Source organism: Methylobacterium sp. Leaf118, from assembly GCF_920984675.1.
Taxonomy (GTDB): domain Bacteria; phylum Pseudomonadota; class Alphaproteobacteria; order Rhizobiales; family Beijerinckiaceae; genus Methylobacterium.
This window is the reverse complement of sequence record NZ_CAKLBV010000018.1, coordinates 1-85,078: the sequence shown is the minus strand read 5'-3', so window position 1 is coordinate 85,078 and position 85,078 is coordinate 1. Positions and strand designations below refer to the sequence as shown.

Annotated in this window: 77 protein-coding genes, 1 tRNA gene, 2 pseudogenes and 1 riboswitch; of the genes and pseudogenes, 43 read left to right on the top strand and 37 right to left on the bottom strand. The window is 70.5% G+C overall.

Features of this window, described 5'->3' with window-relative positions:
• The 4 genes from LW587_RS10355 to LW587_RS10340 all read right to left on the bottom strand — a co-directional run.
• A partial coding sequence (locus tag LW587_RS10355; RefSeq protein ID WP_232629511.1) for a cellulose biosynthesis cyclic di-GMP-binding regulatory protein BcsB occupies positions 1 to 848 on the bottom strand: 848 nt, incomplete at its 3' end.
• 45 nt (positions 849 to 893) lie between these two features.
• Positions 894 to 3,293 (bottom strand): UDP-forming cellulose synthase catalytic subunit, encoded by a 2,400-nt coding sequence (gene bcsA, locus LW587_RS10350; protein ID WP_232629510.1) that lies wholly within the window; start codon positions 3,291 to 3,293, stop codon positions 894 to 896.
• 69 nt (positions 3,294 to 3,362) lie between these two features.
• Complete coding sequence (bcsS, locus tag LW587_RS10345; RefSeq protein ID WP_232629509.1) at positions 3,363 to 4,115, bottom strand: cellulose biosynthesis protein BcsS; 753 nt, start codon at positions 4,113 to 4,115, stop codon at positions 3,363 to 3,365.
• A gap of 221 nt (positions 4,116 to 4,336) precedes the next feature.
• Positions 4,337 to 5,734, bottom strand: coding sequence for a hypothetical protein (locus tag LW587_RS10340; RefSeq protein WP_232629508.1), 1,398 nt, complete (start codon positions 5,732 to 5,734; stop codon positions 4,337 to 4,339).
• Between the two features lie 648 nt (positions 5,735 to 6,382).
• Between LW587_RS10340 and LW587_RS10335 the strand changes: the two genes are divergently transcribed.
• Positions 6,383 to 6,607, top strand: coding sequence for a hypothetical protein (locus tag LW587_RS10335; RefSeq protein WP_232629507.1), 225 nt, complete (start codon positions 6,383 to 6,385; stop codon positions 6,605 to 6,607).
• 128 nt (positions 6,608 to 6,735) lie between these two features.
• On the opposite strand, the gene LW587_RS10330 is transcribed toward LW587_RS10335, so the two are convergent.
• The 7 genes from LW587_RS10330 to LW587_RS10300 form a co-directional block, all read right to left on the bottom strand.
• Positions 6,736 to 7,440: a response regulator gene (locus tag LW587_RS10330; protein WP_232629506.1), complete on the bottom strand. Its 705-nt coding sequence runs from the start codon at positions 7,438 to 7,440 to the stop codon at positions 6,736 to 6,738.
• Positions 7,437 to 10,154 (bottom strand): sensor histidine kinase, encoded by a 2,718-nt coding sequence (locus tag LW587_RS10325; protein ID WP_232629505.1) that lies wholly within the window; start codon positions 10,152 to 10,154, stop codon positions 7,437 to 7,439. Before LW587_RS10325 ends, LW587_RS10330 begins: the two co-directional genes overlap by 4 nt.
• A gap of 14 nt (positions 10,155 to 10,168) precedes the next feature.
• The gene (locus LW587_RS10320) at positions 10,169 to 10,774 is read right to left on the bottom strand and encodes a K(+)-transporting ATPase subunit C (protein WP_232629504.1); all 606 of its coding nucleotides are present in this window, start codon (positions 10,772 to 10,774) and stop codon (positions 10,169 to 10,171) included.
• A gap of 11 nt (positions 10,775 to 10,785) precedes the next feature.
• A complete protein-coding gene (kdpB, locus tag LW587_RS10315; RefSeq protein WP_232629503.1) occupies positions 10,786 to 12,888 on the bottom strand; it encodes a potassium-transporting ATPase subunit KdpB in 2,103 nt (700 codons plus the stop codon).
• Positions 12,889 to 12,978: 90 nt separating this feature from the next.
• Complete coding sequence (locus tag LW587_RS10310) at positions 12,979 to 13,167, bottom strand: hypothetical protein (protein WP_232629502.1); 189 nt, start codon at positions 13,165 to 13,167, stop codon at positions 12,979 to 12,981.
• Position 13,168: 1 nt separating this feature from the next.
• The gene (gene kdpA / locus LW587_RS10305) at positions 13,169 to 14,884 is read right to left on the bottom strand and encodes a potassium-transporting ATPase subunit KdpA (RefSeq protein ID WP_232629501.1); all 1,716 of its coding nucleotides are present in this window, start codon (positions 14,882 to 14,884) and stop codon (positions 13,169 to 13,171) included.
• A gap of 23 nt (positions 14,885 to 14,907) precedes the next feature.
• A complete protein-coding gene (locus LW587_RS10300) occupies positions 14,908 to 14,997 on the bottom strand; it encodes a K(+)-transporting ATPase subunit F (RefSeq protein WP_232629500.1) in 90 nt (29 codons plus the stop codon).
• A 500-nt stretch (positions 14,998 to 15,497) separates the two neighbouring features.
• Here LW587_RS10300 and LW587_RS10295 point away from each other — a divergent pair, with 500 nt between their 5' ends.
• The 15 genes from LW587_RS10295 to LW587_RS10225 all read left to right on the top strand — a co-directional run bounded on the left by LW587_RS10295 (position 15,498) and on the right by LW587_RS10225 (position 28,627).
• On the top strand, positions 15,498 to 15,692 hold the full coding sequence (locus LW587_RS10295; RefSeq protein WP_232629499.1) for a hypothetical protein: 195 nt from the start codon (positions 15,498 to 15,500) through the stop codon (positions 15,690 to 15,692).
• A gap of 646 nt (positions 15,693 to 16,338) precedes the next feature.
• Positions 16,339 to 16,548 (top strand): cold-shock protein, encoded by a 210-nt coding sequence (locus LW587_RS10290; RefSeq protein ID WP_232629514.1) that lies wholly within the window; start codon positions 16,339 to 16,341, stop codon positions 16,546 to 16,548.
• 204 nt (positions 16,549 to 16,752) lie between these two features.
• Positions 16,753 to 16,938: a hypothetical protein gene (locus LW587_RS10285; RefSeq protein WP_232629498.1), complete on the top strand. Its 186-nt coding sequence runs from the start codon at positions 16,753 to 16,755 to the stop codon at positions 16,936 to 16,938.
• A gap of 342 nt (positions 16,939 to 17,280) precedes the next feature.
• Positions 17,281 to 17,625: a hypothetical protein gene (locus LW587_RS10280; protein ID WP_232629497.1), complete on the top strand. Its 345-nt coding sequence runs from the start codon at positions 17,281 to 17,283 to the stop codon at positions 17,623 to 17,625.
• A gap of 109 nt (positions 17,626 to 17,734) precedes the next feature.
• Positions 17,735 to 18,811, top strand: coding sequence for a fatty acid desaturase (locus tag LW587_RS10275; protein ID WP_232629496.1), 1,077 nt, complete (start codon positions 17,735 to 17,737; stop codon positions 18,809 to 18,811).
• Between the two features lie 277 nt (positions 18,812 to 19,088).
• Positions 19,089 to 19,460: a gamma-butyrobetaine hydroxylase-like domain-containing protein gene (locus LW587_RS10270; protein WP_232629495.1), complete on the top strand. Its 372-nt coding sequence runs from the start codon at positions 19,089 to 19,091 to the stop codon at positions 19,458 to 19,460.
• 67 nt (positions 19,461 to 19,527) lie between these two features.
• On the top strand, positions 19,528 to 21,270 hold the full coding sequence (locus LW587_RS10265) for a fumarate reductase/succinate dehydrogenase flavoprotein subunit (RefSeq protein WP_232629494.1): 1,743 nt from the start codon (positions 19,528 to 19,530) through the stop codon (positions 21,268 to 21,270).
• Between the two features lie 123 nt (positions 21,271 to 21,393).
• Complete coding sequence (locus tag LW587_RS10260) at positions 21,394 to 21,627, top strand: 4Fe-4S dicluster domain-containing protein (RefSeq protein WP_015952121.1); 234 nt, start codon at positions 21,394 to 21,396, stop codon at positions 21,625 to 21,627.
• A gap of 8 nt (positions 21,628 to 21,635) precedes the next feature.
• Entirely contained in the window at positions 21,636 to 22,601 is a 966-nt protein-coding gene (locus tag LW587_RS10255; RefSeq protein WP_232629493.1) for a HEAT repeat domain-containing protein, read from the top strand.
• Between the two features lie 430 nt (positions 22,602 to 23,031).
• Positions 23,032 to 23,730 (top strand): Crp/Fnr family transcriptional regulator, encoded by a 699-nt coding sequence (locus LW587_RS10250; protein ID WP_232629492.1) that lies wholly within the window; start codon positions 23,032 to 23,034, stop codon positions 23,728 to 23,730.
• 163 nt (positions 23,731 to 23,893) lie between these two features.
• The gene (locus tag LW587_RS10245; RefSeq protein WP_232629491.1) at positions 23,894 to 25,321 is read left to right on the top strand and encodes an ABC transporter substrate-binding protein; all 1,428 of its coding nucleotides are present in this window, start codon (positions 23,894 to 23,896) and stop codon (positions 25,319 to 25,321) included.
• Positions 25,322 to 25,325: 4 nt separating this feature from the next.
• Positions 25,326 to 26,234 carry an ABC transporter permease gene (locus tag LW587_RS10240; RefSeq protein WP_232629490.1) on the top strand — a complete coding sequence of 303 codons (909 nt, stop codon included), beginning with the start codon at positions 25,326 to 25,328 and terminating at the stop codon, positions 26,232 to 26,234.
• Between the two features lie 151 nt (positions 26,235 to 26,385).
• Entirely contained in the window at positions 26,386 to 27,246 is an 861-nt protein-coding gene (locus tag LW587_RS10235; protein WP_232629489.1) for an ABC transporter ATP-binding protein, read from the top strand.
• Between the two features lie 241 nt (positions 27,247 to 27,487).
• Complete coding sequence (gene fdxA, locus LW587_RS10230) at positions 27,488 to 27,826, top strand: ferredoxin FdxA (RefSeq protein WP_232629488.1); 339 nt, start codon at positions 27,488 to 27,490, stop codon at positions 27,824 to 27,826.
• Positions 27,827 to 27,853: 27 nt separating this feature from the next.
• Positions 27,854 to 28,627 carry a ferredoxin--NADP reductase gene (locus tag LW587_RS10225; protein ID WP_232629487.1) on the top strand — a complete coding sequence of 258 codons (774 nt, stop codon included), beginning with the start codon at positions 27,854 to 27,856 and terminating at the stop codon, positions 28,625 to 28,627.
• Positions 28,628 to 28,664: 37 nt separating this feature from the next.
• On the opposite strand, the gene LW587_RS10220 is transcribed toward LW587_RS10225, so the two are convergent.
• Entirely contained in the window at positions 28,665 to 28,952 is a 288-nt protein-coding gene (locus tag LW587_RS10220) for a hypothetical protein (protein ID WP_232629486.1), read from the bottom strand.
• Positions 28,953 to 29,218: 266 nt separating this feature from the next.
• On the opposite strand from LW587_RS10220, the gene LW587_RS10215 reads away from it, so the two are divergent.
• The 10 genes from LW587_RS10215 (at position 29,219) to uca (ending at position 40,794) form a co-directional block, all read left to right on the top strand.
• Positions 29,219 to 29,593: a hypothetical protein gene (locus tag LW587_RS10215; RefSeq protein WP_232629485.1), complete on the top strand. Its 375-nt coding sequence runs from the start codon at positions 29,219 to 29,221 to the stop codon at positions 29,591 to 29,593.
• Positions 29,579 to 29,689, top strand: a riboswitch (guanidine-I (ykkC/yxkD leader). It overlaps the preceding gene by 15 nt.
• 395 nt (positions 29,690 to 30,084) lie before the next feature.
• Positions 30,085 to 31,095 carry an ABC transporter substrate-binding protein gene (locus LW587_RS10210; RefSeq protein ID WP_232629484.1) on the top strand — a complete coding sequence of 337 codons (1,011 nt, stop codon included), beginning with the start codon at positions 30,085 to 30,087 and terminating at the stop codon, positions 31,093 to 31,095.
• 10 nt (positions 31,096 to 31,105) lie between these two features.
• On the top strand, positions 31,106 to 32,167 hold the full coding sequence (locus LW587_RS10205; RefSeq protein WP_232629483.1) for an ABC transporter permease: 1,062 nt from the start codon (positions 31,106 to 31,108) through the stop codon (positions 32,165 to 32,167).
• Positions 32,164 to 33,114 carry an ABC transporter ATP-binding protein gene (locus LW587_RS10200; RefSeq protein WP_232629482.1) on the top strand — a complete coding sequence of 317 codons (951 nt, stop codon included), beginning with the start codon at positions 32,164 to 32,166 and terminating at the stop codon, positions 33,112 to 33,114. Before LW587_RS10205 ends, LW587_RS10200 begins: the two co-directional genes overlap by 4 nt.
• Entirely contained in the window at positions 33,111 to 33,911 is an 801-nt protein-coding gene (locus tag LW587_RS10195; protein WP_232629481.1) for a creatininase family protein, read from the top strand. Before LW587_RS10200 ends, LW587_RS10195 begins: the two co-directional genes overlap by 4 nt.
• Positions 33,912 to 33,915: 4 nt before the next feature.
• Positions 33,916 to 35,289, top strand: a complete 1,374-nt coding sequence (gene glnT, locus LW587_RS10190) for a type III glutamate--ammonia ligase (protein WP_232629480.1) — start codon at positions 33,916 to 33,918, stop codon at positions 35,287 to 35,289.
• A 12-nt stretch (positions 35,290 to 35,301) separates the two neighbouring features.
• Positions 35,302 to 35,661 (top strand): cupin domain-containing protein, encoded by a 360-nt coding sequence (locus LW587_RS10185; protein WP_232629479.1) that lies wholly within the window; start codon positions 35,302 to 35,304, stop codon positions 35,659 to 35,661.
• 143 nt (positions 35,662 to 35,804) lie between these two features.
• Complete coding sequence (locus tag LW587_RS10180; RefSeq protein ID WP_232629478.1) at positions 35,805 to 36,617, top strand: urea amidolyase associated protein UAAP1; 813 nt, start codon at positions 35,805 to 35,807, stop codon at positions 36,615 to 36,617.
• Positions 36,618 to 36,631: 14 nt separating this feature from the next.
• A complete protein-coding gene (locus LW587_RS10175; RefSeq protein ID WP_232629477.1) occupies positions 36,632 to 37,249 on the top strand; it encodes an urea amidolyase associated protein UAAP2 in 618 nt (205 codons plus the stop codon).
• Positions 37,250 to 37,254: 5 nt separating this feature from the next.
• A complete protein-coding gene (gene uca / locus LW587_RS10170) occupies positions 37,255 to 40,794 on the top strand; it encodes an urea carboxylase (protein WP_232629476.1) in 3,540 nt (1,179 codons plus the stop codon).
• Between the two features lie 379 nt (positions 40,795 to 41,173).
• Here the strand turns inward: uca and LW587_RS10165 are convergent, their stop codons facing one another.
• The 3 genes from LW587_RS10165 to LW587_RS10155 form a co-directional block, all read right to left on the bottom strand.
• On the bottom strand, positions 41,174 to 42,535 hold the full coding sequence (locus tag LW587_RS10165) for an MFS transporter (RefSeq protein ID WP_232629475.1): 1,362 nt from the start codon (positions 42,533 to 42,535) through the stop codon (positions 41,174 to 41,176).
• The gene (locus tag LW587_RS10160; protein WP_232629474.1) at positions 42,532 to 43,434 is read right to left on the bottom strand and encodes an alpha/beta hydrolase; all 903 of its coding nucleotides are present in this window, start codon (positions 43,432 to 43,434) and stop codon (positions 42,532 to 42,534) included. Before LW587_RS10160 ends, LW587_RS10165 begins: the two co-directional genes overlap by 4 nt.
• 997 nt (positions 43,435 to 44,431) lie before the next feature.
• Complete coding sequence (locus tag LW587_RS10155; RefSeq protein ID WP_232629473.1) at positions 44,432 to 45,304, bottom strand: SDR family oxidoreductase; 873 nt, start codon at positions 45,302 to 45,304, stop codon at positions 44,432 to 44,434.
• A 340-nt stretch (positions 45,305 to 45,644) separates the two neighbouring features.
• On the opposite strand from LW587_RS10155, the gene rpsO reads away from it, so the two are divergent.
• The 4 genes from rpsO to LW587_RS10135 all read left to right on the top strand — a co-directional run bounded on the left by rpsO (position 45,645) and on the right by LW587_RS10135 (position 49,611).
• Entirely contained in the window at positions 45,645 to 45,914 is a 270-nt protein-coding gene (gene rpsO, locus LW587_RS10150) for a 30S ribosomal protein S15 (protein ID WP_232629472.1), read from the top strand.
• A gap of 266 nt (positions 45,915 to 46,180) precedes the next feature.
• Positions 46,181 to 48,415 carry a polyribonucleotide nucleotidyltransferase gene (pnp, locus tag LW587_RS10145; RefSeq protein ID WP_232629471.1) on the top strand — a complete coding sequence of 745 codons (2,235 nt, stop codon included), beginning with the start codon at positions 46,181 to 46,183 and terminating at the stop codon, positions 48,413 to 48,415.
• Positions 48,416 to 48,657: 242 nt separating this feature from the next.
• The gene (locus LW587_RS10140; protein WP_232629470.1) at positions 48,658 to 49,302 is read left to right on the top strand and encodes a glutathione S-transferase family protein; all 645 of its coding nucleotides are present in this window, start codon (positions 48,658 to 48,660) and stop codon (positions 49,300 to 49,302) included.
• A 75-nt stretch (positions 49,303 to 49,377) separates the two neighbouring features.
• The gene (locus tag LW587_RS10135; RefSeq protein WP_232629469.1) at positions 49,378 to 49,611 is read left to right on the top strand and encodes a YgaP-like transmembrane domain; all 234 of its coding nucleotides are present in this window, start codon (positions 49,378 to 49,380) and stop codon (positions 49,609 to 49,611) included.
• 69 nt (positions 49,612 to 49,680) lie between these two features.
• On the opposite strand, the gene LW587_RS10130 is transcribed toward LW587_RS10135, so the two are convergent.
• Together LW587_RS10130 and LW587_RS10125 are read right to left on the bottom strand one after the other, a co-directional pair.
• Positions 49,681 to 50,160 (bottom strand): hypothetical protein, encoded by a 480-nt coding sequence (locus tag LW587_RS10130; RefSeq protein ID WP_232629468.1) that lies wholly within the window; start codon positions 50,158 to 50,160, stop codon positions 49,681 to 49,683.
• Positions 50,161 to 50,268: 108 nt separating this feature from the next.
• The gene (locus LW587_RS10125) at positions 50,269 to 50,538 is read right to left on the bottom strand and encodes a GlsB/YeaQ/YmgE family stress response membrane protein (protein ID WP_232629467.1); all 270 of its coding nucleotides are present in this window, start codon (positions 50,536 to 50,538) and stop codon (positions 50,269 to 50,271) included.
• A gap of 241 nt (positions 50,539 to 50,779) precedes the next feature.
• Here LW587_RS10125 and LW587_RS10120 point away from each other — a divergent pair, with 241 nt between their 5' ends.
• The 7 genes from LW587_RS10120 to LW587_RS10090 all read left to right on the top strand — a co-directional run bounded on the left by LW587_RS10120 (position 50,780) and on the right by LW587_RS10090 (position 57,200).
• The gene (locus tag LW587_RS10120; protein ID WP_232629466.1) at positions 50,780 to 51,139 is read left to right on the top strand and encodes a RidA family protein; all 360 of its coding nucleotides are present in this window, start codon (positions 50,780 to 50,782) and stop codon (positions 51,137 to 51,139) included.
• On the top strand, positions 51,136 to 52,233 hold the full coding sequence (locus LW587_RS10115; protein WP_232629465.1) for a polyamine ABC transporter substrate-binding protein: 1,098 nt from the start codon (positions 51,136 to 51,138) through the stop codon (positions 52,231 to 52,233). The genes LW587_RS10120 and LW587_RS10115 overlap by 4 nt, the downstream gene beginning before the upstream one ends.
• A 118-nt stretch (positions 52,234 to 52,351) precedes the next feature.
• Positions 52,352 to 53,143 carry a hydroxypyruvate isomerase gene (hyi, locus tag LW587_RS10110; RefSeq protein WP_232629464.1) on the top strand — a complete coding sequence of 264 codons (792 nt, stop codon included), beginning with the start codon at positions 52,352 to 52,354 and terminating at the stop codon, positions 53,141 to 53,143.
• A gap of 293 nt (positions 53,144 to 53,436) precedes the next feature.
• Complete coding sequence (locus LW587_RS10105; protein WP_232629463.1) at positions 53,437 to 54,660, top strand: sensor domain-containing phosphodiesterase; 1,224 nt, start codon at positions 53,437 to 53,439, stop codon at positions 54,658 to 54,660.
• Positions 54,661 to 54,939: 279 nt separating this feature from the next.
• A complete protein-coding gene (leuC, locus tag LW587_RS10100; protein WP_232629462.1) occupies positions 54,940 to 56,361 on the top strand; it encodes a 3-isopropylmalate dehydratase large subunit in 1,422 nt (473 codons plus the stop codon).
• A gap of 160 nt (positions 56,362 to 56,521) precedes the next feature.
• Positions 56,522 to 56,606 (top strand) — tRNA-Leu (locus LW587_RS10095).
• Between the two features lie 420 nt (positions 56,607 to 57,026).
• Complete coding sequence (locus tag LW587_RS10090; RefSeq protein WP_232629461.1) at positions 57,027 to 57,200, top strand: hypothetical protein; 174 nt, start codon at positions 57,027 to 57,029, stop codon at positions 57,198 to 57,200.
• Between the two features lie 108 nt (positions 57,201 to 57,308).
• On the opposite strand, the gene LW587_RS10085 is transcribed toward LW587_RS10090, so the two are convergent.
• The 3 genes from LW587_RS10085 to LW587_RS10075 all read right to left on the bottom strand — a co-directional run bounded on the left by LW587_RS10085 (position 57,309) and on the right by LW587_RS10075 (position 61,407).
• Positions 57,309 to 60,314 carry an Ig-like domain-containing protein gene (locus LW587_RS10085; protein WP_232629460.1) on the bottom strand — a complete coding sequence of 1,002 codons (3,006 nt, stop codon included), beginning with the start codon at positions 60,312 to 60,314 and terminating at the stop codon, positions 57,309 to 57,311.
• A gap of 37 nt (positions 60,315 to 60,351) precedes the next feature.
• The gene (locus tag LW587_RS10080; protein ID WP_232629459.1) at positions 60,352 to 60,663 is read right to left on the bottom strand and encodes a hypothetical protein; all 312 of its coding nucleotides are present in this window, start codon (positions 60,661 to 60,663) and stop codon (positions 60,352 to 60,354) included.
• A gap of 417 nt (positions 60,664 to 61,080) precedes the next feature.
• On the bottom strand, positions 61,081 to 61,407 hold the full coding sequence (locus LW587_RS10075; protein WP_232629458.1) for a hypothetical protein: 327 nt from the start codon (positions 61,405 to 61,407) through the stop codon (positions 61,081 to 61,083).
• A 397-nt stretch (positions 61,408 to 61,804) separates the two neighbouring features.
• Between LW587_RS10075 and LW587_RS10070 the strand changes: the two genes are divergently transcribed.
• Both LW587_RS10070 and LW587_RS10065 read left to right on the top strand, forming a co-directional pair.
• Positions 61,805 to 62,005 carry a hypothetical protein gene (locus LW587_RS10070; protein ID WP_232629457.1) on the top strand — a complete coding sequence of 67 codons (201 nt, stop codon included), beginning with the start codon at positions 61,805 to 61,807 and terminating at the stop codon, positions 62,003 to 62,005.
• Positions 62,006 to 62,540: 535 nt separating this feature from the next.
• Complete coding sequence (locus tag LW587_RS10065; RefSeq protein WP_232629456.1) at positions 62,541 to 64,688, top strand: helicase-related protein; 2,148 nt, start codon at positions 62,541 to 62,543, stop codon at positions 64,686 to 64,688.
• Positions 64,689 to 64,955: 267 nt separating this feature from the next.
• On the opposite strand, the gene LW587_RS10060 is transcribed toward LW587_RS10065, so the two are convergent.
• Positions 64,956 to 65,405, bottom strand: a complete 450-nt coding sequence (locus LW587_RS10060) for a hypothetical protein (protein WP_232629455.1) — start codon at positions 65,403 to 65,405, stop codon at positions 64,956 to 64,958.
• A gap of 446 nt (positions 65,406 to 65,851) precedes the next feature.
• On the opposite strand from LW587_RS10060, the pseudogene LW587_RS24225 reads away from it, so the two are divergent.
• Positions 65,852 to 65,953 (top strand): annotated as a pseudogene (locus LW587_RS24225) (hypothetical protein); the annotation flags it as partial.
• Between the two features lie 131 nt (positions 65,954 to 66,084).
• Entirely contained in the window at positions 66,085 to 66,531 is a 447-nt protein-coding gene (locus LW587_RS10050; protein ID WP_232629453.1) for a glutathione S-transferase C-terminal domain-containing protein, read from the top strand.
• On the opposite strand, the pseudogene LW587_RS10045 reads toward LW587_RS10050, so the two are convergent.
• The 3 genes and pseudogenes from LW587_RS10045 to LW587_RS10035 all read right to left on the bottom strand — a co-directional run.
• Positions 66,444 to 66,704: pseudogene (locus LW587_RS10045) on the bottom strand ((R)-mandelonitrile lyase); the annotation flags it as partial. The gene LW587_RS10050 and the pseudogene LW587_RS10045 sit on opposite strands and share 88 nt — an antisense overlap.
• A 33-nt stretch (positions 66,705 to 66,737) precedes the next feature.
• Positions 66,738 to 67,484 carry an SDR family NAD(P)-dependent oxidoreductase gene (locus LW587_RS10040; protein WP_232629452.1) on the bottom strand — a complete coding sequence of 249 codons (747 nt, stop codon included), beginning with the start codon at positions 67,482 to 67,484 and terminating at the stop codon, positions 66,738 to 66,740.
• Positions 67,485 to 67,604: 120 nt separating this feature from the next.
• Complete coding sequence (locus LW587_RS10035; RefSeq protein WP_232629451.1) at positions 67,605 to 68,519, bottom strand: LysR family transcriptional regulator; 915 nt, start codon at positions 68,517 to 68,519, stop codon at positions 67,605 to 67,607.
• A 418-nt stretch (positions 68,520 to 68,937) separates the two neighbouring features.
• Between LW587_RS10035 and LW587_RS10030 the strand changes: the two genes are divergently transcribed.
• Together LW587_RS10030 and LW587_RS10025 are read left to right on the top strand one after the other, a co-directional pair.
• Entirely contained in the window at positions 68,938 to 70,059 is a 1,122-nt protein-coding gene (locus LW587_RS10030; RefSeq protein ID WP_232629450.1) for a hypothetical protein, read from the top strand.
• Between the two features lie 114 nt (positions 70,060 to 70,173).
• The gene (locus LW587_RS10025) at positions 70,174 to 70,980 is read left to right on the top strand and encodes a class I SAM-dependent methyltransferase (protein ID WP_232629449.1); all 807 of its coding nucleotides are present in this window, start codon (positions 70,174 to 70,176) and stop codon (positions 70,978 to 70,980) included.
• A gap of 51 nt (positions 70,981 to 71,031) precedes the next feature.
• Here LW587_RS10025 and LW587_RS10020 read toward each other — a convergent pair whose 3' ends face one another.
• The 13 genes from LW587_RS10020 to LW587_RS09960 form a co-directional block, all read right to left on the bottom strand.
• Positions 71,032 to 72,669 (bottom strand): hypothetical protein, encoded by a 1,638-nt coding sequence (locus LW587_RS10020; protein WP_232629448.1) that lies wholly within the window; start codon positions 72,667 to 72,669, stop codon positions 71,032 to 71,034.
• 331 nt (positions 72,670 to 73,000) lie between these two features.
• A complete protein-coding gene (gene soxA, locus LW587_RS10015) occupies positions 73,001 to 73,789 on the bottom strand; it encodes a sulfur oxidation c-type cytochrome SoxA (protein WP_232629447.1) in 789 nt (262 codons plus the stop codon).
• Between the two features lie 8 nt (positions 73,790 to 73,797).
• Complete coding sequence (locus LW587_RS10010; protein ID WP_232629446.1) at positions 73,798 to 74,118, bottom strand: thiosulfate oxidation carrier complex protein SoxZ; 321 nt, start codon at positions 74,116 to 74,118, stop codon at positions 73,798 to 73,800.
• A 5-nt stretch (positions 74,119 to 74,123) separates the two neighbouring features.
• Positions 74,124 to 74,606 (bottom strand): SoxY-related AACIE arm protein, encoded by a 483-nt coding sequence (locus tag LW587_RS10005; protein WP_232629445.1) that lies wholly within the window; start codon positions 74,604 to 74,606, stop codon positions 74,124 to 74,126.
• A 9-nt stretch (positions 74,607 to 74,615) separates the two neighbouring features.
• Positions 74,616 to 75,071 (bottom strand): sulfur oxidation c-type cytochrome SoxX, encoded by a 456-nt coding sequence (gene soxX / locus LW587_RS10000; RefSeq protein ID WP_442919113.1) that lies wholly within the window; start codon positions 75,069 to 75,071, stop codon positions 74,616 to 74,618.
• On the bottom strand, positions 75,068 to 76,297 hold the full coding sequence (locus LW587_RS09995; protein WP_232629512.1) for an NAD(P)/FAD-dependent oxidoreductase: 1,230 nt from the start codon (positions 76,295 to 76,297) through the stop codon (positions 75,068 to 75,070). The genes soxX and LW587_RS09995 overlap by 4 nt, the downstream gene beginning before the upstream one ends.
• Before the next feature lie 336 nt (positions 76,298 to 76,633).
• On the bottom strand, positions 76,634 to 78,850 hold the full coding sequence (locus LW587_RS09990) for a xanthine dehydrogenase family protein molybdopterin-binding subunit (protein ID WP_232629444.1): 2,217 nt from the start codon (positions 78,848 to 78,850) through the stop codon (positions 76,634 to 76,636).
• An 11-nt stretch (positions 78,851 to 78,861) separates the two neighbouring features.
• Positions 78,862 to 79,323 carry a (2Fe-2S)-binding protein gene (locus tag LW587_RS09985; protein WP_232629443.1) on the bottom strand — a complete coding sequence of 154 codons (462 nt, stop codon included), beginning with the start codon at positions 79,321 to 79,323 and terminating at the stop codon, positions 78,862 to 78,864.
• 223 nt (positions 79,324 to 79,546) lie between these two features.
• The gene (locus LW587_RS09980; RefSeq protein ID WP_232629442.1) at positions 79,547 to 80,911 is read right to left on the bottom strand and encodes an L-serine ammonia-lyase; all 1,365 of its coding nucleotides are present in this window, start codon (positions 80,909 to 80,911) and stop codon (positions 79,547 to 79,549) included.
• 289 nt (positions 80,912 to 81,200) lie between these two features.
• Complete coding sequence (gene phbB / locus LW587_RS09975; RefSeq protein ID WP_232629441.1) at positions 81,201 to 81,926, bottom strand: acetoacetyl-CoA reductase; 726 nt, start codon at positions 81,924 to 81,926, stop codon at positions 81,201 to 81,203.
• A gap of 59 nt (positions 81,927 to 81,985) precedes the next feature.
• Positions 81,986 to 82,600, bottom strand: coding sequence for a class I SAM-dependent methyltransferase (locus LW587_RS09970; RefSeq protein WP_232629440.1), 615 nt, complete (start codon positions 82,598 to 82,600; stop codon positions 81,986 to 81,988).
• A gap of 11 nt (positions 82,601 to 82,611) precedes the next feature.
• Positions 82,612 to 82,830: an MbtH family protein gene (locus LW587_RS09965; RefSeq protein WP_232629439.1), complete on the bottom strand. Its 219-nt coding sequence runs from the start codon at positions 82,828 to 82,830 to the stop codon at positions 82,612 to 82,614.
• A 9-nt stretch (positions 82,831 to 82,839) separates the two neighbouring features.
• Positions 82,840 to 85,078: alpha/beta fold hydrolase (locus LW587_RS09960; RefSeq protein ID WP_232629438.1), on the bottom strand; the 2,239-nt coding region annotated here is incomplete at its 5' end.

Sequence of the window (85,078 nt, the reverse complement as noted above, 5' to 3'; positions counted from 1 at the left end):
CCCTCGCCGGCGCCGCCGACGACGATGTCCAGGCCCGCCGGCCCCCCCGGCTCGGTGGCGAACTCCACCGAGGCCTGGGCGAAGCCGCCCGCGAGCGCGACCCGCTGGGCGAGCCCGATCAGGCGCTCGAAGCTGGCGAAGCCCGGCCGGTTGCGCAGGACGATGCGGATCGGGACCACGCCGCGCCCGTCGGGGGCGATGGCCGGCAGGTCGCGCAGGGAGGCCGCGCCCGCGGCGCCGGGGGGCGCGACGAGACCGGTCCAGGCCGGATCGATCTGCGTCCAGAGTTCGTAGGTGGCGTCGAGGGAGCAATCGACCCGGTGCCTCTGGATGCCGGCGATCGCCACGGCGTTGTAGCCCGACTTCAGCAGGTCGGCGGGGATGTCGAATTCGAGGATGCGGATCGCCCCCGGCGCCTTGATCTCGCTGCGGCCGATGGCGACGCCGTTGACGGTCGCGGTGAGGTAGGAGGCGTCGGGCACCACTGAGATCGCCGCCAGATAGCCGACCCGCAGGCGCAGGCGTTCCCGGGCCTGCGCCTCGGTCAGGTAGACGGGCCATTGCAGGCTGCTCTCCTCGCCCGCGAGCCGCAGCCCCGTCGCGAGGGCCGGGAACGGGCGATGCGGCAGGGTCGCCGCTTGCGGCGGCGGGGCGGGGGCGGGCTCCGCGACCGCCGGGCCGAGCCGCCGGACCGGGGCCGAGGCGTCCGGGACGGTCAGGACCTGGGGCGCGCCGCGGCCGAGGAAGCTCTGCGCCACCGCCGGCTCAGCGGAGGCGGCCAGAAGCCCCGCCAGCGTCAGCAGGGAAAGGCGGGGCGCGGCGAGCCGGCGCAAGCGGGGGACGGGCATTGTCGGGCTCGATCTCGACTTCGAGGACAGGCGCGTGGGTGGGGCTCAGCCGGCGCGGGTCGGCATCAGGCTCGGATCGGTCCGGTCCGCCGAGCGGCGACCGCGGTCCGGCCCCTCGGCGGCGCCCTCGGCCTCGACCATGAGCTGGAGCCAGCCCGGCCCGCCCTCCGCCGGCGGCGGCGTGCGGCTCTCGGCGGGCTGCGCCTCGGCCCGCCGGCGCGGATCGCCGGAGCGCGGGCGCTCGGCGGCGCGCGGGCGGGCGGCGGGCTCCTCGACCTCGGTCCTCGGAGCGGGGGTCATCAGGCAGGCGAAGGCCCGGATCGGACCGGTGACGCCCCAGCGGACGAATTGCAGCGTCCCGGACACGAGGTCCTTGTGGCCCCGCCGCCGCTGCTGGAAGCGGACCATCGCGTCCGCATCGCTGTACATCAGGTCGGCGAGCGCGAAGTAGCTCCCGGGGGTGAGGGTCTCGAAGACGAGATCGCAGACCGATTCCTCGCCGGCCGCCGCGACGCCGGCCAGCCGCACCGGGATCGTCCGGGCATGGCTGAGCAGCGGCAGGTTCGCCTGCGGGAGCGCCGACAGCGTTCCGATGGCGCCGTCGCCGGCCCGCCGCATGGGAAGGACGGCGTCCAGGCGGATCCGGCACCGCGCGCTCGAGATGCGCTCGACGGTGACGTCGAGGGCCATGCCGTTGAGGTTCAGCACCGCCGGCCGATCGACCGTCAGGGACGGGGCCTTCTCGGTCTGGCGCCGTTCCGCCGCCACGCCGAGGGCGGCGCCCGCGGTGATGAGGTTGAACAGGTTCCACAGGCCGACCACCAGCATCAGGTCGGTGACGCCGGGCTCGAAGGCGTAGCGGTAGGCCGAGACCACGGCCCCGAGGAACAGCAGCGCGAAGACGAGGACATAGGGCAGCGCCAGGGGCGACAGCTGATCGTGGTCCAGGCTGACGTTCTTGGCCGTCACCTTGAAGGTCGGCTTGCGCGGCGAGAGGATGACGGAGGCGCTCGCCTTGATCAGGAACAGGCCCTGGACGTACTCGTACAGCTCCGAGACGAAGGGCCACCGCACCCGGCCGTAGAGGTAGTTCTGCATCATCAGATTGACGATGATGTAGGTCGCCGTATAGGCGATCGCCTCATCGACGTTGGCGACGACGATCTTCATGTTGAAGAAAATGTACAGCAGAGGCGCTGCCATGAAGATCAGCCGCGGCAGCGGGAAGAACCAGAACGTCATGCTCGACAGGTAGCAGAGCCGCTGGATCGGCTTGAGGCCGCTTTTGAGGAGGGGGTTCTTCAGGAGCATGATCTGCATCATGCCCTGGCACCAGCGCGAGCGCTGGCCGATGAAGTCGGACAAGGTCTCCGGCTGCAGGCCCGCGATCAGGGGCTTGTCGACGTAGAGGCTGGTCCAGCCGCGGGAATGCAGCTCGAAGGCGGTCTCGCAATCCTCGGTGATGGTGATGCCGGAAAATCCCCCGGCCTCGTCGAGGGCGGTGCGGCGCAGGAGGGCGGCGGAGCCGCAGAAGAACGAGCCGTTCCACTTGTCGAGCCCGCACTGGCCCACCGCGTAGAACATCTCGTTCTCCGACGGCATCCGGTCGAAGGTGTTCAGGTTCCGCTCGATCGGATCGGGATTGAGGAAGGCGTGCGGCGTCTGGACCAGGAAGAGCTTCGGATCGACGCTGAAATGGCCGATCGTGTCCCGCAGGAACGAGCGGAAGGGCACGTGGTCGGCATCGAGGACCACGATGATCGCGCCGACGGAGTTCTGGAGGCCGTTGTTGAGGTTGCCCGCCTTGGCGTGCAGGTTGCGCCGGCGGGTCAGGTAACGCACGCCGAGATCGGCGCAGAGCGCCTGCAGGACCTTGCGCCGGGCCCACGCCTCCTCGGCCTTGCGGGGATCGGCGTCGGCGCATTTCTGGTCGGTGCCGCCATCGTCGAGCAGCCAGACGGTGACCTTGTCGGCGGGATAGTCGAGGGACTTGGCCGCCGCGAGGGTGGTCGCGAGGATGTGGCGGTCCTCGTTGTAGCTCGGCACGAAGATGTCGACGGTGGGACAATCCTCGTCCTCCTCCTGGGGCGGCGCCGCGCGCGACAGGGGCGCGGCGTTGATCACGAGGCTGACCGCCAGGATGTAGAAGCAGTAGAGTTCCGCGCCGATCAGGATCACGCCCGCGCCGAAGTTGAACGGGTCGCCGACCGGCGGCAGCGTGCTCGACAGGCGCCAGTAGACGTAGCGCAGCACGACGAGGCTGCCGACGGCGAGGAAGGTCAGCCGGCCGGCCCGCCCCTTCGCGAACAGCCACAGCAGGGCCATCAGGACGATGGCGCCGAGGCTCATCTCGAGCTGCACGGTCGTTCCCAGGGGCTGGGACAGCAGCATCAGGGTCAGCGCGGCGCTGGCCAGCCAGATGGCGCGGGCGAGGAAGGGAGGCATCCGGCCGGACCCAGTCAGTCGATGCGGAGGAGGGAGAGGGCGGCCCAAAGCGGTCCGCCCCGTTCGATCTCAGAAGGCGATCCGGCCATCGACGCTGGTGTAGTATCCGCCCTTGCGGATCCGGTCGAAGGCGTAGCCCGCCCCGAGCGAGAACTTCATCGGGCCGACGGCGAAGCCGGTCACGTGGCCGCCCGCCCGCCAGCCGTTGAAGAAGTTGTCGCCGAGAAGCGTGACCTCGGGACCGATGAACACGCCGGGCGCCACGGCGAAGCCGGCCCGGGCGCGGGCGTAATAGGCGTTGAACAGCGACGAATAGGACGCGTTCACCGCCAGCATCGTGTTGTCCGTGGGGCTGACGAAGAGGTCGGCCGCGACCTTCAGGCCGAGACCCGTGCCGACCACCGGATTGCCCGGGTCCACGATCGACAGCTCGTTGCTGCGCACGTTCATGCCGACATAGCCCGCGAGGGCGGCCTGCTGCCAGATCCACTCGTAGCCGAGCAGGACGGTCCCCTCCTGCTGCACGCCGGTGACGGTCTGCCCGACGGCCGCGCCGGGATAGGAATAGGTGCCGGCCACACCCTGCAGCCGCACGCGCAGGCCGCTGTCGAGCAGGGTGGCGACCGGGGCGATCGTGGCCGTGACCGTGCCGAAGGCGGAGCTGTTCGTCGTCACGGTCGTGCCGGCATCGACCGCCACGATCCATTCCTCGCCCGCGACCTCCCGCTCCGCGCCCGTGTACCAATCGGCCGCACCGGCCCCGCCCGGCGCGAGCGCGAGCCAGCCCAGGACGGCCGGCAGCTTCTTCAGGCGCTGGTCCACGCTCTTCATCCCTCAAAGCGGGCGCGGGACCGGTTCGTACCGCGCCGCAATATTTGGCATCAACATAGTTAACGTCACGTAAAATGCTGGGTCGTTCCAGTCTCGCCCGCGACAACACGCCGCTCAAACAAACGTGTGCTGTATTGCCACTCTCGGTCCATTAATTCATCGGTCGGCGCAGGCCATGACGACTGACGAGGCATCGAATGCTGTTTCGCGCATCAAGCTGACAGCTGCCGCGGCAGTCCGCGCGGCCCGCCGAGGAGGGGCTCTTGGTATTCCCGGCTGAGGGCATACAGCCGGGTCGAGCCGGCAGCCCCCGCCGCGACGCGGAACGCCAGCCGGCGGCCCGAGATGCGCTCGGTCCCCGCGCGGGTCCGCACGATCACGTCGCGCACGGCGCCCCGATCCGCCCGGACCGTGGCGAGGGCCTGGCCGATCGCCGCGCGATCCTCGGGCTCGAGATGGGCCAGGACGTCGCCGAGGGCGCAGACGCGCTCCGGGGCCGCCCCGCTCTCGGCCTCGTCCCCGTCGGTCCAGACCACCTGCCCGGTGGCGAGATCGATCTCCCAGCAGCTCGAGCCCGACAGGGTCCGAATGGCCCGGATCCGGTCGCGGCTGCGGGTCAGGGCGGCCCGCTTCTCCTGAAGGAGGCGCTTCCGGCTCAGGCTCAGCGCGACGGTGGCGCGCAGAAGCGTCGTGAGGTCGTGCAGGTCGCGCGTCAGCGACCAGACCGGCCGCGGCGGCGCGTCGTCCGGACGACAGAGCCCCGCGGCATAGGCGAGGCTGCGTCGGAGCTGGCCGCCGACGAGCCATCCGAGGCCCGCCACGAGCAGCACGGTGCCGAGCAGGGCCAGGGCCGGGATCCCCGCCATGGGCGGCGGCGGCACCCGGACGCTCACGAGCCATCCGACGCCGCCCTTCCGGACATCGCCCACCGTCGCGCTGATGTCCGGACCGTGGACCTCCGGACCCGACCGATGCAGCGCCCGTCCCGATCCGTTCAGCACCTGAACCGACAGGCCCCGCCCCCCCTCCGGCAGCGTTCGCCGGGTCGCGGCGACGACGGCGTCGACCCAGGCCGGGGTGAGCTGGACCGCGACGACGCCGGCGGCGGGACCGCTCCCCAGGGGCGCCGCCACGATCAGGTTGCGCGGCACGGCGATGCCCGCCCGGCTCGCCTCCGCCGCCTCTCCGATCACCCCCCCGACCAGGGCTTTCGCGAACCAGGGGCTCCCCGACAGGTCGGCCCCGACGAGGCGGGGCGCGGAGGCCGCGAGGACGCGCCCGGTGCGATCGGCCAACACGATGTCGGCATGGTCCGGGCGCAGCCGGCGCCATGCGGCGAAGAGGCGGCCGGCGGCCTCCGCGGCGGCCTCCGGCCCCTGAGCGGCCAGGCTTTCCCCGACGAGGGTGAGATCCCGTCCGACCGACAGGAGCGCGTCCTCGACCCCCTCCGCGATCACGACCGCGCTGTCGCGGCCTCGGCCTTCGAGCCGCGACCCGTCGCCGGTCCTGCCATCGCCGGTTCCCAGCACCACGAACCCGCCGAGCCCCGTCGCCAGGGCGAGCAGCAAGGCGATCAGGCTGCGGATCGAGGAAAAAAGCCCATGACTCACGGGATTGCCGGGCGAGAGGATACAATGAGGGCAGCTTCATCGCTGAAGCAGCGGGAAAGATCATTTTTCGATAATGGTTAACAAGACTTTAAGCGGGGGGTACGTGGAGTTGTTCGAATACGGTCGGTCATCCTCACGTGAGAGTGAGCTCGGCCTGCGGCGCAGGCTTGAAACCCGAAGCACGAGCGTGACACGGCCTTTGTTCTTGCGCTTTTTTTAAGCTTCGACCCACGGAAGGGACCGATGACGCGCGGATCGCATAGCGCGATGTCGGGGGGCGTTCGGACGGGTTGGTCCTGGACCCCGTCACCGGTTTCCCGGTCGAACGGGGAGACTCGTAACACCGCGCCCGCGGACCGGGCGTGCTGGGAGGCATGCACCCTCCACCCTGGCCTCCGCCGCTCCGGTCTCCGGCGCCGGCCTGCCATGAATCCGGCGCGGCCCGTGCCCGCGATGGGTTCCGGACCAACCGGCCGCCGCCGTCGCGGACCTCGCTCCTGCTTCCGCGGGCGCCCCCGGGACCGCGCCTGCGCGCTGCCCTCACGCAACACTGATGCGATCGGGGTCGCGTGCCGCTCGAATCCTCACGCCGGCCGGCCCAGCTTAAGCGCGCGGTCCCCCGAGGACCGCGTGAGCCCCTGATTCAGAATGTCCCCTCCCCTCGACACCGCCCTCCAGGCCGATGCGGCGGCCGCGTCCCGGTTCATCATCGGCCAGGATCCCGAGGGCCGCTGGGTCGCCCTCGAGATCCATGGGCGCGCGGGCGGTCTCTTCCGCAGCCGGAAGGACGCGGTCGCCTACGCCGAGGACGAGACCGGCCACCGGCCGGACGCGGTCCTTTTGTCCGGGGAGCGGATCGCGCTGCGCCTCTGATCCGGGCTCCGCTTGATCAAAGCGGAGCCCGTATCAGGCAAGCCCGCGCGGCGTTTGAGCGAAGCCCAAATCCGCCATCCCGAAGGGATCAACCGGATTTGGTATGAGCCTGCGTGTCGCCGGGCGCGTCAGGGCGGCGGCGCGGCCGGGGCGTCGTCGGGGGCCCGGAGGCGGTAGCCGACACCGGTTTCCGTCAGGAGGAGGCGCGGGCGCACCGGGTCGGCCTCGAGCTTCTGGCGGAGCTGGCGCATATAGACCCGCAGGTATTGCGGGTCCGAGGAGACCGAGACCGCCTGCATCAGCTGGGCGTGGGTCAGCACCTTGCCGGCATGCAGCACCAGCACCCGCAGGAAGTCGTATTCCCGCGGGGTCAGCTTCACCTCGGTGTCGTTCACCCGCACCACGCGCCGGACCAGATCGACCGAGAGGCCGTCGATGCGGAAGACCGGGCGCTCGCCCTGGACCGCGAGCTGGTGGCGGAGCGCGGCGCGCAGGCGCGCGAGGAGTTCGGCCATGCCGAAGGGCTTGGTGACGTAATCGTCGGCGCCGAGGTCGAGGGCCTCGACCTTGCCGCCCTCGTCGTCCCGGCTCGACAGCACCACCACCGGCAGGCCGGGATGGCGCGCCCGGATCGCGGCCAGCAGATCGTGGCCGCGCATGTCCGGCAGGCCGAGGTCGAGGATGACGAGGTCGGCGCGCTCGCGGCCGAGGAGATCGAGGGCGGTGGCCGCGGTTCCCGCCTCCAGGATGGCGTAGCCCTGCGTGGCGAGGCCCATGCGCAGGAGCCTTCGGATCGGCGGCTCGTCGTCGATGACGAGGACGGTCGGGCTCATGCGGCGATCTCCCTCGGCGCGGGTCGGGGCGGGACCGGAAGCGTCACGGTGAAGGCGGCCCCGAGCCGGTCCGGGCGGTTGCCCGCGGTGACGGTGCCGCCCATCGCCTCGACGAAACCGCGCGCGATGGCGAGGCCGAGCCCGGTGCCGGCGCGGACCCGGTCACTCTTGCGGACCCGGAAGAACTTGTCGAACACGCGCTCCACCTCCGCCTCGGGCAGGCCGAAGCCCTCGTCCAGCACGGCGATGCACACCGACGGGCCGTCCCGCCGGGCGCGCACGGTCACGGTCGAGCCTTCGGGGGCGTATTTGGCGGCGTTGTCGAGGAGGTTGACCAGCACCTGCTCGAACAGGACCGGGTCGAGGCGCAGCAGCGGCAGGCCGGGGGCGATCTCGACCGCGACCCGGTGCGCCGCCAGGATCGCCTGGGTCCGCCGCAGGGCGGTGTCGATCGTCTCGGCCACGTCGTGGGGGGCGAGGTTCGGCGCGACCGCGCCCGCTTCCAGGCGGGTCATGTCGAGCAGGTTGGCGATGAAGCGGTTCAGCCGCTCCGATTCCTCGATGACGGTGGCGAGCAACTCGGCCTTGGCCTCGGGGCCGAGCGCCGCGTCGAGGTCGCGCAGGGTGCTGGCGGCCCCGAGCACCGAGGCGAGCGGGGTGCGCAGGTCGTGGCTGATCGAGGTCAGCAGGGCACGGGCGAGGCGGTCGGTCTCGGCGGCGCGCTCGGCCCGGTCGAGATCGGCGACGAGGCGCACCCGCTCGATGGCGAGGGCGCCCATGTCGGCGAGCGCATCGAGGAGGCGCCGTCCCTCCGGGGTCAGGATCGGCCCGGTGCCGTCCGCGTCGAGGCCGACCACCCCGATGGGGCCGCGCCCCGTGCGCATCGGCAGGAACAGGCGCCTCGCGCCGGGCAGCGTGTCGGCGCCGCGGCCGGCCGGGCGGTCGTTGTCGAAGGCCCATTGCGCCGCCGCCAGGTCGGCCGCGTCGAGCCGGTCCTCCGGCGGGTAGCCCGCCCGGACGGTGACGGCCTTGCCCTCGGGCAGCAGCACGACGACGCGGACGCGCAGCATCGCGGCGATCTGCGCGGAGGTCGCCCAGAGCACGTCGTCGAGGGTGCCGCAGCCGGAGAGTCTTCGCGAGAAGCCGAACAGCCGCTCCGTCGCCTTGGCGCGGCCCTGCGCGAGCACCGCGATCGAGCGGGCGCGGGCGGCGAGGTTCGAGACCAGCACGGCGACGAGGGTGAAGAGCAGGAAGGCCGCGACGTTGGTCGGGTCGGCGATGGTAAGGGTGTAGACCGGCGGCAGGAAGAAGAAGTTGTAGGCGAGCGAGGCGGCGACCACGGCGACGAGCGAGGGCCCGAGGCCGAAGCGGACCGCGACCCCGACCACGGCGGCGAGGAGGAACAGGTCGGCGTTCTCGAGGCCGGCATAGGGATGGAACAGCAACGCCGTCGCCAGGCCCGCCCCCGTGATGAGCAGGGCGAGGCCGTAGGCGCCGGCGTCGCGCGCCGGCGCCGGAGCGGCCGTGGCCACGCCCCGCCGCGGCACGGTCTCGGCCGGCGCGGCCTCGCCGGGCACCACATGGACGCTCATGTTGCCGCTGCGGCGCACGAGGTCGTGCACCACCGAGCCGTTCACCAGTTCGAAGGCCCAGGAGCGGGTCGCCTTGCCGAGGACGATATGGGTGACGTTGGCGGACCGGGCATAGGCCAGGATGTCCTCGGCGATGCGCCGCCCGCCCGGCAGGGTGACGGCGTCGCCCCCGAGGCGGTCGGCGAGCCGCAGGGTCTCGGCGAGCCGGTCGCGGGCGGCCTCGCCGAGGGGGGCGGCGCGCGGCCCCTCGATGGACAGGGCGGTCCAGGGCGCGTGCAGGCGGTCGGCGAGGCGCTTGGCGTAGCGCACGAGGCCCGCCGCGCGCGGGTCCTCGCTGACGCAGACCAGCACGCGCTCCCCCGCCGCCCAGGGGCCGGCGATGGCGTGGGCCCGCATGTGGCTCAGGAGCTCGTCATCGACCCGCTCGGCGGTGCGCCGCAGCGCCAGTTCGCGCAGCGCCGTGAGGTTGCCGCGGGAAAAGTAGTGCTTCAGCGCGCGCTCGGCATGGGTCGGGACATAGACCTTGCCGGCCCTGAGCCGCTCGATCAGGTCGTCGGGGTTGAGATCGACCACTTCGATGTCGTCGGCCCGGTCGAGGATGCCGTCCGGCACGGTCTCGCGCACCCGGATGCGGGTGATGGCGGCGACGACGTCGTTCAGGCTCTCGACATGCTGGATGTTGAGGGTGGTCAGGACGTCGATGCCGGCATCGAGCAGTTCCTCGACATCCTGGTAACGCTTCGGATGGCGCGAGCCGGGCGCGTTGGTGTGGGCCAGTTCGTCCACCAGGGCCAGCGCCGGGCGGCGGGCCAGCAGCGCGTCGAGGTCCATCTCCTCCAGCACCGTGCCGCGATAGGGCACAATGCGGCGCGGGATCGTCTCGAGGCCGTCGAGCAGGCTTTGCGTCTCCGCGCGCCCATGCGTCTCGACCACGCCGACCACGACGTCGGTCCCGGCCTTGCGCCGGCCCCGCCCGACGGTGAGCATCTCGGTGGTCTTGCCGACGCCGGGGGCCGCGCCGAGGAACACCTTGAGCCGGCCGCGCGTCCGCTCCGCCCGGCGCGCCGCGTCGAGCAGGGCGTCGGGCGAGGGGCGGCGCGGATCGCGGCCGGTCTCCGGCATGGTCGGTCGCCTCGTCAGCGCCCGGACAGGTCGTCCAGGGCAAGGTTTAACGCCAGGACGTTGACGCGGGGTTCGCCCAGGATTCCGAGCCGGCGGCCCTCGGTCCGGGCGGCGACGAGCGCGCGCAGCCGGTCCTCGGGGAGATGGCGCGCGCGCGCGACCCGCGGCACCTGGAACAGGGCGGCGTCGGGCGAGAGGTCGGGGTCGAGGCCCGAGCCGCTCGTGGTGACGAGATCGACCGGGACCGGCGCGCCGGGGTTCTCGGCCTGCCGCGCGGCCAGATCGCCCTGCACCCGCGCGGCGAGCGCCGCGCTGGTCGGCCCGAGATTCGAGCCCATGGAATTTCCCGCATTGTAGGGCGCCGGCACGGTCTGGCTCGCATCGGAAGGGTCGGGGGCGGTCGTGGCCGAGGGCCGGCCGTGGAAGTAGCCGGCGCCGGTGAAGCTCTGGCCGATCAGCCGGGAGCCGACGATCCGGCCGTCGCGCTCGATCAGGCTGCCGGCGGCCTGCGCCGGGAAGATCGCCCCGGCGATCCCGGTGACGGCGAGGGGGTAGGCGAGGCCCGTGATCGCGGTGAGCGCGACGAGCAGGACGAGGGCGGGGCGCAGCGGGTTCGACATGGGCGGGGCTCTCACGCGAGATGGAGGGCGGTGACGGCGAGGTCGATGGCCTTGATCGCCGCGAACGGCACGAGGACGCCGCCGAGGCCGTAGACGAGCAGGTTGCGCCGCAGGAGCGAGGCCGCGCCGACCGGCCGGTAGGCCACGCCGCGCAAGGCCAGCGGGATCAGCGCGACGATGACGAGGGCGTTGAAGATGATCGCCGAGAGGATCGCGCTCTGGGGCGAGGCGAGCCCCATCACGTTGAGCGCCTGGAGCTGCGGATACAGCGTCAGGAACATCGCCGGGATGATGGCGAAGTACTTGGCCACGTCGTTGGCGATGGAGAAGGTGGTGAGCGCGCCGCGGGTCATCAGCAGCTGCTTGCCGATGCCGACGATCTCGATGAGCTTGGTCGGGTCGGAATCGAGATCGACCATGTTGCCGGCCTCGCGCGCCGCCACCGTGCCGGTGTTCATCGCGACCCCGACATCGGCCTGAGCCAGCGCCGGCGCGTCGTTGGTGCCGTCGCCGCACATGGCGACGAGCTTGCCCGCCGCCTGCTCGCGCCGGATCAGCGCCAGCTTGTCCTCGGGCGTGGCCTGGGCGAGGAAATCGTCGACGCCCGCCTCCGCCGCGATGGCCGCCGCCGTGACGGGATTGTCGCCGGTGATCATGACGGTGCGGATGCCCATCTGGCGCAGCGCGGCGAAGCGCTCGCGCAGGCCGCCCTTCACGATGTCCTTGAGCGCCACCACGCCGAGGAGGCATCCGTCCCGCGCCACGGCGAGCGGTGTGCCGCCGGCCTTGGCGATGTCCTCGGCGAGGGCGCGGATCTCGCTGACCTGCGCGGTCTCGGCGTCCGGCTGGACGGCCAGGGCCGCGCTCGCGCCGCGGGTCGCCATCGGCGGCGGCGCGACGGGCGCGATCACGGACGCGATGACGGCCTCGACCGCGCCCTTGCGGATCGACGACCCGTCGAGATCGATGCCCGACATCCGCGTCTGCGCGGAAAACGGGACGAAGGCGGCGTTCCGCCCGGCCATGTCGCGGGCGCGGAGGCCGTACCGCTCCTTGGCGAGCACGACGATGGAGCGGCCCTCCGGGGTCTCGTCGGCGAGCGAGGCGAGCTGCGCCGCGTCGGCCAGGTCCCGCTCCGCGACGCCGTGGACGGGGCGGAACGCGGTGGCCTGCCGGTTGCCGAGGGTGATCGTCCCGGTCTTGTCGAGGAGCAGCGTGTCGACGTCGCCCGCGGCCTCGACGGCCCGGCCCGACAGGGCGAGCACGTTGAAGCGCACCAGCCGGTCCATGCCGGCGATGCCGATGGCCGAGAGCAGCGCGCCGATGGTGGTCGGGATCAGCGTGACGAACAGCGCCGCCAGCACGATCACCGGGACCGCGCCGCCCGCATAGCGCGCGAAGCTCGGGAGGGTCGCCACCGCGACCACGAACACCAGGGTGAGGCCGGACAGCAGGATGGTCAGCGCGATCTCGTTGGGGGTCTTCCGCCGTGCCGCGCCCTCGACCAGGGCGATCATGCGATCGACGAAGGTCGAGCCGGCGGCGGCCGTGATGCGCACGCGGATCTCGTCCGAGAGCACCTGCGTGCCGCCGGTGACCGCCGAGCGGTCGCCGCCCGATTCGCGGATGACCGGGGCCGACTCGCCGGTGATGGCGGCCTCGTTGACGGAGGCGACGCCTGCGATCACCTCGCCGTCGGAGGGGATCAGGTCGCCGGCTTCGACCAGCACCACGTCCCCGACCGCGAGCGCCGTGCCGGGCACCGTCTCGTAGGTGCGGCCGGGGCCGGTGAGGCGCTTGGCCGTCATGTCGGTGCGGGTGCGCCGCAGGCTGTCGGCCTGGGCCTTGCCGCGGCCCTCCGCCAGCGCCTCGGCGAAGTTCGCGAACAGCAGGGTGAACCAGAGCCAGAGGACGATCTGGCCTGAGAAGAGCAGATCGGCGCCGCCCGTCAGGAGATCGCGGACGAACAGGAGCGTGGTCAGCGCCGCCACCGCCTCCACCACGAACATCACCGGGTTCCGGATCATGGCGCGGGGGTCGAGCTTCGTGACGGAGCCGAGAAGCGCGGGCCCGACGAGGGGGGCGCTGAACAGCGGCGAGGGCGTGCGGGACATGGGGCGGGTGTCCGGAATTTTTTCTCGGGGGATGGGCTTTGGGCGCCGGGCTTTGGGCGCTGGGTCTTCTGGCGCCGGGTCTTGGTCCGGTCAGGGGGCGGCGAGGCGGAGGGCCGCCCCCCACGCGAGGCCGCCGAGGAGCGCGACGCCGAGAAGCGCCAGCCCGAGGTCGGCGCCGCGCAGGGGCTGGATCGGGCCGCCATGCGCGCGGTGGAGCACGGGCCGGTGCCGCCTCCGGGGATGGGGCGGCAGGCGCCGGTTCGGGGCGGGGCGGGGCATCTCAGCCTCCCGTCGCGAAGGTCTGGCCGGCGGTTCCCGCGAAATGCTCGACCAGGGGGCCGAGGGCGAGCGACGGGAAGAAGGTCAGGCCGCCGAGGATGAGGACCACGCCCACCAAGAGGCCGACGAACAGGCCGCCATGGGTCGGGAGGGTGCCGGCGGAGGCCGGGACCCGCTTCTTGGCGGCGAGCGAGCCCGCGATGGCGAGCACCGGGATCTTCACGAAGAACCGGCCGACCAGCATGCCGAGGGCGAGCGTCGTGTTGTAGAACAGGGTGTTGGCGCTCAGCCCGGCGAAGGCGGAGCCGTTGTTGGCCGCCGCCGAGGTGTAGGCGTAGAGGATCTCCGAGAAGCCGTGCGGGCCGGCATTGGCGGGACCGGCGAGGCCGGCCGGCACCACTGTCGCCAGGGCGGTGAGGCCCAGCATCATCAACGGCAGGCAGAGGATGCCGAGCATGGCCATCTTCACCTCGCGCGCCTCGATCTTCTTGCCGAGATATTCGGGCGTGCGCCCGACCATCAGCCCGGCGACGAAGATCGCCACCACGACGAAGACCAGCATGCCGTAGAGGCCGGCGCCGACGCCGCCGACGATGACCTCGCCGAGTTGCATGTTGAGGAGCGGGACCAGGCCGCCGAGGGCCGTGAAGGAGCCGTGCATGGCGTTGACCGCCCCGCACGAGGCCGCGGTGGTGATCACCGCGAACAGGGCGGACGCCGCGATGCCGAAGCGGACCTCCTTGCCCTCCATGTTGCCGCCGGTCAGGCCGAGCTGCGCGAGGACGCCGTGGGCGCTCGCCTCGGCCCAGTAGGTCAAAGCGACCCCGGCCGCGAAGAGCAGGCCCATCGCGGCGAGGATCGCCCAGCCCTGGCGTTCGTCGCCGACCATGCGGCCGAACACGTTGGTGAGCCCGGCGCCGAGGGCGAAGATCGACAGCATCTGCACGAGGTTCGACACGGCGGTCGGGTTCTCGAAGGGGTGGGCGGCATTGGCGTTGAAGAAGCCGCCGCCATTGGTGCCGAGCATCTTGATCGCGACCTGGCTGGCGACGGGCCCGACCGCGATGGTCTGCCGCGCGCCCTCCAGGGTGGTGGCCTCCACGGACGGCGACAGCGTCTGCGGCATGCCCTGCGACACGTAGAACAGCGCCAGGACGAGGCAGAGGGGCAGCAGGACGTAGAGGGTGGCGCGGGTCATATCGACCCAGAACGAGCCCAGCGTCGTCGTCGAGGCGCGCGCGAAACCGCGGATCACCGCCACCGCCACCGCCATGCCCGAGGCCGCCGACACGAAGTTCTGGTGCGTCAGCCCGAGCATCTGGGCGAGGTACGACAGCGTGGTCTCGCCGCCATAGGATTGCCAGTTGGTGTTGGTGACGAAGCTCGTCGCCGTGTTGAAGGCGAGGTCCGGCGCCACCGCGGCCTGATCGGCCGGGTTGAGCGGCAGGAAAGCCTGCAGGCGCAGGAGCGCGTAGAGCAGGACGAAGCCGGCCCCGTTGAACAGGACCATCGCGCCCGCATAGCCGAGCCAGGTCTGCTCCTGGCGGCGATCGATGCCGGCGGCGCGGTAGAGCCCGTGCTCGATCGGCGCGAGAACGGGGGAGAGGACGGTGCGCTCGCCCTCGAAGACGCGGGTCATGTAGCGACCCAGGGGCGTCACGAGCGCCAGCACGACCGCGCCGTAGAGCGCGATCTGCAGCCAGCCGTTGAGTGTCATGGGGGAGGTCCGTGCGCCGCCGCTCAGAACCGCTCGGGGCGGACGAGGGCGTAGGTGAGGTAGACGAGGAGCCCGGCGGTCACGACGGCGCCGAGGGCGAGATCGAGGGTCATGGCGGCCGGCCTCAGAGGCGCTCGCAGAGCGCGGTGTAGCCGGCGACCAGGCCGAAGACCGCGAGGCCGCCGGCGATGAAAGCGATGTCGAGCATGGTGCGTCCCGTCTCCGTTCGGCCGATCGGCCGCGGCCGCCCTGGGCCGGTGCCGATGGTGGACGCGAACCGCGTGAGGGTTCGAGACGGACGGACGGCCGTTCGTATCAGGGATGCATGAGGATTCGGCCCGCGTGCCGCGGGTCTTCGGTCCCCGCGTGCCCCGGGCCTTCGGTCGCCGGGGCCTGCCTCGTCGCGGCACGGGATGGCCTGCGGGACGCCGCTCCAGACCCTGGCTGCGGGGCGTGGCTCCGGACCCCGATCCTCGCGAAGCTGTGCCGGAAGTCCGGAGGGTCGCCGCCAGGGTCCATCATTGAGGCGCGCGCCCCGTGAACCGGACGCGATCTGCCGCATTAACGAGGATCAAGCGGTCCTGAATGGCTGCCCCTCGCTCCCTAACAGGCCATGTCCGAAGTCATGCTCAGCCGCTTCAAGACTGCCGCTCTCCCCCCGCTCGATCTCGGTTCGGCCTACGACCCCGTGCTGCACGGGGTCGCGGGCGGGTTGGCCGAATTGTTTCCGCCGGTTCACAATCCCCAGCGATCCGAGGCCCCGCTCCAGAGCGAGGGGATCGAGGAGAGCGACGAGGCGGTGGGCTAACGTCTCGAGAGCCGGCGTCCACCCTTCAGGCCGATGCTATCGGATGTCGCAAGGTCTCGTGCCGAATCGCATCTGCGGTTCCTGCACCGCCTGCTGTCGGGCTCTCGCGATTCCGGCGCTCGAGAAGCCGGCCGACATGCTCTGCGCGCACAGCACGGGCGCGTCCTGCGGCATTTACCCCGATCGCCCGCGGGCCTGCGCCACGTGGTATTGCCTCTGGCGCAGGATCGCGGCGCTGCCGGATGCGCTGAGGCCCGACCGATCGGGCGTGATGCTCTCCCTCGAAACCGCTCCGGCCGCCGACGACCCGTTTCTGCGGGTCCGGATCGTGTGCCGGGCGGTGCACAGCCCGGACGATCTCGATCGGTGGGAGGCGACCGAAGCCGTCGCCATGTTCGTGCAAGAGGGCTCGCTTCCTGTATGGAGTGCCTTCGGCCAAACCGCCGCCTTGATCTACCCGCATGCCGCGGATGATCTTCGCGATGCCCTCATGGGCGTGGGAGCGCCGCTGCGCGACCGCGTCCGTGTGGAGGAGGCGGTCGCCTGGAGAGGAAGGCTCGGCTTCGAGCCCGAGACCGCGAAATGTTCAGGAGACGGCGGGGCGCCGGATCGGCTAGACCCCATATCCGTCAAGGGAGATACGCTTATGGCAACCGGTACAGTGAAGTGGTTCAACGGAACCAAGGGCTTCGGCTTCATCCAGCCTGACGACGGCGGTCAGGACGTGTTCGTGCATATCTCCGCGGTCGAGAAGGCTGGCCTTCGGGACCTGCCGGAGGGCCAGAAGATCTCCTACGAGGTCGTGGTCGATCAGCGCCGCGGGAAAGCCTCGGCCGAGAACCTGAAGGTCGACTAGGGCATTGGCCCGAGAGGCGCAGGCCGCCTCTCGGACACTGTCGATGTCGCCCCATGACGATGAGAATCGTCCTGGATCCGATGTCCAGGGCGGGTCTCGCCGAGGGCGTTCGTGCCGGCCGCTTCCGATGCGGCCGGCACGCACCGGCGACGGACGACCCCACTGCATCATTCTGTGCCTTGGGTAGCGCAACAGAGGCCCCCTATGGCAGCATCGAATCCGACCGGTCGCGCGACGACCATGTCGATGGCCGACTTCAACGAGCGGGCAAAGCGCGCGGCGGCGGCGACGCCGACGATCGAGAAGCCGCCCGAGAAGCGACGCAACGCGCCGCGGCCGACCAAGCCGCCGGTGGAGGCCAAGCCTGAGGGCGACGCCGAGAACGAATAGGCCGGCCGCTCGCACCCGGATCGGTGCACCCGGATCGGTGCACCCGGACTTGGAGCGCCCGGACTTGGAGCGCCCGGACTTGGAGCGCCGCGGACGTGGTCCCGGCGAGGCGGCATGCGAGGACGTCTCTGGATTCCCTCCGACACGGCGGCATCCAGGGGCGGTGATGGGACGATCCCGCTTCCACCGCGCGCTCCGGCAGGTGCGGGGCGCCCTGCCCAACCTCTTGCGCGCCGGGTCGGGGGCAATGTCTGGGGCAATCTTGCAACTCGCCTCAAGGGCGATCTTTGTCGTAGGGCGAGGCATGGCTGTGACATCGCGATGTCGGCCGGAGGCCCTGCCATGAAGCCCGCCATGAAGCGTCCCCGCACCACCGGCCACCTTGCCGACCCCCCGCCCGCGAGCGCGGCCCCTGCCGCGCCGCTCGGGCAGAGCGCCGTGGTCGATGCGGCCGTCGCGGCCGTCCTCTCCCTCGTCGCGGCCGTCGAGACGCAGCCGGCGGGCCCGGCCACCAAGGCCTACCGGGCCGCGATCCGCCGGAAGGGCGAGGAAGCGGCCGCCGCAGGGGGCAACGAGGGTCTGGAGGCGGTGCGGCGCCGGGTCTGCGACGCGGCGCCGGACCGCGCCGAGCGCCGCGAACGGATCCTGACCGAGGCATGGGCGGGCCTGATCGAAGAGCGGCCATGACCCGCCGCGACCCCGTTGCGCGTCACTCCGGCGGTCACGTTCGGAATCGGCTCCCCCGCCCGCATGTCTTGCCTCTCGAGGCGTTCAACAGACAGGATTGCCGTTCATCGTGACCCAAGCGTCCCCGAACGCGCCCGCGCTGTCCCGGCCCGCGGACGATGTCTCTCGAACCGACGAGGTCCAGCTCGCGCGCGAGGTGGCGCGGCACTGCGCCGCGTTCCGCGAGCCGATCCTTCGGCTGGCGCTTCGGCAGCTCGCCAACACGCTGCTGCCGTATCTGACCCTCTGCGCCGTGATGCTCGCCCTGGCGGCGAACGGCTATCTGCTCCTTGCCCTGCCGCTCGCCGTGCCGGCGGGTGGGCTCCTGGTCCGGCTCTTCATCATCCAGCACGATTGCGGGCACGGCTCGTTCCTGCCCTCGCGCCGCGGCAACGACGGGCTCGGCCGTGCTCTCAGTCTCCTGACGGTGACGCCCTACGACAGCTGGAAGCGGGCCCATGCCCTGCATCATGCGTCCACCGGCGATCTCAGCCGCCGCGGCACCGGGGACATCCATACCCTGACCGTACGGGAGTATCTGACCCTGCCGCGCTGGGGGCGGCTCCGGTACCGCCTCTACCGCAATCCCCTCATCCTGATCCTGCTCGGGTCGCCGATCAATTTCCTCGTCCTGCAGCGGTTTCCCAACGGGTTGGGGTTGCCCTGGCGAACCGCGTGGCGCGCGGTGCTCACGCTCGATGCCCTCCTTCTCGTCGCGCTGGCGGCGCTCGCCGTCGCGACCGGGAGCGTCGGAGCCGTGCTCTGGGTCTTCCTGCCGGTGATCAGCGTCGCCGCCTGGATCGGGGGCTGGCTGTTCTATGTCCAGCACCAGTACGAGGAGACCGTCTGGGAGGAGGCCGAGGCCTGGGACTTCCACCGCGCCGCGCTCGGGGGCAGCTCGTACTACGTCCTGCCGCGCGTCCTGCAATGGTTCACCGGCAATGTCGGCCTGCATCACGTCCACCACCTGAACAGCCGCATCCCGAACTACCGCCTGCAGGAATGCCTGGACGGCCATGAGATCCTCGGCCAGGTCGGCCGTCTGACCCTGCGCGACAGTCTGGGCTGCCTGAAGCTGGCGCTCTGGGACGAGGAGGCGCGGAAGATGGTCGGCTTTGCCCGCCTGCGGACGCTTCAGCCGGCCTGACCCGTCAGGCGAATCGACGCAGGATCGCGAGGAAAAATCGTTGGCGCTGCCTCGGCCCTCGAGGCCAACGCCAACAATCTCCCGCTCCCCTCCCATCCCGGCCCCGTGCCGGCCCCATGCCGGCCCCATGCCGGCCCCATGCCTGACGCGATCGGTCCCCTGCGCGCCGACGCAGGCGAACCTTTCGGGCCCCGCCGGTAACTAATTGCTCGCTGGTGCCCGGCCTGCCGGCTCTAATCCCGTTGCCTGCGGATCCCCGTGGAGAACGGACGCGCCGATGACCCTGCCCGATCAACCCCCTTTCGATCCCGACGCGGTCCCGACCGATGCGGTCGTCTCCCGGGGTGGCCGCGACCTGCGCCTGACCTGGGCGGACGGCGAGGCGGCCGTCCTGCCGGCCGAGACGCTGCGGCTGCGCTGCCGCTGCGCGTGGTGCACCCGTGACCGGATCGAGGGCCGCTTCCCGGCCGCCTTCCCGGCGGTGGCCGTGACCCAGATCGCGCCGCTCGGCGGCTACGCCGTGAATCTCGGCTTCTCCGACGGGCATGCGCGCGGGATCTTTCCGTGGGTCTACCTGCGCGATCTCGCGCGAGGAACCGTCGCGCCGGGGATGGGCGCCACCGCGGCGCGCACGCTCCAGGCGGCGTGAGCGCCGGCCTGACCCTCCCCTTCCGAGTGCGCGGCAGCGGCCAGCGCCCGACCAGCGAGTCCTCATCATGCGCGACACCAGCCCCAAGCTCGACATCGTCGAGACCGACCTTCTCGTCATCGGCGGCGGCACCGGCGGCCCCATGGCCGCCATCAAGGCCAAGGAGGCCGACCCGAAGCTCCGGGTGCTGCTGATGGAGAAGGCCAACGTGAAGCGCTCCGGCGCGATCAGCATGGGCATGGACGGGCTGAACAACGCCGTGGTGCCGGGCTACGCGACGCCCGAGCAGTATGTGAAGGAGATCACGGTCGCCAACGACGGCATCGTGAACCAGAAGGCCGTGATGGCCTATGCCCAGGGCTCGTTCCCGATGATCCAGTACCTCGACCGGCTCGGGGTGAAGTTCGAGAAGGACGGCTCGGGCGAGTACAACATGCGCAAGGTCCACCATATGGGGACCTACGTGCTGCCGATGCCCGAGGGGCACAACGTCAAGAAGGTGCTCTACCGCCAGCTGCGCCGCCTCCAGGTCGCGGTCACCAACCGCTACATGGCGACCCGCCTCCTCAAGGACGCGGACGGGCGCATCGCCGGGGCGATCGCCGTCAACACCCGCACCGCCGAGTTCCTCGTCGTGAAGGCCAAGGCCGTGGTTCTGGCCTGCGGCGCGGCCGGGCGGCTCGGCCTGCCGGCCTCCGGCTACCTGTTCGGTACCTACGAGAACGCCGCCAATTGCGGCGACGGCTACGCGATGGCCTACCATGCGGGCGCGCAGCTCGCGAACCTCGAATGCTACCAGATCAACCCCCTGATCAAGGACTATAACGGTCCCTCCTGCGCCTACGTCACCGGCCCGTTCGGCGGCTTCACCGCCAACAACAAGGGCGAGCGCTTCATCGAGTGCGATTACTGGTCGGGCCAGATGATGCTGGAATTCTGGCGCGAGCTGCAGGGCGGCAACGGCCCGGTCTTCCTCAAGATGGATCACCTGCGCGAGGAGACGATCGCGGAGATCGAGACGATCCTGCACTCGAACGAGCGGCCCTCGCGCGGGCGCTTCCACGAGCGGCGCGGCACCGATTACCGCAGACGGCCGGTCGAGATGCATATCTCGGAGATCGGCTTCTGCTCCGGCCACTCGGCCTCGGGCGTCTTCGTGGACGAGAACGCCCGCACCACCGTGCCCGGCCTCTACGCCGTCGGCGACATGGCGAGCGTGCCGCACAACTACATGCTCGGCGCCTTCGTGAACGGCGGCATCGCCGGGGCGGACGCCGCCGCCTATTGCGCCGCGACGACCCTGTCCGCCTATGACGAGGGCGCGCTGCGCGCCGAGCAGGAGCGCGTCCTCGCCCCGACCCGCCGGGAAGACGGCCTGACGCCCCATGAGATGGAGTTCAAGACCCGCCGCCTCGTGAACGACTATCTCGAGCCGCCGAAGGTCACCGCCAAGATGGAGCTCGGCCAGCGCCGGTTCGGTGAGATCCGCGACGATCTCGACCTGCTCTGCGCCCGCGATCCGCACGAGCTGCTCCGCGCCCTGGAGATGCAGTCGATCCTCGACTGCGCCGACATGGCCGCCCACGCCTCCCTCTATCGCACCGAGAGCCGCTGGGGCTTCTACCACCTGCGCGTCGACCATCCGGAGACGCTTCCGGAATGGGCCTGCCACACCGTCCTGTTCAAGGACGAGAACGGCCGGATGGCGAGCGCCAAGCGCGCGGTCGATCCCTTCATCGTGCCCGTCGCCGACGAGGAGATGAGCGCCTACCACCAGCTCCGCATCAAGACGCCGGTCGCCGCCGAATAGGCGCCGCGCACGCCCCTCCCGCCGCGACGCCGCGGCCGGAGGGAGGATTCTCGATGATCGGAGGCTCCGGGCGGAGCCCGACATCGCCGGCGCCCCCTTCCCGATCCGACACGGAGACGATCCATGCCCATCATCACCCAGGCCAAGAGCGCCGCGGTCGTCATCGATGACGATAAGTGCATCGCCGAGAAGGGCTGCCGGGTCTGCGTCGATGTCTGCCCGCTCGACATCCTCGCGATCGATGAGACCCGGCAGAAGGCCTACATGAAGTACGACGAGTGCTGGTACTGCATGCCCTGCGAGGTCGACTGCCCGACGAATGCGGTCAAGGTCAACATTCCCTACCTGCTGCGCTGAGGTCGACCATGGCACCGGTCTTTGAAACCTTCGACGACGACATCGACGCTCTGGCCGAACGCGCCGTTGATCCCGATCCCGGCATCCGCCGCGTGGCGATGATGGAGCTGGCCGAGGCGGTGGGCGCCGAGGCCAAGGTCCTGCTCCTCAAGGGGCTCGGGGATGACGACGCGACCGTGCGCGCCGCCGCCGCGCGGGCGCTCGACGAGCATGACGGCCCCGACGTGGTCGAGGGACTCGTCCGCTCCCTGGAGGATGCGGACGAGGACGTGCGCCGCACCGCCGCCGAGACGCTCTCCGAGAAGAAGGAGCCGACCTGCGGCCCGCTGCTCATCGAGAGGGCCGAGCATGCCGATCCGTTCGTCCAGGCCGCGGCGTTGCGCGCTTTGCGCGAACTGGTCATTCCCGACGCGCTCTCGGCAGCCCTGAAGGCGTTGCAGAGCGCCGCGCCGGAGGTCCGCCGCGAGGGCCTCGGCGTGATCGGCTACCTCAAGGCCGAAGAGGCGCTGCCCGCCCTGCTCGCCACGGCGCGGGACGGCGATGCCAGCGTGCGGCGGGCGACGATGGCGGCGCTCGTCTTCCTGCGCTCCGGCGGCCCCGGCGTCTCGACCCTGCTCGCCGGGCTGCAGGACGCGCATTGGCAGGTGCGCGAGGAGGCCGCCGTCTCCATCGCCAAGAGCCGGCTGCCCGAGGCCGTCGAGCCGCTGATCGCCGCGATGGCGGACCCGGTCTGGCAGGTGAAGACCAAGGCCGCCAACGCGCTCGGGCGGATCAAGTCGACCGCCGCCATCGACGTGCTCGGCCGGGCGCTGGCCTCCGATGTCAGCAATCTGCGCAAGGAGGCCGCCGCTTCCCTCGGCGAGATCGCCCACCCGCAGGCGCTGTCCTTCCTCGAGCCGGCCTGCGACGATCCCGACCCCGACGTGCGGAAGCTGATCCGCTGGGCGATCGGCCGGTGCCGGGCGGAAGCGTGAGGGCATTTTTCGGGATTCCGGATCCCGGATAGGCCTCCAAGACCCTGGGGTGACGCGACGTTCCGAGAAACGGCGTCGCCGGCCAGGACGACGGTAGCGAGGCGGCGGACCCGGGCGGGTCCGCCGCCTCTGCGCGTCCGGGCGGCGGATCGCCATGGCGCCCGGCCCGCGCCCGGGGCCGGCGCCCCACGGACCTGTCCTGGCTCTGGCGCGAGCCCTTAAGCCGTTGTGCCGCCTCGGAGAATGACCGGAATCCGGTCGCCGCCTCTCCGGCCGGGGCGCGCTCTGTTTTAGAACTGGTATAGGGATTGCGGCGCTGCACCCGGTCACAGCCGAGGGTCAGCCCATGCAGCCCATCCCAGGTCGGACGGACACGGCCCACCTCTCCTCGGGGCTTTCGCTGCCGACCCGCGTTGGAGGCGCGAGCCCGATGGAGGCGTTCCCCCAACCGGCCGGCCCGCGCCCCCTGCTCGAGGGACTGAGCGAGTCCGAGCGCAATCTGGTCATGGAGCGGGGCCGCCGCCGGGTTCTCTATCGCGGCGCGACCCTGTTCACGCAGGAGACGCCGAACGACGGGATCTGGCTGATCGAGACCGGTCGCATCCGCGTCTTCTACGCCGCGCCGACCGGCCGCGAGATCACCCTCGCCTACTGGTATCCCGGCAATTTCGTCGGCGGGCCCGAGGTGTTCGGCACAGGCTGCCACAGCTGGTCCGGCATGGCCGCGAGCAACTCGACCGTCTTGCATCTGCCGGGCGCGGCCTTGAAGCAGCTCGTGGGCCGCATCCCGTCCCTGGCCTTCGGCGTCATCGACGGGCTGATCTTCAAGGGCCGCTGCTACTCGGCGCTGGCACAGATGCTGGGCACGCGCTCGATCACCGATCGCCTGGCCTTCCTGCTGATCCACCTCTCGGGCCTCTACGGCGTCGAGGAGGAGGGCGGCGTGCTGATCGCGGCCGACTTCACCCATGCGGACCTCGCCCACATGGTCGGGGCCACCCGGCAATGGGTGACGATCAGCCTGAAGCGCCTGTCCGAACAGGGCGTGGTGACGACCCGGCGCGCGCAGATCCTGATCCAGCGCCCCGACCTCCTCGCCCGGATGCCGGGCGGCGAGGAGGCCGCTTAATTCGAATGCGTCTCGCTCAAAGTTGCGTCACCGATGAGGGCCGCCCGACGATTTTCGCAACTAATCGACTCGACTTGCCGGTCTCCGTTTGATCCGCCCCGACCGAGCAACCGATCATGCCTGTGATGTCGAGCCGGCATCTCAAGACAAGACGGAGCCCGCGATGACGTCGATGGTGTTGAGACGAGGCACGGTGTCGGCTCTGGCGCTCCTGGCGGCGGCCGGGATCGCGTGGCGCTCCCCGGCCCGGGCCCAGTCGGTGCTGAATGTCGGGATCGGCACGCAGGACACGACGACGAACACCGCCACGGTCGGGGTCGTGGTCCGTCAGCTCAAGCTCATCGAGAAGCACCTGCCCAAGACCGGCAAGTACGCCGACATCAAGATCCAGCTCGACTGGCAGAATTTCACCTCGGGGCCGCCCGTCACCAACGGGATGATGGCCGGAAAGCTGCAGTTCGGTGCCATGGGCGATTATCCGCTCGTGGTGAACGGCTACACCTTCAAGAACAACCCCGAGAGCCGCTCCGAGCTGATCGCCGTCGCGGCCTACAATCTCCACGGCTCCGGCAACGGCATCGTGGTCAACAAGGAGACCGACGCCTTCGCCTTCGAGGACCTGAAGGGCAAGGTCGTCAGCGTGCCGTTCGGCTCGGCCGCTCATGGCATGGTCCTCAAGGCCCTGCAGGACAAGGGTTATCCGCAGACCTACTTCCGGCTGGTCAACCAGAGCCCGGAGGTCGGCTCGACCAACCTGCAGGAGAAGAAGATCGACGCGCATGCCGACTTCGTGCCCTTCGCGGAGTTGCTGCCGTTCCGGGGCTTCGCCCGCAAAGTGTTCGACGGCGTCGAGACCAACCTGCCGACCTGGCACGGGGTCGTCGCCCGCTCCGACTTCGCCGGCCAGTACCCCGAGATCGTCGATGCCTATCTTCAGGCGATTCTCGATGCGCAGGCCTGGGTGAAGGCCGATCCGAAGCGCGCCGCGGAGCAGATCGCGGCCTGGACCGGCACCGACAAGGAGGTCGTCTACATCTTCCTCGGCCCCGGCGGGATCATGACCATCGACCCGACCATCAAGCCGCCGCTCGTCGAGGCCGCCAAGGAAGACGTGAAGGTCCTCCAAAAACTCGATCGGGTGAAGGAGTTCGACGTCGACGCCTGGGTCAACGACCGGCCCATCCGCAAGGCCTTCGCCCAAAGGGGCCTGGACTACGACACGCAGCGCGCCAGCACCGCCAATTACGAGGTCTCGGGCAAGGACAGCTTCTGCAAACGGCCGATCGCCGATCCGCGCAAGGCCGGCGAGATCTGGGTGAAGGACGGCGACATCCTGCCCTATGCGAGCGCGGCCTGTACCCTCGGCGCGGTCAGCGATCTCAGGGCCAAGGGCAAGGCGATCAACGTCGCCTACGTCTTCGACACCGCCCGCGGCATCAAGCTCTTCGCGAAGGAAGCCTTCTACGTCGTCGGCCAGGGCGAGATCGCGCCGTTCCTGCTGAAGCGCGATGCGGACGCCGCGGCGGAACGCGCGGGCGCGAAGGTTCTGCCCTTCGACGAGGCGATCAAGGCCGTGGTGACGGGGGGCTGAGGCGATGGAAGCGGCACTTCGAACCCTGCCGGAAACGGTCACCCGTCTCGCCCCGACCGCCAAGGCGCCGGCCGTGGCGGACACGAACGCGGCCTCCTCGGGGGTCGTCCGGACCCATCGCCTCGCCCGCTGGCTGCGTCTCCATCGCGGCCAGTTGCGGGGCGCCGCCCTCGGCCTCGTCGCCCTCGCGGTCTTCGTCGCGGTCTGGCAGGTGCTGACGGAGAGCCGGGCGACCTTCTACGTGCGCTTCACCAACGTCCCGAGCCCGGCCGACGTGCTGGCCCGGGCGATCCTCGCCTTCCACAACCCGGTCTTCGGCGACCACATCTGGATGAGCTGCCGGCGCATCCTCTACGGCTTCACCCTCGCGAGCGCGATCGCGATCCCGCTCGGCCTGCTGATGGGCCGCTTCCGGATCCTGCGCGAGATCGTGTTCCCGATCTGCGAGGTCACCCGGCCGATCCCGGCCATCGCCTGGGTGCCGATGGCGATCATGCTCTGGCCGACGAACGAGGAATCGATCGTTTTCATCACCTTCCTCGGCTCGTTCTTCCCGATCCTGATCAATACGCTCCAGGGCATGGCGACCGTGGATCCGGTGCTGGTGCGGGCCGCGCGCTGCCTCGGCGCGGGCGAGGCGTCGCTGTTCCGCGAGGTCTACCTGCCGGCCTCCCTGCCGCAGATCTTCACGGGGCTGACCGTCGGCATGGGCGTCGCCTGGGTCTCGCTCATCGCCGCCGAGATGATCTCCGGCCAGTTCGGCATCGGCTACTTCACCTGGGAGGCCTACTCCCTGGTCCAGTATTCCGACATCGCGCTGGGCATGATCACGATCGGCGTGCTCGGCCTCGCCTCGAGCCTCGCCATCCGCCTGCTCGGCCGCATCGCCATGCCCTGGGGCACGGCCCGATAGAACCGTGCCCGATCACGTTGGAACGTGAGCACGGCTCTCAGTCTCTGTTTTGTCGCGCTCTCTGAAGCCGAACCGGTTTCCACGGCGGCGGAGAGCGCTCCAGGTCGCCGACGACCAGACGCGGTGGGTCCATCGCAGAAAGGGACAAGTCATGGCCGGGACGGCTCGGGGCCTGATCGAGGTCCAGGATTTCTGCCTGCGCTACGAGACCATGGAGGGCACGGTCGAGGCCGTCGCGAACGCGTCGCTTACCGTCCGGCCCGGCGAATTCGTCTCCATCGTCGGCCCGTCGGGCTGCGGAAAGTCGACGCTGCTGAACGCGCTCGCCGGCTTTCTCACGCCCTCGGGCGGGACCGTCACGGTCGATGGCGAGGGGATCGCGGGCCCCAGCGCCGATCGGGGCATGATCTTCCAGCAATACTCCCTGTTCCCGTGGAAGACCGTGCGCCAGAACGTCGAGTTCGGGCTCAAGATGAGCGGCGTTTCGCGCAGCGAGCGCGAGCGCCGGGCCCGCACCCTGCTCGGCCTCGCCGGCCTCACGCCCTTCGAGGATCACTATCCGGATCGGCTCTCGGGCGGCATGAAGCAGCGCGTCGGCATCGTCCGGGCGCTCGCCACCGGACCGCGCATCCTGCTCCTCGACGAGCCGTTCGGGGCGCTCGACGCCCAGACCCGGCTGATCATGCAGCAGATCCTCACCAACATGTGGCAGAGGCTGAAGATCTCGGTCCTGTTCGTGACCCACGACATCGACGAGGCGATCTTCCTGTCGGACCGCATCTACGTGATGACGGCGCGCCCCGGCAGCATCAAGGCCGAGATCGTCGTCCCGTTGCCGCGCCCGCGTGAGCCCGCGATGACCCTCTCCTCGGAGTTCCTGGGCCTGCGCCGCGGACTGATGTCGCTCATCCGCGAGGAGAGCCTCCGCGCCATGGGCGGCGAGGTCAGCCTCGACGCCCTCAAGGGCCTCGCGATCAATCTCGAGGGACAGGACCTCGCCACGGTCCTGTGAGGGCGCGCGCCCCCGCGGAGGGGGCGCCGGTTCGGCGACACCGCGCGCGGCGAGGCGGCCCCTGAGGGGCTGTCATCGGGGGGGGCCGTCACGGGGCGCCTGTCCCTGACGCGCGCCCCCCCCGGGCCGCGGCGGCGCAGCGGGCGTGTCGCGCGCGGCCACGAGGGAGGCCGGGCCGATGCGCCCGGGTTGGGGCGCCCTCTCGCTCCACCGCTTGCCACAACGCCAGAGGCTATCTGCCATGACCTATGTCGTCACCGACAATTGTATCCGCTGCAAGTACACGGACTGCGTCGAGGTCTGTCCGGTCGATTGCTTCTACGTCGGCGAGACCATGCTCGTGATCAATCCGGACGAGTGCATCGATTGCGGCGTGTGCGAGCCGGAATGCCCGGCCGACGCGATCAAGGCCGATTCCGAGCCGGGTCTCGCCGGATGGGTCGCGCTCAACGCCAAGTATTCCGCCCTCTGGCCGAACATCAGCCAGAAGCGCGATCCGCCGACCGACGCGGCCGACTGGGACGGCCGCAGTGGCAAGCTCCAATCCGTGTTCGGCGTGTCGGATCCGGCCGCCGCCTGATCTCTCTCGAACCCATCAGGTGACAGCATGAGCAAGTACAACGCCGAGCGCGTCCTGTCCGTCCACCACTGGACCGACACGCTCTTCTCCTTTCGCACCACCCGTGATCCCGCCTTCCGCTTCCGCAACGGCGAGTTCACGATGATCGGCATCGAGGTCGAGGGCCGGCCGCTGTTGCGCGCCTACTCCGTCGTGTCGGCCAATTACGAGGAGGAGTTGGAGTTCTTCTCCATCAAGGTGCCCAACGGCCCGCTCACCAGCAAGCTCCAGCACCTCAAGGTCGGCGACCCGATCATGATCGGCAAGAAGCCGACCGGCACCCTGGTGCTCGACAACCTCCTGCCCGGCCGCCACCTCTACCTGCTCGGCACCGGCACCGGGCTCGCCCCGTTCCTGTCGATCATCAAGGATCCGGAGACCTACGACCGCTTCGAGAAGGTCGTGCTGGTCCACGGCTGCCGGCAGGTGCAGGAACTGGCCTACGGCGAGACCATCACCGAGACGCTCCCGAAGCACGAATTCCTCGGCGAGATGATCGCGAATCAGCTGATCTACTACCCGACCGTCACCCGCGAGCCGTTCCGCAACCGCGGCCGGATCACCGACCTGATGACCTCGGGCAAGCTATTCGAGGATATCGGTCTGCCGGCGATGTCGATCGAGGCCGACCGCTTCATGCTGTGCGGCTCGCCGGAGATGATCAAGGACACCCGCGCGATGCTGACCGGCCTCGGCTACGAGGAAGGCAACCACGGCGAGGCGGCCCACTACGTGATCGAGAAGGCCTTCGTCGAGAAGTGATGCGTCTGCCGGAGGGCGCGCGGGAGGCGGATCGGTCTCAGCGCGAGGATGCGATCTGCTGCACCGCGACCAGAGGGGTTGCCGGGCCGGCGACCGAGGGCGAGGCCGCATGATCCGCGAAATAGACGCGTCCGGCCGTCAGCATCAGCGCGACCATCCAGAACACGACGATCGCCGCGCCCCGGATCCGCCCCTCTTCAACGGCCGCCATCGGGGGGCACGTCGCGTCGATGGCCTCACCGAAGGGATCGTAGGTCTGGCTGTCGGCGCGCCTGCTCATGCTGGCGAATGTCGGTCTTGGCATCCCGCCGATCAATGGATGCATCTTCCGAAGATTCCCGCGCCAGGAGGGGCTTTTTCTCCGAAAGCGCCCCTGCGCGACCATCCTCTTCCCAACGGCCCACGCGACGGTGCGAGGAAGGCGGCAGGATGAGCCGCGGGCCGTCGGCCAGGGGGCCCGCATCGGTCTCGGGGGGGGGGGGCGCCCGCGCTGCTGCCGGGGCTCGCGCTCTGCCTCGCCATCACCGCGGCGGCGGTCGTGCTTCAGCGCGTCGAGGAGGCGGTGTTCGGGCACCCCTCGTCGAGGTACTTGTGCTCGCGATCCTCCTCGGCATCGCCGTGCGCCACCGTCCGGGCGCCGGGCGCGCGCTTCCGGGCCGGGACGCCTTCGGCGCCAAACCGCTCCTGGAGCTCGCCGTCGCCCTGCGCGGCGCCTCCGTCGGCCTCGGGGCGATCGTCGCCACGGGCCCGCTCCTGATCGCCGGCATCGTCGGCACGGTCCTGCTCGTCATCGCGGCGAGCGACGGCCTCTGCCGCCGGCTCGGCTTGCCGGTGCGCCTGGCGATCCGGCTTGCAGAAAGGCTAAAAATTGAGCGCATTCCTATAAAACACGTGCAATGGGCGCGACCATCTGGATTGACCAAGCAATCTCCGGAATTTTATGCTGGCTTCCGAGTTGATCGCTAGGGTTCCAGCATCTGAGAAGATGTGATCGGTCCGAGAGCGGTTGCCGCGGCGGGAGACATCCGCCCGGATGCACGGCGGGATAAAAGCCCGGGAGACCTCACCAGCCAGAGATTGGCAAGGGTAGGTCTTGTACAATCTCCTTCTGTCTTGGAAGGGAAAGTATGCTCCGTGCGGTCCCTCAATTCCCACTCTTTGTATCGCCGATACCCGATCTCGCGCGATGCCTGCCCGGTATCGTCTTCGTAGAACCGATGACGAGGCCGCCGGGCCTTCGATCCGCTGCGCCGAGACGCGGCCTGACCTCACGTTCGCAGACCGCCGCCCCGGCGCTCGCGGCGGGGCCGTGATCGCGGCGACCCGCCCGGTCCCGGCACCCTCCCCTGCATCCCCCGACAGGTCGCCCGCCGCGAAGGCGGGGGCGAGCTGAACCCCGGCCGTCCGGCGGAAGGCTTCCGCTCGCGCCCATGGCGGCCCTTCTCAGGAGACGAGACATGCGTATCCCGACCCTGGCCATCGGCGGTCTCACGGGCCTCCGGCGCGGCCTGTCCGCCCTGACCCTCGCCCTCGGGCTCCTCGTCGCCCCCGCCGCACAGGCCGCCGAGCCGCTGCGCATCGGCTACAGCGACTGGCCGGGCTGGGTGGCGTGGCAGGTCGCTATCGAGAAGGGCTGGCTCAAGGAGGCCGGCATCGACGCGAAGTTCGAGTGGTTCGACTACTCGGCCTCCATGGACGCCTTCTCCGCCGGCAAGCTCGATGCGGTGACCTGCACCAACGGCGACGCCCTCGTGATGAGCGGCAACGGTGCCAAGAACGTCATGATCCTGCTGACCGACTACTCGAACGGCAACGACATGATCGTCGGCAAGCCGGGGGTGAAGACGCTCGCCGATCTCAAGGGCAAGAAGGTCGGCCTGGAGGTCGGCCTCGTCGAGCACCTGCTCCTGATCGACGGCCTGCAGAAGGCCGGGATCAAGGAGAGCGACGTCACGCTCGTCAACGCCAAGACCAACGAGACGCCGCAGATCCTCGCCTCCGGCGACGTCGCGGCCATCGGCGCGTGGCAGCCGATCGCCGGCCAGGCGATGCGCGGTGCGGCCGGCGCCCGGCCGCTCTACACCTCGGCCGACCGGCCCGGCCTGATCTACGACGTGGTCACGGTCACGCCCGCGAGCCTCGCCGCGCGCCGCGCCGAGTGGATCAAGCTGGTCGGTCTCTGGGACCGGGTGGTCGCCTATATCGAGGACCCGAAGACGCAGGCCGACGCGGTCGCCATCATGGCGGCCAAGGTCGGGGTCGGGCCCGACATCTTCACCCGCTTCCTGAAGGGCACGCGGCTCCTCAAGCTCGCCGAGGGCCGCGCCGTGATGAAGGACGCCGACGGGTTCGGCTCGCTCTACGGATCGAGCCGGCACGCGGACGCCTTCAACGTCAAGTTCGAGGTCTACAAGGCCCCGCAGGACGTGAAGAGCGCCATCGACCCCGCTCTCACCGACGGCAAGTGAGGGCTTGAGGATGCGCGCCCCGCTGCCTCAGCCTCGTCCCGAGGGGAACGCCGGTCCGGCGGTCGCGGTCGCCCCGCGCCCGCCGGTGGCGGGTGCCGCTCCGGTTGCCCGGCGGGTGCGGCGCTCCTGGGTCGGCGCGCCGCGCCCGCTGACCCGGCGTCGGGGCGCGGCGCTCACCCTGCTCTCCTTCCTGCTCCCGCTCGGCCTGTGGGCGGCGGTCTCCTACCTGCCCTTCCTGTGGCACCCGCTGGTCGAGGTGACCAATCCCGGCGACGTCGCCTGGATGGAGCCCGGCATGCGGGTGCCGCGGGCGGCCTTTTCCGAGGAGGTCGCGGCGGCCCAGGGCGCCGGCACCGCGTCGCCCGAGGGACGGCCCGCCAACCCGGTCTATTTGCCCGCGCCGCACGAGGTCGTGGTGGCCTTCTGGACCGCGCTCTCGGCCCCCCCGCCGCAGCGCGACACGATCTGGCTGCCCGCGAGCCTGTGGCACTCGATCCAGATCATCGTCTGGGGCTTCACGATCTCCTCCCTGGTCGGCGTGCCGCTGGGCATCCTCTGCGGGGCGCAACCGACGATCGCCCGGCTGACCGAGCCCGTGATCGAGTTCGTGCGCTACCTGCCCGCCCCCGCCTTCGGGGCGCTGATGGTCGCGATCCTCGGGATCTATGACGGGCCGAAGATCGCCATCATCGTCATCGGCACCTTCTTCCAGCAGGTGCTCGTCATCGCCAACACCACGCGCCGGGTCGATCCCCTGCTGATCGAGGCCGCGCTCACCATGGGCTCGCGCAACCTGCGCCTGATCCGCCGGGTGATCGTGCCGGCGGTGCTGCCGCAGATCTACCGCGACCAGCGCATCCTGCTCGGCTGGGCCTGGACCTACCTGATCGTCGCCGAGCTGATCGGCACCTCGTCGGGCATCACCTTCTTCATCACCCAGCAGGCCCGCTACCAGCACTTCGACAACGTCTACGCGGCGATCCTCGTGATCGGGCTCGTCGGCATCGCCACCGACATCGCCCTGGCGCTGATCGGCCGCCGCCTGTTCCCCTATGCGAGGGCCGAGGCATGAGCGAGGGCATGAGCGCGTCCGCTCCCATCCCGCTGACGACCGAGCCGTGTGATTACCGCACCCAGTGCGCGCCCGTCCGCGCCCGCTTCGATCGTCTGAAGGCCCGCGACGTCGCCTTGCGGGTGGAGGGCCTCGGCAAGGTGTTCCGCAACACGGACGGCGCCGAGACCGTGGCCCTGCGCGGCATCGATCTCGTCACCCACCGCCGCGAATTCCTCTGCGTGGTCGGGCCGTCGGGCTGCGGCAAGTCCACCTTCGTGCGCATCCTCGCCGGGCTCGAGACCATGAGTTCGGGCCGCGTCAGCGTCGGCGGCGTCCCGGTCTCGGGGCCGGGCGCCGACCGGGGCATGGTGTTCCAGGGCTACACCCTGTTCCCCTGGCTCACCGTCAAGCGCAACGTCGCCTTCGGGCTCGAGGAGAACGGCGAGGCGCGCCACGTCGCCGAGCGCGAGGCGTCGCAATGGCTCGCCCTGATCGGCCTGGAGCGCTTCGCCGACGCCTATCCGCATCAGCTCTCGGGCGGCATGAAGCAGCGCGTGGCGATCGCCCGGGCGCTCGCCATGCGCCCGCGCATCCTCTTGATGGACGAGCCGTTCTCGGCGCTCGACACCCAGTCGCGGGCGCGGATGCAGGCCTACCTGATCGAGATCTGGCGCAAGATCGACATCACCATCGTCTTCATCACCCACGACCTCGACGAGGCGATCTATCTCGCCGACCGCATCCTCGTGCTCAAGGCCCATCCCGGCGCGGTCGAGGAGCTGATCGAGGTCCCGGTGCCGCGGCCCCGCCATCCGGGCCAGGCCCTGACGCCGGAATTCCGCGCCACCCGCACGCGGCTCGACGCGCTGATCCACCCCAGTGAGGCGGAGGCCGACGGCCCGGCCGATCTCGGCGGCCTCGACATGGTCACCCGGATGGCGAGCGTGGGGGACGAGGTCGAATGAGCGCCCTCCCCACCCGCCCCGTGCTCTGGTCCGAGCGCACCTGGGAGGAGATCCCCGGCGATCTCGGCATTGGGGCGGGCGCCGCGCTCCTGCCCGTCGGCGCCACCGAGCAGCACGGGCCGCATCTCGGCTGCGGCATGGATTTCGTGCTGGCGGAGGCCCTCTGCCGCGAGGTCTCGGCGCGCACCCGCGTTCTGACGCTGCCCACCCTCCCCTATGGCTGCTCCCTCGGCCATTCCCGGCGCTGGCCCGGCACCCTCGCCCTCGACCCGATCCTGATGACCGACCTCGTCCGGCAGATCGGAACCCAGGCCTACCATTCGGGCGTGCGCCGCCTCTTCCTCGTCAACGCCCACGTCACCAACGCCGCCCCCTTGCGCTGCGCGCTCGAAGTGCTGCGGGCGGCCCACGACGACCTGATGGTGGCGCTCGTCAACACCGCCACCGTCAGCGAGCGGGTGCGCGCGGCCCACTTCATGGATGCGGAGGATTGGCACGCCAACCGGGCCGAGACCGCCCTGATGCAGGCGCTCGCCCCCGCCCTCGTCCGCGCGGCGCGCATCGCCGGGGCCGACGATCCCGACCGGACCGGCGGCCTCGTCTTCGCCCACCCGGTCAACCGCACCAGCCGCAACGGCGTCACCGGCACCCCCTCGCAGGCGACCCCGGCGGAGGGCGCCGAACTCTTCGCCTGGATGGTCGAGGACCTGACCGCCCTCGTCCGCCGCGGCCTGACCGAGACCCCGCCCCTCCCCCATTCCTACGACGGCCCGGCCGTCGTCCCTCAAGGAGCCTGACACCATGGGCCACGCGTCCGACATCGACCCGCAGGTGCGCGTCGTGCAGGAGGATCTGCGATCCAAGGGCGTCAAATACGTCATCGGCGCCTATGTCGACATCCACGGCGCGCAGAAGGCCAAGGTGGTGCCGCTCGATCACCTGCCGCAGATGGCGGCGGGCTCCGAGCGCTACACCGGCTACGCCCTCGACGGGCTGGGCCAGGCGCCGAACGAGGACGAACTCACGTCCGTCCCCGACCTGTCGCGGGTGATCCCCCTGCCCTGGGAGCCCAAGCTCGCCTGGGCGCCCGCCGACCTAACCTTCCAGGGCAAGCCCTACCCGCTCTCGACCCGCGTCGCCCTCAAGACCGTGCTGGCGCAGGCCGAGGCGATGGGGTTCGGCTTCAACCTCGGCATCGAGTGCGAGATCTTTCTGCTGCGTCAGGCCGCCGACGGCTCGCTGCACACGCCCGTCCCGGACGATAAGCTCGTGAAGCCCTGCTACGACGTGCGCGGCTTCATCGACAACTTCTCCTGGCTCGACAAGGTCGCGACCACGATCAACGACCTCGGCTGGGACCTGTATTCCTTCGACCACGAGGACGCCAACGGCCAGTTCGAGTTCGACTTCCAATACGCCGACGCGCTCACGAGCTGCGACCGGCTGACCTTCTTCCGCATGATGACGAAGCATTACGCGAAGGAGGAAGGGCTGATCGCCACGATGATGCCCAAGCCCTTCGCCGACCGCACCGGCAACGGCGCGCATTTCAACATGTCGCTCTCCGACATCGAGACCGGCCGCAACCTGTTCGCCTGCGCCCCCGGCGACGATCCCCGCGGGCTCGGCCTGACCGAGACCGGCTACCACTTCATCGGCGGCGTGCTGCGCCACGGCCGGGCGCTCTGCGCCGCCTTCGCCCCCACGGTGAACAGCTACAAGCGCCTCGTGCGCCAGGGCGCCATGGCGGGCTTCTCCTGGGCGCCGGTGTTCAATTCCTACGGCTCGAACAACCGCACCAACTCGGTGCGCGTGCCGGCCGGCGGCGGGCGCTGCGAGAGCCGCAACGCGGACGGCGCGGTGAACCCCTACCTCGCCGCCGCCCTGGTGCTCGCGGCCGGGCTGGAGGGCGTGCGCGAGCGGATCGACCCCGGCGCGCCCAACGAGGACAACCTCTACGCGCTCAGCGACGGCGAGCGCCGGGCGCGTGGCATCGGCTTCCTGCCCCAGACCCTGCAGGAGGCCATCGAGGCCTTCGCCGCCGATCCCCTGGTCGAGGCGACCCTGGGCTCGGGCCTGCGCGAAGAGTTCATCCGCACCAAGCGCGCGGAGTGGAACGCCTACCATCTCACGGTGAGCCCGTGGGAGATCGAACGCTACAGCCACCTGTTCTAGGCCGAGGCTTCCATGAAGACCGTCATCGCCTTCGCGAATGCCGCCGCCGAACCCTCGACCTACCGGCCGGCCCCCGAACGCATCCTGGCCGGCGATCCCGTCCAGACCGCCACCCTCCCCTTCACCAGCGCCGATGGGCGCTTCTCCGCCGGCACCTGGGCGGCGCAGCCGGGGACGTGGCGGGTCGTCTTCACCGAGAACGAGTTCTGCCACCTCCTGGAGGGCGTCATCGTCGTCACCGACGAGGCCGGGACGCGCACGACCTTCCGGGCCGGCGACGCCTTCGTCTCGCCCGCCGGCTTCACCGGCACCTGGGAGATCGTCGAGCCGGCGCGAAAGCTCTTCGCTGTCTACGAGGTGCCCGGCGCCTGACGGCCCGTGACCATCCGATCTCCGCCTCAGGCTGCGGGGGGACGATGGGACAGGACCTCGACACCCCATTCGGCCTGCCGGGACGGCCCGGCCGCGACAGGGCTCTCCGGCCGGGACGACCCGGCCCCATCGGAGACACGACCATGTCGGACGAAGCGAGCGTGATTGCGGAGAACCGCCGCCGCTACGAGGCGCTGAAGCGGGCGGGCCAGGGCCACGCCCCGCGCGCCCTGCCCGGCCCGAGCCCCCGCGGCGGCGTGCCCCTCGACGCGGGGGCGATCCTCCACCGCGAGACCCTCCCCGGCGGCTGGTACTGGACCACCGCGCTGAAAGCCGGCGAGGCGCTGCGGCTCGGCCTCGACCACGGCCCGTCGAGCGTCGCCCTCGTCGCGTGGTCGGCCGCCGATCCGAGCGAGCGGCTGAACACCGCCGACACCGTCAAGGTCCAGTGGACGGCCTCGCTCGGCAAGGGCCGGGTGCTGTTCTCCGACATGGGCCGCGTGATGCTGTCGATGATCGAGGATTCCTGCGGCGCCCACGACGCGCTGGTCGGCGGCTCCAACGCGAGCGCGAACGCCGACCGGTATCCGGGCGGCCCCCACCGCAACACCCGCGACAACCTCGTGCTCGCCGCGCTCAAGCGCGGCCTGGAGCGGCGCGACATCCCGGCCTGCCTCTCGTTCTTCGCCCCCGTCGTGGTCGGGCCGGAGGGGCGCTTCGCCTGGAACGATGCCGGCCGCGTCACGGGCGACTTCGTGGATCTGCGCGCCGAGATGGACCTGATCGTCGCCCTCTCGAACTGCCCCCACCCCCTCGATCCGGCGCCCGATTACGCGCCGAGCCCGGTCGCCGTCACCCGCTTCCGGGCCCCGCCCCCGGCGGCGGACGACCTCTGCCGCACCGCCACGATCGAGGCCGTGCGCGGCTTCGAGAACACCGCCTTCGCCGGCCTCTGAGGGAGATGCGAGCCATGACCGATCCCGTGACCGCGCTCTTCGATCAGATCGTGCCGGCGCAGGCCCCCTTCTCGACCCTGGTGCGGGCCGGCCAGACCCTCCGCATCGAGGACAGCCACGGCTGCCAGGCCGTCGACACCCTGTTCTATCGGGCCGACGATCTCACCGAGCGCTACTCCGCGCAGGACACCGTGCGGGTGCAGGGCGCGGCCTATGTCACGACCGGCACGCGGGTGATGTCGAGCGAGGGCCGGGTGATGCTCACCGTCACCGCCGATTCCTGCGGGCGCCACGACACCGCCGCCGGGGCCTGCTCCTGCGAGAGCAACACCGTCCGCTTCGGCCACGCCACCCGGTATCTCCACGCCTGCCGCGAGAATTTTGCGCTGGAAGTCGCAAAATACGGCCTGTCGAAGCGCGACATCGTGCCGAACATCAACTTCTTCATGAACGTGCCGATCGAGCAGGATGGCTCGCTCGCCATCGTCGACGGAGTCTCCGCGCCCGGCGACTATGTCGAGCTGAGGGCCGAGATGGACGTGATCTGCGTGATCTCGAACTGCCCGCAGATCAACAATCCCTGCAACGGCTTCAACCCCACGCCGATCCGCGTGACGGTCCGCGAGGGGTGATGGTCATGTTCGCCAAGGTTCTGGTCGCCAATCGCGGCGAGATCGCCGCCCGGGTCGTGCGCACGCTGCGGCGCATGGGCATCGCCTCCGTGGCTGTCTATTCCGACGCCGACCGTTTCACGCCGGGCGTGCTCGCCGCCGACGCGGCCGTGCGCCTCGGGCCCGCCCCCGCCAAGGACAGCTATCTCGATATCGAGGCGGTGATCGCCGCCTGTCGGGCGACGGGGGCGCAGGCCGTCCATCCCGGCTACGGCTTCCTCTCCGAGAATGTCGGCTTCGCCGAGCGGCTGGCGGCGGAGGGGATCGCCTTCATCGGCCCGCGCCCGGAGCATCTGCGCGCCTTCGGGCTCAAGCACACGGCCCGCGAACTCGCCAAGGCCAGCGGCGTGCCGCTCCTGCCCGGCACCGACCTGCTGCCCGATCTCGCAACCGCGCTCACCGCGGCGGAGGCGATCGGCTACCCCGTGATGCTCAAGAGCACGGCGGGCGGCGGCGGCATCGGCATGCAGCTCTGCCATTCGGATGAGGAACTGTCCGAGCGCTTCGCCCCGGTGGAGCGCACGGCGCGGGCGAGCTTCGGCGATGCCCGCGTCTATCTGGAGCGCTTCGTGGCGCGGGCCCGCCACGTCGAGGTGCAGATCTTCGGCGACGGGCGGGGCCGCGTCGTGGCGCTCGGCGAGCGTGACTGCTCGCTCCAGCGCCGGAACCAGAAGGTGATCGAGGAGACGCCGGCCCCCGGCCTCTCCGACGTGGTCCGCGCCCGGCTCCACGCCGCGGCGGTGGCGCTCGCCGAGAGCGTCGCCTACGCCTCGGCCGGCACGGTGGAGTTCATCTACGATCCGGATCGCGAGGACTTTTCCTTCCTCGAAGTGAACACGCGGCTCCAGGTCGAGCATCCGGTGACGGAAGCGGTGTTCGGCATCGACCTCGTGGAATGGATGGTGCGCCAGGCCGCGGGCGAGGACCCGATCGCGGCGGCCGGGCCGCTCGTGCCGCAGGGCGCGGCGATCGAGGCGCGGCTCTATGCCGAGATTCCGCATGCCGATTTCGCCCCGAGCGCGGGCCTGCTGACCGAGGTGCGATTTTCGGACTCCGCCCGCATCGACGGCTGGATCGCCACCGGCACCGAGGTGACCCCATTCTACGATCCGATGCTCGCCAAGATCATCGTGACGGGGGCCGACCGGCCGTCGGCGCTCGCGGCGCTGAGGGCGGCGCTCGCCGAGACCGCCGTCTCCGGCATCGAGACCAATCTCGACTATCTGCGCACCATCGCCGCCTCCGACCTCCTGGCGAGCGGCCGGGTCGCGACGACAGCCCTGCGCGACCTCGCCTATCGTCCCGGCCGCCTCGAGGTCCTGCTCCCCGGCGCCCAGTCGAGCCTGCAGGAGCTGCCCGGCCGCCTCGGGCTGTGGGAGGTCGGCGTGCCGCCGAGCGGGCCGATGGATGCCCGCGCCTTCGCCCGCGCCAACGCCCTCGTCGGCAACGCGGCGCAGACCTGCGCCCTCGAACTGACCGTCTCGGGCCCGACCCTGCGCTTCCACGCGGACGGCGTGGCGGCCCTCGCGGGGGCCGCCATGCGGATGACCCTCGACGGGCAGGCGCGGCCGCACGGGCAGGCCTTCCCGGTGAAGGCGGGGCAGATCCTCGCCATCGCCGCGATCGAGGGGCCGGGCCAGCGGGCCTATCTCGCGGTCCGCGGAGGGTTCGCGGCGCCCGTGGTGCTGGGCTCGCGGGCGACCTTCGCGCTCGGCGCCTTCGGCGGCCACGCCACCGGCGTCCTGAAGGCCGGCGACGTGCTCCATCTCGGCGACGCCCCGGCGGTGGAGGCCCCGGTGCCCGCGCCCGCACCGCTGACGCAGGACTGGGAGATCGGGGTCGTCTACGGCCCGCACGGCGCGCCGGACTTCTTCCAGGACGCCGACATCGCCGACCTGTTTTCCGCCGCCTACGAGGTTCATTTCAACTCGGCCCGCACCGGCGTGCGCCTGATCGGCCCGACGCCCCGCTGGGCCCGGACCGACGGGGGCGAGGCGGGCTTGCACCCCTCCAACCTGCACGACAACGCCTATGCCGTCGGCGCCATCGACTTCACCGGCGACATGCCGATCCTGCTCGGGCCCGATGGTCCGAGCCTCGGCGGCTTCGTCTGCCCGGCGGTGATCGCCCGCGACGAACTCTGGAAGATGGGCCAGCTCCGGCCCGGCGACACCGTGCGGTTCCGGCCCCTGGCCCGTCCGGAGGACGCGGCGCTCGCCCCGGCCGCGCCGGCCCTCCTGACGGGAGGGGACGCCATCCCCGGCTCCCCCGTCCTGGCCCGCGACGAGACCGGCCCGGTGCCCGTCGCCTACCGGCGCCAGGGCGACGACAACCTCCTCGTCGAGTACGGCCCGATGGCCCTCGATCTCGGCCTGCGCCTGCGGGTGCATCTCCTGGCCGATGCCGTCCGCGCCGCCCGGCTCCCCGGCCTCACCGATCTGACCCCCGGCATCCGCTCGCTGCAGATCCACTACGACGGTTCGGCGTTGCCGCGGGGCCGCCTGCTCGGCCTGCTGCGCGAGATCGAGGCCGGATTGCCGCCGGCGGAAGCCGTGACCGTCCCGAGCCGCACGGTGCATCTGCCGCTCTCGTGGAACGACCCGCAGGTGGCGCTCGCCATGCGCAAGTACCAGGAACTCGTGCGGCCGAACGCGCCCTGGTGCCCCTCCAACATCGCGTTCATCCGCCGCATCAACGGCCTGCCCGACGAGGCGGCGGTCCAGAGGATCATCTTCGACGCGCGCTATCTCGTGATGGGACTGGGCGACGTCTATCTGGGCGCGCCGGTGGCGACGCCGGTCGATCCGCGCCACCGCCTCGTCACCACCAAGTACAACCCGGCCCGCACTTGGACGCCGGAGAACGCGGTCGGGATCGGCGGCGCCTATATGTGCATCTACGGCATGGAAGGGCCGGGTGGGTACCAGCTGTTCGGGCGGACCATCCAGGTCTGGAACACGTGGCGGATCACCCGCGAATTCCGGCCCGGTCATCCCTGGCTGCTCCGGCCCTTCGACCAGATCCGCTTCTATCCGGTCTCCCACGACGAGCTCACCGAGGCCCGCGCCGCCTTCCCGCACGGCGCCTACCCGCTACGGATCGAGGAGGGCACCTTCTCCTACGCCGCGCACCGGGCGATGCTCGCCGACAACGCGGCCGGGATCGCGGCGGCGGCGGAGCGTCAGCGGGCGGCCTTCGCGGCGGAGCGCGAGCGCTGGAAGGCCGAAGGGCTCGACAGCTTCGTGGCCGACGAGGCCGGGGCGCCCGAAATCGGCGAGATCCCGCCGGGCTGCGCGGGGGTGCCCACGATCGTGCCGGGCAATGTCTGGAAGGTCCTCGTCCGCGAGGGCGAGACCGTGGCGGCCGGCCAGACCGTGGCGATCCTCGAATCCATGAAGATGGAAGTGCCCGTCACCGCCCCCGTGGCTGGCCGGGTCCGGGAGATCCGGGCCCAACCCGGACGCACCCTGCGCGGCGGCGACCTCGTTGCCCTCCTCGAGGTCTGAGCTCCGGGACGGATCTTGCGAGGCCGGCACGGCTCGGCTGGCGCAAGAGCACCGGCAAAAGACCACCGGCGGGAGATCAGCGCCCTCGCGGAGACGGCAGATGATGCAGCGAATCCACCGCGTCCTCACGGCGATCCTCGGCCTGATCCGGCTCGGCCTCCAGGCCAAGGCGGCCGGGCGGCTGCCGCCGGGCTGCCGGCGCATCGGGACGAAGCCATAGAGCATCGGCCCGAGCGGCCTCCGGCGCTCGGAAAAAGCGGATGCGGCAGAGGGATCGCGCATCGGCCCGAGCGGCCTCCGGCGCTCGGAAAAAGCGGATGCGGCAGAGGGATCGCGCATCGGCCCGAGCGGCCTCCGGCGCTCGAAAAAGGCCGTTGGGTCAGCCTCCGTCGCTGGGCCGGGGTCCGGCGTCCGGCAAGCCCCGGACGGCCGCGAGGCCGGCGAAGGCTGCTGCCGCCAGGAGGCCCATCGCGAGCGGCAGGCCGCCCGTGCGGAAGGCCCATCCGGCCAGGGTCACGCCCGCGCTGCCGGCGAGCAGGGTGCAGGCGTTGAGGAACCCCGCGCCCTGTCCGGCGAGGGCGGGCGGGAGCGCCGCCAGGGCGAGGCGCGGCGCGGTGGCGTAGGGCAGCGCGAGGCCCGCCCCGGCCACGCAGAGCCCCGCGCAGAGCGCCGCCCACGCGGTCCCGGCGAGGGCGAGCCCGAGCTCGGCCGCCGCGACCAGCACCAGCCCGGCCGCGACGGTGCGGCGGCTGCCGAACGCCCGGACCAGCCGCGGCGCCCAGAGGGCGAAGCCGATCAGGCTCGCGCTCATCGGCAGCAGGGCGAGGCCCGCCTCGACCGCCGTCAGCCCGAGGCCGCCGCGCTCGGTGCCGCGCTGGGCTTCGAGGTTGAACACCATCAGCAGCGGCAGGATGCAGAACATCGCGCAGGACCCGACCAGCACCGGCGGCAGGAAGCCCGGCACACGGCCCAGGGCCGGGCTCAGCAGGGGATCGGCGCAGGCCCGCTCGCGCCGCCGCAGCAGCATGAGGCTTGCCCCGCAGAGCCCGAGCCAGGCCAGGGGCAGGAGCGGCGCCCGCGCCGCGCCCGACAGGCTCTGCAGGGCGAGGATCGCCGCGATCATCGCCGTCCCGAGGAGCAGGAAGCCCGGCGCGTCGAAGCCGCGCCGGATTCCGGCGCGCGCCGCCGCCGCGGGCGCCGGCAGCAGGCAGGCGGCGGCAAGCATGGCCACCCCGTCGGCGCAGAACAGGGCCCGCCAGGAAACGGCGTGGGTCAGCAGGCCGCCGAGCAGGGGCCCGAGACTGAAGCCGAGGAGCAGGCACCCGGCCCAGGCCCCGATCCGCGCCCCCCGCTCCTCCGGCGCCGCGTCCGCGCCGATCGCCGCCAGGGTGCCGGGCACCGCCAGCGCGGCGGCGATGCCCTGAAGCGCCCGGCCGGCGGGGAGCCAGTCCCGGGCCGGCGCCAGCGCGAGCATGGCGGAGGCGAGGACGAAGAGCAGCAGCCCGGCCCGGCAGACCCGGGCGGCGCCGATCCGGTCGATGGCCGCCCCGCCGGCCATCACCCCGATCGCCGCGGAGAGCAGGTAGGCGTTGACGACCCACTCGACCGCCGCCGGGTCGAGCGCGAAGGCGCTGCGGAGCGCCGGCAGGGCCGTCATGATGCCGGTGCTGTTGCTGCCGACGACCAGCACGCCGAGGCAGCAGGCCGCGACGGTGCGGCGGGCGGGCGCGCCGGCGCTCACGGCCCGCCGCCTTCCCCCGCCAGAACCGAGCGGACGAAGCGGCCCATGCTCGCCAGCGCCCGGCGGCCCTCGGCGAGCTCCGGATGGAACAGGTGCCAAGCGTGGATCATGTGCGGCCAGATCTCGAGCGTGACCGCCACGTCCGCCGCCCCCGCGGCGCGGGCGAGCGAGACGGAATCATCCAGCAGGGTCTCGGCGGAGCCCACCTGAATCAGGAGCGGCGGCAGGCCGGACAGGTCCCCCCAGAGCGGCGAGACGAGGGGCCCGCGCGGGTCGGTGCCGGCGAGATAGGCGGCGGCGACCTCGGCGAGATAGGCCCGGCTCAGGAGCGGATCGACGGCGGCCTTGTCGGCGAGGCTCGCGCCGGTCAGGGTCAGGTCGGTCCAGGGCGAGCTGCACCACAGGCAGCCCGGCAGCGGTTGTCCGGCCGCCCGCAGCGACAGCGCGACGGCGAGGGCGAGGCCGCCGCCCGCGCTCTCCCCGGCGAGCGCGATGCGCGCCGGCGCGACGCCCGAATCCAGCAGGAAGCGGTAGCCGGCTAGCGCGTCCTCCAGGGCGGCGGGGAAGGGATGCTCGGGGGCGAGCCGGTAGGCGAGGGCCAGGGTGCGCGTGCCCGCCTCGCGCCCGGCCCGGGCGACCATCGTGCGGTGGCTGGCAAGCGACCCGGAGACGTAGCCGCCGCCATGCAGGAACAGCAGCACCCGTCCCGGGACGGCCTCGGGGGTCGTGGTCCATTCCGCTGGCACGCCGCCCGCGTCCACGGCCTCGACGCGGACGTCGTCCGGCAGGGCGTAGCCCGCGCACAGCCCGTCGAGGCGGGCCCGCCGTGCGGCGAGGTCGACGGGCCTCGGCGTGGCGGCGAGGCGGGCACGGATCGCGTCGATCTCGGACGAGGTCATCCCCGGCCTCCAGTCTCTGGTGAAGCGGGGCGGCCTCGATGTCCGTCGGGGCCGGCGGGGCGCCCGAGGCGCGCTCCGGGACCGTTCGTAGCATCCCTCTCCCGGTGATTCTCAGCCACCGACGGGAGGCTGCGTGGGCTTGGGCGGATCACATCGCGAGGAGGACTTTGCGGTGGCGCTGGCCGAGCGCCCGCCCGACGGGTGCCGACGGCGCGAGGGTCGACGCCTCGCCTCACCTCGCCCCGGGGCGTCGGGCGGGCCGACGCAAGGCCGCCGCGTCGACCGCGCGGATGTCGCGGGCGGTCTCGACGGTCCCGAGGAACTGCGCGTCCATGACCGGGCCGAGGCACGGCAGGAGCCGATTTTGCGTAAGAAGTGTCTTCGCGCGACGGCGCGAGCGCGGACGCCGGGTCTCCGGAGCCGCTACGGGCCGATCCCTGGCGGCGATGCAGGCGGGCATCCGGGGGCAGGCCCCGCCGCCCGCGCGCCGGTCACCACTCGAAGAACGAGTCCAGGCGCGGCATCAGGCACATCAGCGTCGCCGCCGCGCCCACCACGCCCGCGATCATCACCGCCACCGCCACGACCACGACTCCCCGCCCAACCGACGCTCAGCATAAAGTCGCGGCCGGCCGGAAAAGTTCGCGGTGTCGCACTCACCATTTGATGAATCGGTCGGAACTCGGTCGGGCGGCGAGTGTGAGGGCGATGCCGCCGAGGGCTCCGGCGACCATGATGACAACGGCAAGTGACACGTCGGCTCCCCTCCGCAAGGCGTCTGTCGTGCGGTTTGATGGGTCAACCGGGCCGGGACGTGTCGTGTGCCGTGCGGCAGATTGGCCTCCGGGGCGCGCCGGCCTGGCGCCCTGCCCCTAGGAAGGCCGGTTCGTCGCGCCGGCAGCGGCTGTCGCCGCGAGCGTCCGGTGCCCGATCGCGTCCGCCCGGGCCGCATCGATCGGCGGGCGCGAGGGCTGCCGACCGGTGCGGCGGCGGGGGCTCACAGCACCGGCATGGCGCCCGCGACCGTGAGCAGCGCGCCGGACGTGTAGCTGCTCTCGTCGGAGGCCAGCATCACATAGGCCGAGGCGAGTTCGGCCGGCTGGCCGGGGCGGTCGAAGGGCACTTGGCTCCCGAAGGTCTTCACCGCCTCCTGGCTCATCCCGGCGGGGATGAAGGGCGTCCAGATCGGGCCCGGCAGCACCCCGTTCACGCGGATGCCCTTCTCGGCGAGCAGCTGGGCCAGGCTCAGCACCATGTTGCTCAACGCGCCCTTGGTGGCGCTGTAGGCGAGCAGGGTCGGGATCGGGTGCTTGGAATTGACCGAGGAGGTGAAGATCACCGATGCACCCGGTTTGAGATGCGCCAGCGCCGCCTTGGTGGCGTAGAACGGACCGAACACGTTGGTGCGGAAATGCTGCTCGAAGAGGGCGTCGTCGATGCCGTCGAGCCCCTGGTTCGGCTGCTGGAAGGCCGCGTTGTTCACTAGGACGTCGAGCCGGCCGAACGCCTGGACCGTGCGCTCCACGATCTCCCGGGCCCAGGCCGGGTCCTTGATGTCGCCGGGCAGGAGCAGGGCGCGCCGGCCCGCCCGCTCGATCCAGCCGCCGACGGCCTCCGCATCCGCCTGCTCCTCGGGCAGGTAGGCGATCGCCACGTCCGCCCCCTCTCGGGCATAGGCGATGGCCACCGCCCGGCCGATGCCGCTGTCACCGCCGGTCACGAGGGCGGCCTTGCCGGTGAGCTTTCCGGCGCCCCGGTAGCTCTCCTCGCCGTGATCGGGCTGCGGCTCCATCCGGGGGGTCTGGCCGGGGAAGGACTGGGGCTGCGCCGGGAAGGGCGGACGGGGATAGCGGGTCAGCGGATCGGTCATGGGGAAGCTCCGGATCGGGCGCCGCGAGGGGGTGCCGCGACAACCGGGCGGTTCGGCCGGTGTTCCTGCCGGTGTTCCTCTGCCAGTGGTCTCGCCAGTGGTCCTGCGGGCCTTCGTGCGCGGTGACGCGCGGCCGGGCGCCATCGCAGGCCCCTGGCGCTGCGCGCGGTTTCGTGTATGGTCCGCCCCGCCTCGACCCGGCTGACGGGCGGGGCTTGTGCTGCTTGCGGGACGACCGTGCTGGACGACATCCCGGCACCGGCCCGACCGCGGGCTTTCAAGAGCGCCCTGCCCCGATGGGCGGCGCTCTCCGAACAGACCTCACCCGAAAGGTACGTCGATGTCGATCACGGCAGAGCGCAAGACCGCGCTCATCAAGGAATACGCCCAGGGCGGCAAGGACACCGGCTCGCCGGAGGTCCAGGTCGCGATCCTCACCGAGCGGATCACCAACCTCACCGCCCACTTCAAGACCCACGGCAAGGACAACCATTCCCGCCGCGGCCTCCTGAAGCTGGTCTCGCAGCGCCGCTCGCTGCTCGACTACCTGAAGCGCAAGGAAGAGGCGCGCTACCGCACCCTCATCGAGCGCCTCGGCATCCGCCGCTAAGGCTCCCGTCACGCGGTCCCTCGGGGCCGCGTTTTCACAAGCCGCGCTTCTCACGCAGGGGACGCCGGTTCGGCGGGGCGCGAGCGCGGCACTGCAACAGGGACCGTTCGGGCATGGGGCCCGGCCGGTCCGCCCCCGGGCGGCTTGAAGGCGAAGGGCGCCAGGGCAGGATCGCGCGACGCTGCTTTCCGAAAAGCAGCGTCGCGCCGTCTTGCCTCTGGCGGCGCCGGGCTCGGCCCACCGCATGTTCGAAGGCGAGAGACACTATGTTCGACGTACAACGTGAAGAGCTGATCTGGGGCGACCGCAAGCTCGTCCTCGAGACCGGCAAGACCGCCCGTCAGGCCGACGGCGCCGTGGTCGCCACCTATGGCGAGACCACCGTGCTGGCCACCGTGGTCGCGGCCAAGGAGCCCAAGGCCGGCATCGACTTCATGCCGCTCACCGTGAACTACCAGGAGCGCGCCTACGCCGCCGGCCGCATCCCGGGCGGCTATTTCAAGCGCGAGGGCCGTCCCTCCGAGAAGGAGACGCTGGTCTCCCGCCTGATCGACCGCCCGATCCGCCCCCTCTTCATCGAGGGCTGGCGCAACGACACCCAGGTCGTCGTCACCGTCCTCAGCCACGACCTCGAGAACGATCCCGACGTGGTCGCGATGGTGGCGGCCTCGGCGGCGCTGACGCTCTCGGGCATTCCCTTCATGGGCCCGATCGGTGCGGCCCGCGTCGGCTACCTCAACGGCGGCTACAAGCTGAACCCGGCCGTGACCGAGATCGCGGAATCGACCCTCGACCTCGTCGTCGCCGGCACGCAGGACGCCGTGCTGATGGTCGAGTCCGAGGCCAAGGAACTCTCCGAGGACGTGATGCTCGGGGCCGTGATGTTCGGCCACAAGCACTTCCAGCCCGTGATCGAGGCAATCATCCGGCTGGCCGAGAAGGCCGCCAAGGAGCCGCGCGACTTCCGGGCGCCGGAGAATGCCGACGTGGAGAAGGCCGTCCTCGATGTCTGCGAGGCGGAGCTGCGCGAGGCCTACAAGAAGACGATCAAGCAGGAGCGCTACGCCGCCGTCGACGCCGTGAAGGCGAAGGTCGTCGCCGCCCTCTGCCCGGCCGAGGGTGAGCAGAAGTTCTCCCCCGAGAAGGTCAAGGCGGCCTTCAAGGAGGCCCAGTCGAAGGTGGTCCGCTGGAACATCCTCGACACCGGCTCCCGCATCGACGGCCGCGACGTGAAGACGGTGCGCCCGATCGTGTCGGAGGTCGGCATCCTGCCCCGCGCCCACGGCTCGGCGATGTTCACCCGCGGCGAGACCCAGGCGCTCGTCGTCGCCACCCTCGGCACCGGTGAGGACGAGCAGTTCATCGACGCGCTGGAGGGGACCTACAAGGAGCGCTTCCTGCTCCACTACAACTTCCCTCCCTATTCCGTCGGTGAGACCGGCCGCATGGGTTCGCCCGGGCGCCGCGAGATCGGCCACGGCAAGCTCGCCTGGCGCGCGATCCGGCCCGTGCTGCCGCCCGCCCACGAGTTCCCGTACACGATCCGCGTGGTCTCCGAGATCACCGAGTCGAACGGCTCGTCCTCGATGGCCTCCGTCTGCGGCGGCTCGCTGTCCCTGATGGATGCGGGCGTGCCCCTGCGCCGCCCGGTGGCCGGCATCGCCATGGGCCTGATCCTGGAAGGCGAGCGCTTCGCGGTGCTCTCCGACATCCTCGGCGACGAGGATCACCTCGGCGACATGGACTTCAAGGTGGCCGGCACGGACGAGGGCATCACCTCGCTCCAGATGGACATCAAGATCGCCGGCATCACCGAGGAGATCATGCGCGTCGCCCTCGCCCAGGCGAAGGACGGCCGCGGCCACATCCTCAACGAGATGGCCAGCGCCCTGACGGCGGCCCGTCCCGAGCTCGGCGAATACGCGCCACGCATCGAGACGATGCAGATCCCCACCGACAAGATCCGCGACGTGATCGGCACCGGCGGCAAGATCATCCGCGAGATCGTCGAGAAGACCGGCGCCAAGATCAACATCGAGGACACCGGCATCGTGAAGATCGCCTCGTCCGACGGCAAGGCGATCAAGGCGGCCTATAACTGGATCCGCTCCATCGTCGCCGAGCCCGAGGCCGGCACGATCTACGACGGCACGATCGTCAAGATCATGGAGTTCGGCGCCTTCGTGAACTTCTTCGGCGCCAAGGACGGCCTCGTCCATATCTCCGAGCTCGCCCCGCAGCGGGTCGCCAAGGTCGGCGACGTCGTGAAGGAGGGCCAGAAGGTCAAGGTGAAGTTTTTGGGCGCCGACGAGCGCGGCAAGATCCGCCTCTCGATGAAGGTCGTCGATCAGGAGACCGGCGAGGACCTCACCGAGAAGCTGAAGGCCGAGCGTGCGGAGCGCGGCGAGCCCGAGCGCGAGGAGCGGAGCGACCGTGGTGATCGTGGCGATCGCGGCCCCCGCCGCGACCGCGGCGAGCGCCGCCGCGAGGCGGGCGAGTAATCTTCGCTCCCACGATCCTCGGACGACGATGAGGCGAGGCGCGGTCCCGAAAGGGGCCGCGCCTTTGTCGTCTTTGCGCGCGCATCCCGAAGAGCCGCGGGCGCGTTCGGAGTACGCGGGCCACCCGGAACCGGCTGCGCCGTCCGATGCCTGTCCTGTCGAAGATCGTGCCTGTCGAAGATCGTGCCTGACGAAGATCGTGCCTGACGAAGATCTTGCCGACGCCGAGCGAGGGATCGCCCATGTCCGACGAACTCGTGTTCTACACCTCGCCGATGTCTCGCGGCCGGATCGTCCGCTGGATGCTGGAGGAGGTGGGCCGGCCCTACCGCACCGAACTCGTCGGCTTCGGGGCCGCCATGCAGGCCCAGGCGTATCGGGCGATCAACCCGATGGGGAAGGTGCCGGCACTCCGCCACGGCGCGACGGTGGTGACCGAGTGCGCGGCGATCCTGGCCTATCTCGCCGATGCCTGTCCCGAGGCCAGGCTCGCGCCGGAGCCGACGGCGCGGGCGCGGGGCGACTATTACCGCTGGCTGTTCTTCTGCGCCGGCCCGGTCGAGGCGGCGACCACCAACAAGGTCTTGGGCGTGAGCGTGCCGGACGAACCCCGCATGCGCGGCATGGTCGGCTATGGCAGCCTGGAGGCGGTGCTCGACACCCTGGAGGGCGCGGTCTCCGGCCGCGACTGCGTCGCGGGCGAGCGCTTCAGCGCCGCCGACCTCTACCTCGCCTCCCATCTCGCCTGGGGGATGCGGTTCGGCACGATCCCGAAGCGGGCCGCCTTCGAGACCTATGTGGGCCGTCACGGCGCCCGCCCCGCCGCCCAGCGCGCGAACGCGATCGATGATCGCCTCCTCGCCGGGCCGCAGGACAGCGCGGCATAGCGGTCCTGTCGGAACGCCCTCGCCTGCGCCGCGTTCGCCCCGCGACATCGCCCATCGCGAGAGGATTGCACAGGCATGAACGAGATGATCGAGGACATTTTCTCCGGCGAGCCGAACCTGACCATGACCGAGCGGGCGGTCTCCGTCGCCCTCGGGCTCGGCATCGCCGCTGCCGCTGCCCAGCCCCGGCCGAACAAGCTCCTGAGCCTCGCCGCCCTGGTCCTCGGCGTCGGGCTGGCAGTGCGCGGCGCCACCGGCCATTGCGCCGTCAAGGCGGTCGCGGGCGGCGGGCGCGACCTGACGGGCTGATCGCCCGCGACGCGGGGAGCGCGGCCGGGTTCCCGGCCGCCTCTCCGTCTACGGCGCCTCGGTCGCGCGTCACGGATCGAAAACGACACCGAGATGCGCGGGCGAACGGACCCGCCCGAGGCCCAGGCTGTCGAAGGCGTCGCCGCCGTCCGATGCTGACACGCCCCATCGCGCGAGCCCCTGGCTGATCGGCGATGGCGCCGGGCCCCGCGCCGTCTCGGTCGCACGCCAGACCATGGCCCCGCCCTCGAACAGGGCCGCGCCCTGACCACCCCTCCCCCCGAAATACCGCGTCTCGATGTCGAGCGCCGGACCCTCGTTCAGGGATCGTCCGAGCGCGGCGGACAGGGCCGGCGTCAGGACGGTGAAACCGTCGAACGCCGCGGCGGACGAGAGGGCGAGCGCGTCCAGGCGATCCTCGTCGAGGCCCAGGACGATCAGACCGAACGCCACAGCGACGGGATCGGGGGAGCCGAAGCGATTGCCCAGCCCGGCGAGCGTTCCCGGGGGTCCGACCAGCGCGGTGATGTGATTGGCCCATGCGGACATCGGGTCCGGACGCGCGCCTGCGGTGCAACCCGATCGCGGCAGGCTCACACGAAAAAGGGCGCCCCGTCGGAGCGCCCCTCTTTCCGTCGATCGTGGATCAGCGACCCATCAGTAGGTGCGGCTGCTGGTGCGGCCGGCGATGAAGCCGTAGATGCCCAGCACAACGATGGCGCCGACGATCGCGCCGATGAAGCCCGCGCCCTGATTCGGCCCATACCAGCCGATCGCCTGCCCGAGGAAGGTCGCCACGACGGCGCCGACGATGCCGAGGATCGTGGTCAGGATGAAGCCCGACGGCTCGTACTTGTTTCCGGGCATGATCAGCTTGGCGATGACGCCCGCGACGAAGCCGATGATGATGGTCCAGAGGATGCTCATGTGGTGTGTCCCCTAACGGCTTGGGCTGCTTGCAATAAGGAATGACGCGCCGCGCCTTGGTCCGAGACTTGGCCGTAGTCGTGTTGCAAACGCGCGACCTGTCCCGGCGGTTGCCTCGAAAGCCGGGTGGGGCCTGCGATTTTCGCGTCCGAGCCGGGGCGACGCGGCAGGCCCTTTACGGGGCAGGCCGGGCGGCGGCAGAAGAGGGCTCGATTCGACGAGACGAGGCCCCTCCCCCATCATGACCATCGAGCGCTACGAGACCGGTCCCCGCATGGCCCAGGCGGTCGCCCATGGCGATCTCGTCTTTCTGGCGGGGCAGGTCGCCGCCGACGTGGTCGGCACCGGCGTCACGGCGCAGACGCAGCAGATCCTGGAGCAGATCGACCGTCTCCTGATGCAGGCCGGCAGCGACAAGTCCCGCATCCTGTCGACGACGATCTACCTCGCCGACATCGGCACCTTCGCCGAGATGAACGCGGCCTGGGACGCCTGGGTCGACGGTCAGAACCCGCCGGCCCGCGCCACCGTCGAGGCGAAGCTCGCGGCGCCGGAATACCGCGTCGAGGTCGTTGTGACCGCCGCGAGAGGCACGCCGTGATCCGAAGGGCGCTCCTGGCGGCGCTCGCCGCCCTCCCCTTGCTCGGTCTCGGCCCGGCCCGGGCCGCCGAGCGGGTGGTCAACATCTACAATTGGTCGGACTACATCGACCCGAAGGTGCTCGACGACTTCACGAAGGAGACGGGCATCAAGGTCGTCTACGACACCTACGACAACAACGAGATCCTCGAGACCAAGCTGCTTGCCGGGCGGTCCGGCTACGACGTGGTGGTGCCCTCCGGGCCCTTCCTGCAGCGGCTCATCAAGGCCGGGGTGCTGCTGCCCCTCGACAAGACCAAGATCCCGAACCTGAAGAACGCCTGGCCCGAGATCGCGAACCGGCTCCAGGCCTACGATCCGGGCAACGCCTACGCCGTCGATTACATGTGGGGCACGACCGGCCTCGGCGTAAACGTCACCGCCGTGCGCGAGCGGCTGGGCCAGGGCCGGGCGCTCAACAGCTGGAGCCTCGTGCTCGATCCCGGCGCCATGGCCCGGCTCAAGGAATGCGGGGTGATGCTCCTCGATTCCCCCGAGGACCTGATCCCGTCGATCCTGCCCTTCTACGGGTTCAAGGTCGATTCGAAGCGCTGGGACGACATCTCGACGGTGACGGACGCGCTCTACAAGGTCCGCGGCGCCGTGCGGAAGTTCCACTCCTCGGAATACGTCAACGGGCTCGCCAACGGGGACCTGTGCCTCGCGGTCGGCTATTCGGGCGACGTGCTGCAGGCCAAGCGCCGGGCCGAGGAGGCCAAGAACGGCGTCGAGATCGCCTACGTGATCCCGAAGGAGGGCACCCAGATGTGGTTCGATGCCTTCGCGATCCCGAAGGATGCCGCGCATCCGGCCGAGGCCTACGCCTTCATCGACTACATGATGCGTCCCGACGTGGCAGCGGCCAACACCAATTTCGTCGCCTACGCCAACGGCAACCTCGCCTCGCAGAAACTCGTGAAGCCCGAGATCCTGAAGGACCCGGGCATCTATCCGGACGAGGCGACCATGCAGCGGCTGTCCGTCAACACCGCCTGGACCGACTCGACCCAGCGCTTCGTGACGCGGGCCTGGACCCGGGTGCGCACGGGCCGGTGAGGCGCCGCGCGCATCCGGGTCCCGGACGGGCGCGGCGGCGATGCGCCTCCGGTGTCACCCATGCGGTTCCGGGGGGCTCCGGCACGGCCGGATCCGCCCCGACGGTCGAGGGAAAACCATGCCGCGCTACTCGGCCAATCTGAGCCTGCTCTTCACCGAGCGCCCCCTCCGCGACCGGTTCGCGGCGGCGCGGGCGGCGGGGTTTGCGGCAGTGGAGCTGCAATTTCCCTATGCCGAGCCGGCGGCGGCGCTTGCCGCTTCCCTCGGCGCGGCCGGCCTGCCCCTGGTGCTGCACAACCTGCCGGCGGGCGACTGGGTGGCGGGCGAGCGCGGCCTTGCCGCCCTGCCCGGGCGCGAGGCCGACTTCCGCGAGGGCGTGGCGCGGGCCATCGACTACGCGGGCGCCCTCGGCTGCGGCCAGCTTAACACCCTCGCCGGCCTCGCGCCGCCGGGCGCCGAGCGGGCACGGCTGATCGCGACCCTCACCGAGAACCTCGCCTTCGCCGCCGAGGCTGTGGGACGCGCCGGCCTGCGCCTCCTCGTCGAGCCGATCAACGACCGCGACATGCCGGGTTTCGTCCTCAATCGCCTCGACGAGGCCGCCGCCGTCATCGCCGCGGTCGGGGCCGACAACCTGTTCCTCCAGGCCGACCTCTATCACATGGCGAGGATGGGCGAGGACCTGCCCGCGAGCCTGACCGCGCACGCCCCCCGCATCGCCCACGTCCAGATCGCCGACGCGCCGGGCCGGCACGAGCCGGGTACGGGTGACCTCGATTTTCCCGGCCTGTTCCGCCATCTCGACGCCCTCGGCTATGCCGGCTTCGTCGGGTGCGAGTATGTGCCGGCCGCCGGCACCGAGGCGGGGCTCGGCTGGATGTCGCAGGGGCGGTTCGGCGGCGGGGCCTGACCCGACGGATGCCCCGGACTGCCGTATGGCGGTTTGGGCGCGGGGCACGGGACGGGCCTTCTGCAACCGTCTCGGGCAGCGCAAGGCCCGCGCCGAAAGCGTATCCAACGGCGAAAAGACGTTTTCAGGGAAGTCCGAAACGGTGATCATCCCGCTTTCGCCGGGGCTCCGCAGATCGGCCTGCGGGTGCGGGAAATCTTGCAGAAGTTGAACGCTTGCCGCTATCATCGACGGGCCGCACCGGCCCGGCGCGTCGCGCCGCCGGGCGGCTCCGTTGACCAACGAGACGCTTCTTGTCCCTCGCGCATCTTTTCGATGCCGGCCCCGGTACGGCTGGCGAACAGGTCCAGGCCATTCTGCAGGCGGTGCGTCGCCACCTCGCGATGGATGTCGGCTTCGTCTCCGAATTCGTCAGCGGCAACAGGGTCTTCCGCTTCACCGACGGGCGGCCGTCCCGCAATCCGGTGACGGTCGGCGCCTCCGACCCGCTCGAGAAGAGCTTCTGCTACTACGTCGCCCGCGGCATGATGCCGGAGCTGATGCACGACGCCGTCGAGGATCCGATCGCCGCGGGCCTGTCCGTCACCCACGAGCTGCCGGTGGGCGCGCATCTCAGCGTGCCCCTGCGCCACGCGGACGGGACCGCCTACGGCTCGGTCTGCTGCTTCAGCTTCACCCCCGACCGGAGCCTGACCACCCGCGATCTGGGCCTGCTGCGCCTGTGCGCGGACCTCGTCGGCGCCGTCCTGAGCAAGGACCGCCGCGCCGCGCTGGATCTCGAGGCCCGGCGCGCGCGCATCCGCGCGGTGATCGAGGCGGAGGCGGTCGAGATCGCCTATCAGCCGATCTACCGGGTGGCCGATGGCCGGCTGATGGCCTTCGAGGCCCTGGCCCGCTTCGGGGACGCGTCCCGGCGCGGGCCGGATGCGTGGTTTGCCGAGGCCGCCACCGTCGGCCTCGACGAGGACCTCGAATTCCTGGCCCTCCGCCGGGCCTTGTCGGGCTGCGCCGCCCTCGATCCCGCGCTCAGGCTCACCGTCAACCTGTCGCCCGCACGGATCACGAGCCCCCGTTTCGAGGCGGCCTTCGCCGGGGTGCCGCTGGAGCGCATCGTCCTCGAACTCACCGAGCACGCGGCGGTCGCCTGCTACGACGCCCTGCGGCGGGCGCTGATGCCCCTGCGCGCCCGGGGCCTGCGGCTCGCCATCGACGATGTCGGGGCCGGCCACGCGACCTTCCGGCATGTGCTCGACCTCTCGCCGGAATTGATCAAGCTCGACATGAGCCTGATCCGGGGCATCGACGGCGATCCGGCCCGCCGGGCGCTCGCCGAGGCGATCACCGCCTATGGCCGTCGGATCGGCTGCGAGGTCGTGGCCGAGGGCGTCGAGACCTCGGCCGAATATGTCGCCCTTCGCGACATCGGGGTGACCCGGGCCCAGGGATACCTGCTCGGTCGCCCCATGCCGATCGCGCAGGCGCGCGGCCTGCCCCTCTCGGCGGCCGTGCCGGATTAGGGTGCTCTCCGCCGAAGGGGACGCCGGTTCGGCTCAAGAGAGCGCGATACGACAAAGGCTGAGAGCCGGGCTCACGGTTCAACGGGATGAGCAAGGCTCTAACGGGCCGGACCCGGCCGGCGACGCCCGTGTGCGCCCGCACCCTTCCGCAATCGGCCTCGGAGCATTACTAAAGGGGTTTCCTTGCCGGACTTCCCCCGTTTTCCGGCCGCTCCGTGCGGCCAAGCGGGGCGTTCTCTCCGCGCTCGGGCCCTCGAACCCGTCAGATACGTTCACGCCATGACCGTCGCAACGACCGCGCCGCGCACCCTCTACGACAAGATCTGGGACGACCACGTCGTCGATGTCGAGCCGGACGGCTCCGCCCTCCTCTACATCGACCGCCACCTCGTGCACGAGGTGACGAGCCCCCAGGCCTTCGAAGGGCTTCGGGTCGCCGGCCGCAGGGTCCGGGCGCCGCACAAGACCCTCGCGGTGGTCGATCACAACGTCCAGACCTCGGACCGGTCGAAGGGCATCGAGGATCCGGAAAGCCGCATCCAGCTCGAGGCCCTGGCCGAGAACGTGCGCGATTTCGGCATCGAGTTCTACGACGCCCTCGACCGGCGCCAGGGCATCGTCCACATCATCGGGCCGGAGCAGGGCTTCACCCTGCCGGGCCAGACGATCGTCTGCGGCGATTCCCACACCTCGACCCACGGTGCCTTCGGTGCCCTCGCCCACGGCATCGGCACCTCGGAGGTCGAGCACGTGCTCGCCACCCAGACGCTGATTCAGCGCAAGGCCCGGAACATGCGCGTGACCGTCGACGGCACCCTGCCGCCGGGCGTCACCGCCAAGGACATCATCCTGGCCATCATCGGCGAGATCGGCACCGCGGGCGGGACCGGCCACGTCATCGAGTACGCCGGCGAGGCGATCCGCGCCCTCTCGATGGAGGGGCGGATGACGATCTGCAACATGTCGATCGAGGGGGGCGCGCGGGCCGGCCTGGTCGCTCCCGACGCGACGACCTACGCCTATGTCCAGGATCGCCCGAAGGCCCCGAAGGGCGCGGCCTTCGACGCGGCGCGGCGCTATTGGGAGAGCCTCGTCACCGACGAGGGCGCGCATTTCGACCGCGAGGTGCGGCTGGATGCGGCGAACCTTCCGCCCCTCGTGTCCTGGGGCACGAGCCCGGAGGATGTGGTCTCGATCGCCGGGGCGGTGCCGGACCCGGCCTTGATCGCCGACGAGAACAAGCGCCAGTCCAAGGAGAAGGCGCTGGCCTATATGGGGCTGACCGCGGGCACCCGGATCACCGACCTGACCCTCGACCGGGTCTTCATCGGCTCCTGCACCAACGGGCGGATCGAGGATCTGCGCGCGGTGGCGCGGGTGGTCGAGGGCCGCAAGGTGCACGAGAGCGTCTCGGCGATGGTGGTGCCGGGCTCCGGTCTCGTGAAGGCGCAGGCCGAGGCCGAGGGGATCGACCGCATCCTGAAGGAGGCGGGCTTCGACTGGCGCGAGCCGGGCTGCTCCATGTGCCTGGGCATGAACCCCGACAAGCTGCGCCCCGGCGAGCGCTGCGCCTCGACCTCGAACCGCAACTTCGAGGGCCGCCAGGGCCCGCGCGGGCGCACCCACCTCGTCTCCCCCGCCATGGCGGCGGCGGCGGCGGTGGCCGGCCGCTTCGTCGACATCCGCGACTGGCGCGGCTGACACCCCGCCCGGCGGGACTGGCAGGGGCCACCGTCACCGGGGGCGGAGGTTTCGCGGCAAACCTCCGCCCCCGCTTTTTGCCAAGCGGCACGAAACAGCGATTGACGCCTCCGCCGCCGCCCCCTAAACGAACCCCATCGCCGACCGGAAACGGCCCGGCGCCCAGGTGGCGGAATTGGTAGACGCGCTGGTTTCAGGTACCAGTCTTGCAAGAGGTGAAGGTTCGAGTCCTTTCCTGGGCACCAACAGATCTCCAAGTTGTTGAGATCGCTGGTCTTCTAAGTTTTGATCCCGCACCGGGTCGCCGGGTGCGGGATTTTTTCTGGCTGAAGGGGCCTGCTTCGCCCGGTTGGTGGTGCGTGTGTCAATCACGCTTTCGCGGCTCCCGTCGGCCCATCCGAACAACGCGTTGAGCTGCGCCTCCGTCGCCCCGGCTGCGGCCGCGCGGAGGGCGCCGGCTTTGCGCCCGTGCGAGAATGTCGATGCGACTGCCCTGCGGCGTTTGGCGTCGCGCAGCCGCGATGCCGGTCAGCGCCGGGGGCTGCTGGCGCTGGTGTTCATCCCCGAGGGGGCCGCCCTATCCAGACCTCGCGGAACGGCGCAGTCCGCCTGATCGAGCGCGAGAAGCCCCGCGGCCCAAGCTCGACGAGGCCCGGTGACGGGCGTTGGCTGCGTTCATCGATGAGGGACCGGCCCAGCAGCGGGCCTGTGTCGTGCGCGGGCGGCGGAAGGATTCGAGCGACGGGCTGTTCGAGGGCTTTGGCGGCATGCCAAATCCGGTTGATCCCTTCGGGATGGCGGATTTGGGCTTCGCTCAAACGCCGCGCGAGCTTGCCTGATACGGGCTCCGCTTTGATCAAGCGGAGCCCGTATCAGCCCCGACGAGAACAGCCTCGGGCGGGCCGGTGAATCGGCCCGCCCGCACCATCACCGGCAGGTCCTTGGCGTCACACGACGAAGATGTCGTCGGAACTGAGCGCGGGCTTGTGGTCGAGCACGGCGAACTTCATCTTCACGCGGCTGCCCAGACCGTCGGCGTCGTAGAACAGCTCGCCGGTCGATTGCTTGTAGAGGATGCGGTCATCCGCATCCGCCGTGCCGGTGGTGATGTTCTTGAACCGCCCCGGGTCGAGCTCGCCCGTCGCCAGCGCCTTGAAAATGCTCCTCGACAGGCCGATCGTGTCCTCGGAGGCGAAGTCGGTGATGCGGTCGACGTTGTTGGTGCCCAGCGCGCTGTTGAAGAGGAACGTATCCGCACCACCCCGGCCGGTCAGCACATCCTTGCCCCAGCCCCCGTCGAGGACGTTGGCGCCGTTGTTGCCGATCACCGTTTGCGCGAAGGTGTTCCCGGTGAGGTTGATGGCCTGGTCGCCGGCCGACAGCAGGACCCGCACTTCCTCGATCTCCTGGCGGGCGGTGAGAGTGTAGCTCGCGCCCACAGCGACGGCGTCCCGGCCTCCGCCCACGGCCTCGATCAGCAGATCGCCGGCATTGTCGACGATGTAGGTGTCGCTGCCGGTGCCGCCGATCATGAAGTCGGCGCCGCCTCCGCCATCGAGCGTATCGGCGCCTGCCCTGCCATCGAGCAGGTTGCCACCCTCATTGCCTCTGAGGATCTGCGCGAATTCGTTTCCGGTCAGGCCGATGGCTTGGTCCCCCGCGCTCCAGGCGACGCGCAGTTCCTCGATTTCCTGGCCGGCGGCGAGGGCGTAGCTCGCTGTCGTGGCAACGGTGTCCCGCCCGTCGCCGATCGCCTCGATCACTTGGTCGCCGGCCTCGTCGACGAAGTAGCGGTCGCTCCCGCCCAGGCCCGTGGCGATGGAGGTGCCGTGCGTGAGCAGGAAGCTATTGCTGTCCGCCGTTCCCAGACCTGACCCGGTCAGCTCGAATGTCAGCGTGGTCGTCTGCCCGAGCGCACCGTCGGACACGCGGTAGGTGAAGGTGTCGGTCACGACCTCGCCGACGGCCACGCCGCCTTCTCCGATGGCCGCGTAGGCATAGGTGCCGTCGGCCTCCACCGTGAGGGTGCCGTAGCGTCCGATGGCCTGGCCCTCCCCGTTGAAGGCCGGGGGATTGGTCCCGGGGCCCGCCCCGACCGCGGTGATGCTGAGCGTGTCGCCGTCGGGATCGCTGTCGTTGGCGAGCAGGTTGCCGCTTTCGGTCAGGCGTTGTGTGATGCCGAGGATGTCGGCGGTCGGGCTGGGGGCGTCGTTGATGCCGGTGAGGGTGACGGTGGTGGTGCCGGTCGCAGTCATGGCGTCGCTGCCGCCATCGGAGAGGTGCCACGCGATCGCGACCGAGGGCGGGGGTGCGTCGGCGGTGTTGGCATAGGTCACCGCCCGCGCCACCGCCGTGACGAGGGCCGAGGTCGCTACGTTGGTCCCCGTGAAATGGATGACGAGGCTCCCGCCCGCATCGGTGAAGGTCGCGAAGGTATCGCCGCCGATGGTCTCCAGGCTCTGGCCCGAGACGACGAAGCCGTTGGGGTCGAAGCCGAACACGTCCTGGGCGTTGGCGCCACCGCTGCGGGCGAGCGTGAGTTCGGCGCCGGCATAATCGCCCAGCCCGCCATTGAGCGCGTCGCATTCGAGATCGGTGATGGCGACGTCGGAGGAGAGGCGGATGGCGAGGTCGCCCTCGGTGAAGCCGACGCTGCCCCCGAGGGTGTCGATGGGGCCGAAGCTGGTGTCGAGCGTGCCGTCGACGTTGTAGCGCACCACCGCAAAGTCTTGGCTGCCGTCGCTGCCCGTGCCATACCCCGCGACGACGATCTTGCCGTCGGTCTGCACCGTGACACTGAATCCGAGATCGTTCCCCACGCCGACGGGCGTGAGGATCTTGCCGCCGGTGCCGAAGCCGGTGTCGAGCGTGCCGTCGGCGTTGTAGCGCACCACGGCAAAGTCAAAGCCGTTGCTGTCCAGGCCATAGCCGGCAACGACGATCTTGCCGTCAGCCTGCATCGTGACATCGAAGCTGACATCGGTCGACGTACCGACGGGTGTGAGGATCTTGCCGCCGGTTCCGAAGCCGGTGTCGAGCGTGCCGTCGGTGTTGTAACGCACTACGGCAAAGTCGGCGGTGCCGTCGCTGCCAAAGCTATACCCTGAGACGACAATCTTGCTGTCGCTCTGCATCGTGACACTGTAGGCGAAATCGCCCGCGGTGCCGACCGGCGTGACGATCGTGCCGCCGTTGCCGAAGCCGGTGTCGAGCGTGCCGTCGACGTTGTAACGCACCACGGCAAAGTCGTAGTTGCCGTCGCTGGCCGGGCCAAAGCCGGCAACGACGATCTTGCCGTCGGCCTGCACCGTGACACTGCGGCCGTCATTGCTCCTCAGGCCGAAGGGCGTGACGATCGTGCCGCCTGTGCCGAAGCCGGTGTCGAGCGTGCCGTCGGCGTTGTAGCGCACCACCGCAAAGTCTTGGCTGCCGTCGTTGCTAAAGCTCGTTCCAGCGACGACGATCTTGCCGTCGGCCTGCATCGTGACGCTGTAGGCGGTGTCGTCCCCCGCACCGACGGGTGTGAGGATGGTGCCGAAGCTGGTGTCGAGGGTGCCGTCGGTGTTGTAGCGTACCACCGCGAAGTCGTAGTTGCTGTCGCTACCGTAACCATATCCGGCCACAACGATCTTGCCGTCGGGCTGCACCGTGACACTGCGGCCTTCATCGTACTCCGAGCCGACGGGCGTGACGATCTTGCCGCCTGTGCCGAAGCCGGTGTCGAGCGTGCCGTTGGCGTTGTAGCGCACCACCGCGAAGTCATAGTTGCTGACACTACCGTATCCGGTCACAACGATCTTGCCGTCGGGCTGCACCGTGACACCGTAGGCGACATCGTCCGATAGGCCGATGGGTGTGAGGACCTTGCCGGTACCGCCTCCGGCAAACTTCGGTGCAGTGTTGGTGGGAATCGGTGCCACGGCCCAGCCCTTTCGCACCATTTCCTGGCGCATTGGATCGCGCGACTGCTCGCTGCAGTTGCGTGAAAAATCACATTTGATTGATAATTTTGAGCTCTTTAATTTTTGGTGTATGGGCCCCTTGGCCGCCCACGATGACGACGTCGTCGGAGGTGAGCGCGGGCTTGTGGTCGAGCACGGCGAATCTCACCGTCACGCCACGGCCCAGACCGTCCGCGTCATAGATCAGCTCGCCGGTCGCGGGCTCGTAGAGGATGCGGACATCCGCATCCGCCGTGTCGGTGGTGATGTTCGTGAACCGCCCCGGATCGAACTCGCCCGCCGCCAGTGCCTCGAAAATGCTCCTCGACAGGCGGATCGTGTCCTCGGCGGTCAAAGTCACGATGCGGCCGGCCTCTGCGCACTATTCATCATAGGCTAATGGAGAGGCGGTTATCGCGGGTTTGGCTCAACCGCAGAGCAGGTGCGAGCCATGAGCAGGCGGTAGAGTGCCGTAAGACATCTACCGACGTGTCAGCGATCGCTCCGTGGGGGAATGGGCAGCGCGGGCAATGGACGTGCGGATCCCGACAGGCCGCTGGCCTCCCGCCGCAGCCGAAGCGCGCAACTATGCGCGCGCCGAGGGGCAGGCTTTGGCCGCCTGACCCAAACCCAGCGGGCTCCGAAGAACATGGGGCGGTTCACTCAGCGTGATGACCGACGCTGGATCTCGGGGAGGTCGGCGTGTCGGGGCATGGCATGGATCAGGAGGGTCGCCTGACGCAGAAGAGGCGCCCTCAAGGCGCCTCTCGATCGTCTGTCAGTAACCGCCCCGGCCGCCGCCGCCATATCCATAGCCGCCGCGATCGTAGCCGTAGCCACCCCGCCGGCCATACCCATCATCGTAGCCGACGGGGCGATCGTAGCGATGGCCGTACTGGCTTCCATAGGCTCCGGCCGCAAGACCGCCGGCGGCCAGTCCGGCGATGCCGAGACCGATGGCAGCCCCGCGATTGATGCCGCCACGGCGGGCGACGTCACCGCCCGTCGCGGGACCACCGCGCATGCCCGGCCGTGCATCGGCAGCGGGAGCGGCCAGCGTCGCGACGCCGAGGGCCGCGATGGTCGCAAATGCGATTTTCCGCATATAAAGATCTCCGTTCGTCTTTCGGTATAGGGAGCCAACCGCCCGCGAGTCGGTCGGTTCCGAAATCGTGTGCGGCGAATCTGCGGCCGTTGTTGTGGGATAGCCTTTGCTGGGGCCGCTTTCGCGGCCGCAATACCATGTGCCGGAACCGACCGTTTTTCAGCCTTTCCCTCTCTCCGGACACCGGGCGAGACAAGGCGGATCGCGGGGAGAGGGGGGCTCGGCCGCGACGTCCTGAACGGCATCGACAAGCAGATCGGTGGCCTGAGCTGCGGGATCCTGACCGGGGGCACCGGTTCCGACGCGTTCGTCGTCCGTCTGAGCTGACCAAGCCCCTCCTATGATGTGCGTGGTTTTGCCGGGTTGTTTGTTAAGGTCTGGTCACGATTTTGTGAGGATGACCCTGGACCCGGACAAGAGCCCATCGCCATCCTTACCGGCCGCGGTCGAGCCAATCTTGGATGCGCGCATCCGTTTGCGGATCGGGCGTCAGCTTCAGATGCTCTACGGGCCCGTCCTGGACGAAGGGCTTGATCCCTACCTCGCCGCGCTGGTGCGGAAGTTGGGGCAGGGCGACGAACCCCCGGAAGGCCTGTAGCGGCCAAGCCCGCCATGGTGTGATGGCGCACCTTGCCAGCTCAGCCGCCGCTCTCATGCACAGAATGCAACCAGCTTCCGGGTTGCCGTGTGCGGCGCAGCATACACATTGGCATCATGCGAGACCGCGATGGCGTCGCGGTCCCGTGCCCCTCTGGGGCGTTTCCTCCCAAGACTCCGGGCCGCTCCCTCACCGGGGCGGCCTTTTTTGTCCTGAGGACGGGCGTTTCGCCGCCCGAGAGGGGTGGAACCAGCGAGAGTCGGCTTGGCGCCTGAAGAGCGGCTGAGGTTTTGGTTTCCGCGCGGCCGCCAGGGCGATGGTGTTCGGTCAATCGTAACGGACAGGTGCGAGAACGAGACCGGCCGGGTCCGCGTTCACACCGCAAAGCCTTGCGCTGCCCCGGCGATCGCGGAGCGAAGGCCGACGCGCTGAACCCCGAACGCGTCCAGCCGGTTCTCGCCTGAGCTCGATCGAGGCCTGGGATCGAGGCCTCGGCAAGTCTGATCGTCCCCCCGTTCCCGCGGAGACCGTCTTCATGGCCCGCAAGCGCCTCCCCTCGACGATCGAGAGCCTGATCGGGTCGCTCGGGCGGCTCGGCCACTCTCCGGGAAGCGTCGACCTCGACGCGTTGCGGGCGCATCTCGAACTGCCCGAGTTCGGGGCGACCGTCGAGGACGAGCGTGTCGCCCGGGCCTTGCGCGCGATGGCGGCGGTCCGCGCCTTCGTGGAGACCGGAATTCCGGCACTCAAGCGCGCCGTGCCCACCCTCAGGGCCGCGGTCGCGAAGGACAACGGCATCACCTGGACCCTTCGCGTGGCGATCCCGCTGCTCGAAGCCGGCCGGATGGATGTGCGGATCGAGGCGGCGCCGGAACGGGACGCGGCGGATATCCTGGCCGGGATGGCCGCGCGCAACGCTCCGACCGACCGCCTCGACGCGTTGCGAGCCGCCCTTGACGAAGCCGAGGGGGAGATCGTCCGCGCCCTGCGCAAGCCGATCGACCGGCTCCGGAGCCAGATCCTCGTCGATCTGCGCGAGGTGGGCGCCGACGCCGCGGCCTATCTCGCGCACATGGATCGCTCCCTGCGCTCCCGCCCGTTCCGCTTCAGCCCCAAGCTCGCCCGCTCCCTCGCGGACGCCCTGGCGCCGGTGCGCCAACGGGCCAAGGCTGTGGCGCGCGAGGGCTCCCGCCTGCGGCGCCTTCAGGATCAGGTCGGATTCGGCGCCTACATCGAAAAGTTCGGCGCGGCGCGGCGCCTGAACCGGCGCATCCTCTTCCATATGGGACCGACCAATTCCGGCAAGACCTACGCGGCGCTGCAGGCGCTGACGGCGGCGCCCACCGGCGCCTATCTGGCGCCGCTGCGGCTCCTCGCCCTGGAGAATTACGAAGCCCTGTGCGAGCGCGGGCTACGGGCCGGCATGGTCACCGGCGAGGAGATCCTGGGCGAGCCCGACCCGACCCACACGGCCCGGACGATCGAGACCGCCGATCTGTCCCGGCCGATCGACGTGGCCGTGATCGACGAAATCCAGATGCTCTCGGATCCGGACCGGGGCTGGGCGTGGACGAACGCCCTGTTCGGCGTGCCGGCCAGAACCGTCATCGTCTGCGGGTCCGACGATGCCCTGTCCGCCGTGCGCCGTGCCGCCGAGGCGGCCAACGAGTCGCTGGAGGTGATCCCCTTCGCGCGCAAGTCGCCCCTGCTGCTTCAGGAGGAGGCGAGCCCTCTGGAGGCGGTCGAGCCGGGCGATGCCGTGGTGGCCTTCTCCCGCCGCGCCGTGCACGAGAACCGCGAGATCCTGGTCGCCCGCGGGCACCGGGTCGCGACGATCTACGGCGCGCTCTCGCCCGAGGTCCGCCGCGCCGAAGCGGCACGGTTCCGATCGGGCGAGGCCCATGTCCTCGTCACGACCGATGCGGTCGGGATGGGCCTCAACCTGGGGCCCCTGAAGCGGATCGTCTTCTCGGCCGTGCGCAAGTGGGACGGCAGCGCGGAGCGCGCGCTCACGCCCTCCGAGATCCGGCAGATCGCCGGCCGGGCCGGACGTTACGGGCACCAGGACGTCGGCTACGTCGCGGCCACGGAGCCGAGCGCCATCGAGCCGATCCGCCTCGCGCTGTCGGGCGCGCCGACGGCTCCCGCCGCCGACACCCGCTTCTTCGTGCGTCCGGACCTGACCGCGATCCGTTCGGTGGCGGAGGAGATGGGAACGAACAGCCTCCACGAGGTGATGACGCATTTCGCGCGGGCCACCTTCTACGCGGGCTCCCCATTCCAGCCTTCGGCTCTGGAGGAAATTCTGGAGATCGCGCGGCTGATCGACCGCGCTCGCCTCCCCATCGAGGAAAAGTTCGTCTTCTCGGTCTGTCCGATCCATCGCCGCGACGCGATCGCCACGGGCATGCTGGAGCGCTGGAGCCAGGCCCGCGCGATCGGCGCGACCGTCCCCGCGCTGCGGGCCAGCATGGCGGGCGAGCTCGACTATCAGGAGCGAACGGTGAAGCTCGCCAGCGCCTATCTCTGGCTGGCCCGGCGCTTCCCCGACACCTTCGACGACGTCGAGGCGATCCGGCAGATGCGCGGACGCGCCAACGACGCCATCGAGCATCACTTGCGGGAAACGGCGACACGCAAGGCGGAGCGCCGGACGCGCCGCGTCGTCGGGACCCGGACGTGAACGGGGCACAGAGACATTCGCCGCCGGGTTCAGGATCGGCGGCAGATCATTGGCGGGCACTCTCCGTCGAGGCGACCCCTCGCACGACCCCTCCCCTGCCCGGCTGACAGGCCGTGGAACCCTCTGCCGAAAAGCCTCCTGATCCGGTCAGAAGACATCGTGGCCCACGACCGAGCCACAGGGTCTGGCGCGATGGCTCGAACGCAGACGCGGCCGGCGCGGGCCAGCGCGATCCCCCGGCGACGGAACGCGGCCAGCGCGCGCGGCTCAGCTTGCCTTGAAATCCGTCATCGACCGCCCGATGAATTTGCACTCGACATTCCAGAACGCCGATGACGAGCCGGGCTTATCGATCGCGAACGAGATCGTGGCGCGCTTCTCCCGTCCCGGGAAAACGAAGCTTGTCGCGCGGCGCTTGATCGGATGCGGGGCGACTTGGCGCGCACGGCGTTCGCATTCCGCCAAGGCCAGGCCATCGGAGAGGGCCTGTTCCCCGTCGGGCGGCGCGATGCGGTCGCGATCGACGTGTGAGGGCCCGTCGCGGCGATCGCGGTTGAGTGTCTCCCGACACTCGACATAGGCCCTCGTGCCCGGCACCGTGCCGTAGGCGATGCAACGTTGCTCGTCATTCCCCTCCCCGGTCTGCGTCAAACCGGGCGACACGAGCACGGTCAACAGCGCGGCCGAAACAACGGATAAGGTCAGAGCGTGAGCCACGGTGTCTTCCTTGGACGTATCGGGGAAAGGTGGGTCGCTTCGCGTCGTCTGATGATGGATATCGCGCGATGCAAGTCAGGATGGAAGGACGTTTATCATTCAAGGAATTGATATTCCATAATGAAAATCGACCTTAATATTGCGATCGCTTCACGTCGCGGTGACTGCGCGGCGGGCTGTCGATAAGGGCTGTCGATGAGGGCTGGGGCATCGCCCGCAAGCCGCGTCCGGTTCAACGCGGATCCCGCGTACGGCCGCACCGTCTTCAAGCGGCACACGATCACCCTCGGCGACAACGCGATCGCGCCGTTCGTCTCAAACCTCTCACCCTTTGGGGCGAAGCGGGGAGCGGATCCCCGGCTGTTCGACATCCCGGACGTGATCGCCTCCGAACCGGTTCCCGAGGTCGGGCGGCGGGGCAGGTGCCGTTCATCAGGGTCGGCGACATGCGGATCGCCGATTCCGGCCTGATCATCGATGCCCTGAAGCGCACCGTGGGCGACCCCGACACGCACCTCACGTCGACACAGGCGGCGTGGGGCGAGATGGTGCAGGGCACGCTGGAGGATCACCTCTACTGGATCATCATCTCCGACGAGTTCTTTGACCAGAACGGCTGGGACTTCACTCCTGCAGGCGAGGGTCGGCGATCCGTCCGCGCTGCCGTTCGAGATCCAGGATGCGCTCAGCGCGCCGCGAGGACTTCCGCAAACGCTGCGATGATCGGGGGATCGCGCGCTTCGCGACGGTGGAGAGCATCGACAAGGCGAAACGGGATCTTCGGGCGATCGACACCCTCATCGGCGAGACGCGCCACCTGCTCGGCAATGAACGCCCGACCTCGTACGACGCGGCGGTGTTCGGCTTCACCCAGGCCTTCTTCCAGCCGCGCGGCATGCATCCGGCGATCACCGGCTTCGCCCGCACCCTGCCGAACCTCGGTCGCCCCATCCAGACCCTCACGACCACGTGGTATCCCGAGCGGACGCTGGCGTTCGAGCCCGCTGAACCGGTCCGCACACGTCGCCGCGTCGAGGGGGCACGGCGCCCGTGGACCGGGCGCCCCTGGACTGGGCGCTCCTGGACCCGGCGCCCCTGCCCGGCAGGGGCTCCGATCAGCGTCTGACCGAGCGGATGGGTAGGCCACGCCGTCCGTGCGCCCGGCTCGAACGTCACGCTCGCCATGGCCGCGCGGGCCGGAGCGGGGGCGTCGTGGAGCGGATCGATCCGCACCGTGCCGGTGAACCCATCGGACGGTCCCGTGCCCGAGGGCTGAAACTCGCTGCGCTTGATGTCGATGGGATCGTTCCTCCTTGGCCTCGCGAATGCTCCTCAGAGTGACCAGCCCCCATCGACCGAGATCGCGGCGCCGGTCACGAACGCGCCGAGATCCGAACACATCCACAGGACCGCTTCCGCGATCTCCTCGGGCTTGCCCAGCCGCCCCACCGGCTCGAGATCGATCGCCTTCTGGATGTCACCGCCCGTGAAGCGGTCCATCATCGGCGTCGCGATGTTGCCGGGCAGGACGGCGTTCACCCGGATGTTCGCCTTCGCATAATCGAGGGCGGCCGACTTGGTGAGGCCGATCAGGGCGTGCTTGGAGGCGGCGTAGCTCGCGCCTCCGGCAACGCCCCGGATGCCCGCGCCGGACGCGGTGTTGACCACGACCCCTCCGCCCTGGCGCAGCATCTGCGCGAGCTCGTGCTTCATGCACAGGAACGTGCCGCGCAGGTTGATGGTGAGGATCCTGTCCCACGCGTCGAGGGCGATCGCGTGGACGGGAGCGGCCTCGTTCTCGACGCCGGCATTGTTGAAGGCGCAGTCGAGCCGGCCGAACCGCGCGACGGTCCTGGCCACCGCGGCCTCGACCTCTTCCGGCACCGACACGTCGCAGCGGATCGCGATCGCCTCGCCGCCCTCCGCCTCGATCTCCGTGCGAAGCCGGTCGAGGGCGGCCTCCGCGCGGTCGGTGATCGCGACCCGGGCGCCCTCTTTCGCGAAGGCGAGGGCGGTGGCGCGGCCAATGCCGCTGGCGGCCCCCGTAATGAAGGCGACCCGTCCGGTGAAGCGGCGCATGTCTCGTTTGTCCTGCTGACCTCGGTGAGAGGTCTGACGTAGACATCGCGCGCTCCGCCGATCAGGCGTTCGTCTCTCACCGGAACGATGAGCGAGGCTCATCGCCGGAGGGCGTCACCCTCACAGGCCGAGGGGCTGCACCTCGCGGATCAGGCTGCCGAGCAGCCGCAATCCGGTCGGCAACTGGCGGCGCCCGGGATAGTAGAGGTGGAAGCCTGGCCCCATCGGCGCCCAGTCCGGCAGCACGATGCGAAGCGCGCCGCGGGCGACCGAGGGGCCGACGCACGGCTCGGGGAGATAGGCGAGCCCCCCGCCCGCCGCCGCGAGGCCGAGGGCGAACTGGGTGTTGTCGATCGTCGCCGCCCCGGGAACGTCGAGGGCGAGGGTGTCCCCCCCGCGCTCGAACTCCCATGCGTAGAGGCGGTCGTCGCCCAGGCGGATGCGCAGGCATCGATGATCCGCGAGGTCGCGGGGATGATTGGGCGTTCCGTGCCGGTCGAGATAGGCCGGAGCGCCGACCACCACCCAGCGCAGATCGGCCGACAGGCGCTGCGCCACCATGTCCTGGGGGACCGTTCCGCCATAACGGATGCCCGCATCGGCGCCGGCCTCCACGACGTCCAGGAGATCGTTGGACACCCGGACATCGATCTCGACCTGCGGGTGGCGCTCGTGAAACAGGGGCAGCACGGGGGCGAGCAGCAGCGTGCTCGCATGTTCGAGCACGTTGAGGCGGATCCGCCCGGTCACCCTCGTCGGCTCCCGGTGCCGGTTGAGCATCTCGAGCGCCGAGCCGATCGCCGCGAAGGGAGAATCCAGGCCCGCGACCAGATCTTCCCCGGCGGCGGTGAGCGTGACGCTCCGGCTGGTGCGGTTGACGAGCCGCACGCCGAGTCGCGCCTCCATCGCCTTGAGCGCATGGCTCAGCGCGGAGGCGCTGACGCCGAGCTCCAGACCGGCCCGCCGGAAGCTGCGATGGCGCGCGATGGCGAGGAAGGTGCCGAGATCGGCCAGTTCGGTTCGATGGATCCGCATCAAGGCCCCGGACTGGCTGCGCGTGGGAAGGCGATCCCGATCGGGTCAGGGTCGGTCGAGCCGGTCGGGCCCCGTCCGCTCCGGCGTCCGCCCGTCTCGAACCTGTTCGTGCCGCAATCGGCCGGCCTCGGCCACTCGGGGGCGGTGGCCGCTCTTCCCCGCGGCGGCGCCCGGCCTGTCGCGCCCGGCTGCGCCAATGCGCCCGCTGCACGGGACGGGCCGATCACAGACCCCGCCCCTCCCCTGCCCGGAATCGCTGACAGGAAAGCGGCTTCTGACACCTTCCTCATAGGAGATCGTGTCTCGCCGACGTAGGAGAACGAAACCCGCTCGACGCCGATGCTGGGCAGGGGCATCGCATCATTCCCCGGCTTGAGCGAATCGACGTCTCGAACATGCGGATAGGATCTGGGGACTGATGGCGACCATTACGATCGGCGATCCATCGATGACGATCGATGGAAACACATGCCGTGCCGCCTGGAGCATCGACAACGAGGATCTTTGGTTCGAAACGGACGATATCCGTCTCACACCCAACCTTGAGGCGGCCATCTGCGCCGTGATGCCGTGTGCAGCGAATTTGAAGCATCAAGTGGCGTGCCGCCAGCCTGTCGACGAAGACTTTGCGTTCAATATCAACAAAGTCGCGCGCCAGATGTCGGAATGGTGGGGCTCGTCTCCCGACGTTTTTGAAAGCCCTCTCGTCACGAAAACGGCTCAGGACACACGGCCTCCGGGTGGCGGAACGGCACTGTTCTTCTCAGGCGGCGTCGATTCCTTCTATTCGCTTCTCAGGTCCCCGACGCCCCCGGATGTCCTGGTTTATGTGCACGGATTCGACATTCCGCTCAACGCGACCGAGCGGATGATCGATTTCGAGAGAACGTTCAGAGACGTGGCCAGCGCGGTCAATGCCCGATCGATCATCGTGCGATCGAATTACCGGACGCATCATCTCACCCGAAAGGCAAATTGGGGGAAATGCCACGGCGGTGCCCTTGCGAGTGTTGCGCATTGCATGAGCGGGCATTTGGCGTCCGTTCAGATTTCGTCCTCGTATCCCTATGTCCACGATCGGCCCTGGGGCTCGCATTGGAAGATCGATTATTATTGGTCGACGCGTGACCTGCGTTTCTCACATTTCGGGGCCCATCTTTGGCGAGCGGAGAAACTCAAGCTCGTCATCGGCGAACCGCTCGTGCGGCAGCATCTGACGGTGTGTTGGGAGCACCGGACGACCGATCGGAATTGCGGGCAATGCGAGAAATGTCTCAGGACGATGCTGCTCCTGGCCGCCGAAGCCAAACTCGGTGAGTTCGAAACCTTTCCGAACATCGAGAGCCTGAAATCCACGATCGACGATCTTCCGAAAGTCAAGGAAGAGTACCTTGTCGTATTCGAGAGCTATTTGAGCGCTCCGCTCGAGCCAGGGCTGTTGGAGGCCATCGGGAATCTGGTCGGACGATCCCGCACGGACACTCGGGTGACCGTGCCCAGTCTCGGTGGCCCGACATCCTACTTATCGTCGGATTTTTAGACAAAGTCTTGAACAGTTCATGCTTTGTGATGAAAATACAAAGCGTATTATATAAAAATCTGCTCTGTTGGCGCCGTCTCGGCTTGAATGGAATCTTGAATGGTTTGGGACCCGGTGGCTCTCGAGAGTCGCATCAAAGATCGAAGCCGACAGGTGCGGCACGAGGCGGGCAGTCCGAATGCGGACGAGCTGCAGCGTTACGAGCTGTGCCTGCCGGACGAGAGGGCGGTGGGCGTCGTGCTCGGGATGACCCCGGAGCTCCGCGCCCTGGCGGGTCGCCACGCGACCCGCTCCTACGCGATCGATCACAGCCCGGACGCCATTGCGTTGTATGAGGATTGGCTGTCGCCGACCGCCCGAGCCCGCGAAACGGTGCTGTTTGTAAATTGGATGTCGTTGCCGACGGCGGTGCCCGAAAAGGCCGATTTCATCGTGGGCGATGGGATTTTCGGAAATCTCTTGTCCGTGCCGGACCATCGCCACTTGCTGGCGCAGATTCGAAACACCCTTGCGCCGGGGGGGCGCTTCATCACGCGGCAGGCCTTGGCGCCCGTCACCCCCGAACCGGCGGAAACCTTGATCCGACGGTACAGGCAGGGCGACCTGTCGGAGGCGGAATTCGGGTTCGACTTGAGAATCAAGGGATACTGGGCGCAGGCCTATGCCCGCGAGGATTGTCTTCTCGATTGCGGCAGGGTGTATGCGCTGATCGAGGATGACCTCAAGTCCGGGCGGCTCAGCCGGGATGAGTATGAGATTGCCCAGAGATACGTCTTTTCCGGGAAGAACATGTTCCTTCCGCAGAAGCTGTGGGAGGACGTGCTTGTTGCGAGCGGATTTACTTTCGAGCGACACCCTTTGTCGGGGAGAAGCTGGTATCCCTATTACGTGATCTATTCCTGCGAGGTTCCGCCGGCATGACCATATCCTGGCGCGCTGAGGGGCCGATCGAACGCGCGGACCGGATGCGGGTCATCCGATCAGGCTGTCGCTCGAGAGGGAGCGTCCTTCGTAGACCCCGAAGGTCATGTAGTGCAGCAGCGGATTGATGTGGGCCGCCGCGACATCCGTATACTGCGTCAGGTAGGCGGTGGTGTCGAAGGTGCCGGACGGGTCGCGGCCCTCCCGCCATCCGAACTGGTCATAATGGGCGAGGGGATCGATCCCGGCGGCCTTCACGTCGGGGTTGGCGGCGAGGTAGTCGCTCGTATCGAAGAAGGCGTTCGGATTGCGGCCCTCCCGCCAGCCGGAGGTCCGGTAATGCTGCTCGGCGAAGGCCTCGCCCAATCCCAAGGCCAGCGTGAACGCGGCGATGTCGGGATTGGCCAGGAGATAGTACTCGGCATCGAAGCCGGCACGGGCGATCAGATCGCCCGCCTGCCCGATCGCGGCATCGACCCGGCGTCCCTCGTACTGGCCGTAATCGAGGTAGTGGGCGAGCGGATCGATGCCGGCGGCCGCGACGTCCGGGTTTCGCAGGAGGTAGAGTTGCGTGTCGAAGGCGGCGCTCGGATCGCGGCCCTCGCGCCACCCGGTCGCGTGGTACTGGGCGAGCGGATCGCTCCCTGACCCGGCGACGTCCGGATTGGCGGCCCGGTAGCCGGTCGTGGAGAAGAAGGCGTTCGGATCGCGGCCCTCGCGCCAGCCGAACAGGCTGTAATGCGCCTCCGGATCGATCCCTGCCGCGCGGACATCGTCGTTGTAGACGTTGTAGAAGGCGTCGCTGACGAGCGCGCTGCGATCGACGAGATCGCCGAAATACCGGACGTAGTCCGGCCCGCTCAGGATGCGGCTGTCGTCGACCGCGACCGGTGCGCCCGCGTTGAGGGACGGGTCGAACTGATCTCCGTAATAGGTGAGCCGGTGATAGACCGCGGCGAGGAGGCCGACTTCGAGCAGCCCCGCCTCGGGATCGTAGCCCGGTCCCGGATCGAACAGAGCGGTGGCGGTCTCGAGCCTCGTCCGCCCGGCGGGATCGCCGATATAGTCGGGATCCCCGACGCGGCGGATCTCCGTGCTGTCGAGGAACCCGTTCTCGTAGTTGTCCGGTGTGGCGCTGTAATTGCCGACCGGATCACCGAAGACGACGTAGTTCTTGAGTGTTCCCCCGCTGTCCGGGCGGAGATAGGCGTCGTCGAGGCCCGGGGCCGCCCAGGTCACGCCGTCGAGGCCGAGCTGGGTCGAGACGTAGGCTGCGGCGCCCGCGCCCAGCGAGTGGCCGGTGACGACGACCCGCTCCTTCGGGATGCCCTGCTCCTCGGCGGCGGCGAGGACCGCGCGCGCGAAATCGAGGGACTGGACGAGGACGATGGGGAGGTAGCCGAAATAGAGCGCCGTGTCGGCGGCGATCTGGGCCAGCAGGAACGCCTTGCGCACGGCGATGCCCGCCGCATCCGTCCCCTCGAAGCCGATGATGACGGTGGGGTCGTCCCCTTGCGTGACGAAGGCGGCGCCGTGGAAGCCGGTGGGCGAGAGGCCGGAATCGAACTGGCCCGGCGCGTAGTCGAACCGCTCGAGCCCGAACGGGATCGAGGGCAGCCGGTCGTTGTCGGCGTTGCCGTACATCCAGCTCGCAACGTCGAAGTAGTTTTTCGTCGTCGGTGCGGTCATCACGGCGCCTCCTGCCCTGTCCGGCTCCGACCGGTGGATCGGCGTCCGGCGGATCTCGGCTCGTCGACCTGGCGCGGGGGGCGTGCCGCCGCGCGCGCCCTTCGCCACGGGACCGCCCGGCATCGATCCCGCCTGTGGCGAGCAGGACCTTCGAACGCTCCGGCTTGCCGTGACGCTGCCGCTCCATTGATTCGAGGGGCGACCCGACCCTTACGAAAGCTCGACCATATCGAAGGATTTCTCAAGCTTCGGCGGACGAATCGACATGAGGGGAGGACAAGCTGAGGTTGGGCGGGACGCTCCCCGGTCGCGGCCCCGTGCGGCGGGGGCCTCAGGGACGCACGGCGGGCGTCTCCACCGGCAACGGCGCGGCCCGCGTCGCGAGATAGAGTTCGAGCGCGACGTAGTCCGGAGCCCCGTATCCGAAGGGCTCGGCCCGCATGCCGGTGAGGCAGTTGCGCAGACGCCGCTGCAGCGAGCCCAGCCCCTGCCATTCGAGCCGGTAGAGCGGGTAGCCGGTCGGATGGCCCTGCGGGATCACGGCCGAGCCGAGGTGCCGCCCCCAATGCGCGTCGTGACAGATCGCGCAGGACAGGCCGAGCTGACCCTGGCGCGCCTCGAACAGCGCGCGGCCCTCGGCCCGGGCCGGCGCGAGCCGGGCATCGTCCGGCGGTGCGATCGGCAGGCCCCGGGACTGCGCGGCGACGAAGGCCGTCAGCGCGAGCAGGTCGGGGCTCTCGTAGGCGAGCGGGTCGGCGCCCTGGTGCGCGCGCCGGCAGGCCCTGATCCGGTCCTGAAGGTCGATCGGCCGCGCCGTCTTCTCGTCCCAGGCCGGATAGCGGGCCGCCACGCCGCGCATGCCGGCGGCCTCGCCGTGGCAGCCGGCGCAGGCCGGCCGGTCGGGCCTCGGCGGCCGCGTCCAGAGCTCGGCCCCGTCCGCGACCGCGAGCATGCCGGGATTGGCCGCCTCGTCGCGCTGCATCGCCTGAATGTCGGGTCCCATCTGCTCGAAGCTCGAGCGCCGATCGGCCGGGGCGATGGGCTCACTCCCGGCCGAGGGGGCGGCCAGCAGCAGGGCGGCGAGGACGACCGGCAGCGGGGCGCCCGGGCGGCGCGGCATCACGCGGCTCAGGCCACCGTGATCGCTGCGGTCTCGGTCTGGTCGAACCCCGCATCGCCGCGCCACGTGAAGGTGAAGCGACCGCTGCCCGTCGCGACCCAGGTGAAGGTCAGGTAGGGATTGGCGGCCGCCGCCGGGAACAGCTCGGCGCGAAAAACCTCCTCGCCCTCAAAGCGGCAGACGAACTCCGTGACGATGTTGCGCGCCAGGATGCGGCCGTCCGCGCCGGGGCGGAAGCCCGTCTCCATCGGGTGCGCGATCAGGGTCTTGATCGTGACCACCTCGCCGGGATGGGCGGTCTTCGGCAGGTTGATCAGGGTCCGGGCCATCGGGGTCAGCCCTCCAGGCAGGCCGCGAGGGTCACGATCGCGTCCGCGCTCGCCGACCAGTAGGTGCCGTCGCTCATTTCGGCGATCGCGGTGATGCGCTGCGTGTCGGCGAGCCGGATCCGGGTCGCGACCTGCGCGCGGCCCGCGCCCGGCCGCAGATGGAGCGTGACGACGTTCGGCTGCGGGTTCTTCTCGTTGAACACGCCGATGCGGCGCACGTGGTCCGCTTGCGTCATCGGGCTCTCGACGGTGATGCCGAGGGGCACCGTGTTGCCGTTGTCGACGAGCGGAGGCAGGTCGACGCTGACGCGGCCCGACTGGATCGGGTTGTCGCCGGCGAAGCGCCGGATGGCGGAGTCCGTCGTTTCGGTGCGCGGCACCGCCGCTGCGGCCGGCCGCAGCGCGACCGCCAGCATCGTCCCGGCCGCCCCGGCCAGCACCCGGCGCCGGTCGACCCGCCCCGTCCGTCCCAGACCCACCGTGCGCATGGTGTTCCCTCAAGGCTCCCGCAGGGTCGCCAGGAAGGCGACGACATCCTCGATCTCGGCCGCGGTCAGGATCGGGCGGCCCTGCCAGGCCCGGCCCACGCGGACGAGCCCCGACAGGCGGTAATAGGATGGCATGATGGTGTCCGGGTTCAACGCCTGCCCGTCCACCAGGCGCAGGCGCAGCTGCGCCGGGCTCCGGCGGGCGCCGATGCCCGCGAGATCCGGGGCGAGGTTGCCCTGGAAGCGCTCCTCCGGGAAGGGCCCGGCATGGCAGAGCAGGCAGAGGCCCCGGGCCCGGTCGGTCACGATGGCCCGGCCGCGGGCCGGATCGCCCGGCCTGCCGGTGAGGGGGGCGGGAATTCCGTCGCCGACGATCGTGACGGGCTCCGCGCCCTCCTCGGCCCGCGCCGCCGTGAGGGCGAGCGCCAGCCCCGAGGCGACCAGGCCGGCGGCCCGGCGGCTCACCCGAACACGTCCCGGGTGATGGTCCGGTACCAGCTCTCGGCATAGGCCGCCTCCTGCGCGCGCACCGCGTCCGGCGCGTCGAGCGGGCTGATGCCGCCGGCCCCCGGCACGTCCGCGAGCAGCCCGTCGGTCGGGCGGAACACGCCCGCGACCGAGATCCCGTAATCCGGGGCCACGAGGCTCCAGCAGGTGTTGATGAGGCGCGGGCTCTGGGGCTCGCGCCCGGCCAGCAGGTCGATCACCGCCTGCGCGCAGACCTTGCCCTGCGCGTTGGCCGAGAAGGCGGATTTCGGCATGGCCCCGCCGATGGCCGCGTCCCCGATCACGTGGATGCCGGGCACGAGGCGCGACTCGAAGGTCGCCGGGTCGATCGGGCACCAGCCGCTGCGGTCGGCGCAGCCGGCGAGCGCGGCGATGTGCCCGGCGCGCTGGGGCGGGATGATGCAGGCGACGTCCGCCTTCACCTCGGCGAAATCGGTGCGCACGACCATCGCGGCCGCATCGACCTCGCTGACCTGCCCGCCGGCCGCGAGCGGCACCCATTCGAGCACGTCCGGATAGAGCCTCGCCCAGGCCGCCGCGAACAGCTTCTGCTTCGAGAAGGTGTCCTTGGCGTCGAGCAGGATGAGCTTCGCGCGCGGCTTCCGGGTCTTCAGGAAATGGGCGATCAGGCTCGCGCGCTCGTAGGGGCCGGGCGGGCAGCGATAGGGGTTCGCCGGCGCCGAGAGCACGACGGTGCCGCCCTCCGGCATGGCGGCGAGCTGGCGGGCGAGCAGGACGGTCTGCGCCCCGGCCTTCCAGGCATGCGGCATGGCCTCGGCGGCCTGCGCGTCGTAGCCCGGCACCGCGTCGAAGCGCAGGGCGATCCCCGGCGAGAGGATGAGGCGGTCGTAAGGCAGCACCGTCCCGTCGCCGAGGCTCACCCGGCGCGCGGCCGGATCGACCGCCTCGGCGCGGGCGTGCACGAGCCGGAGTCCGGCCCGGCCGAGCGCGTCGTAGCCGAAGCGTTGCGCCTCGATCCCGCGCAGGCCGACGACGACGGCATTGCTCCCCGTGCAGGCGACGTAGTGGTCGGCCGCCTCGACGAGGGTGACGTCGACACCGCCGGCGGCGAGGCCGCGCGCCGCCGTGGCGCCGCCGAATCCGGCGCCGACCACCACGACGCGCGGGGGCGTGCCGCCGCGCGCCGGGCGCGCCAGGGCGACGGCCGCGGCCCCGCCGATCAGCGCCCGGCGGGTCGGCGCGGCGCTGTCCCCGGAACCAGGCGGCGATGGCGCGGCTCTCGGCCGCGTCGAAGCCCTTGGCGATGCGGGTCATCAGGGTAGCCGGCCGCGCCCCGGAGCGGAAGGCCTCGAGCGCCGCCACGATCTCGGCCTCGGGCCGTCCGGCCAGCGCGCCCATGGCCGCGCCCATGGCCGCGCCCATGGCCGCGCCCTTGGCCGCGCCCTCGCCGTGGCAGCCGGTGCAGGACGAGGCGCCCGGGGGCGGACGCAGCTCCGCTCCGCCCGCCCCCGGGCCGCAGACGAGGGCTCCGAGCGCCAGCACGACCGCGCCCGCCGCTCTCATGCCCGGCGCAGGTCCGTGTCCTTCAGGGGCAGATGGCGCACGCGCTTGCCGGTGGCCGCGAAGACCGCGTTCAGCACGGCGGGCGCTGCCACCGCGATGGTCGGCTCGCCGACGCCGCCCCAGAAGCCGCCCGACGGGATCAGGATGGTCTCGACCGCCGGCATCGCCTCCATCCGCATGACCGGGTAGCTGTCGAAGTTGGTCTGCTCGATGCGCCCGTCCTTCACGGTGCAGGCGCCGTAGAGCGCGGCCGACAGGCCGTAGACGAAGGAGCCCTCGACCTGCGCCTCGATCTGCTGCGGGTTCACCGCGTGGCCCGGATCGGTCGCCGCCACGATGCGGTGGATCTTCAGGGCGCCCGACTCGGAGACCGAGACCTCGGCCGCGCCCGCCACGTAGCTGCCGAACCCCATCGTCTGGCAGAGGCCGCGAGAGACCCCCTCCGGCGGCTTCTGATCCCAGCCGATCTTGTCCGCCACCGCCTGCAGCACCGCGCGGTGCTTGGGATGGTGGCCCATGAGCTTGAGCCGGAAGGCCAGCGGGTCCTGGCCGGCCGCGTGGGCCAGCTCGTCCATGAAGCATTCGAGGTAGAGGGCGTTCGGGTTCAGGTTCACGCCCCGCCAGAATCCCGGCAGGATATGCGGGTTGCGCATGGCGTGATCGATGAGGATGTTCGGGATCGTGTAGCCGATCGCCGCCTCCGGCCCGCCCGGATTGAGGCCCTGGAAGGTGACGGGGTCGCGGCCCTCGACCATGCGCTGGGGCGCGACCGAGGCCAGGATCGACTGGCCGGAAATCCGCATGTGCAGGCCGGTGAGCTGGCCGTCCTTGTCCAGGGCCGCGCGCATGCGGCACTGCGTGACCGGGTGGTAGCGCCCGTGCGTCATGTCCTCTTCGCGGGTCCAGATCAGCTTGACGGGCGTGCCCGGCATCTCCTTGGCGATGAGCACCGCCTGCCGCAGCCAGTCATGCGTGGCGCCGCGGCGCCCGAACCCGCCGCCGAGATGGATCTTGTGGACCTCGCAGGCGGTGGCCGGCAGGCCCGCGGCCTCGGCGGTGGCGGCAAGCGCGGCCTCGCCGTTCTGCGTGGGCGCCCAGACCTCGCAGCGTTCCGCCGTCCAGATCGCGGTGGCGTTCATCGGCTCCATGGTGGCGTGGTTCTGGAACGGCACGCCGTAGACGGCCTCCACCACCTTTGCGGCGCCCTTCAGCGCGCCCGCCACGTCGCCCGACGTGTTGCCGATGAAGGCCTCCTGCGCGTCGAGCCCCGCGCGCAGGGTCTCGGCGATGGTCGCGCTGGAGACCGTCGCGTTCGGGCCCTCGTCCCAGACGACCGGCAGCGCGTCGAGGGCGGTCTTGGCGCGCCAGAACGTGTCCGCCACCACCACGACCGCGCTGTCGCCGATCTGCAGCACGCGCTTGACGCCGGGCATGCCGGACACGGCCGCCGCGTCGAAGGAGGTCACGCTGCCGCCGGTCACCGGGCAGTCGCGGATCGCGGCGTTGAGCAGGCCGGGCAGGGTCAGGTCGATGCCGTAGACCTGGGAGCCGTCGAGCTTGGGCCGTGTGTCGAGGCGCTTCAGCGGCTTGCCGGCGAGGATCCAGTCCTTGGGATCCTTCAGGACCACGTCCTTCGGCGGCTCGATCGTCGCGGCCACCGCCGCGACCGCCCCGTAGGTGGTCGTGCGGCCGGAGGGGACATGGGTGATCACGCCCCGCTCGGTGCGGCACGTCTCGGCCGGCACGCCCCAGCCCTTGGCGGCGGCGGCGACCAGCATGGCGCGGGCGGCGGCTCCGCCCTTGCGCACGTATTCGTGCGACTCGCGGATGCCGCGGCTGCCGCCGGTCGAGTAATCGCCCCAGACCCGCTTGCGGGCGAGGTTCCGGCCCGGGCTCGGATATTCCGTGGTGACGCGGGCCCAGTCGCAATCGAGCTCCTCGGCCACGAGCTGGGCCAGCCCGGTGAGCGTGCCCTGGCCCATTTCCGAGCGGGCGATGCGGATCACGACGGTGTCGTCCGGCTTCACGACGACCCAGGCATTCACCTCGGGCTCCGCCGCGGCGGGGGCGGCCCGGGCGGGGGCGAGGAACGGGATGTGGAAGCCGAGGCTGAAGAGACCGGCCCCGGTCAGCCAGGCGCGGCGCGACGGACGAAGCCCCCGATCGGTCGGCTGATCGAGAGTGTGGCGAGCGGTTCGGCGATCGACGCGCATCGGTCTTCCCCTCAGCCGGACTGACCGCGCTCGGCGGCCAGCTTGATGCCCGCGAGCACACGGTTGTAGGTGCCGCAGCGGCAGATATTCGTGATCTCGGCGCGGATCTGCGCATCGCTCGGCCGCGGGGTCTGCGCCAGCAGGGCCACCGACGCCATGATCATCCCCGGCTGGCAGAAGCCGCATTGCGGCACGTCGAGCTCCGCCCAGGCCTGCTGGACCGGATGGTCGGCGCCGGGCGCTAGCCCCTCGATCGTGACGATTTTCTGCCCCGGCTCGATCGCTGAGAGCGGGACCGAGCAGGCGCGCACCGCGGCGCCGTCGACATGCACGGTGCAGGCGCCGCATTGGGCGATGCCGCAGCCGTACTTCGTGCCGGTGAGCCCGATCTGCTCGCGGATCACCCACAGGAGCGGCGTGTCCGGCTCGGCATCGACCTCGCGCAGGACGCCGTTGACGTTCAGACGCGCCATGTCGGGCAACTCCTTGGAACGATCCTAAGGCATACGGTATCCCTGCCGGCCGCGACATCCAAGGGGCCGGGCGCGCGATCGGGCGTGGCCTGACGGCGCGGGGGCGCCCGCGATCCTCAGAGGGCCGGATCGGGCCTCGGGCCTTGGAGGGCCCAGGCGCGACGGGACGCCGCCTCCCCTGCCGAACCTCCCCTACCCCGTCTCCCTCGCCGCGCCGCCCGCCTCAGCAGGCCGCGACATTGACGGCGAGGCCGCCCAGCGAGGTCTCCTTGTACTTGTCCTGCATGTCGTGGCCGGTCTGGCGCATGGTCTCGATCACTTCGTCCAGGGTGACGTAGTGGAGGCCGTCGCCGCGCAGCGCCAGCGAGGCGGCGGCGACCGCCTTGTTGGCCCCGAAGGCGTTGCGCTCGATGCAGGGGATCTGGACGAGTCCGCCGATCGGGTCGCAGGTCATGCCGAGATGGTGCTCCATCGCGATCTCGGCGGCGTTCTCGACCTGGAGGGCGTTGCCGCCCAGCACCGCGGCGAGGCCCGCCGCCGCCATGGCGGCGGCCGAGCCGACCTCGCCCTGGCAACCGACCTCGGCGCCGGAGATCGAGGCGCGGCGCTTGATGAGGCCCCCGATCGCGGAAGCCGTCAGCAGGAAATCGCGGCCCTTGGCGTCGCACCAGCCGGGGCAGAAGGTGACGACGTAGCGCAGCACCGCCGGGACGATGCCGGCCGCGCCGTTGGTCGGCGCGGTGACGACCCGGCCGCCCGCGGCGTTCTCCTCGTTGACGGCCAGCGCGAACAGGCTGATCCAGTCCATGATCTCGTGCGCCGGGCGGCTGTTGGTGAGCCGCGCCGCTTCGAGCTGCCCGTGCAGCCGCTTGGCGCGGCGCCGGACCTTGAGGCCGCCGGGCAGTTCACCCTCGATCCGCAGCCCGCGCTCGATGCAGGCGAGCATGGCGTCGCGGATCGCGTCGAGCCCGGCCTCGATCGCGGCCTCGGACCGGAGCGCCCGCTCGTTCTCCATCTGCACCTGGGCGATGCTGAGGCCCGTTTCGGCGCAGATCACCAGCAACTCGGCGGCGCTGGCGAAGGGGCGGGGCACCGGCAGCGCCTCGAGCCCGCCGCCCTCCGGCTCGCCCTCGTCCACGACGAAGCCGCCGCCGACCGAGTAGCAGACCGTCTCGGCCAGCACGCCGCCCGCGCCGTCATGCGCCCGGAAGCGCATGCCGTTGGTGTGGCGCGGCAGGATCTCGGTGAAGTTGAAGACGAGGTCGCGCGCCGTGTCGAAGGCCACGGGGGAGGTCGCGCCCGGAACGTCGAGAGCGCCGCGCGCGGTGAGCGCCTGCGCGTAGGCGGCCACGTGGTCGGGATCGACGGTGGCCGGGTCATGGCCGAGGAGGCCGAGGAAGATCGCCACATCGGTGCCGTGGCCGCGGCCGGTCCAGGCCAGCGAGCCGAAGATCTCGGCGCTGATCCGGACCGCGGTCGCCTCGCCCGCGAGCCGTTCGCGGAAGCGGCGCGCGGCGATCATCGGGCCGACCGTGTGCGAGCTCGATGGTCCGATGCCGATCTTGAACAGGTCGAAGACGCTGATCATCCCTCGCCGATCCCCTCGCCCGCCCCCGTGAGGGCGTCGGACGTTTATGGCGAAAGAGCGCGGGCATTTCACCTAGAGCCGTGCCCGATCACGTTGAAACGTGAGCACGGCTCTCGGTCTTTGTTGTGTCGCGCTCTCTTCAGCCGAACCGGGTTCCACTTCGGCGGAGAGCGCTCGAGTCGCCGCGAGGCGGGCGTCGGTCGTGGGGGTACCCGATCCGCTCCGAGGGGGGGCGGCACGGGCCGCCGGTCGAACCATCCCGTCGAGGAGGCGGAGACCGGCCCACGGGTCAGATCATGGTCTGGCCGCCATTGATCGAGAGCGTGGCGCCGGTGATGAACCCCGACGTCTCGGCCGCCAGGAACGCGACGGCACCGGCGATTTCCTCGACCTGGCCGATCCGGCCGACCGGGATGCCCGCGGCGAGACGCGCCAGGATGGGGTCCGGCAGCGCGCTCACCATGTCGGTCGCGACATAGCCCGGGGCCACCACGTTGACCGTGATGCCCCGCCCGGCATTCTCCTGCGCCAGGGCCTTGGCGAACCCGATCACGCCGGCCTTGGACGCCGCGTAATTCGTCTGGCCGGGCAATCCGATCTGGCCGCTCAGCGAGGCGATCAGGACGATCCGCCCGAAGCCCCGCGCACGCATGCCGTCGATCAAAGGCCGGGTGCAGGCATATTGGGAATCGAGGTTGGTGCGGATCACCGCCTGCCAGCGCTCGAAGGTCATCTTGTGAAAGACGCCGTCGCGGGTGATGCCGGCATTGTTCACCAGGGTGTCGATGGGGCCGAGATCGGCCTCGATCCGGCCGATGCTGTCCGCGCAGGCGGCGGCGTCGCCGACATCGAACTTGTAGACCGGGAGACCGGTCTCCGTCGCGAAGCGCGCGGCGGTGGCGTCGTCGCGGGCGTAGTTGACGGCGACGCGGTAGCCCAGGGCGTGCAGGCGCCGCGCGATCCCCGCGCCGATCCCGCGGGTTCCGCCCGTCACGAGGGCAATCCGCTGTCCCATCGCCTGCCGTCCTGTTGCCGGATCCCGAATGGCCTGCCGCCGGACCGCTCCCGCCGCCGTCAGCGGGGAGTTCCGACGCCCGAAAACATGAAGGTCGCGACCTTCGGCCGGCCGACATAGCCGGTCGACAGATCGGAGACCGAAAAGCCCGCCTGCTCGATCAAGGCGGGCATCGGCCTGTTGATGTTGCAGCCCCCGGCAAGATGCAGCCAGACCGGGTTCAAGCGGTCCTGCCAGCGGCGTACCGAGGGCTCGGGCGAGCGTCCGTGCTCGGCGAACAGGAGCTTCCCGCCCGGCCTCAGCACGCGCCGCACCTCGGCCAGCACGGCCGCGGCGTCGGGCACCGTGCACAGGGTCCAAGTCGTCACCACGGTGTCGATGCTGCCGCTGTCGATCGGCAGGGCGTCGCCGCGCGCCGCGAGCAGCCGGCACGGAAAGGCGGCCCCCCGGGCCCCCTCCGCGGCCATGTCGAGAAAGGCGCGCGACGGCTCGATCCCGATGACGGCGGTCACGTCGGGTCCGTAGAACGGGAGGTTCAGGGCCGGCCCGATGCCGAGTTCGAGGACGCGCCCCGTCGCAGCCCGGCCGATCCGGCTGCGAAAGGGAACGAGATCCTTCTGCCGCATCGCGGAGGCGAGAAGTTTCGGCAGGACGTAGCGCGCGTACCAGCCCATCGGCTCCGCCTCTAGGACCGGGTCAGGGAATGGGGGGCCAGGTCGGTCCAGACGCGATCGACATAGGCCATGCACTCCTCCTTCGATCCGCTCGGCCCCGTCTTCGCCCAACCCTCGGGAATCGCCTTGGCCGCGGGCCAGAGGGAGTATTGGCCCTCGTCGTTCACGAGGACGACGAAGCGCGTGCCGTCCATGCTGAAATCGTCGATCACCGGCTCTGCCGCGTCCATGCTTCGCTCCTAGGCCCTCGTTGCGATCGGCTGGTTCCCCTCCCGCTCGCTCACGGACGGGCCGGACAAGGCCCGCGCGATCACGGGGCCGATCTGTGCCAGCGCCGCGGGATGCAGGAGATCGTCGTGCAGGCTGTCGACGTCGTGGACGTCGAGCGTCCCGCGCAGAGAGGGACGCCAATCGTCCGGGTTCCGCGCCGGCAGATCCGGCCTGTGGCGGGTCGCCCGGAGGAAGGTGATCGTCCCGTCGAAGATGTCGGGCTCGAACCCTGCGATGAGGTCTTCCGCATGCCGGAAGGATTCGAGGATCCGCGCGCGATGCGCCGCGTCGATCGCGTCGAATCCGGGCAGTGCGGCCGCGACGGTGGCGTCGCCATCGAGGGCCAGGACGCCTTCGAGAATCGCGGCATGCCGCCGGTCGCGCTCACCCGGGCTTTCCCCCTCCGACGGCGCCTGCCGCTGGGAGGGGAAGCTGTCGAGCAGGATGAGCGTCGCCACGGTCCGGCCTCCCGCCTGCAGGCACGTCGCCATCGCATGGGCGAGGTGGCCGCCGAGCGACCAGCCGAGCAGGTGATACGGCCCCTCCGGCTGCGCGCGCAGCAGGACATCGACGTAATCCTCCGCCATCGCGCGGAGGCTGCCCGGCGCGGCGCCCGGCTCGCTCAAGCCTCGCGCCTGCAGCGCGAAGACCGCCCGCGGGCCGGGGATGTGCGGCAGCAAGCCGTAATAGGGCCAGCCGAGGCCACCGGCCGGATGGATGCAGAACAGCGCCGCTGCGTCGGTGCCCGCCCGCAGGGGCAGCAGGACCCGGAACGCGTCGAGCGCGTCGCCGCCGGCCGCCTTCAGGCGCCCGGCGATGCCGGCCGGGGTCGGCGCCTCGAACAGGGTGCGGATCGAGAGGTCGGCGTCGAAGGCCTGGCGGATGCGCGCGATCAGGCGCAGGGCGAGCAGCGAGTGCCCGCCGAGATCGAAGAAGCTGTCGTCGGGCCCGACCCGATCGAGCCCGAGCGCCTCCGCGAACAGAGCACACAGCCGCTCCTCTTCGGGGCCCGCGGCCGCGCGACGGCTCGAGGCGACGAAATCGGGCGCGGGCAGCGCCCGGCGATCGATCTTCCCGCTCGGCGTCAGCGGCATGGCCGCCAGAACGACGATGGCCGCCGGAACCATGTAATCGGGCAGCCGCTCCGCCAGGGCGCGGCGCAGGAAGGCGGTCTCGGTGGCGAGCCCGGGTTTCGCGACGATGTAGCCGACGAGCTGGGGGTCGCCGTTGCGGTCCTGCCGCACCACGACGCAAGCCTCGGCGACGGAGGCCTGCCCCCCCAGCACCGCCTCGACCTCGCCCGGCTCGATGCGGAAGCCGCGGATCTTCACCTGATCGTCGGCGCGGCGCAGATGCTCGATCGTGCCGCGCTCCTGCCAGCGCACGACGTCGCCGGTGCGGTACATGCGGCTCCCGGGCGGTCCGAACGGGCAGGCGATGAAGCGGCTGGCGGTGAGGCCGGCGCGGTTGAGATAGCCGCGGGCGAGCCCGGCGCCCGCGATGTAGAGCTCGCCCGCCACCCCGACCGGGACCGGCTGCAGGGCCGCATCGAGGACGTAGAGCTGCGTGTTCCAGATCGGGCGCCCGATCGCGCCGCGCAGCGGCTCGCCGCGGCGCAGCTCGATCCAGGTCGAGTAGGTCGTGGTCTCCGACGGAGCGTAGAGGTTGCAGACACTCGCGACGCCGGTCTCGCGGAAGACGCGGTCGACCAGATCCTGCTTGAGCGTCTCGCCGCCGAAATTGATCGTGCGGACACCGGCTGGGATCGGTCCGGCATCGATCACCGCCGCGAAGGCGGAGGGCACCATGTTGACGACCGAGATCTCCGCCTCGATCGCGGCGAGCGCGAGGGCGTTGTCGACGAGATGGACAGTATGGCCCGCGAGCAGGGGCACGAGGCATTCGAACACCGCGACGTCGAAGTTCAGCGAGGTCGCGAACAGGGCGTTCCGCAATTGCGCGGGGGTGTAGGCCTCGTGCGCCCAGCCGATCAGGTTGACGGCGTTGCGATGAGTCAGGCTGGTGCCCTTCGGCGTTCCGGTGGAGCCTGATGTGTAGATGACGTAGGCGGGATGGTGGGGGGTGAGCGGAGCGGTGCGCGCGTCGTCGCCGAGATCCGCCGCCGACAGGTCGGCCAGTTGCGCCTGCAGGGCCGGATCCTCGGGCAGGATCACCGCCACCTGCGCCGGCGGGGCGAGCTCGGCCCGC

Coding starts and splice junctions, on each gene's coding strand:
- LW587_RS10335 (WP_232629507.1), top strand. CDS start 6,383: ATGTCCCCTCCCCTCGACACCGCCCTCCAGGCCGATGCGGCGGCCGCG.
- LW587_RS10050 (WP_232629453.1), top strand. CDS start 66,085: ATGCGCTCAGCGCGCCGCGAGGACTTCCGCAAACGCTGCGATGATCGG.
- LW587_RS10235 (WP_232629489.1), top strand. CDS start 26,386: ATGGCCGGGACGGCTCGGGGCCTGATCGAGGTCCAGGATTTCTGCCTG.
- LW587_RS10160 (WP_232629474.1), bottom strand. CDS start 43,434: ATGACCTCGTCCGAGATCGACGCGATCCGTGCCCGCCTCGCCGCCACG.
- LW587_RS09990 (WP_232629444.1), bottom strand. CDS start 78,850: ATGCGCGTCGATCGCCGAACCGCTCGCCACACTCTCGATCAGCCGACC.
- LW587_RS10140 (WP_232629470.1), top strand. CDS start 48,658: ATGTCCGACGAACTCGTGTTCTACACCTCGCCGATGTCTCGCGGCCGG.
- glnT (WP_232629480.1), top strand. CDS start 33,916: ATGGGCCACGCGTCCGACATCGACCCGCAGGTGCGCGTCGTGCAGGAG.
- LW587_RS10040 (WP_232629452.1), bottom strand. CDS start 67,484: ATGCGCCGCTTCACCGGACGGGTCGCCTTCATTACGGGGGCCGCCAGC.
- hyi (WP_232629464.1), top strand. CDS start 52,352: ATGCCGCGCTACTCGGCCAATCTGAGCCTGCTCTTCACCGAGCGCCCC.
- LW587_RS10265 (WP_232629494.1), top strand. CDS start 19,528: ATGCGCGACACCAGCCCCAAGCTCGACATCGTCGAGACCGACCTTCTC.
- fdxA (WP_232629488.1), top strand. CDS start 27,488: ATGACCTATGTCGTCACCGACAATTGTATCCGCTGCAAGTACACGGAC.
- LW587_RS10325 (WP_232629505.1), bottom strand. CDS start 10,154: ATGCCGGAGACCGGCCGCGATCCGCGCCGCCCCTCGCCCGACGCCCTG.
- LW587_RS10280 (WP_232629497.1), top strand. CDS start 17,281: ATGAAGCCCGCCATGAAGCGTCCCCGCACCACCGGCCACCTTGCCGAC.
- LW587_RS10250 (WP_232629492.1), top strand. CDS start 23,032: ATGGAGGCGTTCCCCCAACCGGCCGGCCCGCGCCCCCTGCTCGAGGGA.
- kdpA (WP_232629501.1), bottom strand. CDS start 14,884: ATGACACTCAACGGCTGGCTGCAGATCGCGCTCTACGGCGCGGTCGTG.
- LW587_RS10010 (WP_232629446.1), bottom strand. CDS start 74,118: ATGGCCCGGACCCTGATCAACCTGCCGAAGACCGCCCATCCCGGCGAG.
- LW587_RS10210 (WP_232629484.1), top strand. CDS start 30,085: ATGCGTATCCCGACCCTGGCCATCGGCGGTCTCACGGGCCTCCGGCGC.
- leuC (WP_232629462.1), top strand. CDS start 54,940: ATGACCGTCGCAACGACCGCGCCGCGCACCCTCTACGACAAGATCTGG.
- LW587_RS10300 (WP_232629500.1), bottom strand. CDS start 14,997: ATGACCCTCGATCTCGCCCTCGGCGCCGTCGTGACCGCCGGGCTCCTC.
- LW587_RS10085 (WP_232629460.1), bottom strand. CDS start 60,314: ATGCGCCAGGAAATGGTGCGAAAGGGCTGGGCCGTGGCACCGATTCCC.
- bcsA (WP_232629510.1), bottom strand. CDS start 3,293: ATGCCTCCCTTCCTCGCCCGCGCCATCTGGCTGGCCAGCGCCGCGCTG.
- LW587_RS10290 (WP_232629514.1), top strand. CDS start 16,339: ATGGCAACCGGTACAGTGAAGTGGTTCAACGGAACCAAGGGCTTCGGC.
- kdpB (WP_232629503.1), bottom strand. CDS start 12,888: ATGTCCCGCACGCCCTCGCCGCTGTTCAGCGCCCCCCTCGTCGGGCCC.
- LW587_RS10195 (WP_232629481.1), top strand. CDS start 33,111: ATGAGCGCCCTCCCCACCCGCCCCGTGCTCTGGTCCGAGCGCACCTGG.
- LW587_RS10220 (WP_232629486.1), bottom strand. CDS start 28,952: ATGCATCCATTGATCGGCGGGATGCCAAGACCGACATTCGCCAGCATG.
- LW587_RS10285 (WP_232629498.1), top strand. CDS start 16,753: ATGGCAGCATCGAATCCGACCGGTCGCGCGACGACCATGTCGATGGCC.
- LW587_RS10270 (WP_232629495.1), top strand. CDS start 19,089: ATGACCCTGCCCGATCAACCCCCTTTCGATCCCGACGCGGTCCCGACC.
- LW587_RS10200 (WP_232629482.1), top strand. CDS start 32,164: ATGAGCGAGGGCATGAGCGCGTCCGCTCCCATCCCGCTGACGACCGAG.
- LW587_RS10120 (WP_232629466.1), top strand. CDS start 50,780: ATGACCATCGAGCGCTACGAGACCGGTCCCCGCATGGCCCAGGCGGTC.
- LW587_RS10240 (WP_232629490.1), top strand. CDS start 25,326: ATGGAAGCGGCACTTCGAACCCTGCCGGAAACGGTCACCCGTCTCGCC.
- soxA (WP_232629447.1), bottom strand. CDS start 73,789: ATGCCGCGCCGCCCGGGCGCCCCGCTGCCGGTCGTCCTCGCCGCCCTG.
- LW587_RS10075 (WP_232629458.1), bottom strand. CDS start 61,407: ATGCGGAAAATCGCATTTGCGACCATCGCGGCCCTCGGCGTCGCGACG.
- LW587_RS10005 (WP_232629445.1), bottom strand. CDS start 74,606: ATGCGCACGGTGGGTCTGGGACGGACGGGGCGGGTCGACCGGCGCCGG.
- LW587_RS10020 (WP_232629448.1), bottom strand. CDS start 72,669: ATGACCGCACCGACGACGAAAAACTACTTCGACGTTGCGAGCTGGATG.
- LW587_RS10070 (WP_232629457.1), top strand. CDS start 61,805: ATGACCCTGGACCCGGACAAGAGCCCATCGCCATCCTTACCGGCCGCG.
- pnp (WP_232629471.1), top strand. CDS start 46,181: ATGTTCGACGTACAACGTGAAGAGCTGATCTGGGGCGACCGCAAGCTC.
- LW587_RS10205 (WP_232629483.1), top strand. CDS start 31,106: ATGCGCGCCCCGCTGCCTCAGCCTCGTCCCGAGGGGAACGCCGGTCCG.
- LW587_RS09985 (WP_232629443.1), bottom strand. CDS start 79,323: ATGGCGCGTCTGAACGTCAACGGCGTCCTGCGCGAGGTCGATGCCGAG.
- LW587_RS10135 (WP_232629469.1), top strand. CDS start 49,378: ATGAACGAGATGATCGAGGACATTTTCTCCGGCGAGCCGAACCTGACC.
- LW587_RS10245 (WP_232629491.1), top strand. CDS start 23,894: ATGACGTCGATGGTGTTGAGACGAGGCACGGTGTCGGCTCTGGCGCTC.
- LW587_RS10155 (WP_232629473.1), bottom strand. CDS start 45,304: ATGACCGATCCGCTGACCCGCTATCCCCGTCCGCCCTTCCCGGCGCAG.
- LW587_RS10255 (WP_232629493.1), top strand. CDS start 21,636: ATGGCACCGGTCTTTGAAACCTTCGACGACGACATCGACGCTCTGGCC.
- LW587_RS09970 (WP_232629440.1), bottom strand. CDS start 82,600: ATGGGCTGGTACGCGCGCTACGTCCTGCCGAAACTTCTCGCCTCCGCG.
- LW587_RS10030 (WP_232629450.1), top strand. CDS start 68,938: ATGGCGACCATTACGATCGGCGATCCATCGATGACGATCGATGGAAAC.
- LW587_RS10175 (WP_232629477.1), top strand. CDS start 36,632: ATGACCGATCCCGTGACCGCGCTCTTCGATCAGATCGTGCCGGCGCAG.
- LW587_RS10330 (WP_232629506.1), bottom strand. CDS start 7,440: ATGAGCCCGACCGTCCTCGTCATCGACGACGAGCCGCCGATCCGAAGG.
- LW587_RS09965 (WP_232629439.1), bottom strand. CDS start 82,830: ATGGACGCGGCAGAGCCGGTGATCGACGATTTCAGCATGGACGGCACG.
- phbB (WP_232629441.1), bottom strand. CDS start 81,926: ATGGGACAGCGGATTGCCCTCGTGACGGGCGGAACCCGCGGGATCGGC.
- LW587_RS10260 (WP_015952121.1), top strand. CDS start 21,394: ATGCCCATCATCACCCAGGCCAAGAGCGCCGCGGTCGTCATCGATGAC.
- LW587_RS10185 (WP_232629479.1), top strand. CDS start 35,302: ATGAAGACCGTCATCGCCTTCGCGAATGCCGCCGCCGAACCCTCGACC.
- LW587_RS10310 (WP_232629502.1), bottom strand. CDS start 13,167: ATGCCCCGCCCCGCCCCGAACCGGCGCCTGCCGCCCCATCCCCGGAGG.
- LW587_RS10180 (WP_232629478.1), top strand. CDS start 35,805: ATGTCGGACGAAGCGAGCGTGATTGCGGAGAACCGCCGCCGCTACGAG.
- LW587_RS09980 (WP_232629442.1), bottom strand. CDS start 80,911: ATGATCAGCGTCTTCGACCTGTTCAAGATCGGCATCGGACCATCGAGC.
- LW587_RS10065 (WP_232629456.1), top strand. CDS start 62,541: ATGGCCCGCAAGCGCCTCCCCTCGACGATCGAGAGCCTGATCGGGTCG.
- rpsO (WP_232629472.1), top strand. CDS start 45,645: ATGTCGATCACGGCAGAGCGCAAGACCGCGCTCATCAAGGAATACGCC.
- LW587_RS10295 (WP_232629499.1), top strand. CDS start 15,498: ATGTCCGAAGTCATGCTCAGCCGCTTCAAGACTGCCGCTCTCCCCCCG.
- uca (WP_232629476.1), top strand. CDS start 37,255: ATGTTCGCCAAGGTTCTGGTCGCCAATCGCGGCGAGATCGCCGCCCGG.
- LW587_RS10320 (WP_232629504.1), bottom strand. CDS start 10,774: ATGTCGAACCCGCTGCGCCCCGCCCTCGTCCTGCTCGTCGCGCTCACC.
- LW587_RS10225 (WP_232629487.1), top strand. CDS start 27,854: ATGAGCAAGTACAACGCCGAGCGCGTCCTGTCCGTCCACCACTGGACC.
- LW587_RS10130 (WP_232629468.1), bottom strand. CDS start 50,160: ATGTCCGCATGGGCCAATCACATCACCGCGCTGGTCGGACCCCCGGGA.
- LW587_RS10035 (WP_232629451.1), bottom strand. CDS start 68,519: ATGCGGATCCATCGAACCGAACTGGCCGATCTCGGCACCTTCCTCGCC.
- LW587_RS10125 (WP_232629467.1), bottom strand. CDS start 50,538: ATGAGCATCCTCTGGACCATCATCATCGGCTTCGTCGCGGGCGTCATC.